General features: G+C 65.0%; 77 protein-coding genes (1 of these 77 only partly in view). 54 read left to right on the forward strand and 23 right to left on the reverse strand.

Going from position 1 to position 89678, the window contains the following annotated elements; translation table 11 throughout:
• The 9 genes from AC07NK_RS17635 to AC07NK_RS17675 all read left to right on the forward strand — a co-directional run.
• Window positions 1-412, forward strand: partial view of an inositol monophosphatase family protein gene (locus AC07NK_RS17635; protein WP_495171916.1) — the 3' portion only. The gene continues 389 nt to the left of window position 1, outside the view; the window shows 412 of its 801 coding nt (coding positions 390-801); its start codon lies beyond the left edge, outside the window; the stop codon is at window positions 410-412.
• Entirely contained in the window at window positions 409-2262 is a 1854-nt protein-coding gene (locus tag AC07NK_RS17640) for a polysaccharide biosynthesis/export family protein (protein ID WP_495171917.1), read from the forward strand. Before AC07NK_RS17635 ends, AC07NK_RS17640 begins: the two co-directional genes overlap by 4 nt.
• On the forward strand, window positions 2262-3365 hold the full coding sequence (locus tag AC07NK_RS17645) for a capsule biosynthesis protein (RefSeq protein ID WP_495171918.1): 1104 nt from the start codon (window positions 2262-2264) through the stop codon (window positions 3363-3365). Before AC07NK_RS17640 ends, AC07NK_RS17645 begins: the two co-directional genes overlap by 1 nt.
• Window positions 3362-4291, forward strand: coding sequence for a glycosyltransferase family 2 protein (locus tag AC07NK_RS17650; RefSeq protein WP_495171919.1), 930 nt, complete (start codon window positions 3362-3364; stop codon window positions 4289-4291). Before AC07NK_RS17645 ends, AC07NK_RS17650 begins: the two co-directional genes overlap by 4 nt.
• Window positions 4288-5580 carry a hypothetical protein gene (locus tag AC07NK_RS17655; protein WP_495171920.1) on the forward strand — a complete coding sequence of 431 codons (1293 nt, stop codon included), beginning with the start codon at window positions 4288-4290 and terminating at the stop codon, window positions 5578-5580. Before AC07NK_RS17650 ends, AC07NK_RS17655 begins: the two co-directional genes overlap by 4 nt.
• Window positions 5577-6590: an NAD-dependent epimerase/dehydratase family protein gene (locus AC07NK_RS17660; RefSeq protein WP_495171921.1), complete on the forward strand. Its 1014-nt coding sequence runs from the start codon at window positions 5577-5579 to the stop codon at window positions 6588-6590. Before AC07NK_RS17655 ends, AC07NK_RS17660 begins: the two co-directional genes overlap by 4 nt.
• A complete protein-coding gene (locus AC07NK_RS17665) occupies window positions 6587-8410 on the forward strand; it encodes a thiamine pyrophosphate-binding protein (RefSeq protein WP_495171922.1) in 1824 nt (607 codons plus the stop codon). The genes AC07NK_RS17660 and AC07NK_RS17665 overlap by 4 nt, the downstream gene beginning before the upstream one ends.
• 145 nt (window positions 8411-8555) lie before the next feature.
• Entirely contained in the window at window positions 8556-8972 is a 417-nt protein-coding gene (locus AC07NK_RS17670; RefSeq protein ID WP_495171923.1) for a GtrA family protein, read from the forward strand.
• Entirely contained in the window at window positions 8972-9916 is a 945-nt protein-coding gene (locus tag AC07NK_RS17675) for a class I SAM-dependent methyltransferase (RefSeq protein WP_495171924.1), read from the forward strand. Before AC07NK_RS17670 ends, AC07NK_RS17675 begins: the two co-directional genes overlap by 1 nt.
• Here AC07NK_RS17675 and rfbG read toward each other — a convergent pair.
• Entirely contained in the window at window positions 9880-10947 is a 1068-nt protein-coding gene (rfbG, locus tag AC07NK_RS17680) for a CDP-glucose 4,6-dehydratase (protein ID WP_495171925.1), read from the reverse strand. The two genes, AC07NK_RS17675 and rfbG, sit on opposite strands and share 37 nt — an antisense overlap.
• Complete coding sequence (gene rfbF / locus AC07NK_RS17685) at window positions 10944-11717, reverse strand: glucose-1-phosphate cytidylyltransferase (RefSeq protein ID WP_495171926.1); 774 nt, start codon at window positions 11715-11717, stop codon at window positions 10944-10946. The genes rfbG and rfbF overlap by 4 nt, the downstream gene beginning before the upstream one ends.
• A gap of 29 nt (window positions 11718-11746) precedes the next feature.
• Between rfbF and AC07NK_RS17690 the strand changes: the two genes are divergently transcribed.
• From AC07NK_RS17690 to AC07NK_RS17745, 12 genes are all read left to right on the forward strand, one after another.
• The gene (locus AC07NK_RS17690; protein WP_495171927.1) at window positions 11747-13432 is read left to right on the forward strand and encodes an ArnT family glycosyltransferase; all 1686 of its coding nucleotides are present in this window, start codon (window positions 11747-11749) and stop codon (window positions 13430-13432) included.
• A 105-nt stretch (window positions 13433-13537) separates the two neighbouring features.
• Complete coding sequence (locus AC07NK_RS17695) at window positions 13538-14197, forward strand: response regulator (protein ID WP_495171928.1); 660 nt, start codon at window positions 13538-13540, stop codon at window positions 14195-14197.
• 247 nt (window positions 14198-14444) lie between these two features.
• A complete protein-coding gene (locus tag AC07NK_RS17700) occupies window positions 14445-15053 on the forward strand; it encodes a hypothetical protein (protein WP_495171929.1) in 609 nt (202 codons plus the stop codon).
• Window positions 15054-15169: 116 nt separating this feature from the next.
• The gene (locus tag AC07NK_RS17705; RefSeq protein ID WP_495171930.1) at window positions 15170-15745 is read left to right on the forward strand and encodes a hypothetical protein; all 576 of its coding nucleotides are present in this window, start codon (window positions 15170-15172) and stop codon (window positions 15743-15745) included.
• A 25-nt stretch (window positions 15746-15770) separates the two neighbouring features.
• On the forward strand, window positions 15771-16307 hold the full coding sequence (locus tag AC07NK_RS17710; protein ID WP_495171931.1) for a hypothetical protein: 537 nt from the start codon (window positions 15771-15773) through the stop codon (window positions 16305-16307).
• A 25-nt stretch (window positions 16308-16332) separates the two neighbouring features.
• Window positions 16333-16917: a hypothetical protein gene (locus AC07NK_RS17715; RefSeq protein WP_495171932.1), complete on the forward strand. Its 585-nt coding sequence runs from the start codon at window positions 16333-16335 to the stop codon at window positions 16915-16917.
• A 1-nt stretch (window position 16918) separates the two neighbouring features.
• Window positions 16919-17476, forward strand: coding sequence for a hypothetical protein (locus tag AC07NK_RS17720; RefSeq protein WP_495171933.1), 558 nt, complete (start codon window positions 16919-16921; stop codon window positions 17474-17476).
• Window position 17477: 1 nt separating this feature from the next.
• A complete protein-coding gene (locus tag AC07NK_RS17725) occupies window positions 17478-18071 on the forward strand; it encodes a hypothetical protein (protein ID WP_495171934.1) in 594 nt (197 codons plus the stop codon).
• Window positions 18068-18643 (forward strand): hypothetical protein, encoded by a 576-nt coding sequence (locus AC07NK_RS17730; RefSeq protein WP_495171935.1) that lies wholly within the window; start codon window positions 18068-18070, stop codon window positions 18641-18643. The genes AC07NK_RS17725 and AC07NK_RS17730 overlap by 4 nt, the downstream gene beginning before the upstream one ends.
• Window positions 18644-18673: 30 nt before the next feature.
• Window positions 18674-19423: a fimbrial biogenesis chaperone gene (locus tag AC07NK_RS17735; protein ID WP_495171936.1), complete on the forward strand. Its 750-nt coding sequence runs from the start codon at window positions 18674-18676 to the stop codon at window positions 19421-19423.
• Window positions 19398-21935, forward strand: a complete 2538-nt coding sequence (locus AC07NK_RS17740; RefSeq protein WP_495171937.1) for a fimbria/pilus outer membrane usher protein — start codon at window positions 19398-19400, stop codon at window positions 21933-21935. Before AC07NK_RS17735 ends, AC07NK_RS17740 begins: the two co-directional genes overlap by 26 nt.
• A gap of 2 nt (window positions 21936-21937) precedes the next feature.
• Window positions 21938-22999: a hypothetical protein gene (locus tag AC07NK_RS17745; RefSeq protein WP_495171938.1), complete on the forward strand. Its 1062-nt coding sequence runs from the start codon at window positions 21938-21940 to the stop codon at window positions 22997-22999.
• A 55-nt stretch (window positions 23000-23054) separates the two neighbouring features.
• On the opposite strand, the gene AC07NK_RS17750 is transcribed toward AC07NK_RS17745, so the two are convergent.
• Together AC07NK_RS17750 and AC07NK_RS17755 are read right to left on the reverse strand one after the other, a co-directional pair.
• Window positions 23055-23492 (reverse strand): hypothetical protein, encoded by a 438-nt coding sequence (locus AC07NK_RS17750; protein ID WP_495171939.1) that lies wholly within the window; start codon window positions 23490-23492, stop codon window positions 23055-23057.
• 234 nt (window positions 23493-23726) lie between these two features.
• Window positions 23727-25508 (reverse strand): sensor histidine kinase, encoded by a 1782-nt coding sequence (locus AC07NK_RS17755; protein WP_495171940.1) that lies wholly within the window; start codon window positions 25506-25508, stop codon window positions 23727-23729.
• Window positions 25509-25616: 108 nt separating this feature from the next.
• Here AC07NK_RS17755 and AC07NK_RS17760 point away from each other — a divergent pair, with 108 nt between their 5' ends.
• Window positions 25617-26387 (forward strand): DUF2569 domain-containing protein, encoded by a 771-nt coding sequence (locus AC07NK_RS17760; protein ID WP_495171941.1) that lies wholly within the window; start codon window positions 25617-25619, stop codon window positions 26385-26387.
• Here the strand turns inward: AC07NK_RS17760 and AC07NK_RS17765 are convergent.
• Window positions 26308-27861: a hypothetical protein gene (locus AC07NK_RS17765; protein WP_495171942.1), complete on the reverse strand. Its 1554-nt coding sequence runs from the start codon at window positions 27859-27861 to the stop codon at window positions 26308-26310. The two genes, AC07NK_RS17760 and AC07NK_RS17765, sit on opposite strands and share 80 nt — an antisense overlap.
• 447 nt (window positions 27862-28308) lie before the next feature.
• Here AC07NK_RS17765 and AC07NK_RS17770 point away from each other — a divergent pair, with 447 nt between their 5' ends.
• Genes AC07NK_RS17770 through AC07NK_RS17835 form a run of 14 tightly spaced genes read left to right on the forward strand, consistent with a single transcriptional unit; the run spans window position 28309 to window position 40687 of the window.
• Window positions 28309-28491, forward strand: a complete 183-nt coding sequence (locus tag AC07NK_RS17770; protein ID WP_447725221.1) for a Flp family type IVb pilin — start codon at window positions 28309-28311, stop codon at window positions 28489-28491.
• A gap of 59 nt (window positions 28492-28550) precedes the next feature.
• Window positions 28551-29459 (forward strand): Flp pilus assembly protein CpaB, encoded by a 909-nt coding sequence (cpaB, locus tag AC07NK_RS17775; RefSeq protein ID WP_495171943.1) that lies wholly within the window; start codon window positions 28551-28553, stop codon window positions 29457-29459.
• Entirely contained in the window at window positions 29446-30933 is a 1488-nt protein-coding gene (locus tag AC07NK_RS17780; RefSeq protein WP_495171944.1) for a type II and III secretion system protein family protein, read from the forward strand. Before cpaB ends, AC07NK_RS17780 begins: the two co-directional genes overlap by 14 nt.
• Window positions 30934-30935: 2 nt before the next feature.
• Window positions 30936-31205, forward strand: coding sequence for a hypothetical protein (locus tag AC07NK_RS17785; RefSeq protein WP_495171945.1), 270 nt, complete (start codon window positions 30936-30938; stop codon window positions 31203-31205).
• Window positions 31206-31217: 12 nt separating this feature from the next.
• A complete protein-coding gene (locus AC07NK_RS17790; RefSeq protein ID WP_495171946.1) occupies window positions 31218-32807 on the forward strand; it encodes a pilus assembly protein TadG-related protein in 1590 nt (529 codons plus the stop codon).
• Window positions 32804-33301 (forward strand): TadE/TadG family type IV pilus assembly protein, encoded by a 498-nt coding sequence (locus AC07NK_RS17795; RefSeq protein WP_495171947.1) that lies wholly within the window; start codon window positions 32804-32806, stop codon window positions 33299-33301. The genes AC07NK_RS17790 and AC07NK_RS17795 overlap by 4 nt, the downstream gene beginning before the upstream one ends.
• Complete coding sequence (locus AC07NK_RS17800; RefSeq protein ID WP_495171948.1) at window positions 33298-33933, forward strand: TadE/TadG family type IV pilus assembly protein; 636 nt, start codon at window positions 33298-33300, stop codon at window positions 33931-33933. The genes AC07NK_RS17795 and AC07NK_RS17800 overlap by 4 nt, the downstream gene beginning before the upstream one ends.
• Before the next feature lie 10 nt (window positions 33934-33943).
• Window positions 33944-35137 (forward strand): CpaE/TadZ family protein, encoded by a 1194-nt coding sequence (locus AC07NK_RS17805; RefSeq protein ID WP_495171949.1) that lies wholly within the window; start codon window positions 33944-33946, stop codon window positions 35135-35137.
• A 5-nt stretch (window positions 35138-35142) separates the two neighbouring features.
• Window positions 35143-36498 (forward strand): TadA family conjugal transfer-associated ATPase, encoded by a 1356-nt coding sequence (locus AC07NK_RS17810; RefSeq protein WP_495171993.1) that lies wholly within the window; start codon window positions 35143-35145, stop codon window positions 36496-36498.
• The gene (locus AC07NK_RS17815; protein ID WP_495171950.1) at window positions 36499-37500 is read left to right on the forward strand and encodes a type II secretion system F family protein; all 1002 of its coding nucleotides are present in this window, start codon (window positions 36499-36501) and stop codon (window positions 37498-37500) included.
• A 4-nt stretch (window positions 37501-37504) separates the two neighbouring features.
• Window positions 37505-38476 carry a type II secretion system F family protein gene (locus AC07NK_RS17820; RefSeq protein ID WP_495171951.1) on the forward strand — a complete coding sequence of 324 codons (972 nt, stop codon included), beginning with the start codon at window positions 37505-37507 and terminating at the stop codon, window positions 38474-38476.
• Between the two features lie 2 nt (window positions 38477-38478).
• Window positions 38479-39390 (forward strand): LytR C-terminal domain-containing protein, encoded by a 912-nt coding sequence (locus tag AC07NK_RS17825; protein ID WP_495171952.1) that lies wholly within the window; start codon window positions 38479-38481, stop codon window positions 39388-39390.
• Between the two features lie 5 nt (window positions 39391-39395).
• Window positions 39396-40208: a tetratricopeptide repeat protein gene (locus tag AC07NK_RS17830; RefSeq protein WP_495171953.1), complete on the forward strand. Its 813-nt coding sequence runs from the start codon at window positions 39396-39398 to the stop codon at window positions 40206-40208.
• Window positions 40205-40687, forward strand: coding sequence for an A24 family peptidase (locus AC07NK_RS17835; protein ID WP_495171954.1), 483 nt, complete (start codon window positions 40205-40207; stop codon window positions 40685-40687). The genes AC07NK_RS17830 and AC07NK_RS17835 overlap by 4 nt, the downstream gene beginning before the upstream one ends.
• A gap of 9 nt (window positions 40688-40696) precedes the next feature.
• Here the strand turns inward: AC07NK_RS17835 and AC07NK_RS17840 are convergent, their stop codons facing one another.
• From AC07NK_RS17840 to AC07NK_RS17850, 3 genes are read right to left on the reverse strand one after another with little or no spacing between them, the layout of a single operon-like run.
• Window positions 40697-40819 carry a DUF2474 domain-containing protein gene (locus tag AC07NK_RS17840; RefSeq protein ID WP_495171955.1) on the reverse strand — a complete coding sequence of 41 codons (123 nt, stop codon included), beginning with the start codon at window positions 40817-40819 and terminating at the stop codon, window positions 40697-40699.
• 2 nt (window positions 40820-40821) lie between these two features.
• Window positions 40822-41832, reverse strand: a complete 1011-nt coding sequence (cydB, locus tag AC07NK_RS17845) for a cytochrome d ubiquinol oxidase subunit II (RefSeq protein ID WP_495171956.1) — start codon at window positions 41830-41832, stop codon at window positions 40822-40824.
• A complete protein-coding gene (locus AC07NK_RS17850; protein ID WP_495171994.1) occupies window positions 41829-43238 on the reverse strand; it encodes a cytochrome ubiquinol oxidase subunit I in 1410 nt (469 codons plus the stop codon). The genes cydB and AC07NK_RS17850 overlap by 4 nt, the downstream gene beginning before the upstream one ends.
• Before the next feature lie 365 nt (window positions 43239-43603).
• Here AC07NK_RS17850 and AC07NK_RS17855 point away from each other — a divergent pair, with 365 nt between their 5' ends.
• Window positions 43604-45397, forward strand: coding sequence for an ABC transporter ATP-binding protein (locus tag AC07NK_RS17855; protein WP_495171957.1), 1794 nt, complete (start codon window positions 43604-43606; stop codon window positions 45395-45397).
• 86 nt (window positions 45398-45483) lie between these two features.
• Here AC07NK_RS17855 and AC07NK_RS17860 read toward each other — a convergent pair whose 3' ends face one another.
• Window positions 45484-46374, reverse strand: coding sequence for an AraC family transcriptional regulator (locus tag AC07NK_RS17860; protein ID WP_495171958.1), 891 nt, complete (start codon window positions 46372-46374; stop codon window positions 45484-45486).
• Between the two features lie 109 nt (window positions 46375-46483).
• Between AC07NK_RS17860 and AC07NK_RS17865 the strand changes: the two genes are divergently transcribed.
• Window positions 46484-47230 (forward strand): phytanoyl-CoA dioxygenase family protein, encoded by a 747-nt coding sequence (locus AC07NK_RS17865; protein WP_495171959.1) that lies wholly within the window; start codon window positions 46484-46486, stop codon window positions 47228-47230.
• 24 nt (window positions 47231-47254) lie between these two features.
• Here AC07NK_RS17865 and AC07NK_RS17870 read toward each other — a convergent pair whose 3' ends face one another.
• The 3 genes from AC07NK_RS17870 to AC07NK_RS17880 are packed head-to-tail and all read right to left on the reverse strand — an operon-like array spanning window position 47255 to window position 51354.
• Complete coding sequence (locus AC07NK_RS17870; RefSeq protein WP_495171995.1) at window positions 47255-48115, reverse strand: LysR family transcriptional regulator; 861 nt, start codon at window positions 48113-48115, stop codon at window positions 47255-47257.
• 15 nt (window positions 48116-48130) lie between these two features.
• On the reverse strand, window positions 48131-50518 hold the full coding sequence (locus tag AC07NK_RS17875) for a sodium:solute symporter (RefSeq protein WP_495171960.1): 2388 nt from the start codon (window positions 50516-50518) through the stop codon (window positions 48131-48133).
• Entirely contained in the window at window positions 50515-51354 is an 840-nt protein-coding gene (locus tag AC07NK_RS17880) for an HpcH/HpaI aldolase/citrate lyase family protein (RefSeq protein WP_495171961.1), read from the reverse strand. Before AC07NK_RS17880 ends, AC07NK_RS17875 begins: the two co-directional genes overlap by 4 nt.
• 229 nt (window positions 51355-51583) lie before the next feature.
• Here AC07NK_RS17880 and AC07NK_RS17885 point away from each other — a divergent pair, with 229 nt between their 5' ends.
• The 6 genes from AC07NK_RS17885 to AC07NK_RS17910 are packed head-to-tail and all read left to right on the forward strand — an operon-like array spanning window position 51584 to window position 61415.
• The gene (locus tag AC07NK_RS17885; protein ID WP_495171962.1) at window positions 51584-53758 is read left to right on the forward strand and encodes a TonB-dependent receptor; all 2175 of its coding nucleotides are present in this window, start codon (window positions 51584-51586) and stop codon (window positions 53756-53758) included.
• Window positions 53759-53788: 30 nt separating this feature from the next.
• Window positions 53789-54736: a ribokinase gene (locus tag AC07NK_RS17890; RefSeq protein ID WP_495171963.1), complete on the forward strand. Its 948-nt coding sequence runs from the start codon at window positions 53789-53791 to the stop codon at window positions 54734-54736.
• A gap of 12 nt (window positions 54737-54748) precedes the next feature.
• Window positions 54749-56890, forward strand: a complete 2142-nt coding sequence (locus AC07NK_RS17895) for a formylglycine-generating enzyme family protein (protein WP_495171964.1) — start codon at window positions 54749-54751, stop codon at window positions 56888-56890.
• 31 nt (window positions 56891-56921) lie between these two features.
• Window positions 56922-58709: a glycoside hydrolase family 127 protein gene (locus tag AC07NK_RS17900; RefSeq protein ID WP_495171965.1), complete on the forward strand. Its 1788-nt coding sequence runs from the start codon at window positions 56922-56924 to the stop codon at window positions 58707-58709.
• Window positions 58709-60247, forward strand: coding sequence for a carboxylesterase/lipase family protein (locus tag AC07NK_RS17905; protein ID WP_495171966.1), 1539 nt, complete (start codon window positions 58709-58711; stop codon window positions 60245-60247). Before AC07NK_RS17900 ends, AC07NK_RS17905 begins: the two co-directional genes overlap by 1 nt.
• 4 nt (window positions 60248-60251) lie before the next feature.
• Window positions 60252-61415, forward strand: coding sequence for a CaiB/BaiF CoA transferase family protein (locus AC07NK_RS17910; protein ID WP_495171967.1), 1164 nt, complete (start codon window positions 60252-60254; stop codon window positions 61413-61415).
• Window positions 61416-61427: 12 nt separating this feature from the next.
• On the opposite strand, the gene AC07NK_RS17915 is transcribed toward AC07NK_RS17910, so the two are convergent.
• From AC07NK_RS17915 to AC07NK_RS17925, 3 genes are read right to left on the reverse strand one after another with little or no spacing between them, the layout of a single operon-like run.
• Window positions 61428-62516: a pyridoxal phosphate-dependent aminotransferase gene (locus tag AC07NK_RS17915; RefSeq protein ID WP_495171968.1), complete on the reverse strand. Its 1089-nt coding sequence runs from the start codon at window positions 62514-62516 to the stop codon at window positions 61428-61430.
• Window positions 62513-63547, reverse strand: a complete 1035-nt coding sequence (locus tag AC07NK_RS17920; protein ID WP_495171969.1) for a hydroxymethylglutaryl-CoA lyase-like TIM-barrel protein — start codon at window positions 63545-63547, stop codon at window positions 62513-62515. The genes AC07NK_RS17915 and AC07NK_RS17920 overlap by 4 nt, the downstream gene beginning before the upstream one ends.
• Window positions 63544-64563 carry a pyridoxal phosphate-dependent aminotransferase gene (locus tag AC07NK_RS17925; protein WP_495171970.1) on the reverse strand — a complete coding sequence of 340 codons (1020 nt, stop codon included), beginning with the start codon at window positions 64561-64563 and terminating at the stop codon, window positions 63544-63546. Before AC07NK_RS17925 ends, AC07NK_RS17920 begins: the two co-directional genes overlap by 4 nt.
• A gap of 142 nt (window positions 64564-64705) precedes the next feature.
• On the opposite strand from AC07NK_RS17925, the gene AC07NK_RS17930 reads away from it, so the two are divergent.
• The 5 genes from AC07NK_RS17930 to AC07NK_RS17950 are packed head-to-tail and all read left to right on the forward strand — an operon-like array spanning window position 64706 to window position 67782.
• Window positions 64706-65479 (forward strand): DNA alkylation repair protein, encoded by a 774-nt coding sequence (locus tag AC07NK_RS17930; protein ID WP_495171971.1) that lies wholly within the window; start codon window positions 64706-64708, stop codon window positions 65477-65479.
• A 24-nt stretch (window positions 65480-65503) separates the two neighbouring features.
• Window positions 65504-65962 carry a hypothetical protein gene (locus tag AC07NK_RS17935; RefSeq protein WP_495171972.1) on the forward strand — a complete coding sequence of 153 codons (459 nt, stop codon included), beginning with the start codon at window positions 65504-65506 and terminating at the stop codon, window positions 65960-65962.
• Window positions 65959-66855, forward strand: a complete 897-nt coding sequence (locus tag AC07NK_RS17940) for a chlorinating enzyme (protein WP_495171973.1) — start codon at window positions 65959-65961, stop codon at window positions 66853-66855. The genes AC07NK_RS17935 and AC07NK_RS17940 overlap by 4 nt, the downstream gene beginning before the upstream one ends.
• Window positions 66855-67550 carry a 4'-phosphopantetheinyl transferase family protein gene (locus tag AC07NK_RS17945; protein ID WP_495171974.1) on the forward strand — a complete coding sequence of 232 codons (696 nt, stop codon included), beginning with the start codon at window positions 66855-66857 and terminating at the stop codon, window positions 67548-67550. The genes AC07NK_RS17940 and AC07NK_RS17945 overlap by 1 nt, the downstream gene beginning before the upstream one ends.
• Window positions 67551-67566: 16 nt before the next feature.
• The gene (locus AC07NK_RS17950) at window positions 67567-67782 is read left to right on the forward strand and encodes an MbtH family protein (protein WP_495171975.1); all 216 of its coding nucleotides are present in this window, start codon (window positions 67567-67569) and stop codon (window positions 67780-67782) included.
• Here the strand turns inward: AC07NK_RS17950 and AC07NK_RS17955 are convergent.
• The 3 genes from AC07NK_RS17955 to AC07NK_RS17965 form a co-directional block, all read right to left on the reverse strand.
• The gene (locus tag AC07NK_RS17955) at window positions 67779-68528 is read right to left on the reverse strand and encodes an aspartyl/asparaginyl beta-hydroxylase domain-containing protein (RefSeq protein ID WP_495171976.1); all 750 of its coding nucleotides are present in this window, start codon (window positions 68526-68528) and stop codon (window positions 67779-67781) included. The genes AC07NK_RS17950 and AC07NK_RS17955 overlap by 4 nt on opposite strands.
• Window positions 68529-68602: 74 nt before the next feature.
• A complete protein-coding gene (locus tag AC07NK_RS17960; RefSeq protein WP_495171977.1) occupies window positions 68603-69463 on the reverse strand; it encodes a PhzF family phenazine biosynthesis protein in 861 nt (286 codons plus the stop codon).
• Window positions 69460-70296, reverse strand: a complete 837-nt coding sequence (locus tag AC07NK_RS17965) for a DUF6202 family protein (protein WP_495171996.1) — start codon at window positions 70294-70296, stop codon at window positions 69460-69462. The genes AC07NK_RS17960 and AC07NK_RS17965 overlap by 4 nt, the downstream gene beginning before the upstream one ends.
• Window positions 70297-70892: 596 nt before the next feature.
• Here AC07NK_RS17965 and AC07NK_RS17970 point away from each other — a divergent pair.
• From AC07NK_RS17970 to AC07NK_RS17985, 4 genes are all read left to right on the forward strand, one after another.
• Complete coding sequence (locus AC07NK_RS17970; RefSeq protein WP_495171978.1) at window positions 70893-73886, forward strand: amino acid adenylation domain-containing protein; 2994 nt, start codon at window positions 70893-70895, stop codon at window positions 73884-73886.
• Between the two features lies 1 nt (window position 73887).
• Window positions 73888-78546 carry an amino acid adenylation domain-containing protein gene (locus tag AC07NK_RS17975; protein ID WP_495171979.1) on the forward strand — a complete coding sequence of 1553 codons (4659 nt, stop codon included), beginning with the start codon at window positions 73888-73890 and terminating at the stop codon, window positions 78544-78546.
• 322 nt (window positions 78547-78868) lie between these two features.
• Window positions 78869-79984, forward strand: a complete 1116-nt coding sequence (locus AC07NK_RS17980) for an ATP-grasp domain-containing protein (RefSeq protein ID WP_495171980.1) — start codon at window positions 78869-78871, stop codon at window positions 79982-79984.
• A 351-nt stretch (window positions 79985-80335) separates the two neighbouring features.
• Window positions 80336-81760: a coproporphyrinogen-III oxidase family protein gene (locus AC07NK_RS17985; RefSeq protein ID WP_495171981.1), complete on the forward strand. Its 1425-nt coding sequence runs from the start codon at window positions 80336-80338 to the stop codon at window positions 81758-81760.
• Between the two features lie 120 nt (window positions 81761-81880).
• Here AC07NK_RS17985 and AC07NK_RS17990 read toward each other — a convergent pair whose 3' ends face one another.
• The 4 genes from AC07NK_RS17990 to AC07NK_RS18005 are packed head-to-tail and all read right to left on the reverse strand — an operon-like array spanning window position 81881 to window position 88315.
• Window positions 81881-82510 carry a TetR/AcrR family transcriptional regulator gene (locus AC07NK_RS17990; RefSeq protein ID WP_495171982.1) on the reverse strand — a complete coding sequence of 210 codons (630 nt, stop codon included), beginning with the start codon at window positions 82508-82510 and terminating at the stop codon, window positions 81881-81883.
• Between the two features lie 40 nt (window positions 82511-82550).
• Window positions 82551-83933: an efflux transporter outer membrane subunit gene (locus AC07NK_RS17995; protein WP_495171983.1), complete on the reverse strand. Its 1383-nt coding sequence runs from the start codon at window positions 83931-83933 to the stop codon at window positions 82551-82553.
• Window positions 83926-87126: a multidrug efflux RND transporter permease subunit gene (locus AC07NK_RS18000; RefSeq protein ID WP_495171984.1), complete on the reverse strand. Its 3201-nt coding sequence runs from the start codon at window positions 87124-87126 to the stop codon at window positions 83926-83928. Before AC07NK_RS18000 ends, AC07NK_RS17995 begins: the two co-directional genes overlap by 8 nt.
• Before the next feature lie 13 nt (window positions 87127-87139).
• Window positions 87140-88315, reverse strand: a complete 1176-nt coding sequence (locus AC07NK_RS18005; RefSeq protein WP_495171985.1) for an efflux RND transporter periplasmic adaptor subunit — start codon at window positions 88313-88315, stop codon at window positions 87140-87142.
• Between the two features lie 139 nt (window positions 88316-88454).
• Between AC07NK_RS18005 and AC07NK_RS18010 the strand changes: the two genes are divergently transcribed.
• Window positions 88455-89075 (forward strand): TetR/AcrR family transcriptional regulator, encoded by a 621-nt coding sequence (locus AC07NK_RS18010; RefSeq protein WP_495171997.1) that lies wholly within the window; start codon window positions 88455-88457, stop codon window positions 89073-89075.
• Between the two features lie 7 nt (window positions 89076-89082).
• Here AC07NK_RS18010 and AC07NK_RS18015 read toward each other — a convergent pair whose 3' ends face one another.
• Window positions 89083-89295 carry a hypothetical protein gene (locus AC07NK_RS18015; RefSeq protein ID WP_495171986.1) on the reverse strand — a complete coding sequence of 71 codons (213 nt, stop codon included), beginning with the start codon at window positions 89293-89295 and terminating at the stop codon, window positions 89083-89085.
• Window positions 89296-89678 lie beyond the last annotated feature (383 nt).

Raw genomic sequence — 89678 nt, forward strand, 5'->3', positions numbered from 1 at the left:
CGACGGTGTGCGTGTCCATTCCCGCACCAGCGGCAGCAGCCGCCCCGTTGCGGCGCTGGCGACCCAGTTCATGGGCGCCGCGCGGCGCGAGCGGGTTCATGCTTCGGCGCGCCGTCGCTTCGCGCAGGTCCCGATCCCGCGTTGCGCCGCCGAAAGCTATCCGCGCCTCGTGCTCGGCAGCAACGATGTCGCACTGTTCCAGCGTATCCTGCCCTGGGATCATGCCCCCGGCGTGCTGTTCCTGACCGAGGCGGGCGGACACGCGACCCATTGGGATCGCACGACCTATCGCGTGGGTGGAGATGGGGCAGGGCTGCTCGCCGCCGCCGATGCGCAGCATTGGGACGCGGCGGCGGAACTGCTGCTCGTGCCGGGCGGCGCGCTGATCGACATGGAAACCCGTGCAGCATGAAGCATTCCCGTAACCTGTTCGCCACGGCCTGTGCCGTGGCGCTGCTTCTGCCCATGCCTGTGCTCGCCCAGCTTGCTTCGCCCGTCGCGGCGGGGGGACAGCGCAGCGATGCGCCGACCACCGGCACCCCGCAGATCGCTGTGCCCAAGGCCGAGATTACGCCCTATCGCCCCCAGACGATCGAGGGGCCGCCTGTCGATGTCGCGGCTCCGGAGCCTGAAGCAAAGGCTCCGCGTCCCGTGCCGCGTCCGGCCAGCGAATATGAGCGTTTCGTCTCCGAAGTCGCGGGCAAACCGCTGCGCCGCTTCGGCACCGAATTGCTGCTGCCCGAGGCAAAGGGGTTTGCGGTCCCGCCCATCGCCGCGGTTCCCGCCGACTATCGCCTTAATCCGGGCGACGAATTGCTGCTCGGCCTCACCGGATCGGTGCAGGCATCGGGGTTGCGGCTCACGGTCGATCCCGAAGGCCGCGTCTTCATCCCCCGCGTCGGCGCGATCCGCGTCGGCGGGGTGCGCTATGGCGATGTCCATGGCGTGATCGAGCGCCAGGTCGCGCGGCAATATCGCGGCTTCACGCTTGAGGTCGCGGTGGGCAAATTGCGTGGTGTCACCGTCTATGTCACCGGCTTCGCAGCGAAGCCCGGCGCCTATACCGTCGGCAGCCTCTCGACGCTGGTGAACGCCGTCCTCGCTGCGGGCGGTCCGGCAGAGGGCGGCAGCTTCCGCTCGGTCCAGTTGCGTCGTGGCGGCAAACTGGTGTCCGACTTCGATCTCTATGACCTTCTGTTGCGCGGTGACCGCAGCGGCGATGCGGTGCTGCAGAATGGCGACGTGCTCTTCATCGCCCCGGCGGGCGATCAGGTCGCGGTGATCGGCAGCGTCAACCGCGAGGCGATTTTCGAGATCGCGCCCGGCGAGACCTTGTCGGACACATTGCTCTATGCTGGCGGGATCAGCACGATCGCCGACGGCACGCGCCTGATGATGCTCGACTCGCTCGCGCGCTCCGCCACCGGCTGGACCGAGGTGAGTGCCGCCGACGCATCGGCGCGCAAGGCGCAGCGGGGCGATGTGCTGCGCGTCCTTTCCAACGTTGATCTCGCCCGCCCCATGGGACAGCAATCCGTGCTGGTGACGATCAGCGGCGAGGTCGGGAAGCCCGGCCGCTATTACTTCAAGCCGGGCACCAGCCTCAATGAAGTGGTCGCGGCGGCGGGTGGCCTGACTTCGCACGCATTTCCCTATGCCAGTGTCATCACGCGCGAGAGCGTGAAGCAGCAGCAGCGCAAGAGCTTCGATCGTGCGATCGAGGATGTCGAGCTGCTGCTCACCGCTCAGCCGGTCACCTCCGTCAACCGCGCGGCGCTGGTCCAGCCGGCCAACCTCTCGCTGGTCAAGTCGGTGGTCGAACAGCTGCGCAAGCGCGAGCCGACCGGGCGACTGGTGTTCAACCTGCCCGTCGATGCCCTCACATTGCCCGGCGACCTGATCCTCGAAAACAACGATACGGTCTTCGTGCCGCAGCGGCCGGTGACGGTCGGCGTGTTCGGCGCGGTGCCGAGCCCGGCGTCCTTCGCGTGGCGTTCGGGCGGCACGGTCGGCGACTATGTGACTTCGGCGGGCGGCGTTCAGAAGCTCGGCGACAAGGGCGAGATCTTCGTGGTCCGCGCCAACGGCACTGTGGTGACCGACGGCAAGCGCGTGCTGCGCGCGCCGGCGCTGCCGGGCGACCTCATCTACGTGCCGATCGAGGCCAATCGCGGCGAGTTCTGGGCGCGGTTGCGCGACATCACGGGCAGCCTGTTCAGCGGCTTCATCGGTGCCGCCTCGGCCAAGTCGCTCTTCGACTGATGCGGATCCAGCAACTCTCCGCGTGGATCGCCGATCCGCGCCGCCGCCGCATCGCCTATGCGGTGCTTGTGCTCGTGCTGGCGGTGCTGTGCATCGTCCCGCGCCCTTATGTGGCGCGCGCCAAGGTTGTGCCGCAGGATAGCAGCAGCATCGGACTTGGTTCGATGACCAACGCCGTGGGCGGCCAGGCGCAGGGCTTCGCGGCCCTGCTCGGCGGGGTGAAGACTCCGGTCGATCTCTACCTCGCCATCGGGCGCGGCACCGAGGTGACCGACAGCGTGATCGCGCGCATGAACCTCGTCGGCCCGGACGCTTATCCCAGCGTCAGTAAGGCACGGCTCGCGCTCGCCAAGCGGGTGGACATCCACTCGCTCACCGGCGGCATCGTCGAGGTCGAGGTGCGCACGCACGATCCCGTCTTCGCGCAGCAACTCACCCAGACCTATGTCCGTGCGATCAGCGACCGGCTGACTGCGCTCGGCGAGGATCGGGTAAAGCGCAAGCAGGCGGTGGTGGAACGGCGCTTCAAGGAAGCCGCGGGCAGGGTGATCGCGGCGGAGAGCGCGCTCGGCGAGTTTCGTCGTCGCAACAACCTCGCCGCTCCCGAAGCCCAGCTCGGCTCGGCGCTGTCGCTGCGGGCGGGACTTGAGGCGCAGCTTCAGGCCAAGCTGGTCGAACTCAGCACGCTCGAGCAATTCCAGGGGCCGGAAAATCCGCAGCTGATGGCGGTCCGTGCCGAGGTCGCGCAGCTGCGCACCCAGATTGGGCAGAGCAGCCGTCCGGACACCGGACCCGCCGGCCCGAACGTCGCCGGCCTCACCGAAGTCTCGGGCGAGTATCTCAACCTCTACCGCGACTATCGCTTCGCGCAGGCGCTGTACGAGGTCTATGCGCGTTCCTCGGAAGAAGTGGCGGTCGAGACGCTGGCGGCCGAGACCGCGACCGATGTCCAGATCGTCGAAGCGCCGCGCCTCGACGACGACCGCAAGCTCAACATCTCCGCCATCGCCTTGCTTGCGCTGGTGATCGCGCTTGCGTTGTTCACCGAGGTCTACGCCCCCGCAACCGGCATCCGCTTGTGGCCGCGCCGGGCAGAGCCATGAGTGCCGCGCCAGAATTGTCGATCGTCATTCCCTGCTTCAACGAGGCGGAGAATGTGCGGAACATCGTCGCCGCGGTCACAGCAGCGGCGGGAGCGTGCACCGCGAGCCATGAGATCATCCTGATCGATAATGACTCGACCGACGGCACCCGCGACATCATGCGCGACCTGTGCGCCGCCGATCCGCGGGTGCGGGCGATCCTCAACAACCGCAATTACGGCCAGATGCGTTCGCCGACCTATGGCATCTATCAGGCCAACGGCGCGGCGGTGATCGGGATGTGTGCCGATTTTCAGGATCCGCCCGCGATGATCGCCACCTTCGTGGCGCAATGGCGGGCAGGGGCGCAAATCGTCCTTGCCCAGCGCCGCTCGGAGCGCACCTCGCTGCTGCTCGGCCTCGCGCGCAAGCACGGCTATCGCTTCCTCGCCCGCTTCGGTGACCACCCCGTCGTCCCCGGCGCAACCGGCTTCGGGCTGTTCGACCGCAAGGTGGTCGACACGCTCGCCCGCTGGAACGAACCCGAGCCCTTCTTCCGCGCGATGCTCGTTGAAAGCGGTTTCCGCCTTGCCGTCGTGCCCTTCGACCGCCCCGAGCGTGCGGCGGGGGAGAGCAAGAACGACTTTGCCGCGCTCTTCTCCTTCGCGTTGTCGGGCCTTGCCGGTTCCGCCAAGTCGCTGCTGCGGCTGCCGGTGATCCTGTCCTTCTGGGCGGGCGGTGCGGCAATCGCGCTGCTGCTCGCCGCTTTCGTTGCGGCCTTGTTCGACGGCCCCGGGCTTGGCCTGCTCGCGGGATCGGTGGTGACCGGCATGTTCGCGATCCTGCTGCTGTTCCTCGGCCTGATCGGCGAGCAGGTGCGGCTGATCTCCGAACGCACGCGCGGCGTTCCGCTGGTGATCGAGGCCGAGCGGATCAACTTTCCGTGAGGCGTCACCTCCGTCTGCTCCCCGAGGTCCTGCTTGCCGTCGCGGTGCTGGCGAGCCTTGCCGCGACCGCGGTCTTCTTTCAGCGCAACGGCTATTTGCCCCAGCCCTTTGTGTTCGACACCAACGACACATTCATGGACTGGTTCAACACCGCCTATTGGGCGAATAATCCCGGCGCGTACGATGTGTGGCGGACGATCTACCCGCCGCTGTCCTTCGTCTTCCTCGATACGTTCAGTCTGTCGGGCTGCTATCTCCAGTCGCCCTTCCACGCGCGCGACTGCGACTGGCTCGGCCGCGCGACGATCTACGCCTTCTACCTGATCAACATCGTGCTCGTCTGGTTCAGCTTGCGCCGCATCGATCGCGCCACAGCCCCGATGCGTACCATCGCCCTGGCGCTTGGGCTTCCGCTCCTGTTCACCCTGGAACGGGGCAATTTGATCCTCATCGGTTTCGCCTGCTTCATCCTCGCGCACGGCCCGTTGCTGCGTCAGGGATGGGGCAGGGCGCTGGCCGCCGCCGCGACGATCAACTTCAAGCCCTATCTCCTGCTTCCGGTGCTCGCCCATGCGGTGAAGCGCGAATGGCGCCCGCTCGAACTGACCGGCATCGCCACCGTCCTGCTCTACCTCGTCACCCTCGCCATGGTCGGTGGCGGTACCCCGGGCGAGATCGCTTCCAACACCGCCAACTGGGTGGTGTTCCAGAGCGGGCAGGTGTGGAACGAGATCAACTATTCGACCAGCTACGCTCCGCTGATGCTGGTGCAGAAGGCGCCGATTCCGCTGCTCCAGTTCGTGCCGTCGCAGACGGTCGACACGATTATCCTTGCCGCCTCCGTCGTGATCCGCGCGACACAGGGCATCGCGCTCGTCGCCTTGCTCGCCGCATGGGTTCAGCCCGGCGCGGTTTCGCGCGAACGCATCGCCGCACTCCTCCTCGGCGCGTACCTCGTCACCCAGTCGCCCGGCGGCTACACGCAGGTGTTCCTCATCTTCCTCGTCTTCCTCGAGCCCTGGCGGCGCCGCGGCCCGATCGTCGCACTCACCTGCGCGTACCTGCTCAGCCTCGTCGGCGACGTGTCGCTCTCGACGATCCTTGAGCTGTCGACGCCGAGCTGGCTCAGTGGCCGCCCGGTCGAGCCCGAGTTCGGCCTCACCATGGGGCATTTCGTTCGCCCCGGCGTGATCGCGCTGCTGGTCTGGGCATTGGCGCTCGATACGATCGCGCAGAGTATCCGTGCCCATCGCGGCCGGCGTCCCGTCCTCGGACTCGCCCCCGCATGATCCTCGATCATGACCTTGCCGCGGTGAACGCCGCGCTCGCCCCGCTCTGGCCGCGCCTCAACGGCGCGCGCATCTTCATGACCGGCGGCACCGGCTTCATCGGTCGCTGGATGCTCGAAGCGCTCGCCCGCGCCGATATCGATGTCGAAGTCGTGGTGCTGACCCGTGATCCCGTCGCCTTCGCCGATCGCGCGCCGCACCTTGCCGAACGCCTCACCCTGCTGCCCGGCGACGTGATGAATTTCGAGCCGCCCAAGGGGGCGTTCACCCATATCGTCCACGCCGCGACCGACGCCAGCGCCGCGCTCAACGCGCGCGATCCGCTGCGCATGTTCGATACGATCGTCACCGGTACCCGACGCACGCTCGACTTCGCGCGCACCAGCGGGACGGGGCGGGTGCTCTATCTCAGCTCCGGCGCGGTCTATGGTGCCCAGCCGCCGGCGGTTACGCATGTTGCCGAAGATTGGCACGGCGGCCCCGATCCGTGCGATCCCCGCTCCGCCTATGGCGAAGGCAAGCGCGCCGCCGAAATGCTGTGCGCGATCTATGCCCGCCAGTTCGGGGTTCAGCTGGTCAACGCGCGCATCTTCGCGCTGCTCGGGCCGCTACTCTCGCTCGACATCCATTTCGCCGCGGGCAATTTCATCCGCGACGCGATGGCCGGCGCGACGATCCGGGTCGAAGGTTCGGGACAGGCGGTCCGCTCCTACCTCTACGCCGCCGATCTCACCACCTGGCTCTGGACGCTGCTGCTCAACGGCAAGTCGGGTGAGACCTATAATCTCGGCTCGGAGGAGGCGGTCTCGATCGCCGATCTCGCGCGCCGCACCGCCGCGATCCTCGGCGGTCCCGGCGTCGAGATCCTCGGCCGCCCCGATCCCGGCTGGAACCCCGGCCGCTACGTTCCCTCGACCGCAAAGGTCCGCCGCGACCTCGGCCTCGTCCCCACCGTCGACCTCGACGAGGCGATCCGCCGCACCGCGCTTCACAACGGATGGACTCCATGACTCTTGTAAAGCTTTCCGACTGGGTCGCAAACACGCTGGCGCAGCGCGGTATCCGCGACGTGTTCATGCTGACCGGGGGCGGGGCGATGCACCTCAACCACTCGCTCGGCACGCATCCGGAGCTGAAGACGACCTTCACCCATCACGAGCAGGCACTGGCGATGGCGGCGGAGGCCTATTACCGCCTCACCAACCGGCTCGCCGTGGTCAACGTGACCTCCGGCCCCGGCGGGACCAACGCGATCACCGGCGTCTATGGCGCCTATGTCGACTCGATCGGGATGCTGGTGATCTCGGGTCAGGTGAAGACCGAGACCACCGTCCGTCATACCGGCCTGCCGCTTCGCCAGTTCGGCGATCAGGAGCTGGATATCGAGGAGCTGGTCCGCCCGGTCACGAAATACGCGACGATGGTCACCGATCCGCGCTCGATCCGCTACCATCTGGAAAAGGCGATCCACCTCGCCACCACCGGCCGTCCCGGCCCGGTATGGCTCGATATCCCGCTCGACGTGCAGGCGACGAAGATCGATCCCGACGATCTGCTCCCCGGCTTCGACCCGGCCGAACTGGATCAGCCGTGGCAGGCAGCTGATCTCGATGCGACCGCTGATGCGATCCTGACCAAGCTCGCTGCCGCACAAAGGCCGGTGGTGTTCGCGGGCGGCGGCGTGCGACTTTCCGGCGCCTATGCCGATTTCCTCAAGCTGATCGAGAAGCTCGGCATTCCTGTCGTCACCGGTTGGAACGCGCATGACGTGCTGTGGAACGATCATCCGCTCTATTGCGGGCGGCCCGGAACGGTGGGTGATCGCGGCGGCAACATGGTCACGCAGAGCGCCGATCTGCTGCTGATCCTCGGCAGCCGTCTCAACATCCGTCAGGTCAGCTACAATTGGAAGAGCTTCGCGCGGGAGGCGTACAAGATCTGGGTCGATATCGACCCCGTCGAGCTGGCCAAGCCAACCGTCATCCCCGACATGCCGGTGGTTGCCGACCTCGGGGCGCTGATCCCGACGTTGCTGGCGCGTCCCTATGCCGGATCGACGCCGGCGCATGACGAATGGCTGGAATGGTCGCGGGAGCGCGTGTTCAACTTCCCGGCGGTGCTTCCCGAATATCGCCACCACGGCCCCAGCATCCATCCCTATGTCGCGATGGACGAACTGTTCGCGCAGCTCGACGAGGATGACGTCGTCGTCACCGGCAACGGCAGCGCCTGCGTCGTCAGCTTCCAGACCGCGAATTTGAAGCAGGGCCAGCGGCTGTGGACCAATTCGGGCTGCGCGACGATGGGCTATGACCTACCCGCCGCGATTGGCGTCTGGGCCGCCACCAATGGCGAGAAGCGCATCATCGCCATCGCCGGCGACGGCAGCATCATGATGAACATTCAGGAGCTGCAAACCATCGCCGGCTACAACATGCCGGTGAAGGTCTTCCTCGTGAACAACAGCGGCTATGTCTCGATCTTCCAGACGCATCGCAACTTCTTCAACGGGGTCGAGGTCGGCGGCGGGCCCAAGAGCAATGTCACCTTCCCCGATTTCGGCAAGGTCGCGACGGCGTTCGGCTTCGCCTATTTCCGCGCGGAATCGCACAACGACCTCCCCGGCACGGTCGCCGCTGCACTTGCTGCCGACGGTCCGGTGCTGTGCGAGCTGATCATCGACGAGCATGTCGGCTTCGCGCCCAAGCTCGGTGCGAAGGCCCATCCTGACGGACGGATCACGTCACCCGCGCTGGAAGATCTGTCGCCTTTCCTGCCTCGCGACGTGCTGGCGGCGAACATGCGGATTCCGCTGATGGAGGAATCGTGATGGTCGCCGTTTCCATCGTCCTTCTTTCGTCGCCCCGGCCTTGTGCCGGGGTCCATTCCGCCTCACGCGCTGCCCTTCAGGCTCTTTCCCGCCGCCTGCCTCTCGTTGGACCCCGGCACAGGGCCGGGGTGACGGAACGGGGTGGATGGAGGCACCCGTCGTGATCGCGCGCGCGGAACGTCCGTTGCGCTTTGCCGCTGCGGGGGCGGCGAACACCGTGTTCGGCATCGGCATTTACCCGCTGTTGCTGTGGGCGGTGCCGGTCTTCCAGACGCATTATCTGATCGCGCTCGGCATCGCACAGGTGGTCAGCCTGTGCTTCGCCTTCACCACCTACAAGCTCGGGGTGTTCCGCACGCGTGGCAATCTCGCCCGTGAATTCGGCGCCTTCGCCAGCTTCTACCTCGCCAATTATGCGGCCAACTGGATCATCCTGCCGATCCTGGTTGAGATCGGCGGTGTTCCGCCGGTGATCGCCCAGCTCGGCTTCGCGCTCGTCATCATCGTGACGAGCTGGTTCTGGCACAGCCGCGTCACCTTCCGCACGGCGGAGAGACCCTGATGACCGAGTATCTGTATCGCGACTGCCCCGCCTGCGGTTCTTCCAACGCGCGTCGCGAAGTGCGTGCGGGTAAGGCTGCCGAGACGATGACGCTCGACGCATTGCGCCCGTTCTGGGCGGGGCTGTTCAAGGAAAAGTGCTTCTTCTCCTATCACCGCTGCGTCGATTGCAAACAGCTCTACAACCCGGTGTTCTTCACCGGCGAGCAACTCGGCGAGCTTTACGCGCGGATGGCGCCCAACATGGATGCGATCGGCGATGCGGCGATCGTCGCGACGCAGCGCGGCTATTTCTCCCGCAGCGTTGAGCAGGGCGGGGTGGGCGGCGGTTACCTCGAAATCGGTCCCGACGCCGGTCATCTCGTTCGCGCTGCGGCGCTGCATGGCGGGTTCAACCGTTTCTGGCTGTTCGAGCCCAACGCGGCGATTCACGACACGCTGCGCGCCGCCGCGGGCGGGCTGCCCGCCACCATCTCGGCCGCGATGGAGGATCTCTCGCCTGTTCCGGATGGCTCGATCGGTCTTGCGGTGATGGTGCATGTGCTCGATCATCTGCTCGATCCGCTCGCGATGCTGTCGCAGATCCGCGCCAAGCTGCGTCCCGGCGGCACGCTGATGATCGTCACCCACGACGAAAGCTCGCTGCTGCGGTATGTGATGGGTAAGCGCTGGCCGCCCTTCTGCCTCCAGCATCCCGAACTCTATCGCCCCTCGACGATGAAGGCGCTGCTGGGCCGCGCCGGGTTTAACGACGTGCATGTCGAGGGCAGCCGCAACGTCTTCCCGCTCGATTTCCTCGTGCGGCAAGCGGCATGGGCGGCAGGTATCCGCGTTACGCGCGTGCCGCTGCCAGCGGTTCCGGTCGGCCTCAAGCTCGGCAATATCCTGACGCTGGCGACTGCGCCGGCTCAGGCGGCGGCGCGCATGCTCGAAGCGGCGGAATAGTCGGCGATCTGGGCGAGGGTGACGGCGCGGGCGTCGTCACCCGATCCCACCGCCTTGTGCCAGTCGACGATCCACTCCAGTGCACGGTCGAGCGTGAGGGCAGGGCGCCAGCCCAGCGCCGCGCGCACCTTGGAGCTGTCGAGCCGCAACAGCCCGGCCTCGTGCGGGCGAGGGCCGCTGTCGAGCAGCGGTGCGTCGCCGTCACCCCATGCTGCGCGCATCCGTTCGACGATCCAGCCCACGGGTCGCGCATCGTCGTCGGATGGCCCGAAGTTCCAGGCATCGGCAAAGCTGCGGTCGCCGGCCATCAGCCGTTCGGCGATCGCGATATATCCGCCCAGCGCTTCCAGCACATGCTGCCAGGGCCGCACTGCGTCGGGCGCGCGGATCAGCGGCGCTACGCCTGCTTCAAATGCGCGGATCAGGTCGGGGATCAGCCGGTCTTCGGCCCAATCGCCACCGCCGATGACATTGCCCGCACGGACGGTGGCAAGGGCAGGGCCGTCGTCTCCGAAGAACGAGTTGCGCCACGATGCCGCGACCAGTTCGGCGCAGCCCTTGCTGCTGCTATACGGGTCGTGCCCGCCCATCGGGTCGCTCTCGCGATAGGGCCACACCCATTCGCGGTTGGCGTAGCATTTGTCGCTGGTGACGCAGACCACGCCCTTGACGCTCCCGGCGTGCCGCGCGGCCTCGAGCACGTGCACCGTGCCCATCACATTGGTCGCATAGGTTCCGATCGGGTCGGAATAGGACGCACGCACCAGCGGCTGGGCGGCGAGGTGGAAGACAAGTTCCGGCTTTGCCCTGGCGAACGTGGCGTGCACTGCGGCGTAATCACCAACATCGGCGACCACATGTTCCACGATGTCCCGGATCCGCGCCGCCTCGAACAGGCTCGGTTCGGTCGGTGCAGGCAGCGCCAGCCCCGTCACCTCGGCCCCCATCGAATGCAGCCACAGGCTCAGCCAGCTGCCCTTGAACCCGGTATGCCCGGTGACCAGCACCCGGCGTCCGCGCCATCCGCTCACCAGCGTTTCCACGGCGCATTTCCGCCGTTCCACAGGTCTTCGAGGTACAATTTGTCGCGCAGCGTATCCATCGGCTGCCAGAAGCCGTCGTGGCGATAGCCCATCAGCTCGCCGCCCCGCGCCAGCGTTTCGAGCGGCTTCTGTTCCCACACACTGTCCGGCCCGTCGATCAGGTCGAGGACGGAGGGATCGGCGACGAAGAACCCGCCGTTGATCTGCCCGCCATCGCCGGCAGGCTTCTCCTTGAAATCCGTGACATGCGTCCCGCTGAACTCGAGCGCGCCGAAGCGTCCCGGGGGCGACACCGCGGTGATCGTCGCGCGCAACCCGTGCGATTTGTGGAAACTCACCAGGTCGGCGATGTCGATATCCGCGACGCCGTCGCCATAGGTGAAGCAGAACGGCTCGCCATCCTCCAGATACGGCCGGATCGCGCCCAGCCGCCCGCCGGTCATCGTCGCCGCGCCGGTCTCGACCAGCGTGATCCGCCACGGTTCGGAGCGGGCGTGATGCACCTCCATCCCGTTGCCGCCGCGCAGGTCGATGGTCACGTCGGAGGTGTGGAGGAAGTAGTTCGCGAAGAACTCCTTGATCAGATAGCCCTTGTAGCCAAGGCAGATCACGAAGTCATTGAAGCCGGCGGCGGAATAGATCTTCATGATGTGCCACAGGATCGGCATTCCGCCGATTTCGACCATCGGCTTGGGCCGGACGGCGGTTTCCTCGCCGAGCCGGGTGCCGAGGCCGCCGGCCAGGATTACGGTTCGCATCGTTACTCCACGTCATGCCATTCGACACCATGACGGACCCGAACCTCCCGCCCCGTAACCGCGATCGCTGGACCGAGCGTGCCGCGATCCTGCTTATCCTGCTCATCGCCGCCGCGATCCGTATCCACGGCGTCGGATTTGGCCTGCCGGCGCTCAACGATCCGGACGAGCCGCTGTTCATGATGACTGCGCTCGACATGCTGCGTAGCGGCAACCTCAACCCGGGCTGGTTCGGGCATCCCGCGACGCTCACCTTCTATGCGATCGCGCTGGTGATGGTCGCGGTGGCGGGGATTGGCATTCTCACCGGGCGCTTCGCCGATCTCGATGCCTTTGTTGCCGCCGCCTATGCCGATCCCTCGATCCTGTTCCTGCCCGCGCGGTTGTTCTTCGTGGCGTGCGGCGTGCTCTGCGTTTGGCTGACCTATCGGCTCGGAAAGCGGCTGGGTGGTGCGCGCATGGGGTTGCTCGCGGCGGCATTGATTGCGGTGAACGCGGTCCATGTCTCCTACTCGCAGGTCATCCGCACCGACGTGCAGATGACCGTCTTCGTCCTGCTGGCGACGCTCGCGTCGCTGAACATCCTGGAGCGCGGGCGGTGGCGCGATCATGCGCTCGCAGGGGTCTTCATCGGCCTGGGTGTCGCCACCAAATGGCCTGCGGCACTGTTTGCGATGAGCCCGCTCGCTGCGGCCTTTGCGTGCGGCAAGGACTGGGGCAGGGTGCGGAACGTCGCCATCGTCGGCACCGCTGCGGCCGTGGCGCTGTTGATCGCATCGCCCTTCCTCCTGCTCGACTATGTCACGGTGATCCACAATCTCACCGGCGAAGCGCGGCCCGCGCACCCCGGAGCGACCGGTGGTGGCCTTCTTGCCAATATCGGCTGGTATGTGCGCGGCCCGTTGCTTGGCTCATTTGGTACGGCGGGTCTTGCGGCGATTGTGATCGGCAGCGTGTCGGGGCTACGCGACCGGCGGGTCCGGATCGCGGTGCTGCCCGGTGTTGCGGCCCTCGCCATCGTGATCTGTGCGCAGGCGTTGGTCTGGGAACGTTGGGTGGTGCCGCTGCTACCCTTCCTTGCGCTCGGGGCTGCGGCGGCAATCTGTGCGCTTGCAGGCCGTTTGCGCGCGTTCGGGCGCCGGCTGACCGGGTTAGAATTTGCAGCGATCGCAGCGCTGCTGATGGCGCCGATGGTCGAGGCGACCTTCACGACACAGGCTGAGCGCGCCGACGATACGCGCCAAGCCGCATCCGCCTGGATCATGGCGAATGCGCCGAGCGGGAGCACGATCCTTGTCGAGCATGCCGCGTTCGACCTGCTGCAGAACGGGTGGCCGTTGCGCTTCCCGTTGGGGTCGGCCGGGTGTGTCGATGCCGCCGCGCTGCTGGCCGGGCGTATCCCCTATTCCCGCGTCGAAACGCTGCGGGCAGGAAGCGCGGTGGTCGATTTCGGGCATCTCGATTCCGAGCAGCTGGCCAGCTGCCAAGGCCGATTTGCGGTGTTTACGCATGAAGAAGTCTACCGACGGGAGCCAGCCCGGTATCGCGCACAGCTCGACAGGTATCGCGCGATTTCCGCCGGCGGACGTTTACGGACGGTTATTCGGCCCGAACCCGGCAGCCGTGGAGGACCGGTCGTCCGTATCTTCGAACTCCCACCTCTGCTGGAACGAGGCGGGCTTGGGCTGTCCCCAGGAGCAGTCGGCGACAGATAGGGGCTTGCAATGTTGTCATATGAAGTTCTTGATTGGTTAGAGCTTTGACTTCGATGCCAAGCGACGGAACTTGGATTGTCGTGAACGCGCCATTCGGGAGGCACAGTGACCCGGCCCAGGATACTTGTCGCGGACGATCATCCTCTGATGCTTTCGGGCATCGAGGCGGTGCTGCGTGGCTCGGATTTCGAAGTGGTGGGCACTGCACGTGACGGCGCGCAGACGCTTGAGCTGATCCCGGTCGTCCGCCCCGATGTGCTGATCCTCGATATCGCGATGCCGAATCGCGGCGGCATGGATGTGGTGCGCGCCCTGCGCGCGCGGCACGACAAGCGGGCGATCGTGCTGCTCACTGCGCATATTTCCGACTCGGACCTGATCGAGGCGCTCGACCTCAAGGTTCAGGGCATCTTGCCCAAGGAAGGGGCGGAGACGCTGCTGGTCGCGTGCCTGCGCGAAGTGTCCACCGGCGGGCAGTGGATCGAGCGGTCGATCATGCAGCGCGCGCTGTCGCTGGCGATGCAGGGCAGCAAGAGCGTTACCCGGCTGAGTCTGCTTACCTTGCGTGAGCGGTCGATCGCGCAACTCATCACCCGCGGACTGCGCAACCGCGATATCGGCTTTGAGCTGGGCGTGACCGAAGGGACCGTCAAGCTCACCTTGCACCGGATCTTTGCCAAGCTCGACGTCGCGAATCGAGTCGAGCTGGCGATGCTGATGCAGAAAGAAAACGAGCGTCTGCCCAAGACGGGGACTGAACTCTAGTCACGCCCGCTTGATGACTTCCTTTCGGATAAGCGTCATCGCAAGACAGGCGAAGATATAACTATAGTTTCATCCACATAATGCTTAATATATCGTCAGTTTGTCCATAACGTTGAATGGATCAGCTGAGCAATCTGCTTAACAATCCGTAAACATCGAGTCGTGGCGCAATGTTGCGCTTCCAAGTGAAGGCGATGCGAAAGCGGAACCTAACTTCGTCTCGACAGGCCTTTTCAGGGAGGCGGAGTTGCGGATTTCGGTCTGGACTTTGGGAATCTTGGCGGCGACAGGGCTAACGCTCTGCAACGCGCCAGCATCAGCCCAAACCTATTATGCCGATGGCCCCAATGCTGGCGGCTTCGCTTCGCTCCCGATTCAGGTACGGGCCATGGTCGGCGGTCGCTGCGGCTTCGCTACCGGCGCAGCGCCGAACGGCAGCTTCGATCAGCCGAACTTCGACCAGACCGGCTTCACCCATGATTTCACCTTCCAGCTCGAATGCACCGGACCCTCGCGCGTTGCGGTGGTGTCGAGCAATGGCGGGCTGAAGGCGTCGGGCAGCGCGCCGTCGGGCTATTCGACGCTTGCGCCTTATGATGTGATGCTCAACCTGGTCGGATCGAGCGCGACGGCATCGGCGACCTGCGCGGTTGCGGCGCTGACCGCGACAACAGGGACGCCGTGCAGCTTCCGCGGCCCGGCGACGACCACTGACGGGCTGCGGCTCAATTCCAATTCCATTCTGCAAAACGGGTCGTTCGTGCGCGTGAGCGCGCCTGCCTATTCCGGCGCCAACATGCTGGTTTCGGGCAATTACGCGGACACCCTGACCGTGACCGTGAGTGTCGCGCCATGACCGGCGAAGCAACGCCCGTCCTGCTCCGTGACACCCTCATGAGTGAAGCGTGTGGCCTGTTGCCGATGAACCAAATCTTGCCCGGCCGGATGCCGGCCAGATCAGGAGACCGAGTGATGAAAACCGTTCTTGCCATTCTTGCGGCTGGCACCGCGCTCGCTGTCGCCTCGCCGGCGATGGCCCAAAACACCACCGGCACCGTGAACATCACCGGTTCGGTGGCGCCCAAATGCATTGTCGTTCCCGGCGGTGACAACACCTTTACCCGTCTCGTCGCATTCGGCGAGCTGGCCGGCGTCGACGGCAGGCTGCGCACCGGTCTTGCGGCTGATTTCACTGCGGCTGGCGTCGCTGCCCGGGTCGTGTGCACCACCGCTGCACCGACGATCAGCGTCGACGCGGATCCGATCACCGCGGCAACGGCAACCGCGACGACGGGCTATGACAACAGCATCGACTTCACCGCGAATGTTGCCGTGACGACGACCACTGGCCCTGCAGGCCCGTTCTCGAACGACAGCGCGGCTGCGGCGGGTGCCGACACTGCGGTCGGTGGACGTCTGGCCAATAATGGTTCGGACAACATCGTGATCACTGCAAGCAACTTCCGCACCAATACCGTCAACGATCTGCTGTCCGCAGATCCGGTCTACACCGGCAAGATCACCGTCGTGATCAAGCCCGGCACCTGATCGAAAACCGGAAGGGCATGAGACGATGCGCAAGTTGATCCTGGCTTCGGTGGTTCTGGCCGCCGCAACCGCGACCCCGGTGGTGGCACAGACCACCACGGGAACGGTGACGATCGACGGATCGGTGGCGCCGCGCTGCCTGTTCACCACATCCAATGCGGTGATCAATGCAGGCGAGCTTGCGCAGGGTGGCACCGGCGCAGGTGCGGGCAAGCTGGACGCGAGCAAGCTCGACGGCCAGTCCCGCACGCTCGTCGGCTGGTGCAACGGCACCGCCTCTTCGATGAGCGTCGAGGCGTTCCCGGTGGTCAACACCACGGTGACGAGCGCGCCGCCGGCGGGGTTCGACCGGGTGGTCAATTACACCGCCACGGCGATCGCCAATTCGGTCAATGCGTCCGACAGCTCGATCGTTGCGGGGGCAGGCAGCCCCAGCACCGTCGCGCTGTTCACCGGCAACGTCACCGTGACGCTTTCGAGCTCGTCGACGCCCGCTTCCGGGCTGCTGATCGCCGGCGCCTATCAGGGCGAGACGCGCGTGACGCTGTCGGCGGCGAACTGATCCGGCGGAACCAAGGAGCATGACGATGAAGGCTCTGATGATCACCATCGCCGCAACAGCGGCGGCCATGATCCCGGGAAGCGCGCTAGCCCAGGCGGCCGGCGACACGTCGACCGGGCAGGTCATCGTCAACGGCAATGTCGCGCGGCTGTGCATCCTGGGCGCCCCGTCGCGTGCCACCGTCGATCTCGGCCAGATGGCCGCGACATCGGGCACGCGGGTCGGACGGATCGCGGTGCTGGGTGACCAGAGCGTCACGCTTCCGAACTCGTTCTGCAACTTCGCCGGATCGGCGCTGACGGTGCAGGTGACCGCTCTGGTCTCCGCCGACGCATCGCCGGTGCAGCCGGGGTTCGCCAAAGCGGTGAATTATACCGCGACCGCATCCAACTGGGCGCTGTCGCCGACCGCGGCGACGTCGGCGGCGAGCGCTTCCGGCGCGACGCCGACCGCAACCAGCACCGGCGTGACCCAGCCGGCGCCGAAGATCGCCGATGTCAACGTGACGCTCTCGGGCTTCACCGCGCCGTCGGACGCGCTGCTCACTGCAGGAATCTATAACGGCCTCGTCGTCGTGACGCTTGGCCCGGCCGTTGGCGGAGGAAGCTGAGATGACCCGTTCCCTGATCCTTGCCGCGGGTGCGTTCGTTACCCTGACGGCAGGTTCGGCCGCTGCCCAAAGCGCGACCGACACCAAGTCCTTCGCCGTGGCCGGCAACGTCCCCGCGCTGTGCTCGGGCGGGACGATCGTGGGCACCGGATCCACCTTCGATCTCGGCGTCCTCACCGACACCACGACCGGCCTGCTGCGCACCGACCTGGCGGCACCGTCCAAGGTTCTGACCGGTTCCTTCTGCAGCTCGCGTAGCACGATCACCGTCAATGCGACGCCGATGGCTGCACAGAATTTCACCGCGGCGCCCCCCGCGGGCTTCTCGCGCACGGTGGACTATACGGCGACCGCGAGCGGCTGGACGGCCACTGCGGCGACCTTTGCCACCGGCGCGGGGAGCAACCCCGGCGCGGTCCAGACGCGGCCGACCGCCTTCTCCGGCGACATCACCGTGTCGATCGGCACCTTCGCCACCAATGGCGGCAGCGGACTGCGGCTGGTGTCCGACACCAGCTATCTCGGCCTGGTGACCGTCACGCTGGCGGTGGCGAACTGAGATGACCCGGGTCGCGCTCCTCCTCGCCTCGGTCGTGGCCGCCGGGACCGCGCCGTCGACCGCGCAGATCCGGCCTGCCACGACCAACATGCCCGTCATCGGATCGGCGCCGCAGATCTGCGTGTTGCAGCCGCCGCGGTTGGCACCGGGCGCGCAAACCAACTTCCGCGGGCTGAGCGGCGAGACGCTCCAGATCGACCAGATGGTCGACTCGACGACGCTCGCGACCAATGCGGCGAGCGCGTCGGTCCAGTTCGACGCGGTCTGCAGCTTCCCGCATCGCCTGCGCATCGAATCGCAGAATAACGGGTTGTGGCGGACCAGCGAGCTGCCCCCGACCCCGTCGGCCGGCTTCACCTATGCGGTGCCCTATCGGGCCGAAGTCTCCTGGGCTGGCGTCAACACCGCGCTCGACGCCGACGCGCTGTCGCGCCGCGTCGCCGAGCGCGGCGTGACCATCGACCGGCCCGGCGCGGGCACGCTCGAGCTGCGCATCGAGATTCAGCAGGGCGCGTCGAACGTGCGCGCCAATGCCCCGGTGATCGCCGGCTATTACGGCGACACGCTCCGCATTGTCCTGGAGCCGCAACAATGAGGTACGCAATTCCCCTAGCCGGCGCGCTTGCGCTTACCGCTGTACTCCCGGCGGCAGCGCAAACGGGCGACGCCCGCGGACGGATCGAACTTGCCGGGCGGACATATCCCGCCTGTGTGATCCGCTCCGCGCGCGCCGGCACCGCCGTCAACGCCAGCTTTATCGGCGCCGGTCCGTCGAGCGGCGAGATCCGCATCGCCGAACTGGTCGATCCGCTGACCGCGCAGCCGCGCGCAGCGGAAATGGTGATCGAACTACCCGTGGTGTGCAACGCCGCGCACCGGCTGACGCTGTCGAGCGCGAATGGCGGATTGCTGCGCGATGGCGGCAATCGCGCGAGGCGCCAGTCGACGACCGGCTTTGGCGACGTGCTCGGTTATCAGCTCGATGCGAACTGGGCGAACCGCGCCCTGACGCTCAATGCCGCGGCGTCGCCGCAGGCCATTCTCGATGTTCCGGACGGGACGGCGGGCGATCTGTCGTTGCGTCTCTCGATCCCGGCCGGCGGCGGGGCACTCACTGCCGGGCGCTATTCAGACACGGTTGTCATCGAACTGCACGTTTCGAGCTGATCGCACGATCGGCACAGGGAGACTGGACATATGAAGCTCCTTCGAGGTCTCGTTACGGTACTCGCGGCACTGGCGGCGGTCTTCGCGTCGCCCGCCTGGAGCATGACCGTTCAGCCGGTGGTGATCGACCTGTCGGTCTCGGGCCGCGGGATGAGTCAGGTCATCACGGTCGAGAACACGTTTGCGACTCCGCTGCCGGTCGAACTGCGCGTCGAGGAGCTGATGTTCGACGAGACCGGGGTGAAGAGCACCGGCAAGCCGAGCGAGGATCTGCTGATCTTCCCGCCTCAGGCACTGATCCAGCCGGGCCAGACCCAGACCTTCCGCATCCAATATGTCGGCGATCCCGATCTTAAGGCGAGCAAGCATTATTACGTCACGGTGGCACAGCTGCCCGTGAAGCTGCCCGAAGGACAGTCGGCGATCCAGATCCTCTACAATTTCCAGGTGCTGGTCAGTGTGTCGCCTGCGGGTGCCAAGCCAGCGCTCTCGATCCAGTCGGCAGAAGTTGGGAAGAACGCCGAGGGGAAACCCGCGCCGGTTCTCACCCTCGCTAATCCGTCGGCGGCGCACGCCTATCTCTCGAATGGCCGCTTGCGGATCATCCAGAGGGACGCGTCGGGCAAAGAGGTCTTTCGCAAGACTCTCTCGGGCCCGGAAATCCAGCAGACGATCGGTTTCGGTCTTGTCGGCGCCAATCAGGTACGCCGCATGACGCTGCCGATCGTGCTGCCAACCGAAGGGGGCAAGCTCGATGTCAGCTTCACGCCCGAAACCTGACCGTGCACGCCTGCTGGGCGGCTGTGCGTTCGTCCTGACCGCGCTGCTGGCGATCCCCGCCAACGCATCGGACCAGGCCGGAACCACGCTGCAAGTGCAGGAACGGCGCGTGACGATCCAGGCGCCCCCGGCAATGGCGGCGGGGCCGCAGATGCGGCTCAACCCGACCGGCAAGCCGATCGCGCTGACCGTACCGCTCAAGGATGGCGGCATCTATCTGGGCGATATGCAGATCGTCATCCAGCCCGACGACCGCATCGAATTGCCTGCGCAGCGACTGATCGACCTGCTCGCCAATGTGCTCAACCCCGGCACGATCAAGGCGCTGCAGGGGGTGTCGGCGACCAAGGCGTCGCTGACACCCGCCGATTTCGAAGCGTCGGGCGTGCAGATCCGCTACAATCCGCAGACGCTGGAGCTGAACCTGACGATCGCGGCGGAGCGCCGCGGCACCAAGACGGTGCAGGTCAGCCCGCTCGATCGCGACCGGATCGGCACCTTTGCGGAGCCGGCGGATTTCAGCGCCTATCTCAATATCCGCGGCGCGCTGGATTACCTCCATGCGGGCGGCGATGTCGGCTTTACCTCGCCGATCTTCTCGCTCGACGGCGCCACCCGTATCGGCCCGGTGGTGGCCGAGGGTGAGGCGATCTGGCAGCCCGGCGGGCCGGGGACGGACTTCCAGCGGCTCGGCTCGCGCTTCGTCTATGACGATGAGAAGAACCTGATGCGGTGGACTGTGGGCGATCTGCGCACGATCAGCCGCGGCTTCCAGTCGGCGCCCGATATCGCCGGCGTTTCGATCTTCCGTTCGTACAGCGTGCTGCAACCGCAGCAGATTATCCGGCCGCGTGGCGACCGGAGCTTCCGGCTGGACCGTCCTTCGACCGTTGAGGTCGAGGTCAACGGCCAGATCGTCCGGCGTCTTCAGCTTGCACCCGGTAACTATGACCTTCGCGACTTCCCCTTCACCCAAGGCGCGAACGACATACGGTTGTCTGTGCTGGATGACGCCGGACGCACCGAATTGCTCCGCTTCAACCTGTTCCTCGACCAGTCGCAACTCGCGAAGGGGCTGAGCGAATTCGGGCTATACGCGGGCGTTCTCAACCCGCTTGGGCCGAGCGGGCCGCGCTATAGCGACGATTGGGCCGTGACCGGCTTCTATCGTCGCGGCCTGACCGACCAGCTGACGCTGGGCGCCAACATCCAGGCCGACAAGCGCTCGCGCATGGGTGGGGTCGAGTTCGTCGCCGCGACGACGATCGGGTCGTTCGCGGGCAATTTCTCGGTCTCCGACATCCGCAATTACGGATCGGGCTATGCCGCGACGCTGACCTTCCAGCGGCTGATCCAGCGCCGCAACGGACAGGCGGACTCGTTGACGCTGTTCGCCGAGACCCGCAGCCGCCGGTTCGGACCGATGGGGGTGTTCACGCCCGACAATCAGTTCGTCGCCGAGTTTGGTGGTGGCTATTCGCATGCCTTCAACGACCGGCTCTATGCCGGGTTCGACGGCCGTTACTCGATCGGGCGCGGCGCGCAGCGCGACGTGCACAGCTATCGCGTGACGACCGGCTACCGCATTTCGGACATAGCGAGCCTGACCGTGGACGGACGCTGGGAACGCGACGGCGGGGGATCGCGCGTCAGCGCGCTCGCATCGCTGGTGGTCCGGCTTGGCCGTTATTCGAGCGCCCGCGCCGACTATGATACGCGTGACAATCGTGTGCGCACATCGTTCCAGACGCTGCACGGGCAGGGCGTCGGATCGTACAACATTACCGCCGATGTCGAACGCAGCGACCATGGGTCGGGCTTCAACTTCAACGGCAATTACTACAGCAACCGCGCCGAGTTTGGCCTCAGCCACTTCGGGACGTTCCAGGGAACGTTTGGCGCGCGGACGAGCCAGCGCACGTCGGTTCGGATGGGCACCTCGCTGGCGATCGCGGACGGCGCCTTCTCGGTCGGACGGCCGATCTATGACAGCTTCGCGATCGTCACGCCGCATCGCACGCTGGGCGGCGCCAATGTCGTGGTCGAGCCGACGCCGTTCGGGTTCACCGCGAACAGCGGCATGCTCAAGGCAGGTACACAGCCGAGCATCAGCTCCTATGCCGAGCGGACGCTGACGGTCGACGCGCCCGACGCGCCGGCTGGAGCGGACATGGGTCAGGGATCGTTCCGCCTGCTGCCGCCCTATCGCAGCGGGTACAAGCTGGTGGTCGGGTCCGACTATTTCGTCACCGCGATCGGTCGCCTGCTCGACAGCGATGGCGAGCCGGTGAGTCTGGTGACCGGCAGTGCCACCGAACTGGCGCATCCCGACCGGCCGCCGGTCACGGTGTTCACCACCCGTGACGGCCGCTTCGCCGCAGCAGGCCTCGCGCCCGGACGCTGGCGGATCGAGATGCTCGACGCGAAGAAATCAACGTTCATCATCACCATCCCGGCCGACACCAAGGGCCTTGTGCGCCTGCCGGAAATCCAGTCGGGGAAGGACAAGTGACCATGCGATTTGGCAAACTCGGGCTGATCCTCTGCGCGCTGGCCGGGATGTTCACCGGCAGCGAAGCGCTGGCAGGTGGGAAATGCGGCCTGACCACCGTATCGGGCGGCGTCGCCAACCTGCAATATGATCCGTTCAGCCCGACCGCCTTCGGCGTCACCATCACCGGCGTGACGCTGTCGCGCGTCAACGGGACGGGTGGCGAGAAAACGTCCAACATCGAATTCTATGCCAAGGGCGCGACGTCGGCGCAGAATGGTTCGACGCTGACGCCGATGATCGCGGCGAGTACGGGCAGCGGAGGGACTGGTTACAACCAGAACATCTTCTTTGGCACCAACCAGTCGCCGCCGATCCTGAACATCAACGCCCAGACTCCGGCGCCCGGGGTGTTCCGCTGGGCCTTTTCGGGCAACAATCAGGCGTCTGATACCTTCACGCTCAATTTCGGGCTGACGCTGCCCGCGAATTTGAACCTGATCGCGGGGGGCACGCTGCCCTTCGACATCGTCTATAGCTGCCGGGCGACGGGCAATGGCGGGCCGATCACCGATACCGGCACGCATCCTAATGCGATCGTCGTTTCGGTGACGGTGCTGAGCGGGCTTCAGGCGAGCTATGTCGGCACGATGCTCGATTTCGGCGAGGTCGGCGACAAGACGACGGCCGAGGTGCTGGGCGCGCCTGCCACCTACACCACGCCGAATACCAACTATGTCCGTGTGGCGAGCTCCGGTCCGTTCTCGGTCGGTCTCAGTTCACCCAATGCCTATCGGCTGACCTATCCGGGCGGAACCCTGTCCGACCCGAACCAGACGCTGCGCTACAGCGTCCGCTTCCTGGGCCAGACGAAGAACAATACCAGCCCGACCTTTACCACCGTGACCTGCCAGCGCGCGGGCACCGATGCGGCGACCGGCATCCTGCCGATCACCGCGACGTTGCTCGAGGGCGGGCAGGGCAAGGCCGTGTCGCCGCAATATGGCGAAGTGCTGGTGGTCACCGTGACCCCGCTGGTGGCGAGCACGCCGTCCGGGATCCAACAGAATTGCCCTGTCCTCTGATCCTCTCCCAGAGGGCAGGGCAACCCGTTTAGAGCTGGCCGTTAGATCTGGCTGTTCAGAGCGGGACGATCCGGAACGCGATCTGCGCCGAGGTCACCCCTTCAGGCACTTCAAGCGAAACGCCGTTGTTCTGGATCGCGGCATGGTCCGACATGCGGATGCGCGTCGAGCCGGTCTCCGACAGCTGGATCTTCTGCCCGCCGACGACGATGCTGCCACCCGCAAGCGCGGCCGAGTGATCGGCGTAGATCGCATAGCCATTGGGGCTGTTGCAGAACTCGCTGAGCGTGCCGAGCGAGACTTCGCCGGCGGTCGTGGGGACCGACGTCGCATCGACGGTGGCGCGGCAGACGACCGGCACGAAGCCGGTGATGCTCAGCGTGTAGCGGCTCGACCCGATGTCGAGCCCGGTGTCGCCGGCCGAGGCATTGACCGCGGCGAAGCTGCTGAGGGCCGCCGCGAAGAGCGCGCCCGATTTGATTGCCCGTACCATGTTGGACTCCGAATTGATTGCGGTCCGACAATAGCGGGCACGGCTTACCGGATTGGTTTCCCCGGCTGGTAAAGGCCGGATTTACCTCTGGGATCCGCAGGCTACGGTGATGCTTGCATCCGGCCTGATCGCGCAACGGCTTAGCGGGCAAAGTTCATGCCGCGGGATTTGCGGCGTTCGAAAAAACTTTTGCGGCGATGTGCAACGAACCCGGTCTTCCGGACGAATTCGGCGCTATTCCGGATCCGGATTCGCAGTCGTCTCATGCTCCTCGACCGGAAGGCGGATCGCGAGCAGCGTCCCTGCGCTGATCGCCTCCTCATAGGCGGTGCCGCCGAGCATCACGATCCGCCGCTCGAGCGAGCGCGAGGCGATGCGCTCCTCGCCGTCATCATCGATCTGCCGCGACGGATCGGGCGGACGGCCGTCGGACTTGATGCTGAGGAAGAGCTGCTCGCCGTCGGTGGCCAGCCGCACGGTGAATTGCCCGGCGCCGGCGTAACGGACAGCGTTCGAGATCGCCTCGCGGATCAGCAGTTCCAGCTCCATCGACAGGCTGGCGGAGACGGGAAGGGTCGACTCGCCCTTGGGGTCGAGCCGGCATTCGATTTGCCATTGGCGCCCCAGCAGCTCGAGCCGCCGGGCGATCAGCGTGACGAGATCGACCCGGTCGTTCGTCACATGCGGGCGATCGACCATCAGCGCGCGCAAATTGGTCTGTTCGGCGGCGATGATCCCAACGATCTCACCCAGGTCTGCATCGATCTCTGCGCGGTCGCCGTCGAGCCGGCTGCGCAGGGCGGAAAGGTTGAGGCGGAGCCCGGCGAGCGTCTGAGTAATCCCGTCGTGAAGGTCGCGGCTCATTGCGATCCGTGCCGAGGTCTGCGCATGTTCGAACCAGCGGGCGAGCACCTGTTGGCGCGCGAGCGCGGTATTCATCGCCTCTCCCGCACGCGCGGCGGTTTCGAGCAGCGTGCCTGACGGACGGCCAACGCCAAGCAGGATCGCGTGTCCCTGCATCTCCCCGGCCTGGATCGGTACGCCGCACATCGGCTGTCCAGATAGCGCGAGTGTGGGAGGAAGGCTGGGCGCGTGCCCGGTCGAGCGGCGCACCACGCCGCGCCAGTTGCGCAGAAGGGCAACCCGACTGCCAGGGACGAAAAGGAACGCCTGCTCATCCCATGCCGGCGGCACGAACGCTGCGCCGTCGGTATCAACCCGGGTGAGGCGGTCATTCTCCGCCAACGCCGCATGGAGTCTGCCCCCATCCGTCGTGCGCCAGACGAACAGAACCTGTCGCGCGTCGACGTGCCGGGTGAGCTCCGCGGCAAGCAGATCGAGTGACAGAAGGCGCGGATCGTCCCCGGCTTCGGACCAGATTTCCTGCTCTGCCGCTGCCTCGCCGTCGTGTGCGACCGTAGCCCGCCACCCCAGCAGCAGGATCGCAGTGAGATTGACCAGCCCGAACTGGAGCCAGATCATGCTCGGCGCGACTGGTGACCAGCCAGCGTAGGTCGCGCCGGCTTCTGCCAGCAAGATCATCAGATCGAGCAGAAGCAGGCGGATCAGCAGTGCCTTTCGCGACGGGGCTGCGGCCAGTGTGAACCAGACAAAGGGCAAATAGAGGGCGGGTGCCGTGACCGCGAGCACCAGCATCGTGCTGCACATCGCCAGATCGATCGGGGCGGCGAGCTTGCGCAGCCAATAATCGATGAGCCACAGAAACATGTGTGCGACGAGGAAACCGGCCGCAACGATGCTATAGGCAAGCAGGATTGTTTGTGCAGCGCGATGCCAGGTCTCAGGCTCGATCCGGGCACTCCACGACAGGGGTATGGCGATGAGCACGAGCAGCAATCGTGCAGCCACCACCACCGCTCGGCCACCGTCCGCGCCATCGAACGCACGATCGAACGCGCGCCGGACGCGGCTCGCCGCGCGGTGGAGGCTGCCGGTCTCGCCCGTCGTTACGGTGCCCTTTGTTCCTGCCCCTCCGGGAACTAGATCCGCGTTCATGAATTCGGCCCCCAATGCGTTCCCCGATGAAAGGGAGTTAACCATCCTGGAAGATCGTTCGTCTAGATCGGTGGCGGGATCGTGCATGGAGACGACCGGGTACCGCGCATGAAGCAGAAGTTACGCCATCGCCTGACCGCACGAAGCGCAGCGCTGATCTGCCGGCTTGAGGTGGATCTGCCGGCGCTCGCGCTGCTGTGGGCTGCGGCGGCGGCGCTCGCCAGTGGCCTGCGCATGTCGCTGAGCGGGGATATGGCGGGGGTGTTCGTGCCCAACCTGCTCTCCTATTCGCTGCTCATCGCGGCACCGATGGTGATGATGTTCCTCGGCCTCAGCTGGTTCCGCAAGGACATGCTGCAACCCCAACTGCGATACCGGTTCAGCCGGATCGGGCGGTGGCGTGATGTCGATCCGGTCGCCGCGCGATCGCTGCCGTTGTTCGGCGCCACCGGATTCATGGCCTCGCTGGTGGTCGGCATCCTGCTCAACATCCCGTTGCGTGCGTTCGAGTTTCTGACCGCGATCCCAGCCTTGCCCGCCGACGCGCCGGGGTGGTTCCTGTTGCTCCGCCAACTGATGCTGCTCGACGTGGTGGTGATGACCAGCATGTACGCATTCGCTGCGGTGCTGGCGCTTCGGCATGTGCCGAGCTTCCCGCGCTTCCTCGTGGTCGCGTGGATCGTCGACATCGCGATGCAGGTCGGGATCGCGCGCGTCATGGGGGCGCTGACCGATCTGCCCCCGGCCGTCGCGGCACCGCTGGGCGGGTTGCTGGAAGGCAACCTCAAGAAAGTGCTGATCAGCGTGGCGATCTGGCTCCCCTATCTGATCCTGTCGAAGCGGGTGAACCTGACCTATCGTTGTCGCGTGCCTGCCTGAGATCGGGCCCGCGCCGGGCATCGGCGATGTGGATCACCGCCCATTTGTCGGCATGAATCCGGCGCCAGCCCGGCTCCTTGTCAAGTTGCGCGACAAGCGGGTTATCGGGCGGCAGGATCGTCCACGCGAATTGCCATCGCGCATCGGCGCGGCGCCATCGTGCGATATCGCCGCGCGACATCTCGAAATAATCGGTGGTGAAGGCGTCGCCATACATATCCGACCGACCGTCAATGAATGGACGGATCCCCTCCAGCACCAGCAGCCCGCCGAAACTATACTCGTTGAACACCGGTCTTGTACGGAGATCCGGCGGCAAAGCGCTGAGTGCGGATTGCGGAACGCCACGGCTGTCGGGCCGATCAAACGGGATTGCGAGCCGCAGCGCGATCATCCCGGCAAACAGCAGCAGCCCGGTAGCGAGCAGCGGCCGCAGCTGGACCGTGTCAACACGAATGCTCCTCAACAGCGACGGGCGGGGGAGGGAGGCTTCGTTACTCCAGGCACGGCCTATCGGCTCGGCGAGAAGGATAGGGGCGATGACAGCGAGCACCGCAAGCTGACGGATATGCTCGAGCGCGAGGTGGAGGAAACCGAGCAGCATCAGCAGGCGGATCACCGGCACCCGAACCGGCCGCGCCAGCAGGAAGAACAGCGTCGAGAGCAGGACGATCTCGAAGATCGAGATCTGACCGAACGAAGCGGGATTCCACTCGCTGATATATTTCAGCAGCTCAAGCCGGCTGACGTAGAAGGGATATTCATAGGCGTGGACCCCGGCCGGATTGCACAGTCCCGCGAGTAGCAGGACGGCGCCGAACAGCCCCCAGTCGCGTGCGACCCGCCAGCGGCGGTCGCGCGGCGCATCGATCAGCGCTTCGAGACCGAAGGCGCCGGCGATGGCGATGCCGACGATGAAGCTGGCATGGGCATTGACCCAGACGAGCATCAGAAGCCCCAGCCAAAGCGGAGGCGCGCGATCCTGTTCGCGCGCTCTGATCATGAGTAGCATCCACCCGGCGAGGAGCGGAAGCGCGAGCATGTGCGGCCGCGCAAGATAAGCGGGCAGCAGGGCTGCGGAAACGTAGAGCAGGGTCAGTGCTGTGGCGCCCGGCGTCATCCACTTGCGCAAGTGCAGCGCGAGCATCGCATAGAGCGTCGCCGCCGCCGTCCCGAACAACAGCATGATACCCCGCCAGCCTGCGGCGTACCACGCCGTGGCCATCGCGACCTCACTCAGCCATTCGTGGGCCATCCACGGGCGGCCGGCGGCGCTGAACGAAAAGGGGTCGGTGCGCGGGACCTGCCCATGTTCGAGAATCCACCTGCCTGTACCAATATGCCAGCCGGTATCGCCGTCTGCCAGCGCAGAGGACATGACCAGCGCAAAAGCAAAGGCCGTGAAGGTAGCGGCGATAAGCAGAAACAGGTCACCCGGCGCTACTTGCGACTCGGATTTATCCGTGACGCTCAACCTGTTCCTCCTCGCCCGAGTCGATTTGAACTATATCCTAAACATGTAACGATGAAATCATCTGCTGGATTTTGATAATGAAGTGACCGTTTCGTATAGTAATGCCTTATATCTTTAGTTACAAATTGGGCCGCCCTGTGTTGATCGGGTACACATTTTGACCAAAAAAGAAGACATCGCACTGTGGAACGGTCGAATATGGATCATTCTTAACGTGTTGATATGTAATGATTTTTATCAATATAGTTAACGAGAATGCGTGACAAGATGTTGAATTATATAGTGAATTTTTAGTTATTGACTTGCCTGTGGGCGAAGCTCCTAATCGATTGTGCGGTATGCAGCGACGCTTCGACGATCCAACGGGAGGACGCCGCCGCAGACCGGATTGATGAAGGTGGAGCGGCCCAGATCCGCTGTGACACGGGTCCGCTGAGGAGACGTGAGATGACCATGATCAAGGCTCTGTGGAATGATGAAAGCGGCGCCTCCGCCGCGGAATATGCGCTCATCCTGGCAATCGTCGGCACGGGGATCGCGCTTGCGGCCTGGCAGCTGGGTGACTCGGTGAGCAAGGCCATGAACGAGGCTTCGAACTGCATCAAGAACAGCGTCAACGGCGTCTGCTGATGCACCCCCTGGGGACCGTCCCAAGGGACGGTCCCCTCCCGTGATGGAGGCCGGGGGCTATGCGTAATCAGTCGATCATCATGCTGGCGATCGCGATTGTTGTTGGACTGGCGGCAGTATTTCTTGCGAATACTTACTTGGGCCGTGTCGAACAGGCGCAAACGCAAAGCAGCCAGGGAACTCGAAAAGTCGTCGTGGCGCGCGTCCCGATCGATTTCGGTACCCAGATTACCGCGGACAAGGTCCGCCTGATCGACTGGCCCGCGGACTCGGTTCCTGCCGGCGCCTTCCACTCACTTGAGCAGTTGCTTCCAATGGGCAAGCCGCGCGTCGCGCTGCGCCCGATGCTCACGGACGAGCCGATCCTGCGCCCCAAGCTGGCGGGCGAGGGCGGCCGCGCGACGATCTCCGCAGTGCTCAAGCCCGACATGCGCGCTGCTGCGGTGCGGGTGAACGAGGTGGCGGGTGTCGCCGGCTTCGTACTCCCCGGCGACGTCGTCGATGTGCTGGTGACGCGCACGCCCACCGATCTGACCGGCAATACCGGCCAGATCACGGACGTGTTGTTGCAGAAGGTGCGCGTGATCGCGATCGATCAGGACGCGAACGACAACGCCGACAAGCCCATGGTCGGCAAGACTGCAACGCTTGAAGTGTCGCAGATCGATTCACAAAAGCTGGCGCTTGCGCAGCAGATCGGGACGCTGAGCCTTGTGCTGCGCACCGTCACCGGCGAACCCAATCCGGTGGTCGAGACGGTGAGCGTCGATGATCTGCGCGATGGCGCATATGTCGGTGGCTATAACCGGCCGCAGCCGCTTCGTCCGGCCGGTCCGGCCCCCGTGCGGACGCGCGAGACGCGCGCACCACAGCCGCGCGCCGCCATAACCCCTGCGGGCGACCGTGTCGAAGTGGTCCGGGGCACGCAGGACAAAAGCTATGAGGTGGGGCGCTATGCCGGGTTCTGATCGCAAAACCCGCTTGGCGGGACGGCTGGTCGCAGTGGCTTTGTGCGCTGCGCCACTGACATTGCCTGCACAGGCGCAAGGCGTCGTCCCCGCGCCGGACATGTCCGCAGGCGAGATCGTCGTGCCGGTCAACAAGAGTCAGGTGGTCGTGGCGGACCGGCCCTTTACCAAGGTGCTGATCGGCAATCCGGAGATTGCCGATGTCGTCCCGCTCACGACCCGGTCGGTCTATGTGCTCGGCAAGAAGCAGGGGACGACGAGCCTGACCATTTATGACCGCAACAACACATTGATAACAGTGATCGACGTTTCGGTCGGTGCCGATGTCGTGTCGCTGCGGCGGCAATTGTCCGAACTGATGCCCGACGAGAAGATCGCGGTACGCGCGTCAGGGGATTCGGTGGTGCTGTCGGGGACCGTCTCCTCTGGCCCGGCCGCGGATCGCGCCAAGCAGATCGCGGCGACCTTTGCCGGTGACAAGGTCGTCAATCTGCTCAGCGTCGGCGCGGCGCAGCAAGTGATGTTGGAGGTGCGCTTCTCCGAGATGAACCGCACCGCGGCGAAGCAGTTCGGGTTCAATAACGCCTTCTTCTCGGGCGGTTTCCGCGGCGGCACCGGTAATACAGCACCCCAGACCACGATCCTCACCGATCAGGGCGGCCGGCCGATCGTCAACCTGCCGGGGATCCTTGAAGCATTCGGCGTCGGTGCGGCGCGCTACAGCATCGGATCACTGAACATCGTCACCGCGCTCGATGCGCTCGAACGAAAGGGCGTGGTCACCACGCTGGCCGAGCCGACATTGATCGCGCTCTCGGGCGAGTCCGCCTCGTTCCTTGCGGGTGGGGAATTTCCCGTGCCCGTCGCGCAAAGCTCGGCCAGCGGCACCGGTAATGGCGGGTCGACGATCACCGTCGAGTTCAAGCCGTTCGGCGTGAGCCTGGCCTTTACGCCGACGGTTCTGGACGACGGCGTCATCAATCTGGAGGTCGCGCCCGAGGTCAGTTCGATCGATCCGTCGGCGTCGGTGACGATCAACGGGCTGACCGTGCCCGGCCTGCAGACCCGGCGCGCGAAGACGACGCTGGAGCTGCGCGATGGCCAGTCCTTTGCGATTGCCGGCCTGCTGCGCAAAGATTTCCAGGATACGGTGCGGCAGTTCCCCGTACTGGGATCGATCCCGATCATCGGCGCGCTGTTCCGTTCGACCGGCTTCCAGAAGCAGGAGACCGAACTGGTCATCATCGTGACGCCGCGGCTGGTGAAGCCGGTAAGCGCCGAAAAGCTGGCGATGCCGACGGACCGGGTATTGCCGCCGAGCGAGGGCGATCTGTTCGGGTTCGGACGCACCGATCGCGCGGTGGGGATCAACCCGCTCGATCCCCATGCGCCGCCGCCCGAAACGAAGAAGGTCAAGCCCCCGGCGCGCGTGCTGCCCGATGACGCCCCCTCCGGCTACGAGATGAGGAAGTGAGCATGGACATGATCCGCCGCTTCGCGTTGCTGCCGGTCCTCGCGCTCGCGGCCTGCACGCCGATCGACACGGGGCTGGGCGATACGATCCGCGCTAATCAGGCGCTCCACGTCATCGACCCCGGTCCGGTCGTGGACGACGACGCGCCCATCCTGACTTCGGGCGCGCGCGCCGCGGCCGCAGCCGAACGCTATCGCAAGGGAGAAGTCAAAAAGCCCGCAGCAGTTTCGACCACCGGCACCGCGAGCGGTGCGGGCGGGCCGCCGAAATAGGCGCGGCTGGCGATGCGCACCCTCCGCGATCTGCTGCGGGACGAGGGCGGCGCGGTCGCCCCCATCGTTGCGGTATCGCTGTTCGGGCTGGTCGGCGCGGCGGGGCTTGCATTCGACTATGCGCGGCTCGCTGGCCTCGACACCGAACTTCAGGGCGCCGCGGATCAGGCTGCGCTTGCCGCGGCGTCGCAGCTCGATGGGCTGACCGGCGCGCAGAGCAGAGCGACCTCGGCTGCGCAGAGTCTGATCGCAAATCGTGCGTTGTTCGCCAATGACGGGGTCGATCGCACCGTGACGGTGCCGACGATCGCCTTCTACTCGACCTTCAGCGACAGCGCACGGACCGCGGCGACCGGCGATACGGACTCGCATTTCGTGCAGGTCACCGTTGGCGCACGCACGGCACGCTATGCGCTGACGCCGATCGTGGGTGCGCTCAATTCCGGAGCGATCAGCGCTTCGGCGTCTGCAGGTGTCGGTACCGCGATCTGCAACGTCCCGCCGGTGATGGTGTGCAACCCATCCGAGCCGCTCAACAACGGCGACGAGCTGCTGGGGTTCAGCCCGGCGGTGGGCATCGGATTGAAGCTGATCACCGGCAATGCCGATGCGCCGGGCAATTTCGGCTGGCTCGAATCCAATGCCGGCAATGGCGCGAGCGCGCTGGCCGCGGCGCTGGGCTACAACAAGCCGCCGGGTAATTGCTCACCGCTGACGGGCGTGACGACCAAGACCGGAATGAGCGCGTCGGTGCTGTCGGCGCTCAACACAAGGTTCGACGTGTTCGCCAACGGCAACCAGACCTGTCCCTCGCAGGACGGCGGTACCTGTTCGCCTTCGAGCAACAGCCGCAAGGATCTGGTCTGCACCTCCAACAACGCGGCAAACTGTTCGAACGACACATGGGGCGAGTCGAGCCGGCCCTATCGCCCGACCAGTGCGGCTGCACTCGCAGCCAATGGCAGTGCCGACCCCGACATCATGGGCTATCCGCGCGACTTGTGCCACGCGGTCGCATCGTCGGCGCAATGCGGCACGATGGGCACCGGCAGCTGGGACCGCGACGCCTATTTCCGCGTGAACTACAAGCTCAGCGGTTCGGGGGCATGGACCGGCGCGACCGGACTGTCGGCCAGCGCGTCGCGCTACGAGGTCTATAAATGGGAGATGACGCACACGGCGATCACCGTGGGTGGACAGTCCTATGGCATCTCGATCGCCCAAGGGCTGGGGGGCGGTAATGGCAATGGCAACGGTAATGGCAACGGTAATGGCAACGGAGCTCAGCCGACCGGCTTCGGGCATCCCGCGACCGGCCGGACAGGGCTGACCCCCGGCGCAGAGGGTGACCGGCGTCGCATTTCGATCGCCGTCCTCAACTGCCGAGCGCTGACGTTGCACGGCAAATCGACCAACGTTCCTGTCGCCAAATGGCTCGACGTGTTCCTGGTCGAACCGGCCTTCACGCGGAAGAGCGGCAATGTCGCGTACACCGATTCCAAGGAGGTCTATGTCGAGGTGATCGGCGAGACACTCGCCGGTGCGAACGGCGCCAATCAGGCTCAGGTGGTGCGGCGCGACGTGCCGTATCTGCTGCAATGAGGCGGCTGGCGCCTTTGCTGCGGCGCTGCCGCTCGGGGTCGGTCGGCGTCGAGATGGCGCTGGTCACCCCGGTGATCCTGATCCTGATGTTCGGCCTGGTCGACCTCGGCAATTACTTCATGTCGGAACATGTCGTGGTGAAAGCGGTGCGCGATGGTGCCCGCTATGCCTCGCGCCGAGGTTTTGGCGAATATAGCTGCGCTTCGGCATCGACCGATGTCGTGACCAAGACGCGCGCGATCACGCGGACCGGCACGATCAGCGGCGGGACGGCGCGGCTGGTCGGCTGGACCGATCCCACCAGTGTGACCCTGACGGTGAGATGCGACAGTTCGGGCACCTATTCGGGGATCTACAAAGGCGCAGCGAATGGTGTGCCGGTGGTGAAGGTGGCGGCGGTGGTGCCGTATAATTCGCTCTTCAGGCACTTCGGTTTCACCACGGCGACGATCAGCCTGACCGCGGCGTCGGAAGTACCGGTGATGGGGGTATGATCGCTCGCCGCCTTCTGGCCGATCGGGGCGGGGCAAGCGCGGTGGAGTTCGCGGTGGTGCTGCCGCTGCTGATCGTCTTTCTGCTGGGCTCGGTCGATCTCGCCCGCTTCCTGTGGGAGTGCAACCGCGCGGAAAAGGCGACGCAGACCGGCGCGCGCTATGCGGTCGTGACCGATATCGTGCCGGGCGGGCTGGCAGCCTACAGCTTCACCGTCAGTGGCGGGCTGTTGCAGGGGGACCTGGTGCCGCAAGCGAGCTTCGCGGGGGCGAGTTGTGTCTCGACCGCTGTGACGGGGAACAACGCGACCGCAGTCAATTGCAGCTGCATCGCGGGCTCCTGTCCATGGCTCGGCACCGCGAACCTTGCAGCGTTCAACAAGGTGGCGGCGCGGATGCGGCTGATCTTCCCGCGGTTGACCGCGGCGAATGTCGAGATTCGCTACGAATATTCCGGGCTTGGCTATGCCGGCGATCCCAACGGCGCCGATGTCGCGCCGCTGGTGGTCGTACGCCTGCGCAATGTCAGTTTCCGGCCGGTGCTGATGAGCTTCTTCAAGACCAACAGCATCAGCCTTCCTGCGTTCAGCGCCTCCCTCACGCTCGAGGACGGGAGCGGAAACGTGGCGAATTAGGAGTGACGATGTGGAAGTTCGTAACGTGAGTGAATGGGGGCCGGGCGGCTGGCGGGTACGCAGCAGCGCGGTTGCGGTCGAGCTGGTGCTGTCCCAGGCCGAGATCGGCGCGAGCGAGATGGGGCCAAGCCGGCGCAATGACTTCGTCATCGACCTGACCGCGCTGGAACCCAACGCTGAAATCCCCACGGATATTGCTGCCCGCGCGCAGACCATCGTGGTTGAAGTGTGCGCAAAAGACCCTGGTTCGATCCGGAGGCTCGAGCGGTTGCGTGAACGCTATCCACGGCTGATTGTCGTCGCCGCTGCGCGCGACACGTCGCTCGCCACGGTCCGTGCGCTGTTGCGTATCGGTGCGAGTGACGTCGTTTCGCTCCCGTTGATCCGCAGCGAGCTCGAAGCAGTGATCGAGCGGCTCGGAGAGCAGATGGGCCAGAGCGACCCCGCGCCGGGTAAGCTCGTCACCGTCATCAAGAGCGTCGGCGGTGTGGGCGCGACCGCGTTGGTGACGCAGCTTGCAGCGCTCTACGCGACACGGGAGGGTAAGGCGGGGCGCGAAACGGCGCTATTCGACCTCGACCTGCAGAACGGCAACGCTGCGACCTATCTGGGGCTCGAGGCGAACCTGACTGTGGGCGACCTGCTCGACGCGGGATCGCGGCTCGACCTTGCAGTGCTCCGTTCGGTTCCGGTGAAGCACGCGACGGGCCTCGCCGTCTTCGCCGCGCCGGTCGATATCCTGCCGCTCGAATCGATCGACATCGACCAGGTCTGCAATCTCGTCGAGCTGGCGCGGACCAGCTACGATACGGTGTTCCTCGATCTGCCGAGCGACTGGACGAACTGGTCGCTGTCGCAGCTGGCGCGGGCGAGCACGATCCTGTTCGTGGTCGACCTGACCATCGCGAGCCTTGCCAAGGCGCAACGGCAATTGGCGCTGCTCGAACGGCTGGGCATCGCGCCGGAGACCGTCCGCATCGTCGTCAACCGGGTCGAGAAGAAGCTGTTTCGCTCGATCGACCTTGGCGATGCCGAGCGGGTGCTGCGGCGGCCGGTCGCGTTCACCGTGACCAACGATTTTCCCCTGATGATGGCGGCGCTGAACGAGGGAATCCTGGTCACCGACATCAAGGGCAAGAGCCGGATCGGCCGCGATGTGGAGACGATGATGGACGGTCTCGACGAATTGCTGGGCCGGAGTTGAACGCGATGTGGCAGATCAAGAACAGCGCACGCATCGCGGATCGTTCCGCCGCCCCTGCGGTCGAGACCGAGAGCAAGACTGAGGATGTAGCGCGCTGGACCGAGCTGAAAGTCGAACTGCACCAGCGATTGCTGGATCAGATCAACCTGTCTGCGCTCGAGACGATGACGCCGGAACTGATCCGGTCCGAGATCGGCGACATCGTGCAGGATCAGCTTGCGCTCCAGAAGCACGCGCTGAACCTCAGCGAGCGCCGACAGCTGGTGAGCGACGTGCTCGACGAATTGCTGGGCCTCGGCCCGATCGAGCCGCTGCTCAAGGATCCGACGATTACCGACATCCTGATCAATGGCCCGCAGACCGTGTTCGTCGAACGCGGCGGGAAGCTGGAGGAGACGCGGGTCCGATTCAAGGACGACCGGCACCTCTTGCGGATCATCCAGAAGATCGTTTCGGCGGTGGGCCGCCGGATCGACGAATCCTCACCCTATGTCGATGCGCGGCTGGCCGACGGATCGCGCGTCAACGCGGTGGTGCCGCCGCTGGCGGTCGACGGGCCGCTGATGTCGATCCGCAAATTCGCCAAGACCCCGATCACGATGGAGCGGCTGACCGAATTGGGCAGTATCCCGGAGGACATCGCGCAGGTGCTGGCGGCGATCGTTGCGGCGCGGCGTAACGTGCTGATTTCGGGCGGTACCGGCTCGGGCAAGACGACCCTGCTCAATGCGATGTCGGCTTACATCGACGGTGCCGAGCGCATCGTCACGATCGAGGATTCGGCCGAGCTGCAGCTCCAGCAGCGTCATATCGTGCGGCTGGAGACACGGCCCGCGAACATCGAAGGGGCAGGGGAGGTCACCCAGCGCGATCTGGTCAAGAACGCGCTGCGGATGCGTCCCGACCGCATCATCGTCGGCGAAGTCCGCGCCGGCGAGGCGTTCGATATGCTTCAGGCGATGAACACCGGCCATGACGGGTCGATGACGACCGTCCACGCCAATACACCCCGCGACGCGCTGTCCCGCATTGAACAGATGATCGGGATGAGCGGGATCGACATCCCGGTCAGCTCGTCGCGCTCTCAAATCGCGTCTGCGATCAACGTAGTGATCCAGGTCGGACGGCTCGGCGATGGCGGACGGCGCTTGTTGAGCGTGTCCGAAATCACCGGAATGGAGGGTGAGGTGATCACCATGCAGGAGATCTTCCGCTTCCGCATGACTGGCCGTGATGCCGACGGCGCCGTGCAGGGCAAGTTCGAGGCGACAGGTATTCGCCCCAAATTCATGCAAGAGCTGAGCGATCGTGGCATCGATCTCCCCGCCGGACTGTTCCGGCCCGAACTGGCGCTGCGCTAGATGAGCGACAGCACCCTTCGCCTCCTGATCCTGCTGCTGGTGTTCGGCGCGACTCTGTTCGCCGTTGACGTGGCGCTGCAATGGATGCGCAGTTCGCGCAACCAGAAGCGTGCGGTCAACAAGCGGCTGGATATGATCGAGCATGGCGCCGATCAGGCGATGATCGCGGCCAAGCTTCGGCGGGATTCGCTGGCAGGTGCGATCGACCTGCCCGGTGTGCTGGGCGGGCCGGGAAAGCGGCTGGAAAAGATACTGCGTACCAGCGGGTTGCCCTTCTCCCCGATCCAGATCGCGGCGTGGATGGCGATGGCGGGGTTTGGCATCTTTGTGGTGGCGCTTGCCATCGCGGTGATGACCGGAGTGGGGATCACGCTGGGCGTGATCGTGATGATCGCGACCTTTGCCGGCGTGGTCGGCGTCGCGCTGCCGCTGCTGGTCTTCGCGCGCACGGCGGACCGGCGGCACAAGAAGCTGAGCGAGCAATTCCCCGTCGCGCTCGATATCTTCGTGCGCGGGTTGCGCGCCGGGCATCCGGTGGCATCCGCGCTCGACCTGCTGACGCGCGAAATGTCCGATCCGATCGGCAGCGAGTTCGGACTCGCGGCGGACGAGGTGACCTATGGCGCCGATCTGCGCGACGCGCTGCATAACATGGCCGAGCGGTGCGATCTGGATGACATGCGGATGTTCGTGGTTTCGCTCGCGATCCAGAATGAGACGGGTGGCAACCTCGCCGAAATTCTCGAGAACCTGTCAAAGGTGATCCGCGAGCGTGCGAGCATGGCGATGATGGTCCGGGCGCTGAGCTCCGAAGGGCGGATGACGGGAACGATCCTGACCGTCTTGCCGCTGTTGGCATTCACCGTGCTGTTCCTGCTCAACCCGGCCTTCTATCTCGACGTGGCGGGCGACCCCGCCTTTCTGACCGGGTTTGCTGGGCTGATCGTGCTCTATTTCGTCGGGTTTTTCACGATCCGGCGCATGGTCGATCTGAAGGTATGATGCGATGATCGCTGACTTCGCCCCACAACTGTCCCGCACGTTCATTCTGGTGCTGGTGTTCGTGCTGGCGTCGGGACTGGCGCTGGCGACGTCGACGCTGGTGCGCAACCGGTCCCGGGTGCGGGCGAGGCTGCACGCGATGTCGCGCGGAAGCATTGCGGTGACGAGTGGATCCCTGCGTGGCGAGCAGCAGTCGACCGCGTGGCACCGGCTGGTCAACACGATCGAGCGGAGCGGACTTTCGCTCGCCGACACCAACGGCGCCGCGCTGTCCGATCGGCTTGCGGAGGCGGGGTTCGCTTCTCCGGTGGCGCCGCGCATCTACACGCTGGTTCGGCTGGTTGCGACGCTGGGGCTGCCGGCATTGTTCGTTGTGGTTGCGACACTCACCGGTCGGACCGGATCACTCGGGCGGCTCTATGTGATCGGCGCGGCGCTGGCTTTGGCGGGACTCTATTTGCCGGCGCTGTTCGTCCGCGCGCGCGTCGACCGGCGGCGTGACCGGCTGACCCGTGATTTTCCCGATGCGCTCGATCTGATGCTCGTCTGCGTCGAGGCGGGACTCGGACTCGAAGCAGCGCTCGACCGGGTCGGACGCGAGATGATGCATTCGCACCCACTGGTCGCGAAACTGTTTGCCGGGGTGGTGCTCGAACTCCGCGCCGGACGCAGCCGCGAGGATGCGCTGCATCGAATGGGCGAGCGTGCGCGGGTCGATCAGATCCGCTCCTTCGTGACGCTGGTCATCCAGTCCGATCGGTTGGGGTCGAGCATCGGCAAGACATTGCGCGTCTATGCTGCCGAGATGCGCGAGCGCCGTCGCCTGGCCGCCGAAGAGAAGGCGCACAAGCTGCCGGTGCTGCTGTCGATCCCGTTGGTTGCGTGCATGCTGCCCGTGATGATCGGGGTGCTGATGCTGCCTGCGGCGATCCGTGTGGTGCGTGACCTGATTCCGGCAATGTCGGGGGGAGGGTAACGATGACTGCCGCCCGCCCGTTCTGGCTTGCGCTGGCCGTTCTGGGCTTGCTCAACGGATGCGGCGCCTCGCGCGGCGTGTCGGGAGTTCGGGCGGTCGGCGACCTTGCGGTCGGACAAACCAGCATCGCAGCAGCCAATGCGCTGGTCGAGCGCGGGCAATATGGTCTCGCGATAGCCGCGTATCGGCGCGTGCAGCGCCTCGATCCCGCGAGCAGCCCGGCGCTGGAAGGGTTGGCGATCAGCTACGAGCTGTTGGGCCGGGCCGACCTTGCCGATCGCTATTATCAGGAGGCGCTGGCGTTGGCGCCGCGGAACCCCCGCATCTACCAGAATTTCGCCGCCTTCCTGCGCGCGCAGCGGCGCGATGCCGATGCGGCGCAACTGCTGGCCGATATGCGGATCGCGCTGCCCGAGGCCGAGGCGGCGTCAGTGGAAGCATCCATACCTCCGGCCCACACGGACGCCGCACCTGCCGCGGTTGCTGCTGCGGAGCCTGATGTCCGGCTGATCCGGCAATCCGAGCGCGCGACTTTGGTGGTGACGATGCCGCGCCTGGCGGTTGCACCACCCGCCGCATCGGTCGCGGCGCTTCCTCCCGCTTCCTCACCGCCGGTGACGCTCGGCCTTCGCCCCCTGCGCGTCGTCAACGCGGTCGGACGGTGGGGCGTGGCACGACAGACCGCAGCGTTGCTGGCGAAGCGGGGATTCACGGGAGCCGAGACGGGTGACGCCGCCTTCAAGCTGAAACGCAGTCGCATCCTCGTTCCTGCACACAGCCGTGAGCTGGGCGAGCGGCTGGCGCAAAACCTGCCCTTTATGGCGCGGGTTGAGGAAAGCGCGCGCGTCGATCGGGTCCAGATCCTGATCGGCGCGGATGCGGTAGCGGCGCTGGCGCGGGTTCGCAGGGTATGAGGTGGGTGATCGGGCTCATTGCAGCGGCACTGGCATCAAGCATGTCGGCGCGGGCATCTGCCGGGGAGGATCTGGCTGTCATTGCCGCGGCGATCCGTGCAGGGCGGCTGATCCAGGCGGAGGTGATGCTGGCGCGATTGCCTGTAGCCGCGGGTAGAGAGGCGGCGGAGGCGGTCGCCGATGTCCGCGGACAGTTTGCGCTCGCGACCGGGGCCTCCGAACAGGCGCTGAGCATCTTCGATGCGCTGCATAGGGAGGCGCCGACGCGATGCGACTATGGTCGCGATTTCGGCGTAGCTGCGGCGCGCATGGCGGATGCGCGTGCGCTTGACGCGCTGCAGGAAGCCGAGCTGCATTGCGCGACCTGGCAGAGCGAACAGACGCTGGGCATCGTCTTCGCGCAGATGCGACGCTGGGACGAAAGCGAACGGGCATTTGCGCAGTCGCTGCAATTGTCGCCGCGCAATGCGGTGACGCTCAACAACCGCGCTTTCGCGCGGATCGAGCAGGCGCGGTTTGACGACGCGCTTGATGATCTGCGTGCCGCATTGCGGACCGCGCCGGGGGACCGCCGTGTCATCAACAATATTGATCTGGTGGAGGGTGCACGCGGCAACCGGCCGCGGCGGCAGGGGGTGGACGACGACAGCGGCTGGGCATCGCGGCTGACCCTCGCCGCAAAGGGGGCCTTGCGCGCCGGGCGGACCGAGCTGGCGCGGGCGATGCTGGCACAGGCTGTCGAGGTCAGTCCGTACCATGCGGACGAATCCAGCGCGCTGCTGGCAGGGCTGGGTGACGTGAGGGGAGAGGGGCCATGATCGTGACGGTGTTGCTGGGCGCGTTCGTGCTGCTGCTCGCAGCGGCGGGGATCCAGGACGTATACCAGCTGCGCATCTCCAACGCCTTTCCGGTGGCAATCCTTCTCCTCTTTCCGATCTACGCGCTGATCAAAGGGGTCGATGCGACGATCTGGCAGAATGGAGCGGTGTTCCTCGCCGTGCTTGCGCTCGGTATCCTTGCCTTTGGCGCGCATTGGCTGGGGGGCGGTGACGTCAAGCTGCTGGCAGCGACGGCGTTTTGGTTCGACATCTCCGGTGCAGCATGGCTGATCGGCGGGATCGCGATGCTGGGCGCAGCGATCGCATTGCTCTTCATCTTCTTCCGCCGCATCATTCCCGAGCCCTTGCTGCTGCGGTCGGGCATGATCTCGCTCAAGCGCCGCGGGCCGATCCCCTACGGACTGGGGATCGCCGGCGGAGCCATCGCCGCGATCCTGATGGGGCATGTCAGCCCATAAGGAACGCGCTCAGGCCTTGAGCCAGAACCGGATGACGAACGCGACCGCGCCGAGCACGGTTAGGCTCATCACCCAGATCGCGACCAGCCAGGCGATCCGTTTCCACCAGGGGCCGGCGTTTTCGCCATCCATCGTCAATGATACCCCTCGGCGGTGACCTTTCCGCGGAAAACCCAGTAGGAAAAGGCGGTGTAGCCGAGGATGATCGGGATCAGCACGACCGCGCCGACCAGCATGAACCATTGGCTCGATGCCGGAGCGGCAGCCTCCCAGATCGTCAGGTGATCCGGCACGATATAGGGGTACATGCTGATGCCGAGGCCGATGAAGCTCATCAGGAACAGCGCCAGCGCGAGGAAGAAGGGACGCGCCTCACGCCGCTTGCGGATCGAGCGGTAGAAGGCGAAGGCGATGATCGCGGTCAGCAGCGGCACCTGAGCGGTCAGCAGGACGGCGGGATAGCCGAGCCACTTCTCGCGATAGGCATAGTCGAGATTGAGCGTCGCCAGACTGACCAATCCGATCACCGCCAGTGTTGCGATCCCCGCCGGTTTGGCGAGGCTGAAGGCGCGATCCTGGATGCTGCCGTCGGTCTTCCAGATCAGCCAGGTCGCGCCGAGCAGGGCATAGCCGCACACCACGCCGACGCCGGTCAGCAGGCTGAACGGTGTGAGCCAGTCGAGCCACCCGCCCGCATAGACGCGGTTCTCGATCGCTATCCCCTGCAGCATCGCGCCGAGCGTGACGCCCTGACAGAAGGAGGCGACGATCGATCCGCCGGCAAAGGCGATGTCCCACCAGCGCCGGTGATCGGGATCGCGCCAGCGCGCCTCGAACGCGACACCGCGGAACACCAGCCCCAGCACCATCGCGATGATCGGCGGATAGAGCGCGGTCATCACGACGCCATAGGCCAGCGGGAATGCTGCCATCAGCCCGCCACCGCCCAGCACCAGCCAGGTTTCGTTGCCGTCCCAGACCGGCGCAATCGAGTTCATCGCGGTATCGCGCTCCTGTCCGACCTTGAAGGTCGGGAAGAGGATGCCGATCCCGAGATCGAATCCGTCCATCACGATGTACGCGAACACCGCGAAGGCGATGATGAATGCCCAGACCGTGGCGAGGTCGAAATCGACGGCGCTCATATCTGGCCCTCCGGATGCTGTGCGGGTCCGGGGGTAATGCCGGCGGTGCGGATCGGCGCATCTACGTCGATATGGTCCTCACCGCGATGCGCGCCCTTGGCCATCAGCTTGAGGATGTACCAGGTGCCGAAACCGAACACCGCGAAGTAGACGACGACGAATGCGATGAGCGAAGCGCCCACCGCGGGCGCCTCCAGCGGCGACGCGCTCTGGGCGGTGCGCAGGAAGCCATAGACGGTGAAGGGCTGTCGCCCGACTTCGGTGGTCACCCATCCGGCGAGCACCGCGACGAAGCCTGACGGTCCCATCACCAGCGCTGCCCTGTGAAGGAGCGGCCAATCGTAGAGCCGTTTGCGGAAGCGCGCGAACAAGCTCCACAGCCCCATGCCGAGCATCGCCATGCCCATGCCCACCATGATGCGGAACGACCAGAAGACGATGCCGACCGGCGGCTGGTCCTGCGGCGCAATCGTGTCGAGCCCGGCGAGCGGCGCATCTGCGTCGTGCTTCAGGATCAGCGATGAGGCCTTGGGAATCTCGATGGCATAGTCGACGCGTTTCTCGGCGGAATTGGGGATGCCGAACAGGATCAGCGGCGCGCCGTCGGGGTGGCTCTGATAGTGCCCCTCCATCGCCATCACCTTGGCCGGCTGATGCTCGAGCGTATTGAGGCCGTGGAGGTCGCCCGCGACAATCTGAACCGGCGCGACGATCGCCGCCATCCACATCGCCATCGAGAACATTTTGCGCGCATGCGGATCGGCGCGATCCTTGAGCAAATGCCATGCGCCGACCGCTCCGACGACGAATGCGGTCGTGAGGTAGGCTGCGATGACGGTATGGGTCAGGCGATAGGGGAAGCTGGGGTTGAACACGATCGTCCACCAGCTGCCTCCGGGCACGAACTGGCCGGCTGCGTTGATTTCGAAGCCGACTGGCGTCTGCATCCAGCTGTTCGCGGACAGGATCCAGGTGGCCGAGATCAGTGTACCGACCGCGACGGCCAGGGTGGACGCGAAGTGCAATCCCTTTCCGACCTTGTTCATCCCGAACAGCATGACGCCCAGGAAGCCCGCTTCGAGGAAGAAGGCGGTGAGCACTTCATAGGCCATCAGCGGCCCGATGATCGGGCCTGCCTTGTCGGAGAAGACCGCCCAGTTGGTCCCGAACTGGTAGGACATGACGATCCCGGAGACGACGCCCATCGCAAACGCCACCGCGAAGATCTTCACCCAGAATTTGAAGAGGTCGAGATAGAGCTGCTTGCCGGTTTTCAGCCACAGGCCCTCGAGCACCGCAAGATAGCTGGCCAGCCCGATCGAGAACGCCGGGAAGATGAAATGGAAGCTGACGGTGAACGCAAACTGGATTCGCGCCAGCAGGATCGGGTCGAAGCCCTCGAACATGAAATTCAACCTCATGCCCTTGCTCGACATAGAATGCGCCGAACTTCGGGTGAAGGCAATCATTTGGGGCGTATCGGCCGGCGGACCCATTGGGCAAATTGTCCAAACCGATCGAATGACGATCGATGCACCCATGCACATCGACGGCTTGCCAGTCCGATCGGATGCGGTTACATCCCGCCTTCGTTTCAATGCGAAGAAGGGAGGGCCTAAATGTCAGATAGCATCACACGCCCTTCCGGTGAGTTCCGCACCAATGGGCGTTTCCGCCACTAGGTCCTGAAGCCACCCTGATCCGGGTTCCCACCCGCATCACCCCAAATCGATATCGCATTGGAGACGGCGCCTTGGCGCCGGTTCACGACATGACACAAGACACTGACCGCCCGGACTCGATCCGTCGCGTCCTGCGCTTCGCTTTCCGTCACTGGATGCGGCAGCGCGGGCGTGCTGCCTTTATCGCCCTCTTCATCACCGTCGCGACGGTGACGGAGATCTTCATCCCGATGTTTGCGGGTCGCCTGATCGATGCGCTCGCGGCCAATCTGCGCAGCGAGGCGCTGGCATTGTTCGCGGCGATGGCTGCGCTCGGCCTTGCGATGGTGGTCCTGCGCCACATCGCCTGGGCGGGTATCATTCCCTTCACGCTGCGCATGATGCGCGACGTGACGCAGGATGGCTTCCACCGCGTCCAGCGCTTCTCGACCGACTGGCATGCCAACAGCTTCGCGGGCTCGACCGTCCGCAAGATCACTCGTGGCATGTGGGCCTTCGATACGCTCAACGACGTGCTGCTGCTCCAGTTGCTGCCATCGCTTGCAGTGCTGGTCGGCACGATGTTCCTGCTCGGTTGGCACTGGCCGGTGCTGGGGCTGGTGATGGCGATCGGTGCCATTGCCTATGTGGCGATGACGGTGGTTCTGGCGACGCGCTGGGCGTCGCCCGCGGCGACGCTGTCCAACGCGTGGGACACCCGGATCGGCGGACACCTTTCCGACTCGATCGGTTCGAACGCCGTCGTCAAGGCGTTCGGCGCGGAGCAGCGTGAGGAAGCCCGCGTCGGCAAGCTTCTTGCCAAATGGGCAAAGCGTACGCGGCGCACCTGGCTGCGCTACACCTGGTCGGGCAGTGCGCAGATCGCGGTGCTGTGGACGATCCGCAGCGCGATCACCGGCACCGCATTGTGGCTGTGGTGGCGCGGGGCAGCGACGCCGGGCGATGTCACCTTCGTTCTCGCGAGCTATTTCGTGGTCCACGGCTATCTGGTCGATGTCGGCTTCCACATCCATCATCTGCAGCGCTCGGTGAACGAGATGGAGGAGCTGGTCGACCTGCACGATCAGCCGCTGGGGATCGAGGATCGCACGGACGCCGAGCCGATCCGCATCACCGCGGGTGAAGTGCGCTTCGACGACGTTACCTTCCGCTATGGCGGGCACGAGACGCCGCTCTACGAGCATCTCGACCTGCACATCCGCGGCGGCGAGCGTGTCGGTCTGGTCGGTCATTCGGGTTCGGGCAAGACGACCTTCGTCAAGCTGATCCAGCGTCTCTACGACGTGAACGAGGGCAGGGTGACGATCGACGGGCAGGACGTATCGCATGCGACCCAGCAGTCGCTGCGTGCCCAGATCGCGATCGTTCAACAGGAGCCGATCCTGTTCCATCGCAGCCTTGCCGACAACATCGCCTATGCCCGGCCCGGCGCGAGCCTGGCGGAGATCGAGACTGCGGCACGACTGGCCAATGCGCACGACTTTATCCTCAAGCTTCCGCGCGGTTATGCGACACCGGTCGGCGAGCGCGGGGTGAAGTTGTCGGGTGGTGAACGCCAGCGTGTTGCACTGGCCCGTGCTTTCCTGGCCGACGCGCCGATCCTCATCCTGGACGAGGCGACCTCGAGCCTCGATTCAGAGAGCGAGGCGCTGATCCAGCAAGCGATGGACCGGCTGATGAAGGGGCGCACTGCGATCGTTATCGCGCACCGGTTGTCGACGGTGCGCACGCTCGACCGCATCCTGGTGTTCGATCAGGGCCGGGTCATTGAGGACGGCGATCACGATACGCTGCTCGCCGATCCGGATGGCCGATATCGCCGGCTGTTCGACCGGCAGTCGGGCAATATCGTGGACGACGAACCGGTGCTGGCTGAGGCGTAGGTGCCGTTCTGAATTGGGAGTCTGTGCCCGGGATATGTCTTCATATTCCGGGCACAGACTCCAGCCCCTTGCCCACGGGGGGGATATCAGCCGGATATCCGGCGATACCCCTGTGGTGAGACACCGATCTCGCGCCTGAACGCGCGCGAGAAATTGTGGACCGTGCTGAACCCGAGCTGGTGCGCGATTTCGGTGATACTCCAACTCGAATGGAGCACCAGTTCGGCGGCCTTCTGCATCCGCGCGCGAATCTGCATGTCTCGCGGGCCTTCGCCATGCGTTTCGCGAAACAGCTTGCGGAAATGGGATTCGCTCAACCGCGCATCGGCGGCCAGCGCCTTGAGGTCCAGCGCCGCCTCGGGCTTGGCCACGATACGCTCCGCCGCACGCCGCATCGCCGGCCAGTGCAGACCCGCACTGGCAGCAGGCGCCGACAGGCCCGTCGCGATCTCGCCGAAGATTTCGAGCATCAGGCCGGACACACGAAGCGGGCGTCGCGCGCCGCGATGCTCCGCGATCGCCTGTCGCATCAGCGCATAGATTGCGGGGCCGTTGACGACCGGCAGCAGGCCGGCCCAGCCCGCGATCGGCTGTCGCGTCCAGACGGGGTGCATGTCGGGGTGGGAGCCTTGCGGATATCGAGCGCCGCTTCGAACGCGAGGGCTGCGTTCGGCATCGTGCACCAGATCGAAATGCAGATAGGCAACGAACATCGTTGGGGATACGCTGCGCATCTCGTGAAGTACGCCGGGCGGGATCCAGATCAGGTCACCCGGGCCGACGTTGAAGGCATCGTCGCCCACCGAAAAATCCCCGGTTCCCGAGACGATATAAACCAGGAGATAGTCGAGCACGACCCAGCGTTTGATGTGCCACGGGCCGCGCCAATGCTCAAGCGCGCCGCGGACATAGGGGGACAGCATCGCGGCGAGGGCATAGTCGGTGCCTGTCACTGCTTCGGTCGTCGTTGCGTTCATCCAGACAGGATAATCGTTTGGGATACGTATTGCACGCTGCAGGTAAAGACGCTGCGCTCCGGGAAATTAGGGTGAGGAAATGCCGACACCATGACCGGGGAGAAACCGCATGCCCTATCCTGAGCCGACCTATGACGACATCGTACGCTTCAACGCCGATGGATTCCTTGTTGTCCGGGATGTGATCGACCCCATCGAGCAGCAGGCGCTGGCGGATATGGGCGCGGAGATGATTGTGCGTCCCGCGGACTGGGGGAACGACTGGGACTGGCGTCGGGGCGAGCCACTGGACCAGCGCGGCTTCCGTATCGTTCAGAGCGGAGTCGATCGGCATTTTCCGTGGCTGCCCGTTTCGCGCTTCCGGGACTGGGCAGGGCGGTTCGGCGGCGCACTGATGGGGCAGGAGATGGCATTCTGGTACGAGCAATTTCTGGCCAAGCCTCCCGGCACCGGCGCGCCTACGCCGTGGCATCAGGACGAAGCCTATTGGGGACGTACCCTGCTCAATCGTGGTGTGACCTGCTGGACTGCGTTCCACGCCGTTGGCGTAGAGAATGGCTGCATGCATTTTGTGCGGGGCGGTCACCGAACGATGCTGGAGCACCGCAATCCGCCGGAGATGGCGAGCGACTTGCTGGTATGCGATGTCCCGGATGACAGCGACATCGTCGTTTGTCCGATCGAGGCGGGCAGCGTTACGTTCCATCACAGCGCGACCCCGCATATGACCACCGGGAACATGACGGAGCGCTGGCGGCAATCGCTGACCCAGCATTTCCGCGCGCCCGATTGCGCGACGCTCGAGCCGGATCACTACCCTTGGCGCGTCCGTGTCAGCCAGCGGGACGGCGAATGACAATGCGTGCGCCCGGCGCGAAGATCAGCTTTCGATTTCGTCCAGCAGCACCTCGACCAGACGCAGGCGAACCGTGGCGCGCGACCATACGATGCCGATGCGGCGACCGATCGGGTCGCCCGGCAAGGGCAGGCGGCAGAGGTTCAGCCCCTCGGGCCAGGGCGGCATCCAGTCAGGAACGAGCGATACGCCAAGACCGCGGTCGACCATCACCGCAATCGCATTCAGCGCGTTGAGTTCGAACCGCTCGCGCGGAACGATGCCGGATGCGCGCAGATATTCGTCGGCGCGCCGTCCGCCCCATTGATTGCGGTCGTAGCGGATCAGCGGTTCTTCGCGCAGCAGGGCATGAGGGTCGCGATCCGCCAGCGCGGGTGGCGCGAGCACGATCAGCGGTTCTTCGCGCAGCACCTGCCACTCGCAGGTCTTGGGCAGCGCGTGCGGGGCTTCGAGCACAAAGGCGGCGTCGAGGTTGCCCGCCTCAACCTCGGCATAGAGCTGGGCCGAGTGGCTTGAGCGGATATGGACGTTGATCTGAGGGAATTTGGCGCTGACCCTTGCGAGGATTTCCGGGAGCATCCCGATCAGCGGGGTGGTGCAGGCGCCCAGCCGCAGCTCGCCGCTGAGATCGCCGTCACGCGCCAGGCTCCGCAGATCGGCGACATCACGGAGCAACTGGCGGGCTTGAGCGAGGATACGGTCGCCCTGCTCGGTCATCCGCACGGTCCGCCCCACCCGCACGATCAGCGGAGCGCCCAGTTCACGCTCCAGCGCGTGCAGTTGCTGAGCGACCGCGGACGGACTCAAGGTCAGCGCGCGCGCCGCCGCCGCCATCGATCCATGTTCGACCACCGCCACGAAGGTCCGCAGGAAGTTGATGTCGATGGTGTGGTTCTCCGCTTAGATCTCAGCCTTCTTACGCGCCCTGTCGTAGATCGTCAGGCCCTCCAGCGAATGCGCCGGTGGCGGGAAGAACAGGCTTGCGAGATAGCCGATCACGATTGACGCCATGATCGCGAGCGCCAGATACCAATAGGGGTGGATCAGCCCGAAGATCCAAACCGCCAGCGTCAGCAGCGACGCGGCGACGATTCCGATCGCAACACCCTGCCAGTTGGCGCGACGGGTGAACATGCCGAGCGTATAGGCGCCGGCGCAGCTGCCGCCGAGCAGACCGAACAGTTCGATCGTCAGGTCGAGCAGCGAGTGGATGTCCATCCGCGACAGGATGATCGCGATGCCGATGCCGATCAGGCCGACAAGCACGCTCATCCATTCGGCGAAGCGGACCGTCTGCGCCTGCGTTGGATTGCGGAACTTGCCGTAGAAATCGACAGACAACAAAGTCGCGACCGAATTGATGATGCCGGACAGCGTGCCCATCGCCGCCGCAAACAGGCCGGCGATGATCAGACCGGTTATCCCGGCGGGCAGCTCGGTGCCGATGAATGCCGGGAACACCGCATCGATCGGCAGCATCGGGTTCAGCTGTGCCGGGTTCTCCCGGTAATAAGCGAACAGGACCGTGCCGATGATGTAGAACATGAAGGCGCTTGGCAGCAGCACGACAGCGAACACCCAGACCGACCGGCTTGCTTCCTTCTCAGACGGGGTCGCCAGCACCCGCTGCATCAACACCTGATCCTTGGGGAAGGTGAGCACGACGTCGAACAGTACAAGGATCAGGAACCCCCACAGGGTCGGCTGGGTGATGTCGAAGCTCAGATTGACCATGTCGGTCTTCTCGAACGCGCGGGCGGTATCGACGATCGGCATCAGGCCGAGCTGGTAGACGATGTAGCCGATCGCGAAGCACGCGCCGCCGGTCAGCACCATCACCTGGAAGACGTCGGTCCACACCACCGCCTTCATCCCGCCGAGCGCGGTGTAGATGATCGTGAACACGCCGACGATGACGATGCACGCGACGATGTTGGTGTCGGTGATCGTGCCGATCGCCATTGCCGGCAGGAACAGGACGATGCCCATGCGTCCGCCGATCTGCATCAGCATCCACAGCGCGCTCGACAACAGGCGGATCGACGGATGGAAGCGTGTTTCGAGATAGTTGAATACCGACACCAGATTGAGCCGCCGGAACAGCGGTACGATCCAGATCGCGACGAAGATCAGGCCGACGATCGTCGACATCTTCGACATGATATACTGCCAGTTGGTCTCGTACGCCTTGGCCGGGATTGCCAGATAGCTGATCGAGCTGATGCTGCCCGCGAACATGCTGATCCCGGCCGCCCAGGCCGGGATCGAACGGCTACCCAGGAAGAACTCGTTGGACGAGCTGCCCTTCGCACCGCGGTAGAAGTAAAAACCGACGCCGAGCATCCCGAACATGTAGACGGCGATGATCAGCCAATCGAAGATCGCGAGCGACTGGCGTTCGCTGACCAGTTCGGTCGCTGCGAAATCGAACCCGCTGGTGCCCTCCCGCGCCACCAGTAAACCGTCGCCATAGCCGAGCGCGGCGCGCGCCGTGCCGGCTTGCGGGGCGCCGAGCGCCGCCCACGCGTCGGTGATCGCGCTATAACTATAGAGCCGCGTCGACCCGCCCGCGTCGGTGCCGAGGTAGAGGAGATAGGCCTGCCCGATCGCGCGGGCCGAGCCGGGGAGGATCGTCGCCGGGGCTCGCGCGCCCGCACGCCAGCCCTTGTCCGGGAACCAGCGCCATTGCGCGCCGCCCGACAGGGTCACGAATGCCCCCTTGTTCTGAGCACCCAGAGCGATCGGGGCGCCACCGCCGGGCCAGGCGGGCTGTACGGTCCAGCGGCCGGGTGCGGACAGTGAGAGCCGGAAAAGCCGGTTGGCGCCATCGGTGCCGATACCGGCCACCCATAGATTGTCGCCGGCGATCGCCGCCTGCGCAGCGCGCATCGGCGCGGGCAGCGCAGTCACATGAAGCGTGGCGAGGCTGCCATTGGCGATCGCGAGCCGGGCGATCCGCTCTGCGAGGCCCCCACGGCCGATAATGACGACAGCGCGGTTTCCGTCGCTGGCGGTGCCGGTGATCGCGCCGAGGCTGGCAAGGGTGCCTGTGTTCAGCGCGGCCCAGCTGCGTTTGTCGGCAGCCAGCCCGAATGCGGCCTTTTCCAGCAGCACAACGGGCTGCCCGTCCACGCCAACCAGCCGGATCGTTCCCTCGACCCCGGGCAAGGCGGGCAGGGCGGTTACCTTGCTCGAAACCGGCGCGCCCGCGTTGGCGATGCCGGGCGTCAGGCACAATACTGCCGCGAGCAGGGCCGGCAGCCATGACAGAATGAAACGGACGATCATGCTGCATCTCCCGCACGATCGAGCTGGGCTTGCGCCTGGGCGATCATCGGCCGGTCGACCATTCGTCCCTCGAACAGGAAGGCTCCGCGACCGTCCGCGGCCGCAACGCGCGCCGCTGCGACCAGCCGCCGCGCGGCGGCAAGATCGCGGTCCTGCCCGAATATCCGGTTGGCGGCGGCGATCTGGCTGGGGTGGATACAGGTCTTGCCGATATAGCCGAGCGCATGGGCCATCTCTGCTTCGGCACTAAATCCTGCCTCGTCCCGCAGGTCGGGCCAGGCGCCGTCACATGCGAAGACGCCCGCCTCGGCGGCGCCGATCCGGACCTGCCACAACGCAATATGGACATTGCGCGGATCGCGGCGCTCTGCGCCCAGTGCCGCGAACAGGTCGTTGAGGCCGACTTGCAGTCCGGCGACGCTGGGGTGGGCGCGGGCAATGTCGGCGGCGCGAGCCAGCGCGCGCGGGGTTTCGATATTCACCAGCAGCTCGACCGGTTCGCTGCGCGTCTCAGCGATCGCGTGCGCGGCCGCGATGGTGCCGGGAGCATCGTCGATCTTGGGAATGTTGAGCATGCCGACATTGCAGCCTCGCAGCGCGTCGAGATCTGCCGCGAAATCCGTGCTGCACGGATCGTTCACGCGGACGATGATCTGTTTGGCGGTCTGGCGTGCTGCGTCGCTGTCGAGAAACGCGGCGAGGCGTTCGCGCGCGGCCGCCTTGCCTTCGACCGGAACCGAGTCCTCAAGGTCGAAGGAAAGCGCGTCTGCATCGCTCGCCATTGCCTTGTCGAAGAACTCGGGACGCGAGCATGGCACGAACAGCTTGCTGCGCATCGAAACAGATCCTCCCCGCCGGGTCTATCCCGGTCGCTGCCATCGATAGCTGCGCGCGCAGGAAATTGATGCTGGTTTCACACAGCAGAAATTGTGCGGTCTCGTGGCTGGCTTCGATTCGGGACCGCAGAAAATGTCGGGTATGAACGCAGCACAGCCCCGGTTTTGTCGTTCTGCGTCCAGAGTAAGATGCGCGCCGATAAGAGCAAATATGAATTGGGAGGGGATAATGAGGAATTTCGCGCGCGCTACGGTTGGAGCGCTCATGCTCGGTGGCATCGCGATGCCGGCCTGGGCGCAGTCCGATACTGGCGCAGCCGAGCCTGCGACCGCTCAGGATAGCACTGACGAGAACGCCAAGGACGTGATCGTCACCGGAAGCCGCACGCCCAAAGCGGTCGACAAGATCCCCGGCGCGATCACCGTGATCTCGGCTGCCGAGCTCTCTCGCTCGCTCACCCTGACCGAAGACAATACCGCGGTGCTGGCGAAGACCGTGCCCGGCTATTCGGAATCGAACCAGACCCTCAACACGCTGGGCGAGACGATGCGTGGTCGCGCCGCGCTCTATCTGTTCGACGGTGTTCCGCAGTCGACCCCGCTGCGTGACGGCAGCCGCAACGCAACCTTCACCGATATGTCGACGGTCGAGAAGATCGAGGTCATCGGCGGCGCGTCTGCGGCCGAGGGCATCGGTGCGGCCGGCGGCGTGATCAACTATATCTCACGGCGCGCGACCCGCGACGGTTTCCACGCCAACATCGGTGGACGTTTGGGCAGTCAGTTCCGTGACGACAGCGAGACCTGGGGCATCAAGGGCGACATCGCCTACAAGTCCGGCGCGTTCGATGTGTTCGCCGCCGCGGCCTATGTCGATCGCGGGATGACTTATGACGCGAAGGGTCGCCGCATCGGCTTGTCCGCGTCGAGCTCGCTGGCCGATTCGACCCAGCGCAACTTCTTCCTCAAGGTCGGCACCGATTTCGGGACTAATGGTCAGCAACGGCTGGAAGCGACGGGCAGCTATTTCAAGCTCGCGAGCAAGGGCGGCTATCACTATGTCGCCGGCAACCGCGCGCTCGGTCTCCCGGATACTGCCGAACCCGGCCCGCTGCTGGTCAATGGCCGCGACGTGCTGCGCGAGGAATTCAACGAGTTCATCCAGGGCGCGTTGACCTATAATCATTCCGACCTGTTCGGCGGCAACCTCATCATGACCGCCTATTATGCGAAGCAGGCGATGCGCTATGGCGGAGAGAACAGCACGGATCGTCAGGACCCGCTGATTGCGCCGATCGGCACGCTGGTCGATCAGTCGGAGATCCGGTCCGAGAAATACGGCCTGCGGACCTCCTACTCGCGCCCCGATTTCCTCGTCGACGGTCTTGAAGTCCGTGTCGGCATCGATGCGGTGCATGACGAGACCGAGCAGCGTCTGGCCCTGACCAACCGGGTCTGGGTGCCTCCGATGAAGTATACGAGCTTCGGCCCGTTCGTTCAGCTGTCCTGGGATATCGGCCCGGTTACGCTTTCGGGCGGCCTGAGGCATGAGAACGGCACGATTAAAGTCGACGACTACACCACGACCTTCTTCCGCGGCCGGCAGGCCGTGAAGGGTGGCGAGCTCAAATATGAGAACAACCTGTTCAACGGCGGCGTGATCGTGCGGCTCGGCCACGGTTTTTCGGCATTCGCGTCGTACAGCGAAGGCTTTACACTGCCCAACGTCGGCATTCCGTTGCGCAACATCAGCATCCCGGGTCAGTCGGTTGCGAGCACCTTTGACGAGCTGCAGGCGGTGGTGTTCGAGAACAAGGAAGTCGGTGTGAACTGGCGCGGCAGCTGGGGCAGCTTCGGCATCTCACGCTACAATTCCTATTCGAAGCTGGGCTCGACCTATGGCGTCGATCCGGTGACGCTCGACTTCGTGCTCAACCGCCGCCCGATCCGGATCAAGGGCTGGGACATGACCGCAGAGGTCCGCCCGGTCTCGCAGCTGCGCCTCAATGCGGTCTATAGTTCGCTCGAGGGCTATACGAGTCCGGCCAATTTCCAGAGCCGGCCGCTCAACGTTCAGCTCGGCATCGTCAACATCGCACCCGACAAGCTGAACCTCAGCGCGACGTGGACGCCGACGGAGGAAGTCTCGCTGTCGTTCGGGATGGACAAGACCTTCGACCGTACCGTCCGCACGGGCCAGACCGTGACCGAACGGACGACGGGCCGTACGTTGTTCGATCTGACCGCGAAGTATCGGGTCAAGGAGGTCGGAACGGTCTCGCTGGGCGTCGAGAATCTGTTCAACAAATATTACTTCCTCGCCTTCTCGCAGATCGATTTCTTCCAGAACTATTTCGCTGGCCGTGGGCGCACCGTGTCGCTGACACTCAGAAGCGATTTCTGAGCCCGCGCGACGTTTGATAAGAGGACCGTTATGACCGGGACCACACCCGGCGGCCGGGTGCTGGTCGCCGGATCCGCCAATGTCGACTTTGTCGTCCGCGCGCCGCACATTCCGGCTCCGGGAGAAACGGTGCTGGGCGGGGATCTGTCGGTCGTGCCGGGCGGGAAGGGCGCCAATCAGGCCGTCGCTTCCGCCCGAGCGGGCGGGGCCGAGACCGCGATGCTCGTCGCGCTTGGCGACGATCCCTCGGCGGCGGTGCTGGAGGAATCGCTGCGGGCAGCCGGGGTTGATCTCCATCTGGTCCGCAGCGCCCGCCCGACCGGTGCCGCGCTGATCACCGTATCCGACGGGGCCGAGAACGCGATCACCGTCGCGCAGGGTGCGAACGGAGATTTGGCGCCGGAGCATCTGCCATCGCTGGACAGGGTTTCGTGGTTGCTGCTCCAGCTCGAAACCCCGATCGCCAGCGTCATCGCCTATGCGCGCGCGGCCCGGGTCGCGGGTGTTCGGGTGATGCTCAATGCTGCGCCGGCACAGCCGCTTCCTGCAGAGCTGCTGGCGCTGCTGGACCTGCTCGTGGTCAATGAAGAGGAACTGTCGGCGATTGTCGGCAAGCAGGGCAGCATCGCCGAGCGGCTCGCGCGGACCGGCGTCGCCACCACCGTTGTGACGTTGGGTGAGCGGGGCTGCTGTGCGTCCGATCACGGGACCTTGATTGCGCAGGCCGCCTTCTCCGTCACGGCAACCGATACGACGGCGGCAGGCGACACCTTCTGCGGGGTGCTGGGAGCCGCGCTGGCGGGAGGCACCGATCTGCTCGGTGCGCTGCGCCGGGCGGCAGCGGCGGCGGCGCTGTCGGCCACCCGTGCCGGAGCGCAGATCAGTATCCCGACCGCGACAGAGGTTGCCACCTTCCTCGCCGATGCGGCCGAAGCCGATGCGCGTACACTGGCCGCCTATTGCGGCATAAGCGAGTAGATCCCGATTCCGATGACCGACCAACCGATCCGCACCACCAGCGACTATAAGTTCAGCCACGCGCTGACCGGCCCCTATCTGCCTACCCCCGGCAAAGCGCTGGGCTGGCCATTTCAGGAAATGGGCCGCTGGCGGATCGACGCCGATGGCGAGGCCGACGAATGGGTGCAGGGCCTGATCGAATGGCGGCGCGAGCATCTGCTGCGCATCGGCTTCGACGACAGCCTCTACCGCCACCCCGACCTCGTTTGGGCGCAGGGCAATTTCGTCCATGCGTTGCTGATGGTCGAGGATCGCTATTTCTACGATCCCGACACCGGCCGCTACACGGTCGACCGCTATCTCGACGATCTCGAGGCGCGGTTCGGCGGGATCGACAGCGTGCTGCCTTGGTACATCTATCCCAATATCGGGATCGATGACCGCAGCCAGTTCGACCTCGCCGATGCGCTTCCGGGCGGGGTCGAGGCGCTGAAACAGGTCGTCGCCGATTTCCATCGGCGCGGGGTCAAAGTGTTCCTGCCGACGATGCCGTGGGACAATGGCACGCGTGAGGGCGACCGGCCCGACTGGGAGCGGATGGCGGATCTGGTCGCCGCGACCGGCGCCGACGGGATCAACGGCGACACCTATTCGGGTGTGCCGCGCGCTTTCCACGTCGCTTGCGAGGCACGCGGGCGGCCGGTGATCCTCCAGCCCGAATCCACCGCGCAGGCGGGCGACCATCATTTGTCTTGGAACCTGCAGAGCTGGACAAAGCGGGTGCCGGACGAGAGCATTCCGACCGTCATCAAGCTCAAATGGCTCGAGCCGCGTCACATCATCAACATTGAGAACCGCTGGAGCCGGAACCGGACCAACGACCTGCAGCACGCCTTCTTCAACGGTATCGGCTATGTCGCGTGGGAGAATGTCTTCGGTTTCGTCAATCTGATCACCGATCGCGATGCCGAGACGCTGCGCCGGGTGGCGATGGTCCAGCGGCAATTCGCGTCGCTGTTCGTGAGCAAGGACTGGCGGCCGTATGAGCGCACGCTGCAGTTCGGCATTTTCGCCAGCCGCTTCCCGGGCGAGCGACGGACGCTGTGGACGTTGATCAACCGCAGCGAATTCGCAGTCGCTGGCGAGCAGCTAAGCGTCCCGCACGTTGCGGGGACGCGCTATTACGACGTGTGGAACGGTAGCGAACTGTCGCCGCGGATCGAGGGTGATCGTGCGATCATCGAATTGGCGATCGACGGACGCGGCTTTGGCGCGGTGCTGGCGACAACCGGCGACGAGCCCAGCCTCGCCGATTTCCTGAAGGCGATGGCCGATCGGGCCGCGACGCCACTATCGTCTTTCTCATCGGCCTGGCATGCTGCGCCGCAGGAGCTGGTCGAGATCGAAGTAACCGCGCCCTATGGCGTCGCGCCGGCCGGGATGGTCGCGATCCCCCCCGCCGATTTCGACTTCAACGTGCGTGGCGTCGTGATCGAGGGCTACGCCACCGCCGGCGTCGATATTCAATATCCGTGGGAGCCCGATCCGCGCCGCACCCATCGCCACCGTGTGAACATCCCGGCCTTCGCGATCGACAAATTCCCCGTCACCAACATCATGTTCAAGCGGTTCCTCGACGCGAGCGGCTATGCGCCGAACGACAGCCAGAACTTCCTCGCCCACTGGATCGACGGCGCGCCGCCTGCAGGATGGGAGAACAAGCCGGTCACATGGGTCGGAATCGAGGACGCGCGCGCTTATGCCTCCTGGGCGGGCAAGCGTCTGTGCCGCGAATGGGAATGGCAATATGCCGCGCAGGGCAGCGACGGCCGCCGCTATCCGTGGGGCAATGACTGGAACCCCGAGGCCGTTCCGGAACCGTGCCTCGACCGGACGATGTCCGATCCCGCCGATGTCGACGCGCATCCGGCGGGCGCCAGCCCGTTCGGGGTGATGGATCTGGTCGGCAATGTCTGGGAATGGACCGACGAGTATCGCGACCGCCATGTCCGTGGCGCGGTGCTGCGCGGCGGCAGCGCTTATCAGCCGCAGACCAGCCACTGGTATTTCCCGCCGGCCTATCGTCTCGACGAGCATGGCAAATATCTGCTGATGGCGCCGGCCAAGGATCGCTCGGCAGGGATCGGGTTCCGTTGTGCCGTCGATCTCTGAACCTGCCCAATCTTTCGCATCTGCGGGTGCGGTGACCCTGGGTGGCGTGCTCGGTGAAGCGCTTGCCGCCAACCATCATGGGCGGCTGAGCCATTTCATTACCGACGAGACCAGCCCCGCCATCGCAATCTTCGCCCCCGAAGCGGTGGCGGGGAACGAAGGCGGCGACTGGTATGGCGAACATTCCGGAAAGTGGCTGGCGGCAGCGGCGAGGGCAGGGGCACGCAGTGGCGACAAGGCCCTGCTCGGCCGCGTCCGACGGGTGGCTGACTGGCTGATCGGGCATCAGGACCCGAACGGCTATCTCGGCAACTATCCGCTGCCGCGCCGCTTTACCGCCAAGCACCCGCCCAAGCCGGTCAGTTGGAACGGTGAGCCGAGCCTGCGCACGTGGGACATCTGGACCCATGCCTATCTGACACTGGGTCTGGTCGAACTCTGGCGGGTGGCGGGCGACGACCGCTACCTTACCGCCGCGCGAAAGATCGGCGATCTGGTCTGGCGTACGCTGACGGAAGGCGGACTGAAGATCACCGACATGGGCAACCATTTCGGTCTGTCGGCGACGGTAATGCTCGATCCCGCGCTGGAGCTCTATTTCGCAAGCGGCGAGCAGCGCTATCTCGACCTTGCGCTCAAGATCGTCGAACAGGCCGAGGGTGAACCGCACAATCGGTTACTCAGTCAGGCGCTGGCGGGTACGGATCCGTCGGAGATCGCGACCGGCAAGGCCTATCAGCTGCTGTGGAATCTGGTCGGCCTCGCCAAGCTCCATCGCGCGACCGGTGAAGCGAAATATCTCACCGCCGTCCGCAACCTGTGGACAGCGGTACGCGACCATCATCTGACGCTGGGTGGCGGGCCGTGGGGCGGTGTCGCACATCGCTCGCGCGAGGTATTCAACCCCGCCGCGGTGTTCGATCCTGACGGCTATGTCGAAACCTGCTCGACCATGGCGTGGATCCAGCTCAACCGCGAGCTGCTGGGCATCCTGGGTGAAGCGCAGTTTGCGCAGGAGATCGAACGCAGCGCGTATAACGACCTGATCGGCGCACAGGCCCCGGACGGGGAGGACTGGTGCTATTACTGCTTCCCCAACGGCCGCCGCGTTCACACCACCTATTGGCGCTGCTGCAAGTCGAGCGGTGCGATCGCGATCGAGGAATTGCCGGGCGTCGCCTATGCGGTGACTGCGGATGGTGGTGTCGCGGTCAATCTGCTCGGGCCGGGCGAGGCGCGGTTCGACCTGCCCGCAGGAGCAGTGCGGCTGCGACAGGAGACGAACTACCCGTTCGATGGCCGGATCGAAATCGCGGTCGACGTCGACGGCCCGGCGCAATTCCCCCTGCGCGTTCGCATCCCCGACTGGGCGGAGGGCGCGCAGCTGACCGTCGCCGGAGAAGCCGTGGCGGCTATCGCCGGCGACTATGTGCGGCTCGACCGTCGCTGGCAGTCCGGCGATAAGGTGGTGCTGATGCTGCCGATGCGCCCGGTCGTGCATCGCGCTGCACGGCGCAACGTGCAGGAATCGCTCGCGCCGGATGGTTCGCCCGTGGCGCAGCAAGTCATGCGCTACGATTATCTCGCGATCACCCGCGGGCCGCTGGTGCAGGCGACCGGCCTCATCGACGGATATAAACTGACCGAAACCCTTCGCTTCGACGGCGAACCGGAAGTCGAGGAGGCGGACGGCGTCCTGTTGCTCAAGCCGCAGGGCCGCGCGCCGATCCCGTTTACGCCCTGGTTCAGCGCCGGCGCGCGTCGCGACGGCAGCTGGCGGCTGACCTGGATGCCGCTCGCGCCGGAGGACATCGGCTGATGTTCGCCCGCCGTACCTTCCTGGCCGGACCGGCGGCGTTGCTCTCCGGGCGAGCCTATGCGCAGACATCCGGCGTTGCGGAGGTGACCTGTCGCGCCGGCCGCTTCATCGGCGAGCGCGTCGATAGCGTCTCTCGTTTCCGCGGCATCCGCTACGGCCGCGCCGAGCGCTTTCGCCGCGCTGCAGCTATTCCGGCGGCGCGCGATCCGGTCCGCGCCACCGCATTCGGCCCCGCCTGTCCCCAGCGCGGAAAGTACCGGCCGCAGTCCGAGGATTGCCTGTTCCTCAACATCTGGACGCCAGAGGCGGACGCTCGCGCGAAATTGCCGGTGATGGTCTATGTCCATGGTGGCGCCTATGCGAATGGCAGCGTCACCGATCCCGAGAATGACGGCGCGTCGCTCGCGGCGAAGGGCGTGGTGCTGGTAACGGTCAACCACCGGCTCAACGCGCTCGGCTATCTCTATCTCGCGCCCTTCGACCCGCGTTTCCAGGATAGCGGCAATAACGGCCAGCTCGATCTGGTGCTGGCGCTGAGATGGGTGCGCGCGAACATCGCGGCGTTCGGCGGTGATCCGGCGCAGGTGACGATGTTCGGGCAGTCGGGCGGCGGCGCCAAGATCGCCACCCTCACCGCGATGCCCGAAGCCCGCGGACTGTTTCAGCGCGCCGCGACGATGAGCGGGCAGCAAGTGGCAGTGACCGATGCGGATCGCTCGACCGCGCGCACGCGCGCCTGTCTCGAAACCCTCAGGATTTCGCCACAGGATCTGTCGCCTCTGCTGTCTCTTCCCGTCGAGCGGCTGCTTGAAGCGCTCGCAACCCGCGATCCGTTCGAGGACTCGCCGGTCTATATGGGTCCGGTGCTGGATGGGCGGAATGTGACGCGCCACCCGTTCAGCCCCGATGCGGCCCCCGCAGCACGAGAAATCGCCTGGATGCTTGGTGGCACGCGCGACGAAACCCGCGCCTATTTCGATCCTGCCGGAGCGGAGATGCGCGCGCTCGGCTGGGACGCGGTCGGCGCGAAGATCGCCGCCGAACTGCCGGTAAAAGTGCCGGTCGAAACCATCGTCGCCGACTATCGCCGACGCCTTCCGTCCGCCTCTCCCGCCGACATCTTCTTCGCCGCGACGAGCGACGGCCGCAGCTGGCGGCCGATGCTCGCGGAGGCCGAAGCGCTTGCCCGCGCCGGCCACCCGGCCTTCGTCTATCAGTTCGACTTTGCTTCGCCCGTGGAACCGGCGCGCGGTGCATTCCACGCGCTCGACATCCCGTTCGTATTCGGAACACTCGCCGGTTCGCCCGCCGGAACCGGCGCGGAAGCGCGCGCGGTCAGCGCAGCGATGCAGGAGCGTTTCGTGGCGTTCGCCCGCACCGGAGCGCCCAACGCGCCGGGCCTCCACTCCTGGCCCGCCTACACCCCGCGCGACCGTGCGACGATGATCTTCGACCGCCGCACGCGCGTGGTTCGCGATCCGCGTGGCTGGCAGCGGCGGCTGTTCGCACCCTATCCCTACACCCAACCCGGAACCTGACCCGATGAGCGGCCCTTCTCCTTTCGTCAGCCCCCGTCGCGTCGGTCCCGCAGGACCGCTCAGCGGGATCAAGGTGCTCGATCTCAGCGCCTATATCGCCGGGCCCTATGGGTGCAGCCTGCTCGCCGATCAGGGCGCCGATGTCGTCAAGGTTGAGCCGCCGGGCGGCGACAATCTGCGCCAATATCCCTCCACGCTTGAGGGGGAGAACCGCGCCTTCCTCGGCGTCAACCGCAGCAAGCAGGGCGTGATGCTCGACCTCAAGCAAGATGGCGATCGCGCCACATTGCTCGAGCTGGCCGATCAGGCCGATGTGCTGGTCCATAATTTCCGGCCGGGCGTGCCCGAGCGGCTGGGCATCGGCCATGACGCGCTCGCCGCCCGCAATCCGCGACTCATCTATTGCGCGGTGACCGGCTATGGCGAGGACGGGCCACTGCGCGCCAAGGCGGGTTACGATCAGGTGCTGCAGGCGATGACCGGCATGTGCGTGCTGCAGGGGCCGCCGGGAACGCCGGAGATCACCTATGGCTCACCGGTCGATTACTACGCCGCCGCGCTGGTCGCCGCTGGCGTCGCTTCTGCGCTCTATGAGCGCGAACGCAGCGGGATCGGCCAATATGTCGGCGTCTCCCTGCTCCGTAGCGCACTGACGATGCAATCGGCGCGGCTGATCCGTGCGGAGGGGGAGGACCCCGGTATATCGCGCGACATGCGCTCGGGTGGGATCACCGGCCTGCATCCCACTGCCGCCGGGCACCTGTATCTGTCGGCGAACACGCCGCGCTTCTGGCGTGCGCTGTGCGAGGGGGTCGGCATCGCCGACCTGCTCGAGGATTCCCGCCTCGATACGGTCAAGGGGCGCGCCGCCCATGCCGACGAGATTATCCCGCGGTTGCGCGCAGCATTGATGACGAAATCGGCACGTGAATGGGAAGCGTTGTTGGGGGATGCCGTTCCCTGTTCGGTGGCGCGATCGATCGACGATATGTTCGACGATCCCCAGGTCGCTGCCGAGGGGATACTGAGCGATATCCCACACCCTGCTCTCGGCAGCTATCGCGGCGTTGCGCGCGCCATCCGGTTCAGCCGCACGCCCGGTCCGGATCCGTTCAGCGCGCCGCTGCTGGATCAGGACAGTGCGCGCCTGCGACGGGGCGGGAGCTGAACAACGCCGGCTTCAGGGCCCTGAGCCGCCGATCGCGGCTTTGAATCGCGACCAATCCTCGCTCGACGCCGCCAGACAATAGCGCGCTGCATCCGCGGCACCCTCGAAGACCGCGCCGTCGACGCCATCGATGCCCAGCGCGGTCAGAGGGGCGACCGCGCTGACATAGGTATAGAAGCCGCGCCCGCCATCGACCGGGCGGACACCTTGGGGCATGGCCGTCTCGAATTCGCGGCGGCGCTGGTCGAGCGCGGTGAGGAGGTTGTTGCGACCTTCCAGCCATTCTGCCGAGATGAGCAGCGCGGCGGCGAGATGCTCCGAAGCGGAGCAGGACGTCTGCACGAGATGGCGCTTGGCCTCGACGATTGCATCGCGAAGCGCGCGGTCGCGGATGACGATGAACCCGAGCCGCAATCCGGGCAGGCAAAGCAGCTTCCCCAGGCTCCCAACCGCCGCCAGCCCGATCGTCTGCGATCTCGCCTGCGCGAAGCTGCCGAAATGAGTGATCCGCCCCATCGGCCCGTCGAGCCAGCCATAGGTGTCGTCGAGTATGGTGAGCTGAGTCATCTGCCCGAGCGCGGCGGCGACGCGGTCGCGACCGGCTGCGGCGAGCGCGATTCCCGTCGGGTTGTGCGGCGAGTTGACGATGACCGCGTCGATCATCCGACTGTCCGGAGCGTGCAGCCGTTCCAGCAGATCGGCCCCATCCGCGCGCCAGTCATAGAAGCGGAGCTTGCAGCCGCGATAGGCGGCGATCCGCAGATAGGCCGGAAAGGCGGGGCGGGGGACTAGCACGGTAGCGCCGGGTCTCAGTCCCGCGAGCAGCAGCAGGAAGATCGCCTGTGAGGCGCCGTCCGTCACCACGATCTCATCGGGGTGCACGCCCGCCGCTTCAGCGATGCGCGCGCGCAATACGGGGGTCCCTTCGGTCGGTGCATAGCCGAACAGTGGCTTTGCCCGGAGATGCGCTTCGGCGACCTCTTCCGGAAGGAATTGAGCGAGAAAGGACGGCGCGATCGAGCGGAGATTGATGCGGCCATCCACGCCCTGCAGGACCGCGCCTGTCGTCTGCAACGCGTCGACAGGCGCTCCGTCGTTCATGCCGGTATGCCGAAGCCGGAAGACGCGACCAGCGCCCCGGGTACCGAACCGGCATCGATGTGGTTTTGAAGCAGCGCGGCAGCGCGTTCGGCGCAGCCTGCGGCGTCGGACGTGTCGCGCAGCTGATCCTCTTGCGGCGGTGTGAGGTTGAGCGCCCCGGCGACGATCGACGCGATGTCCGGAGATGCTTCGGGGCCGATCCGCTGCTCGACCCGTTTCAGCGCCGGTAGCAGCATGGTCAGGCAGCTCTCGTTCGAGCCGGTCGATGCCGCCATCAGCGTCAGCCAAAGCTCGAGGCGCAGATTGCCCGCCCCACGGCCGACTCCCTGAAGCGAAGCGTCGACCCACGAAGTCCCCTCCGACGTCGCCGCCAGCGCGTTGGCCAGCGCGAGTGAAAGGAAGTCGTGGCCGTGAAATCCCAGGGTTCCCAGCGGAGAGAGCGCCCGCGCAATCGCTCCCGTCTCGGAAGGAAGCAGCGCAGCGCACGTGTCGGCGAAGTAGAGGATATCAATATTCGGGCCCGCGATATCGCAGGCTTCCGCGACAAGCTCAGCTCCCTGATAGCGGCTCGCCAGCGCGATGTTTGCCGAGATCAGCAGCCCTGCTTCCCGTGCCTCCCGTGCGAGTGCGGCGAAGCGCGCCTTCCATCGCGCATGATAGACGAGGCGCACCATGTTCAGTCCGGCTGCAGCGAACGGCGCCAGTTGCAGATCGTCCGACGCAGCCGAAGGATGCACCATTGCGGCGAGCAGGCCCGTCGGCACTTCGGCACGTACATGGGCGACATGCTCGGGTGCGAGGTTGGCGGTCGGGCCTGCCTCCTCCACGCCATGCGCTTCGGGAACGCCGCCGATATAGCCGAGTTCGACGCAGGACACGCCCGCATCCACGACGGCAGAGGCGATCGTTACCATGTCATCGACCGTCCAGCCGAAGCCGTTGCGGAAACCGCCGTCGCGCAGGGTGACGTCGATCACGCGGGCCGACGGCCAGGGGCGCCGGCGCACGTCCAGCTCCAGAAAGTCCTTCATCCCTTGCCCCCCATCTCACCAAAGGTCACGCCGAGCAGCGCTGCGATGCGCGCATCGGCATGAACCGGGCAGAGGCGCACATAGCCGTCCATCCCGAATGTCCGTCCGGCGACGCCGCGGGCGAGCGCGTCGGGACCCAGCGCGACGCAATCACCACCCTTTGCAGCCGGAACCCACAGATACAGTCCACCGCTGCTTTCCGCGGGGGTTCCTAGGTCGTGCAATCGTTCAGCAAGCCGCGCGACGCTGGCTTGCGCGAACTGACGAATGCTTTGGCGAAACGGATCCGCTGCGGGGGAAAGCAGGAAGGCTGCGATCGACTGGCCGGTTCCCGGAGGGCAGGAATCGAGGGTGGCGCGGACGGCGAGCGCGGCATCGATGGTTCCCGCAGCGCCGCTGAGGAACCCGATGCGCAACCCGGCCGCGCCCGCGGTCTTGGAAATCGAATCCGCGACCATCATGGCGCTGTCCGCGCCGATATGCGGAAGGAACGACGCCCGGCTGTTGCCCAGCTCGCGATAGACCTCGTCGGAGATCACCGACACGCCGGCATCCGCCGCCGCGGCGGCGATCCGGTCGATCGTCGTCTGATCATATTCGGTGCCGGTCGGGTTGTGCGGCGAATTGACGACCGCATGGTCGCAGCTGCGTGCGGCAAGCGCTGCCAGCAGCGTTTCGGCATGCGGATCTCCGGCGTCGTAGAAGGAAATATCCGCGCCGAAGATCCGCGCCCAGATCGCATAGGGCGCCCAGCCGGGGCGGGGCAGCAGCACGCGGTTCCCGGGCTGTACTGCGGTTGCGAAGGCGAGCCAGAGTGCTTGTTTGGCGCCGGCTGTGACAAGAGTCTGACTTGCCTCGAGGCTGTTGCGCGACGCGATTGCAACATGCGCGCGATAGGCTTCGCGCAGCGCTGCCGATCCACGCGGCTCCTGATAGCGCAGGTCGGTGTCGCGCACAGGCGGAAACGCGGCCAGCATTTCGGCGGGCCAGCCGAAGCGCACTTCTCCGAGAGACATGTCGAATTGCGCCAAGTCGTCGCGCTTGCCCTGCAAGTAATCGGGGGCGGTATCGCGTATCGCGCTACTCACCCGGTCCGAAAAGGTCGTCGTAATCGTCAACGGCTATCCCTTTCCTGCGGGGTCATGTTCTTCGGCTCGATTGACCAAGTCAATTGGCGTATGCACCCTGACATCGATCTGCGCGAAGGCGGCGGTGGTTCGCGCGGGCGCGGGAGGGGCGGTGATGGAGCAGCTGGACGAAGCCGATTGCCTTGCGCGTCTGACCCGGATGCTCGAGCTGGAGGGCGAACCCCGCCGCGCCGCCGCCGCGCAGCGCGACAAGGGGTCGCGATATCGGTTCCTTGCGATCCGTGTGCCGGTGCTGCGGCGTGTCGCGCTCCGGGATTTCGACGTTTCAGGCTACACGCCGGATGAGCGGCTTCGCATCTTCGACTATATCTGGACGCGGTCCGAAGACTATGAGGTGATGTCGGTTCCGCTGCTCTATTACCGCAACAAGGGGCTTGCGATCCGGTCTGAGGATTTCGAAGTCATTCGCGGCTGGGTCGGTCGCATCGACGACTGGGGGCATTGCGACGACCTCGCCGCGATCTATTCCTACTGCAATCACAACTGGCCGGAGCAGGTCCTGCCGTTCCTGCGCCAGCTCAATAGCGCGGATGACATCTGGTCGATCCGGACCTCGATCGTGGCGTTGGTGCATTATTCGGGCAAGAACGCCGTCTATCTGCGGCCCGGGCAGGTATTCCCCTTTCTGGATGCCCATCTCGCCAACCGTGACAAGTATATCGCGAATGCCGTGGGTTGGGTGTTGCGTGAAATGCACAAGAACTACCCGATAGAGGTCGAGGGCTATATTTCGGATCATTCCGAAGATATTTCCGCTGTCGCACGCCGCAAAGCGAAGTTATGAAATCAGAGGCGAAGAGGGGGCAATATGGATCAGGTTCTGCGCGAACGTGTTTCAAGCGCCATGTCGGCGAGCAATTCTCTGGCCGAGGCGCTGGACGGTGCACTACTCGATCGCCGAAACGGAACCACCCCCTCCGTCAGCATTGCCAGCCAGTTCTGGTGTCTGGTCGGCGCGCGGGAAAGTTATTCGGCGGGCATCGCTGCCGGACGCTGGACCGGGTTCTCGTGCAGCATCGGGCGGGCGCAGGCGAAGGAGCAGGCTGTGCTCCTGGACGCGCTTGAGCGTTCGCGCGTGGCCGCGCTCGATACCCTTGACCAATATGCCGATGATACGGACAGGACTGCGCTGGCCTATGACATGCTCGAGCACGAGGCGCAGCATCACGGACAACTGATCCGCTATTTCTACACCAACGGGGTGCCGTTTCCGCTGGACTTCGCGAAGCGTTACGCACTGGCGCAGCCTGTGAGCGTTGCGATGTGAGCCTGAGCGCGCAGGAAATCGCGCAATTCGACCGAAACGGGTTCATTGGGCCGTTCGACGTCTATCCACGCGACGAAATGCTTTCGCGGCTTTCGGACCTGCGCCTTTCGCTGCTCGATCGCGGCTCTGCCGCCTATAACCTTGATGAGGCGGGGCCGATCGCCAACTATGACCGCCACCTCGATGTGGGTTTTCTCGACGCGCACGTCCGGCGACCCGAGATCGTCGATCGCGTGCGCTGCATCCTTGGCGACGACCTGTTGTGCTGGCGCACCGAGTTCTTCGCGAAATACCCCGGAGACGAGGGGACGGATTGGCACCAGTCGCGCAACCTCGCGATCGGTGGAGGTATCCCGCAGCTGGTCGCGACCGAACCGCATCAGCGCTACCCGGATATCTTCCTGACGCTGACCGTTTGGACCGCGTTTACCGACGCGACGATCGAGAACGGCTGCATGCAGTATGTGCCCGGCTCGCACAGGCATATCTATTTTGACGATCTCCGCCCGATGCGATGGGAGCCGAAACGGATCAGCGGCAATATGCGCAACGGCGTGCCGCGGGGCCTCTATGGCTATGATACTCGTGAGATCCAGGTCGATCCCGCCTGGGATCCTGACCGGTGCGAACCGGCAACGGTGGAGATGCACGCGGGGCAGTGCATGATATCCTGGGAGGCGACGATGCACGGCTCGTTGCCCAACATAACACGCGAACAGACGCGCATGGCCTTTGTCGCACGCTATGTGCCCACTAATGTTCGAATCTATCCTACCCAGCATCGACTCGATGAATATGGCGGCATCGCCGATCTGAAGAACTGGCGCGCGGTGCTTGTCAGTGGCGAGGACCGGAGCGGTCATAATCGCGTTGGCGCCGGTCCGCTTGTGTGATGTCGGAAACCGATACCGATGCCGCCGCCGAACTCGAGGGTTTGAGCGGCACGGGTGTGGTGGTCCGCGCCATGCTGATCCGCGATCTGCCTTGCGTCGGCGTGGATGGAGGCGAACTCGACCGGCAGACGCCGGCGCGTCGGCGCGCGTTTGCAAGCGGCAGAGCTTGTGCGCGAGAGGCGCTCGCTGCCCTTGGAGTGGCGTCCGTTGCACTCCCGCCGGATGCGAACGGCGTGCCGCGATGGCCGTCCGGCTTTACCGGAAGCATCAGCCATGACGACGCAATGTGTTGCGCGGCAGCTGCTCGAACCTCGGACATTGCCGCACTGGGGATTGATGTCGAGCGGATCGTGCCATTCGAGTCGGCGTTGGCACGGCGAGTATGCCGTGCCGACGAGCGTGCGCGCATCGTGCGAATGCCCGATCTGGACGGACGCTGGCCGAACCTCGTCTTCAGCGCGAAGGAGGCGGTCTACAAATGCCTTTCCCCGCGCTTCGGGTGCTTTCTGGAATTCGAAGACATGGCGCTCGACTTCACGATCCAATCAGGGCGTGAATCCGGCGAGTTTCGCGTGGTGAATATGGTGCGCGGCCCCTGGGAGGTCTCCGCGCGCGAGCTGGAAGGGCGGTGGCTCATCACCGGGGGGCACATATTTGCGATCGCGGTGGATCGAGGCTTCGGCAGCTCCGCTTGAGCGGATGGAGGTAGAAATGAGCGAACAGTGGGAAGAACGTATGCAGGTGGTCGTCAACGACGAAGAGCAATATTCGATCTGGCCGGCCGGTCGCGCACTGCCGCCGGGCTGGCGTGAGGCCGGCTTCTCGGGGAGTAAGCAGGAGTGCCTGGACTATATCGATCGGGTGTGGACCGATATGCGCCCTCGCAGCCTGCGGGAGGCGATGGCACGCGACGATCCGTCGCCCTAGGCGCGCGCAACCGTATAGTAGCGACGCTGGTGCTCGATGATCTCGATGAGATCGGCATGCCCGCTTCGTTCCGCCATTGCCGCCAGCCGGGTGAATATGGACTGCAGCGGCATGTGGCGGGTGAAGGCCTTGCGGATCAGAATCGCGAGGATGTCGCGATGGTTAAACCGGTCGATCACGTCGCCCAGTGCTATCAGAGACGATTCCTCCTCGGGCGTAAGCGACGGGCGTGCAACGAGTGCGTCGTCGGGAACGGTCATGCATGACGCGCAGTCGATACGAAGCGTCTGCTCCGGACTGCCGCTGGACGCGAAGTCGAGGATGAGATGAATTCTGGCGCGGTCCCACGTCGACGCCGCGCTGTGAATCCGGCGTGCGTCGAGATGCCAGATCTCGCCTTCGGCCATGTGGAAGACTCGATCCTCTTCGGCGTTGAGACAGGCGCGGCTGGTCGTCAGCGGCACATGGACCCGTACCAGCCCGCGATCGAGCTCGAGGAAATCGCAATGCGGCACAAGGACAGTGTCGGGCATCATCCGGGCAAGCCGGCCAAAGCGCAGGCGGTCGAGGCGGAAGGTTCGCTCGATCATCGCGCGCAGATAGGGCATGGCCGCGCCATAGGCGGTCAACTGCGCGGCGTGGTCGTTATTCGATAGATGGCCTTCTGCGATATCTCCCGAGGTGTTCCAGAGCATGCAGCTGCGCCATTCGCCGAGCACGAATTCGCTGTAGGCGCCGTTGAACATGAAAGACTCCGCGACCTCGAGATCGTTCGCGAGCAAATCGGATGCAAATTCGAGCGCTGCCAGCCGCCGCGTGCTCATGCCGGACCCGGTATCGATATCCGGCCTTCCAGATAGGTCGTCGCGGCGCCGAGCAGATGGACGCGCGAGGCGTCAAAACCACCATCGATGCGGATCACGTGCATCGCGCCGTGTCGGATCGAAAACTGCTTGGCTGAAAGGCCGGTCTTGCCAAGCCGGCTGGCCCAATAGGGCATGAGCGTGCAGTGCGCCGAGCCAGTGATCGCATCTTCCGGAATCGACAGTTTAGGAGCGAAGAAGCGCGATGCGAAGTCGCAGTCTCCGGCAGGAGCGGTCACGACAAGGCCGCGCAGGTCGAAGGTCGCGATGATCCCCTGGTCAGGTTTGATCGCCGCCAGCTCGGCTTCGTCACGCAGTACGACCATTAGATCGAGCGAGGCGAAACAGGCCTCAGGCGTCACACCCAACGCCTCTGCAATCCGGGGTGGCGGCGCGATCGGAACATAGGGCAGGGCGGGGAGATCCATGGTCCAGCGGTCCCCGGATGCAGCGACATGAAGCGGCCCGCTGGGCGATTGGAAGGTGATGGCTTCCATGCCGGGGCGGATGAATGCGTGCACCACATGCGCGGCTGCCAGCGTGGCATGGCCGCAGAGCGTCACCTCGCATGCTGGCGTAAACCAGCGCAGGTCATAGCCCCGGCCGTTGTCGACGATGAAGGCCGTCTCGGGATGATTATTCTCGAATGCGATTGCCTGAAGAATTGGATCGGGCAGCCAGTCTTCCAGCAAGCAGACCGATGCGGGATTGCCCATGAACGGTGTGTCCGAGAAGGCATTCACCTGGTAGAGTGGGATCTGCAACGTTCCTGCGCTTCCCGCGGTCTCGTGGGTGACGTTAGCCGGACTTCGCTTCATCGCGCGGTTTCGCACGATCCGGCCAGGGCGGCGGCGAAATCCTTTAGCGCATCGTTCCACAAACCGGCATAGCGGCGCGTCAGCGCAAGCAGTTCCTGTTGCTGGTCTCCGGATCTTGCAAGCGAAGCCATGCCGGTCTCATCATTCCGGACATCGCGCGCATGCACGACCTCGGCTTGGATATGGGTATCGATCCAGGCCAGATCGTCGCGTCCGGAGAACAGCCTTTCCCCATCGATCTCAAGGCGCGAGAAGACCCGCCTGAACGCGATCGCGATATCGCGGGCGATCGTCTCGACCACGCGCAACTGTACGGCTGTGCCGAGCGGAGATGTGGCGCTACGGCACATGACGTTCGTCAGTGCCCGGGTCGCGGCAGAGATATGGCAACGCAACCGTACATCGGCCGGGCTGCGCGCGGCGATCGGCTGCAGCACGCTCGCCTCCCACCAGAGATAATGGATCCCGTCGATTCCCTTGGGTGCGCGCGCAGCAAAGGCCGGCGCGGCATTGTCGAGATCGTCGGCGATGACACGCACACCGGTCTGGAGCACGCCCAGCGCGTTGCGTGCTGGCTCATGCACCGCGAGCTCCGCGCGAGCGATTTCGCCAAGGCCGACGATCGTCGATAGCATGAAGGTTCTGGTGATCTCGCGCCAGTTGTGGGCGATGTGAAGACCGGCTTGTGCATCGACTGAAGCGACTGCGCGCGCGGATCGAAAGAAGGCGTTGCTGTTTGGCCGGAGGCAAGTGTCGCTGATGATCGCATCCATCGCGGCGTCGAGTTCTTCGAGCGCAAGAGGTACCGTCGCGTCGTCACGCGCCGCTTGCATCACCGTCACGTCCGGCTGCCCGACATCGAAATCCCCCTCCCGCCATGGCACTGTCCCGTCAGTGCATAGCCCGCATCAATGTGCCCGAGTTTCCCGCAACTGATCTCCCTGGTCAAGATTACAACAAAGTCGTCATGCATAGGATACTCTGGCATGACTGGAGAAGCGGCCATTATCGATGTAATATTCTCCTGATCCTCGGACATGGACTAAATACCTATCGTCCAGAATTGAAGAATATTCGATTCCAGACGCTTGATGTCTAGTATCATGCTGCGCGATGGAGTAATTTTCTCTCGCTGTCGCGAAGCGGGCGTTACAATCGGCCGTTCTCGTGCTGTCGGTGAAGATGCGTGTGAACTCAGCGGGCGGAGGGGAGCTTGCATCGGGATCCGGTTCGCCGACCACCCAGGGATCTGTGGGCGATCTTCGGCGATATTCGCACGCATGATCGCATCGACGACGCCATCATCAGTGGCGCTGCGGATGTTGTCCGCCTGGTACCGGACGATATCTTGTGCATGCATCGGGCGGCGCTGGCAGGGGACGCTGTTCCGCAAATCATTCGCGACAGGAGTGCGTTGCCGCTTGCGGGGATGGCCAGCTGCATCGACGATGTGCAGGAGCTGGCTTGGTGGGCCAATGCTGGTCTCAGTCGGGCCAATGATCGGCTGTTCGCCGCCCAGCGCCTGATCAGCGACAAGGAGACGCTCTACCGGCTGCTTGAGGCGCAGGGAATAGCGATCCCTGAACGGATCATCGCGCGTAACCTCGATGAGCTAGAGCGGGTGCTGGCGTCGTTGGACGTGCCGCTGGATTCGGTCATCCTCAAACCGGTTGTCGGTACGGAATCGCGGGGCGTTTTCCGCCCGGAATCTGGCGCTTCCGCCGCCGAAGTGATTGCTGCGCTGCAAGGGCTTGACGATTTACCGGGCGAGGAAGCGGTGCTCGTCATGCCCTTTGTCGGTCCGCGAGCCGGGCCTCGCGAATTCTGCCTGGACGGGATCGTGAGCGCGCGCAGCGTGACCTTTTGTGCGAGTCACGAAAAGGTGCGTGTTTACGAGCGCTATCCTATTCACGACCGTGCAATGATCACACCGCCTTGCCGGCCGCCAGCGCCCCCGGCGCTGGAGGCATTGCTCGCGCGCTTCGCCATGACCTTCCCACTCGACAATTTTGTCTTCCATCTCGAGGTGCGTGTCGACGATGTTGGTCAGCTCGTCCCGATCGATCTCTCGTTCCGTCCAGGCGGCGGCCTGATCTTCCGCTCGGTTCTGGAGGTCCATGGTATCGATCTGCGCCTGGCACATATGTACGTCAGCCTCGGCCTTGACGACGAACTTTCCCGCATCGCACGCCGCGCTACGCCGCAGGGCAGGTCGGCCGCGATCGCAGCGGTCTTCAGCAACGGCCAGCCGCCGGACCGGCTCAATGTGCGCCTTTCGGGCATGCTCGAAACCGGGCCGGGGGCAACCGGGCTGATGACGTATGACCTGTCCAACGTCAGTATCCTGAGCGCGGCCTCACAGGCGCTGAAACCCGATGTCGGAATTTGCGTCACTTCGGCACTGGCCGGAGAGTGCGCGCTCGCCGATCTCGACGCCATCGTGGAGTGCGCCGGAATGGCGCTGCGGTCCGGGCGCGAAGAGGAACCCTTGCCGACAATCGGGGGATCCCCGCAGCCGGCGACTGTGCACGCGATCTTCAGCGCGCAGGCTGAGCGGGCGCCGTACGCGCTCGCGCTGGTGCATGGCGATCGCCAGATGAACTACCATGCGCTCGATTCGCAATCGTCGTTGCTCGCGCGCCACTTGCGCGCTTGCGGGGTCGAAGCCGAAACGCCCGTAGGGCTCCTGCTCGACCGTTCTCCCGATGCCGTGATCGCGATGCTTGCCATATTGAAGGCGGGTGGGTGTTACGTTCCGCTCGATCCGGCGCTTCCGGTTGCGCGGCTAAGGCAACTGATAGGGGACGCGCAAGTCTGTCACATCGTCTCGCACGGCACCGGCGCGCTCGACGGGTTCGACGGCACCATCATCGATCTTGAGCGCGTCGAACTTGGCCTCGCCGAGCATGCGGATGCGCCCGAAGCCGGGCAGCATGGCGCAAGCCTCGCATATATTCTTTTCACCTCAGGATCGACCGGGCGGCCCAAAGCAGTCGCGGTGCCGCATGCCGCGATCACCAATCTGGTGCTCGGGCAAGATTATGTCGATTTCGACGGAGCGACGGCGATCTTGCAGGCTGCGCCGCTCTCGTTTGATGCCGCGACCTTTGAAGTGTGGGGGGCGCTGCTCAACGGCAAGACCTGTGTGCTCCACGATGAGCCTGTCCCGAGCGTGGCAGGGCTGCGCGAGGCGATTGAGCGTCATGGCGTCGATGTCGCCTGGTTCACATCCTCGCTGTTCAACATGCTGGTTGAGGACGGCGTGGAGGTGCTGGGGAGACTTCGCTGTGTGATCGCGGGCGGGGAGACGTTGTCGCCCCGCCACGTCCGCCGTTTCCGGGAGGGCTGTCCCCAGACGTTGCTCATCAATGGCTATGGTCCCACCGAAACCACGACCTTCGTTTGCATGCATCGTTGCGACGAAGAGGCCGATGGCGATGCAGCAATTCCGATCGGGCGGCCGCTCGCCGGTGTCGAGCTGGAAATCCTCGACGCGCAGATGCTTGCCGTTCCGCTGGGGATACCGGGGGAGTTGTTCATCGGCGGCGCGGGCGTTGCTCGGGGCTATGCGAACCTTCCAGGCCACACAGCGGATCGGTTCGTTCCGCATCCCCGAATCTCCGGGGGGCGGCTTTATCGTACGGGTGATCGAGTACTGCAGCGGGAAGATGGGGTGATCGAATTCCTCGGGCGGAGCGACCGGCAGGTCAAGCTGCGCGGGTTCCGGATCGAACTCGACGAGGTCGAGCATGTGCTGCTCAGTCTGCCGGGGGTCCGTGCGGCGGCTGCCTGCGTCGCCGGCCTTGAGGATCATGCCCGTCTGGTGGCATCGGTCGAGCTGAGCGCACCTCTCGCTGCGGGTAGCGCCGATATCCGCAGCGCTCTCGCAGAGAAGCTGCCGCGCTTCATGATCCCCGAACACATCGAGCTGGTGGACCGTCTGCCGGTCACGCCCCATGGCAAGCGCGACCGTACGCCTCCGGCCCGCCGCGATCCGGAGGTTCAGGCCGCGACAATATCGATCGAGATCGGGTGCGAAGTGACGCGAACCCTCGCCGCGATCTGGCGCGATGTCCTCGATATCGACGCGGTTGCAGGGGACGACGATTTCTTCGAGCGGGGCGGGCATTCACTTTCAGCGACGCGCGTCGCGGCACGGATCCGGGACCGTTTAGGTATCCAGGTCGGGCTGAGGCTGTTGTTCGAGCATCGGCGGCTCACCGATCTTGCAGCCGCGATCCGGCAGCAGATGGCTGACTCTCCGGCGATCAAATCTGAACCCAACCGCCCCGCCGCGATCACGGCGGGGCCGGAGGATTCCGACCGCCGCGGCCGGCTGGAGCGGCGGCTCGACATGCTGTCCGATGCCGAAGTCTCCGCATTGCTCGCGCGCGCGCGCGCTGGCGAGGGGGGAGGGCGCTGACATGGCATCGGCGCGCCCGCATCCGAGCGAACGCGAACAACTGCTCGAACTGCTGTTGCGCGAGGGTGCGGACCCGGAAACGATCGGTATCCCGCCGCATTCCGCCGCGCCACTGTCCTTTGCCCAGCAGCGGCTCTGGTTTCTCAATGCGCTCTCGGGTGGCACCGATGTCAGTTACAATGTGCCGTTCGCGCTGCGGCTGCGCGGCACCCTGTCGATGCCGGCGCTGCGTGCGGCGTTTGCCGACCTTGTCGCGCGCCACGACACGTTGCGCGCGCGCTTCGGGGTCGAGGACGCGGAGCCGGTGCAACGCTTCGCGGAAACGGTCGATCTCGATATCGAGCTGATCGAAGCGGATGAAGCCAGGAGCGAGGCGCTGATCCGCGCGCATGCTCGGCATGTCTTCGATCTCGAACGTGGTCCGCTGATCGATGTCCGGGTGCTACGCATCGGGGACGACCATCACATCCTGCTGCTCAACATGCACCATATCGTCGCCGACGGCTGGTCGGTGGGCGTACTGGTCCGCGAGTTGAGCATATTCTACCGCCGCCATCTGTTGGGGGAGGCGGTGTCGCACGCTGCGCTGCCGATGCGTTATGCCGATTTTGCCGAGCAGCAGCGGCGCGCGCTTGAGGACGGGGAGGGGCGCCGACAACTGAATTTCTGGCAACGACATCTGAGCGGTGCGCCCTTGCTGCTCAATCTTACGGATCAGCCGCGGCCCGCGCGCATGAGCGGACAGGGCGGGCAGGCCAGGTTCACGATTCCGGGCGAGGTTCGGGATCGGCTGCTCACGCTGTCCAGGCAACGCGGCGCCACGCTGTTCATGACGCTGATGGCGGCATTCACGACGCTGCTCCATCGCCGATCGGGACAGCATGATATTCTGGTGGGGACGCCGATCGCCGGCCGCGCCGAAACCGAGCTGGAAGGGATCATCGGCTGTTTCGTCAACACGATCGTCATCCGGAGCCGTGCGCGGCCGGAGGATCGGTTCGCGGATCACCTCGATCGGATCCGCCATGAGGCGCTCGCCGCTTATGAACATCAGGACGTGCCCTTCGAAGTGCTGGTGGAGCATCTCCAGTCCGGCCGCAGCCTGGAGCATACGCCCGTCTTCCAGGTGATGATGGCGCTGCAGAATATTCCGATCGGCAGCTTCTCGCTGCCCGGCCTGACGGTCGAGCCTGTAGTGCAGGAACTCACGACCGCGAAATTCGACCTCAATCTCAGTCTTGCCGAGCGGCCTGACGAAATCGCCGGAGTCCTCGAATTCAATGCGGATATCTTCGATGCCCCCCGCGCCGCGGCGCTGGTCGATGACTTTCTTGCAATCCTCGACGATGTAGCAGCGCGCGGGCTGGACAAGCCGATGGCGGAGCTGGGGGGCGGGATCGCTGCCGCGCAGTTGGCGGCGAGTGATGCGCAAGCGATGCATTGGACCAGCCTGATCGCGAATGGCGCGCCGCAGCTCGACTTTCCGCGTGAGATGCCCGGCCGGACCGGCGCGTCCGGATCGGTCCGTGTCATTTTGCCGTGCGAACATGTCGCGCCGCTGCGCGCGCTTGCGGACGAGATGCGCATCGCGCCGGAACAGGTGATTGCGGCCGCGTTGGCGGTGCTGATGTTCCGCCTTACTCAACAATCCGCGTTCCTCCTCGGCTTCGAGTCCGCACCGGCGGCCGGGTGCGCTCGCCAATGGTCCGGGTGGCGATGCGCGCTGTCGGGCGAAACAAGCTTCCGTGACTGCGTCGCCGATGCACGCGCCGCCCTCGATCCCGCCGCGGGTCTGGCGCTGGATCTCGATGCGGCGAGGTCGATCGTCCCGTCAGCGCCGGAGGTCCCCGTATCGCCGCTGTTTTCGGTGAGCCTGGGCGTCGATGAAGGCGGGCTGCCGTCGCCTGAGACCAGCCCGCTGCACTGTGCGGTCCGGCTGACGGAAACTGGCATCGAGGCGGTCGTCGTCTTTGGCGAGACGGTCGGCACGTCGTCGAATGCCGAGCGGATCGGGCGGATGCTCGGAACGCTGCTCGGGGGACTGCTCGAAGCCCCCGACGCGCCGATCGCGATAGCGCGGCTGCTGACGGATGCGGAGCGCACCCATATCCTGACCGGGTTGAACCCGCTGCGCGACGAGACCGCGACGGAGAACAGCCTCGCTGCGCCCTTCGAGGCCTGTAGCGCGCGCATGCCCGATGCCGTGGCGCTGATCGGCGAGGCGCGGACGCTCACCTATCGCATGCTGGATGAATGTGCCGCCCGGCTTGCGCATTATCTGCGTCGGGCCGGAGTCCCGGAGGGTGGCCGGGTGGGTATTTTCATGCGGCGCGGCGTCGACATGGTCGTGGCGCTCTATGCAGTGGCGAAGGCGGGCGCGGCCTATCTGCCGATCGATCCCGAGCTGCCCGACGCCCGTATCCTCGACATGATCGCCGATGCCGGCGTGGATTGCATCGTGACGCAATCTGCGCTGTCCGGCAGGATCGCGGAAAGCGGCGTGCAGGGGGTCGATATCGATGCGCTTGCCGACGCCGCAAGTGCAATGCCGACCGCACCGATTGTGCTGCGCCAGCCCTCGAACGGTATCGCCTATCTGATGTATACATCGGGGTCCACGGGACGGCCCAAGGCGGTGCAGTTTCCGGTCGATGCGGCGATCACATCGATCCGCTGGCTCCAGCAGCAATATCCGGTCGCGCCGGGCGACCATCATCTGTTCAAGACTCCGTTCGGTTTCGACGTATCGATCTGGGAGATATTCTGGCCGCTCTATCATGGCGGCACGCTGGTGGTGTGCGACCCCGACGGCCATCGCGATCCCGTCTATCTGCGCAGTCTGATCGAGCGGCACGGCGTGACCTGCGTCAATTTCGTTCCGTCGATGCTGCAGGTCATGCTCGACGAACTGCCGTCGGCGCGCTGCCGATCGTTGCGGTGGGTGCTGTGCGGCGGGGAGGCGCTCTCACCCCAGTTGCGGGACCGCTGCCACGCGCTCTTGCCGCGGGCTACGCTCGTCAATCTCTATGGCCCGACAGAGACGCATTCGGTGACCGATATCGTCGTGCCGCGGGATCCGGACAATAGCTTCGTTCCGCTCGGTCGCCCCTCCGCTGCCTATCGGCTTTATGTGCTGGACGAACAGGGCGAGCCGGTGCCGATTGGCGTCGTGGGTGAGCTCCATATCGGCGGCGATGTGGGGGTGTCGCATGGCTATATGGGTCGGCCCGCACTCACCGCCGAGCGCTTCCTTCCCGATCCGTTCGGCTCGCCGGGTGGGCGTATGTATCGCAGCGGTGATCTGTGCCGGTACGATGCCGACGGCGTGCTGGAACATCTCGGGCGCGGCGACCGGCAGGTGAAGATCCGCGGAGTCCGCATCGAGCCTGGTGAGATCGAGGCTGCGCTGCTGAGCGAGCCGGGTGTGCGATCTGCTCTGGTGACCGTGATGGGGGATGGAGTGGAGCGCCAGCTGGTGGGGTTTGTTGTGGGAAGGGAGGGACTGCGCGCGGAAGAGGTGCTGCGCGGCGTTGGCCGACGCCTGCCACGGCATATGGTGCCTGCGGAGGTGATCCCGATCCCTGCGATTCCCTGTTCGATCAATGGCAAGGTCGATCACGCGGCGCTGTCTGCAATCTGGTCTGCGAAGGCAGATGAAAGGTCCGTTTCGGGCGAAGACGCGGAAGCGTTGAGCAGCACCGAGCAGCGCCTCAAGCGCCTGTTCGAACAAGTGCTGGCCCGCAGCGATGTCGAGGTCGAGCGAAGCTTCTTCGAGATGGGCGGCCATTCGATGCTCGCGTTCCGACTGACCGCGGCGTGCGAGCAGGAATTCGGCATCGTGCTGTCGATGCAAGCGCTGTTCACGCATGACACGGTCCGTGACCTCGCACGCGAGATCGAGGCAGTACGATCCAGTCAACAGCTGTCGCTGGTGCCGATGGAGAGCGGTCCCGAAGCGGGGAGGCGGGTGCTATTTCTGGTCCATGGTGCCGATGGGACGACCGTTCCGCTGCGCCATCTCGCAAAGCAGCTACGCGGCACCTTTGACGTGTATGGCTTCCAGGCGCCTGGCCTTGGCGATGAGAGTGAGGTTCCGCGCTCGGTCCAGATCTATGCCGAGCGCTATGTCCGGATCGCCGATCAGGTGACAGACGGGCGCAGGATCGTTCTCGCGGGCTGGTCTTATGGCGGTGCGATCGCGCTCGAGATGGCACGAGTCTGGCAGGAGCAGGGGTTGCCGGTTGAGGCAGTGATCCTGCTCGATTCCTTTGTTCTGGGAGCATCTTCGGCATCGCGGCAGGATGACGCCAGTGCCGGGTTCGAAGGTATCGATTTCCTCGGTGGAGCGTCGGCGGCGGGGGATGTGCTGTTCAACCGGCTTACATCGGTCCTGACGGCTAATCTTCGGTCGTTCATGCATTATGTGCCCGAGCGCTTTTCAGGCCGCGTCGAACTGATCAGGGCATGCCGTGGCTTTCCCGGACTGACGGGTGTCTTGCGCGCAGACTACGACTCACCGTCCCGGGGTTGGGCGCATTTTCTGGATGATATCGCGATCGATGAGATCGACGCCGATCACTTCGACCTCCTGTCGGAAGCGAATGCCGAGGCGGTGGCGAAGAAGATGCTGAATGTTTTGGATTCGCAGGAGAAGTTGTAGATTGAATTCAATTGGTATTGGATGATTTAGATTGAAAAACGCTATTGGATATGTGGCAGTTTTACTGATACCGTTCGTGGCTTAGCGTTGTGTCTGGAGTTAACGGGAACCAATAGACAAGCGGGAGGGCGCCATGTCCACGAAGAACCCAATGGCATTCGTACCTGAGGCATATAACCCGGACGCCTACAATCCGAACGCGTATAATATGGTCGTGTATTCGCGTCCGCAAAATCACTCGGAGTTGATGTTCTTTCCCAGGAAGCCGGCAAGCGGACTTTCTACGCTGGAAGACGTCGTCGGCTCCGGCGGCGGTCACGAGATGGCTGGAGCGCTTGATCCGGGCGCGAGGAAGCTGGCAGCCAACTTCACCGCCAAGGCGATGACTGCCGAGTCCGGTAGCGAACCTGGCGCAGTCGTTGCCTTTCTTGAGAGCTGCTATGCGATGGCCGCGATGTTCAACACTGCGACAGGCGCCTGGACTTCGGCTCAGGCGCAGGCCGCGGTTGCCGCAGCGGACCGCACCAACGTGTTCCGCGCGCTGGAGGGGCTTCCCGGTCAGGTCGAAGTACCGGTCGTGGTGGAATCGGCCAAGGCGCTCGGCGACGCGCTGGGCAGGGTCGGGGCAAGCGCGCAGCAGGCGCTCGTTCAGTCGAGCGTAGCGCCGATGTGCGCAGACATGCGGCTCGTCGATACGGCGCGGAGCCCGGCTTCGCCTGTCGATATTTACGAGGCGGCAACCAAGACGTCGCCGGATCATCTCTTGATCGTCGCGCCGTTCCTTGGCCAGAAGGCTTTGGAGCAGGAAGTCTGCTGCGATGGCATTCTTGCCGGTGGCGAAGTGGTCTTCGCGGCTTTTTCGGAGAAGGCGCGGGTGTCGCCCGAGCCACCCTATGAGGATCTTCGTATCGTCACGTCAGACGATCTTGGGGACGACGTCCGGGGCGCTGCGCTTGCCGTTGCTGCGCAACTCGCGGCAAAGCTCGGGGTGCGGAACTGCGTGTTCCATGCCGAGTATTTCATCACGGAGAACGGCCCGCAACTCAGCGACTTCATGACCCGACCCGGCGGTGGCCTTATTCCGGAAATGGTGAAGGCCAAGTGGGGCGTCGATCTGCGTGCCGCGCATGTCTATGCCAGTTTCGGGATGATGGACGATCTGGTCCGGATCGCGAAGGAGGCGGCGAGCACCTCGCAGCAGGTGGCGATCGGAAGCCTCTATTCGACCCCGAGGGCGGCTGGCGTGCAGTTGGGAGGCGATGCGCGCGCTGAACTTGCCGGCAACAAGAGCGTGGTCGCCTATAGCGTCGTGAGCGAGTTTTCGAACTCTGCGGTGGGCAGCAACGACGCCCGCGGTGCCTTGTGCGTCACGGGGACGGACTCCGGTGGAGCGGTCGATGCACTAGATCAGATCGCGGCCCAGTTCGGCCTCGTTTGAGCAGGTTCGCGAAAAGGTTCTGGTTCACTCTGGAAGGGGAGGGCGCAATGCGAGTTTGGTTGTCAATCGCGGGCTGAGCGCCCGGTGCAGAGCCTGTCGCCCGGCCGCGATGCGTTTCCGCATTTTGGACCCGGCGCGGGCGTCTGCGCACATTAGACAGGTCAGCCGCCTTTGTGTGTGCGGACACGGCGGGCCGGGCGTTTAATGACGTCCGGTGTGTAGCATCGGTGCGGACTGGGCGCGCTAGAAGTGCGCGTTCGGGCGGGCTGCTTGTGCTCGTCGGCATCCTTGCGCGTCATATGGCCAGCCTTGTCGGGAGGGGCCAGCCTTGGCTGGAAGGGGAGGCAAAGCATGCACAACGACTATCTTCCGCTGTTTCTGCCGCAGGACATCCTGCTCGAATCCTTCACCTTCCCGTTCTTCGACATCAATTATACCGTGGACCCGGTCGCGATGGCGGGCCTGTTCCACAACACCCCTGATCCCACACCCGGGCGCGGCAAGCGTGGACTCTATGTCCATATTCCGTTCTGCGAGACGATCTGCGCCTTTTGTCCGTTCATCAAATCAGTGGGTACGCTGGAGCGGATCGAGCGGTATCTTAAGGCCCTGCACCTCGAGCTTTCGATGCTCGCCGAAACACGGCTCTGCCAATCCTGGACGATCGATGCGGTGTATATCGGCGGCGGTACGCCATCGGTGCTCAGCCCGCATCAGATCGAGGCGCTTCTGGGGCATATCCGGTCCGTCTTCCGCCTGTCGTCCGACGCCGAAGTGACGATCGAGGTCGAGCCGAAGTCGGCGACGGAGGAGTTCTGTTCGGCAGCGTCGGGTGCGGGTGCGAACCGTGTCTCGTTCGGGATCCAGACCCTCAACCCGCGCTACCGCGAGATGATGAACCTCACCGCGACCTTCGACCAGATCCATGCGCTGGCTGACCGCTCGCGCAGAATGTTCGAAGCCGCCAATTTCGACATGATCGTCGGCTATCCCGGACAGACCGAACGTGAGGTGGAGGCCGATATGGCAGCTGCGCTGGCGCTCGACGTCGGAAATATCTCGGTCTTTCCGCTCGACTATCTCGCGACCTTGCCGAGCTTCCTCGATCGCGTCCGGCGTGGTGAGTATCCGCCGCCTCCGCCGAGCGCGCGGCGTTGGGAGCTCTTCCACCACGCGCGCGCCGAGCTTGCCAAGGGCTATGACGCGCAGAACATGTACTTCTTTTCGGAGCCGGGCATGCCGGGCTGCCGCTACATGTTCGAGATCGTCTATGGCGGTTATTATGACGAGTTCGTCGGGGTCGGGGCTGGCGCGTACAGCATGACCAGGGGGCTCGCGTACGGCAACGACCAGTTCGAGAAGGCGTATACCGAAACCTTGCTGGAGAAGCACAGGCTGCCGATAGCCATGGCCACGCCGGCCCATGCCTATGAGAAACACTATGTCTATTTCGGCAAGCGCACGCGTGCCGATCTGACAGAGGCCCGTGAACTCGGCATCGAATCCGTCGTCTCTGCCAAGTTCGACGCGCTTGAGCAGGCAGGCTATGTCGAACGCGACCTGCAATCCTACCGCCTCACGCCGGCGGGTGAGCGGATCTACGCCCAGATCATGGTTGGCTTCCTAAGCGATCATCAGCGCAGGCTCTACGACCGGGTTTGTGAGCGGATGAAGGACAAGCTGAACTGGAATCTGGACGGTGCGCAGAGCACGGATACTGCCGTCGCAAGGGGGCTGGCCGCGCACAATGTGATGCCACAGCGCAAGGCGTTGTAGCGGGCCGCGCGGTTCGTCTGCCACCTTTCTGGAAAGGGCCGCGTCGTCTTCTGTAAGAGGCGCGAATTGCCCTCGGCGAACCGTTCGCGATCTGCGCACCGTTGGACTTGGCAGGCGGGGTTAGTCGTCCGTCGTGCCATCCTGAATCGAGCGGGTCAGTACAAGCTCGACGGCTTGCCGGGCAAAGTTCTGGATTTCTCCGGGGGCTGGGATACGCCCGGTCAGCAAAATGTCACCCGCTTCTCCCATGGCTGCTCCGACAAGGCATTTGCGGATCAGCTGCGGATCGACGGAATGTTGCAGCCCAGCCTGGCCCCACCTGCGCTCGACCAGCCAGTCAATCGCTGTCAGGCGATCTCTGACGATCTTGTGGCAACAATCGCGAAGCTCCGTTGGCAACGCCGGGTCTCGCAGCGCGCGATGCACCGCCCAGCCGGTCTCGTTCGTGAGCTCGACAATCATCGCTTCAACGATCGTCACCAGCTTCTCCGCAGCCTCCGGCGCATCGTCAAAGGCCCAGGGCGGATAGGCGAACTGCAGTGCATCGATCAGCAGCGCTGTCTTGTTCTGCCATCGCAGGTACAGTGTTACCTTTGAGACATCGGCGCTCTTCGCCGCCTTCTCGATCGAAAATTCGCGCCAGCCGGTCCGGCCGAACAGACGAAGCGCGCTCGTCAGGATCCGCGCATCGATTGCCGGATCACGCGGTCGTCCACGCCGGGACGAGGCGTGAAGTCTTGCGCAAATCACTGACGCGCAGGCGTGCCGAAAGCGATGCGGGGCTGGCCCGTCACTTCAGGCCTCCGCCCAGTGCAATGTAGAGTGACACCCCGTTCTGCAACTCGGCCGTCCGCAACGCGAGCAGCTGTTGTTCTGCAGCGAAGAGGTTGCGTTCGGCATCGAGCACTTCGAGGTAGATCGCGACCCCATTATCGTAACGCAGCCGCGCCGTCTGGGCGAGGCGGCGCTGGGACGCGACCGCGCGCTCCTGCGCTGCGATCTGCTCGGCATAGGTGCGCCGACCGGCGAGCGCGTCGGCGACCTCGCGGAATGCCTCCTGCACGGCCCGGCTATAGGCGGCGGTCAGTTCCTCCGCGCGCGCCTTGCTGACGTCGAGTTGCGCCTCGCGGCGTCCCCAGTCGAAGATCGGCAGGTTGAGGGCTCCGCCAAATGACCAGCTCTGGAACGGTCCCTTGAAGAGGTCGCCAAGCTCGGTCGACGCCCAACCCGCATTGCCGGTCAGCGATATGTTGGGGAAGAACGCGGCACGCGCTGCTCCGATATCGCCATTGGCTGCGCGCAGTTGCTGTTCGGCGGCAAGGATATCGGGGCGATTGGCGAGAAGCGCCGAGGGCAGGCCCGGGTCGATGTCGCGGAACTGGCCTGAGCTGGTGACGGGATTGCCAGTCGGCAGAGCCTGTCCGATCGGTCCGCCGACGAGGACGGTGAGCAGATTGCTCGCTTGCGCACGCGCGCGTTCGACTTCGGCCTTCTCGGTCTCCGCCTGGGTGACAAGGAGTGCCGCCTGATCATAGTCCACCGTCGAGGTAACGCCGGCGTCCAGTCGCCGTTGAGCGATCCGCAGCCCCTCGCGGCGGCTGGCGACACTACGCTCGGCGAGGACGATACGCTCCTCCGCCGACCGAACGGCGAGATAAGTGGCGGCGACCTGGCCGATCAACGACAGGCGAAAGGCACGCTCGGCCTCGACGGTCGCTAGATAGCGCGCGCGCGCCGCATCGTTCAGATTGCGGACGCGGCCCCAGAAATCGAGCTCGAATGCCGGAACCGCGACGCCGATATTAAACTGGTCGCGCGTGACTGCGCCGCCACCCGCACTCTGCGCAGCCGAGGTCCGGCTGCGGCCGGCCCCGGCCTGTCCGCCGAGCTCGGGCAGGCGCGATGCGTCCTGGATACGATACTGGGCGCGTGCCTGTTCGATGCGCGCAACCGCCTGGGCAAGATCCTGATTGCTGGTCAACGCGGTCTCGATCAGCGCCCGCAATTGCGCGTCGCCAAAGAATTCGCGCCAGCCGATTTCGGTGGCGAGCCGCGATCCGCCCTGCGCTTCAGGAAATGCAGCACTGACGGGCGTCGGCGGCTGCCGATATTGCGGGGCGAAATTGCAGGCCGTAAGCGAGGCTGCGGCGGCGAGGGCTACGAACTTACGCATTGATGGTCTCCGAACCGCGCGTGGCGTCATCCGCTTCTTCGCGCGCATCCTCCGCTTCATGGTCGTTGTCGCGCGCCAGCCAGCGGCGGGCGGCGAGATAGAAAACGGGGGTGAAGAAGATGCCGAAGATCGTCGCGGCGATCATACCGCCCATCACGCCGCTGCCGACGGCCTGACGGCTGGCGGCACCCGCACCCGATGCGATTACCAGCGGCACCATGCCCAGAATGAAGGCAAGGCTGGTCATCAGGATCGGGCGAAGACGCTGACGTGCCGCCTCGACTGTTGCCTCGAATACACCGCGGTGGCGTTGCTCCAGTGCGAACTCAACGATCAGGATCGCGTTCTTGGCGGCGAGACCGATGATCGTGATCAGGCCGACGTTGAAATACACGTCTGCCGAGAACCCGCGCAGGAAGGTGAAGGCGACGGCGCCGAGCACGCCGAACGGCACTACGAGCAGCACCGACAAGGGGATCGCCCAGCTTTCGTAGAGCGCCGCAAGCAGCAGGAACACGACGAGCAGCGAAAGCCCGAGCAGCAGGCCGACCTGGCCGCCAGCTTCCTTCTCCTCGCGTGCGACACCGGTCCATTCGAAGGCGTTGTCGCCCTTCAGGACTTCCGTCGCGATCCGTTCCATCTCGACCAGCGCATCGCCGCTCGACAGACCCGGCGCGGCCTGACCGGAAACGGTCATCGAGACATAGCCGTTATAGCGTTCGAGTTGTTGCGGTCCGTCGATCCAGCGCACCTGGGTGAAGGAAGAGAAGGGGACCATCTGGTTCTGATCGTTGCGAACCCGCAGCGCCAGCACGTCCTCGGGCCTCATCCGCTGTTCGGCGGCTGCCTGAAGGTAGACGCGCAGCACGCTGCCTTCGCGGACGAAGTCATTGGCATAGGCCGAGCCGAACGAGATCGAGAGCGTGGCGTTGACGTCGGCGATCGACAGGCCGAGCGCGCGCGCCTGAACCCGGTCGATATCCACATAGAGTTGAGGCGCGTTGGGCTGCCCTTCGGGGCGGACACCCACCAGCAGCTTGCTCTGCATCGCCTTTGCGAGGATCTGGTTGCGTGCGTCGAGCAATGCGGCGCGATCGCCCGAACGGTTCTGCAGCTTCATCGAGAAGCCGGTCGCGTTGCCGAGCGCGGGGATCGGCGGCGGCGTGATCGCGAAGATGTTCGCCTCCGGAATGCCCTGCACAAAGCCCATGACCTTGCCGGCCATCGTCGCGGCCGAATTGGCGGCACCCGGCCGCTCATCCCAAGGCTTGAGCCGCTGAATGACCATGCCCGCGGTCTGGCCCTGACCGAAGAAGTTGAAGCCCGAGATCGATACCGCGAGCTCGGTCTGCGGCTGGGCGAGCACGAACTGCTCGACCTTGCGCATCGCCACGTCGGTGCGCTGCGCGGTGGCCGCAGGCGGTGCGTCTACGTTGATCATCACATAGCCCTGATCCTCGTTCGGCAGGAAGCCGCCGGGAACGCGGGTAAACAGGAATGCGGTGACGGCGATCATCACGAGGAAGACCATCAGCCAGCGCACCGGCCGGGTGAGCATCGTGCCGACCGAGCGGGTGTAGCTGTCGGTCGCGCGCCCGAACCGGTCGTTGAACCAGTTGAAGAAACGCTGCGGCCAGCCGCGAACGCCCGGCTTGGGCTCGATTTGATGGTGACCGTCCGGGCCATGCGCCTCGTTTGACTTGAGCAGCGCACCGCACAATGCCGGGGTGAGGGTCAGCGCGAGTATTGCGGAGAACAGGATCGAGATGGCGAGCGTCACCGAGAACTGGCGATAGATACCGCCGGTCGATCCGGGGAAGAACGCCATCGGGATGAACACGGCGATCAGCACCAGCGTGATGCCGACGATCGCACCGGTAATCTGTCCCATCGCCTTCACGGTGGCGCGACGGGCAGACAGGCCTTCCTCGGCCATGATGCGCTCGACATTCTCGACCACGACGATCGCGTCGTCGACGAGGATGCCGATCGCCACGACCATCGCGAACAGCGACAGGGTGTTGATCGAATAGCCGAACAGCCACAGGCCGAGGCACGCGCCGAGCAGGGCGATCGGTACGACGATGGTGGGGATCAGCGTTGCGCGCCAGTTCTGCAGGAACAGGAACATGACGAGGAAGACGAGCACCATCGCCTCGATCAGCGTGCTTACGACGCTGTCGATCGAGGCGTTGATGAACGGCGTCGAATCGAACGGCACCGACCATCCGATGTCGGGCGGGAAGGTGGTCGACAGCTCCTGCATGCGCGAACGCACGGCTTCGACTGTGGCGACCGCGTTGGCGCCCGGGGTCATCTGGATCGCCATCATCGCCGCGGGCTTGCCGTTGAGGCGCGAGGAGAAATTATAGCTGTCGGCGCCAAGTTCGACGCGCGCGACGTCGCTCAGCCTGATGGTCGAGCCATCCGGGTTGGAACGGACGATGATCTGGCGGAACTGTTCAGGCGTCGAAAAGCGGTTCTGCGTGACGATGCGCGCGTTGAACTCGCTGCCCTTGGCCAGGGGCTGATCGCCAAGCCCGCCGCCGGCTGTCTGCCCGTTCTGTTCCTTAACCGCGCCAAGCGCTTCGGCTGCTGAAAGATTGTAACCGGCAAGCTTCTCTGGATCGAGCCAGATGCGCATCGCATAGGGTGAGGCGAACAGCTGGACGTCGCCCACGCCCTCGATCCGGCGCAGCTCGTCGAGGATGCTGTTGCTGGCATAGTTGCCGATATCAAGGATGGGGGTGCTACCGCTGTTGGAGGTAAGCGCCACGATCGCAAGGAAGCCGGACGAAGCTTCACGGATCTGTATGCCGAGGCGGCGGACTTCTTCCGGCAAGCGCGTCTCGACCCGACCGAGCCGGTCCTGGACCTGCGTTCGCGCGACATCCATATCGGTGCCCGACTTGAACGTCACCGCGATCTGGGCCGAGCCGTTCGCCCGGCTCGTCGAGCTCATATAGAGCAGATTCTCGACGCCGTTCAGTTCCTTCTCGATCACCGAAGTGACGTTACGGTCGAGCGTGTCGGCATCGGACCCGGGATACTGCACCATCAGATTAAGCGATGGCGGCGCGACGTCGGGATATTGCTCAACGGGAAGCTTGGCGAGGCCGATCGCGCCGGCAAGCGCGATGAACAGGGCGATCACCCAGGCGAAGACCGGGTGGTAGACGAAGAAGCGGTTCATATCTGGCGTCCGTTCACTTCTTCGCCGCGGCGGCGGCTGGGCGAGCCTGAACCTTCTGGCCGGGCTGTACCTTCTGCCAGCCGTCGACGATCACGCGTTCACCGGCCTTGAGACCCGAACGGATTACCCAGCTCGACCCGGTCTGGCCGCCCAGCGTGACGGTCCTGAACTGTACCGTTCCGTCTCCGCCAACCACGGCAACGCGTGCCTCTTCATTGTTGATCTGAACCGCACGCTGCGGCACCGAAATGCCATTGCCGGTCGTGCCCGCCGTGATCCGGCCCCGCACGAACTGTCCGGGAAGCAGCGCACGCGAGGGGTTGGCGAAGGTCGCGCGGATCGTCTGGCTGCCGGTTGAAGGGTTCACGGTCTGGTCGGCGAAGTCGATATGGCCGACGGGGCCATATTCACTACCGTCTTCGAGAAGGAGCCGGACCTCGACGCGCGCGAGCGCGGGAAGTTCGACGGCGCCGGTACGCGCTTGCGCCAGCAGAGACTGCAGTTCTGCGCTCGATTGGGTGAAGACCGCATAGATCGGTTCCATCTGCTCGATCGTCGTCAGCAAGGTCGCGCTCGCTGCGCTTGCCAGCGCGCCTTCGGTCACTTGCGCGCGCCCTACGCGACCGCTGATCGGCGCTCGCACGAGCGTATAGCCGAGCTCGAGCTGGGCGCGGGCAAGGGAGGCGCGGGCATCTGCGACACCGGCCTCAGCCTGACGCAGCGCAGACCGCGCATTGTCATATTCGAGCGCGCTGACCGCGCGATCACTCACGAGCGGTTGGTAGCGCTGGACGACCGCCGCCGAATTCTCACGCGACGCCTGCGCCCGCTGCAGCGCTGCGCGTGCCTGCTGCACCTGCGCCTGCTTGTCGCGCGGATCGATCTGGAAGAGCGGGGCGCCTTCGCGAACGTCGGTGCCCTCCTGGTAAAGGCGGCGGCTGACGATGCCATCGGTGCGGGCGCGAACCTCCGCGGAGCGCACGGCCTCGATACGGCCGGGCAGCTCAACGATGTTCGGTACGCTTCCCGTCGTCACTGTAACGACATCAACGACCGGCGCCGGTGGGGGCGGGGGCGCAGGTTCGCTACAGCCCGCCAGAGCGGTGAACGAGACGAATGCAGCGCCCGTAAGGAGCGAGCGGGACAGGGGAAAGCGAGGCACGCACGAATCTCCGACAGGTATCGACACTTATCGGTGCACTTATCTTGCATTCGCATAAAAGCAACTGGCTAGTGTCGTTTTTTGTTGTTAGGGGCGCGGCGTGGAGAAGGAACCAAGACGCCAGGGACGCCCGACACGAGAGGAAGCGGCGGAAATCGCTGATCGCGTGCTGACTCAAGCGAGAGCCGTGTTCTGCGAACAGGGTGTCGCCGGAGCGTCGATGGACGACATCGCGGCAGCGAGCGGCGTCACCAAGCACACTATCTATCGCCGCTATCCCAGCAAGATGGCGCTGGTCGACGCGGTCGTCGAACGGGACCTCAGGCAACTGACCGACGCGATCGATGCGGTGGCGCGTGATTCCGATGCGGTGTCAGCGCTGCGCGAAACGGCGCTGCGCTATTTCCACTTCAGCATCGATCCGGCCGACGCATCCTTCGCCAGCTTCCTGCTTGCCGAGGCTGCGTACTCGGAAGAGATGCGCGATAACCTCAAGCGCTGGAACGAGCTCTATCTGGCGCCGATGATCGCGCTTGTAGAGACCGCGCAGCGTGAAGGGCGAATGGCGGCTGGACCGCCGCGAAAATGGTGCGTGCTGCTCGCCGATCTGATCAGCGGTGTGAACCGCCTGCATCGGATCAGCGAGCCGGATATCTTCCATGGCGATTCAGCCGAGTCGTTTTTTGAAGAGCGCTGGCAGATCTTTGGACAGGCAGCCGGTCTTCAGGGCTACGGTGGTCCGGCCGAAATTCTGACGGAGCCGTTCGTCCTCGGCGGTGCAGGGTAAGCAGACTTCAGAAGTTGAACCGGACACCGCCGCTTGCCGTGAAACACTTGCGTTCCGAGCTGTCGTCCAGATTTCCGACGACGAAGCCGGTGACGGGGCCCTTGTCCGGTGTTGCGGTCTTGAGGAATTCGAGCAGTTCGCGCGCTTTGGCGACGTGGGCAAGCGAGTCGGTCTGATCCGGCACTTCCGGCATGAAGGCGTCGCGGAGTGGTTGCAGCATTCGCCAGCCCGGCAGGGCATTACAGCTGACGCAGGCCATGCCTAGCCGCGACAGCCGCCCGCGGACCTCGCCTAAAGAAGGTTCGCCTGCGTTTGGAGAATGGCGCGGTCTCCCTTTCGGCAACGATGCCCTCCTGTGCGCAATCCGTGTCATTCGCCGGATTAAATCGAGCCAGATCAAAAAGAGTGATGAACCCACTTGACGGTACATGATTCGCCGCATAGATGGCCTCCACCGCAGCGGTGCACCGGAACGGAGCGCAGCGGCGGACAGCAAAAACTAGGCGCATAGCTAGCCCCGAGAAAAAGGGGTTGATGGTGCGTCGGTTTTTGTCGCTCTTTGACATTGTGATTTTGATGAAGGGACATGTGGGCGGCGGCCCC

The organism is Sphingomonas sp. GW821-FHT09B04, from assembly GCF_059418285.1.

Coding starts and splice junctions, on each gene's coding strand:
- AC07NK_RS17820 (WP_495171951.1), top strand. CDS start 37,505: ATGATCGCTGACTTCGCCCCACAACTGTCCCGCACGTTCATTCTGGTG.
- AC07NK_RS17785 (WP_495171945.1), top strand. CDS start 30,936: ATGGACATGATCCGCCGCTTCGCGTTGCTGCCGGTCCTCGCGCTCGCG.
- AC07NK_RS17715 (WP_495171932.1), top strand. CDS start 16,333: ATGAAGGCTCTGATGATCACCATCGCCGCAACAGCGGCGGCCATGATC.
- AC07NK_RS17800 (WP_495171948.1), top strand. CDS start 33,298: ATGATCGCTCGCCGCCTTCTGGCCGATCGGGGCGGGGCAAGCGCGGTG.
- AC07NK_RS17815 (WP_495171950.1), top strand. CDS start 36,499: ATGAGCGACAGCACCCTTCGCCTCCTGATCCTGCTGCTGGTGTTCGGC.
- AC07NK_RS17780 (WP_495171944.1), top strand. CDS start 29,446: ATGCCGGGTTCTGATCGCAAAACCCGCTTGGCGGGACGGCTGGTCGCA.
- AC07NK_RS17860 (WP_495171958.1), bottom strand. CDS start 46,374: ATGAACGCAACGACGACCGAAGCAGTGACAGGCACCGACTATGCCCTC.
- AC07NK_RS17640 (WP_495171917.1), top strand. CDS start 409: ATGAAGCATTCCCGTAACCTGTTCGCCACGGCCTGTGCCGTGGCGCTG.
- AC07NK_RS17760 (WP_495171941.1), top strand. CDS start 25,617: ATGAAGCAGAAGTTACGCCATCGCCTGACCGCACGAAGCGCAGCGCTG.
- AC07NK_RS17880 (WP_495171961.1), bottom strand. CDS start 51,354: ATGCGCAGCAAGCTGTTCGTGCCATGCTCGCGTCCCGAGTTCTTCGAC.
- AC07NK_RS17970 (WP_495171978.1), top strand. CDS start 70,893: ATGGCCAGCTGCATCGACGATGTGCAGGAGCTGGCTTGGTGGGCCAAT.
- AC07NK_RS17850 (WP_495171994.1), bottom strand. CDS start 43,238: ATGTTCGAGGGCTTCGACCCGATCCTGCTGGCGCGAATCCAGTTTGCG.
- AC07NK_RS17835 (WP_495171954.1), top strand. CDS start 40,205: ATGATCGTGACGGTGTTGCTGGGCGCGTTCGTGCTGCTGCTCGCAGCG.
- AC07NK_RS17810 (WP_495171993.1), top strand. CDS start 35,143: ATGTGGCAGATCAAGAACAGCGCACGCATCGCGGATCGTTCCGCCGCC.
- AC07NK_RS17980 (WP_495171980.1), top strand. CDS start 78,869: ATGGCTGGAGCGCTTGATCCGGGCGCGAGGAAGCTGGCAGCCAACTTC.
- AC07NK_RS17795 (WP_495171947.1), top strand. CDS start 32,804: ATGAGGCGGCTGGCGCCTTTGCTGCGGCGCTGCCGCTCGGGGTCGGTC.
- AC07NK_RS17740 (WP_495171937.1), top strand. CDS start 19,398: ATGTCAGCTTCACGCCCGAAACCTGACCGTGCACGCCTGCTGGGCGGC.
- AC07NK_RS17705 (WP_495171930.1), top strand. CDS start 15,170: ATGAAAACCGTTCTTGCCATTCTTGCGGCTGGCACCGCGCTCGCTGTC.
- AC07NK_RS17745 (WP_495171938.1), top strand. CDS start 21,938: ATGCGATTTGGCAAACTCGGGCTGATCCTCTGCGCGCTGGCCGGGATG.
- AC07NK_RS17725 (WP_495171934.1), top strand. CDS start 17,478: ATGACCCGGGTCGCGCTCCTCCTCGCCTCGGTCGTGGCCGCCGGGACC.
- AC07NK_RS17865 (WP_495171959.1), top strand. CDS start 46,484: ATGCCCTATCCTGAGCCGACCTATGACGACATCGTACGCTTCAACGCC.
- AC07NK_RS17960 (WP_495171977.1), bottom strand. CDS start 69,463: ATGAAGCGAAGTCCGGCTAACGTCACCCACGAGACCGCGGGAAGCGCA.
- AC07NK_RS17840 (WP_495171955.1), bottom strand. CDS start 40,819: ATGGATGGCGAAAACGCCGGCCCCTGGTGGAAACGGATCGCCTGGCTG.
- cpaB (WP_495171943.1), top strand. CDS start 28,551: ATGCGTAATCAGTCGATCATCATGCTGGCGATCGCGATTGTTGTTGGA.
- AC07NK_RS17735 (WP_495171936.1), top strand. CDS start 18,674: ATGAAGCTCCTTCGAGGTCTCGTTACGGTACTCGCGGCACTGGCGGCG.
- AC07NK_RS17755 (WP_495171940.1), bottom strand. CDS start 25,508: ATGAACGCGGATCTAGTTCCCGGAGGGGCAGGAACAAAGGGCACCGTA.
- AC07NK_RS17985 (WP_495171981.1), top strand. CDS start 80,336: ATGCACAACGACTATCTTCCGCTGTTTCTGCCGCAGGACATCCTGCTC.
- AC07NK_RS17890 (WP_495171963.1), top strand. CDS start 53,789: ATGACCGGGACCACACCCGGCGGCCGGGTGCTGGTCGCCGGATCCGCC.
- AC07NK_RS17885 (WP_495171962.1), top strand. CDS start 51,584: ATGAGGAATTTCGCGCGCGCTACGGTTGGAGCGCTCATGCTCGGTGGC.
- AC07NK_RS17770 (WP_447725221.1), top strand. CDS start 28,309: ATGACCATGATCAAGGCTCTGTGGAATGATGAAAGCGGCGCCTCCGCC.
- AC07NK_RS17965 (WP_495171996.1), bottom strand. CDS start 70,296: ATGCAAGCGGCGCGTGACGACGCGACGGTACCTCTTGCGCTCGAAGAA.
- AC07NK_RS17710 (WP_495171931.1), top strand. CDS start 15,771: ATGCGCAAGTTGATCCTGGCTTCGGTGGTTCTGGCCGCCGCAACCGCG.
- AC07NK_RS17720 (WP_495171933.1), top strand. CDS start 16,919: ATGACCCGTTCCCTGATCCTTGCCGCGGGTGCGTTCGTTACCCTGACG.
- AC07NK_RS17945 (WP_495171974.1), top strand. CDS start 66,855: ATGTCGGAAACCGATACCGATGCCGCCGCCGAACTCGAGGGTTTGAGC.
- AC07NK_RS17935 (WP_495171972.1), top strand. CDS start 65,504: ATGGATCAGGTTCTGCGCGAACGTGTTTCAAGCGCCATGTCGGCGAGC.
- rfbF (WP_495171926.1), bottom strand. CDS start 11,717: ATGCGAACCGTAATCCTGGCCGGCGGCCTCGGCACCCGGCTCGGCGAG.
- AC07NK_RS17730 (WP_495171935.1), top strand. CDS start 18,068: ATGAGGTACGCAATTCCCCTAGCCGGCGCGCTTGCGCTTACCGCTGTA.
- AC07NK_RS18000 (WP_495171984.1), bottom strand. CDS start 87,126: ATGAACCGCTTCTTCGTCTACCACCCGGTCTTCGCCTGGGTGATCGCC.
- AC07NK_RS17660 (WP_495171921.1), top strand. CDS start 5,577: ATGATCCTCGATCATGACCTTGCCGCGGTGAACGCCGCGCTCGCCCCG.
- AC07NK_RS17925 (WP_495171970.1), bottom strand. CDS start 64,563: ATGTCTCTCGGAGAAGTGCGCTTCGGCTGGCCCGCCGAAATGCTGGCC.
- AC07NK_RS17670 (WP_495171923.1), top strand. CDS start 8,556: ATGGAGGCACCCGTCGTGATCGCGCGCGCGGAACGTCCGTTGCGCTTT.
- AC07NK_RS17950 (WP_495171975.1), top strand. CDS start 67,567: ATGAGCGAACAGTGGGAAGAACGTATGCAGGTGGTCGTCAACGACGAA.
- cydB (WP_495171956.1), bottom strand. CDS start 41,832: ATGAGCGCCGTCGATTTCGACCTCGCCACGGTCTGGGCATTCATCATC.
- AC07NK_RS17910 (WP_495171967.1), top strand. CDS start 60,252: ATGAGCGGCCCTTCTCCTTTCGTCAGCCCCCGTCGCGTCGGTCCCGCA.
- AC07NK_RS17920 (WP_495171969.1), bottom strand. CDS start 63,547: ATGAAGGACTTTCTGGAGCTGGACGTGCGCCGGCGCCCCTGGCCGTCG.
- AC07NK_RS17645 (WP_495171918.1), top strand. CDS start 2,262: ATGCGGATCCAGCAACTCTCCGCGTGGATCGCCGATCCGCGCCGCCGC.
- AC07NK_RS17750 (WP_495171939.1), bottom strand. CDS start 23,492: ATGGTACGGGCAATCAAATCGGGCGCGCTCTTCGCGGCGGCCCTCAGC.
- AC07NK_RS18015 (WP_495171986.1), bottom strand. CDS start 89,295: ATGCTGCAACCACTCCGCGACGCCTTCATGCCGGAAGTGCCGGATCAG.
- AC07NK_RS17975 (WP_495171979.1), top strand. CDS start 73,888: ATGGCATCGGCGCGCCCGCATCCGAGCGAACGCGAACAACTGCTCGAA.
- AC07NK_RS17905 (WP_495171966.1), top strand. CDS start 58,709: ATGTTCGCCCGCCGTACCTTCCTGGCCGGACCGGCGGCGTTGCTCTCC.
- AC07NK_RS17955 (WP_495171976.1), bottom strand. CDS start 68,528: ATGTTCAACGGCGCCTACAGCGAATTCGTGCTCGGCGAATGGCGCAGC.
- AC07NK_RS17995 (WP_495171983.1), bottom strand. CDS start 83,933: ATGCGTAAGTTCGTAGCCCTCGCCGCCGCAGCCTCGCTTACGGCCTGC.
- AC07NK_RS17895 (WP_495171964.1), top strand. CDS start 54,749: ATGACCGACCAACCGATCCGCACCACCAGCGACTATAAGTTCAGCCAC.
- AC07NK_RS17790 (WP_495171946.1), top strand. CDS start 31,218: ATGCGCACCCTCCGCGATCTGCTGCGGGACGAGGGCGGCGCGGTCGCC.
- AC07NK_RS17675 (WP_495171924.1), top strand. CDS start 8,972: ATGACCGAGTATCTGTATCGCGACTGCCCCGCCTGCGGTTCTTCCAAC.
- AC07NK_RS17690 (WP_495171927.1), top strand. CDS start 11,747: ATGACGGACCCGAACCTCCCGCCCCGTAACCGCGATCGCTGGACCGAG.
- AC07NK_RS17650 (WP_495171919.1), top strand. CDS start 3,362: ATGAGTGCCGCGCCAGAATTGTCGATCGTCATTCCCTGCTTCAACGAG.
- AC07NK_RS17875 (WP_495171960.1), bottom strand. CDS start 50,518: ATGATCGTCCGTTTCATTCTGTCATGGCTGCCGGCCCTGCTCGCGGCA.
- AC07NK_RS17855 (WP_495171957.1), top strand. CDS start 43,604: ATGACACAAGACACTGACCGCCCGGACTCGATCCGTCGCGTCCTGCGC.
- AC07NK_RS17665 (WP_495171922.1), top strand. CDS start 6,587: ATGACTCTTGTAAAGCTTTCCGACTGGGTCGCAAACACGCTGGCGCAG.
- AC07NK_RS17825 (WP_495171952.1), top strand. CDS start 38,479: ATGACTGCCGCCCGCCCGTTCTGGCTTGCGCTGGCCGTTCTGGGCTTG.
- AC07NK_RS17915 (WP_495171968.1), bottom strand. CDS start 62,516: ATGAACGACGGAGCGCCTGTCGACGCGTTGCAGACGACAGGCGCGGTC.